General features: G+C 69.3%; 103 protein-coding genes and 1 tRNA gene (1 of these 104 running past the window's edge). 57 read left to right on the top strand and 47 right to left on the bottom strand.

From position 1 onward, the window contains the following. On the bottom strand, nucleotides 1–233 hold the 5' portion of the coding sequence (locus tag T333_RS08410) for a hypothetical protein (RefSeq protein ID WP_354999936.1). The gene continues 79 nt to the left of window position 1, outside the view; only the first 233 of its 312 coding nucleotides appear in the window; its start codon is at nucleotides 231–233; the stop codon falls past the left edge of the window. Nucleotides 234–446: 213 nt separating this feature from the next. On the opposite strand from T333_RS08410, the gene T333_RS08405 reads away from it, so the two are divergent. Both T333_RS08405 and T333_RS08400 read left to right on the top strand, forming a co-directional pair. Continuing rightward, nucleotides 447–1805, top strand: coding sequence for an FAD-binding oxidoreductase (locus T333_RS08405; RefSeq protein WP_354999937.1), 1359 nt, complete (start codon nucleotides 447–449; stop codon nucleotides 1803–1805). 119 nt (nucleotides 1806–1924) lie between these two features. After that, nucleotides 1925–2209: a GNAT family N-acetyltransferase gene (locus tag T333_RS08400; RefSeq protein ID WP_354999938.1), complete on the top strand. Its 285-nt coding sequence runs from the start codon at nucleotides 1925–1927 to the stop codon at nucleotides 2207–2209. 27 nt (nucleotides 2210–2236) lie between these two features. Here T333_RS08400 and T333_RS08395 read toward each other — a convergent pair whose 3' ends face one another. The 4 genes from T333_RS08395 to T333_RS08380 all read right to left on the bottom strand — a co-directional run bounded on the left by T333_RS08395 (nucleotide 2237) and on the right by T333_RS08380 (nucleotide 19273). After that, nucleotides 2237–16096 carry an amino acid adenylation domain-containing protein gene (locus T333_RS08395; protein WP_496424074.1) on the bottom strand — a complete coding sequence of 4620 codons (13860 nt, stop codon included), beginning with the start codon at nucleotides 16094–16096 and terminating at the stop codon, nucleotides 2237–2239. A gap of 21 nt (nucleotides 16097–16117) precedes the next feature. Further along, entirely contained in the window at nucleotides 16118–16774 is a 657-nt protein-coding gene (locus T333_RS08390; RefSeq protein WP_496424073.1) for a DUF6875 domain-containing protein, read from the bottom strand. Nucleotides 16775–17265: 491 nt separating this feature from the next. Continuing rightward, nucleotides 17266–18426, bottom strand: coding sequence for an acyl-CoA dehydrogenase (locus T333_RS08385; protein WP_067787697.1), 1161 nt, complete (start codon nucleotides 18424–18426; stop codon nucleotides 17266–17268). 157 nt (nucleotides 18427–18583) lie between these two features. Further along, entirely contained in the window at nucleotides 18584–19273 is a 690-nt protein-coding gene (locus tag T333_RS08380) for a TetR family transcriptional regulator (RefSeq protein ID WP_354999941.1), read from the bottom strand. Nucleotides 19274–19376: 103 nt separating this feature from the next. On the opposite strand from T333_RS08380, the gene T333_RS08375 reads away from it, so the two are divergent. From T333_RS08375 to T333_RS08365, 3 genes are read left to right on the top strand one after another with little or no spacing between them, the layout of a single operon-like run. Continuing rightward, nucleotides 19377–19835, top strand: a complete 459-nt coding sequence (locus T333_RS08375; RefSeq protein ID WP_496424072.1) for a helix-turn-helix domain-containing protein — start codon at nucleotides 19377–19379, stop codon at nucleotides 19833–19835. Nucleotides 19836–19837: 2 nt separating this feature from the next. Beyond that, on the top strand, nucleotides 19838–20017 hold the full coding sequence (locus tag T333_RS08370) for a hypothetical protein (RefSeq protein WP_496424071.1): 180 nt from the start codon (nucleotides 19838–19840) through the stop codon (nucleotides 20015–20017). Between the two features lie 15 nt (nucleotides 20018–20032). Further along, a complete protein-coding gene (locus T333_RS08365; RefSeq protein WP_496424070.1) occupies nucleotides 20033–20401 on the top strand; it encodes a VapC50 family PIN domain-containing toxin in 369 nt (122 codons plus the stop codon). Nucleotides 20402–20424: 23 nt separating this feature from the next. Here the strand turns inward: T333_RS08365 and purE are convergent, their stop codons facing one another. Further along, nucleotides 20425–20925, bottom strand: coding sequence for a 5-(carboxyamino)imidazole ribonucleotide mutase (gene purE / locus T333_RS08360; protein ID WP_141807175.1), 501 nt, complete (start codon nucleotides 20923–20925; stop codon nucleotides 20425–20427). Further along, a complete protein-coding gene (locus T333_RS08355; protein ID WP_496424069.1) occupies nucleotides 20918–22138 on the bottom strand; it encodes a 5-(carboxyamino)imidazole ribonucleotide synthase in 1221 nt (406 codons plus the stop codon). The genes purE and T333_RS08355 overlap by 8 nt, the downstream gene beginning before the upstream one ends. A 39-nt stretch (nucleotides 22139–22177) precedes the next feature. On the opposite strand from T333_RS08355, the gene T333_RS08350 reads away from it, so the two are divergent. Next, nucleotides 22178–22720: a GtrA family protein gene (locus T333_RS08350; RefSeq protein WP_496424068.1), complete on the top strand. Its 543-nt coding sequence runs from the start codon at nucleotides 22178–22180 to the stop codon at nucleotides 22718–22720. A gap of 16 nt (nucleotides 22721–22736) precedes the next feature. On the opposite strand, the gene T333_RS08345 is transcribed toward T333_RS08350, so the two are convergent. From T333_RS08345 to T333_RS08335, 3 genes are read right to left on the bottom strand one after another with little or no spacing between them, the layout of a single operon-like run. Continuing rightward, the gene (locus T333_RS08345; protein ID WP_354999943.1) at nucleotides 22737–24044 is read right to left on the bottom strand and encodes a sensor histidine kinase; all 1308 of its coding nucleotides are present in this window, start codon (nucleotides 24042–24044) and stop codon (nucleotides 22737–22739) included. 1 nt (nucleotide 24045) lies between these two features. Further along, nucleotides 24046–24723, bottom strand: coding sequence for a response regulator transcription factor (locus tag T333_RS08340; RefSeq protein WP_354999944.1), 678 nt, complete (start codon nucleotides 24721–24723; stop codon nucleotides 24046–24048). 37 nt (nucleotides 24724–24760) lie between these two features. Further along, on the bottom strand, nucleotides 24761–25300 hold the full coding sequence (locus tag T333_RS08335) for a PH domain-containing protein (RefSeq protein ID WP_357251062.1): 540 nt from the start codon (nucleotides 25298–25300) through the stop codon (nucleotides 24761–24763). A 31-nt stretch (nucleotides 25301–25331) separates the two neighbouring features. On the opposite strand from T333_RS08335, the gene T333_RS08330 reads away from it, so the two are divergent. Then, complete coding sequence (locus T333_RS08330; protein ID WP_354999946.1) at nucleotides 25332–25472, top strand: hypothetical protein; 141 nt, start codon at nucleotides 25332–25334, stop codon at nucleotides 25470–25472. Between the two features lie 27 nt (nucleotides 25473–25499). After that, a complete protein-coding gene (locus tag T333_RS08325; RefSeq protein WP_354999947.1) occupies nucleotides 25500–26453 on the top strand; it encodes an acyl-ACP desaturase in 954 nt (317 codons plus the stop codon). Between the two features lie 51 nt (nucleotides 26454–26504). Here the strand turns inward: T333_RS08325 and T333_RS08320 are convergent, their stop codons facing one another. Continuing rightward, nucleotides 26505–27326 (bottom strand): biotin--[acetyl-CoA-carboxylase] ligase, encoded by an 822-nt coding sequence (locus T333_RS08320; RefSeq protein ID WP_357251069.1) that lies wholly within the window; start codon nucleotides 27324–27326, stop codon nucleotides 26505–26507. A 52-nt stretch (nucleotides 27327–27378) separates the two neighbouring features. After that, entirely contained in the window at nucleotides 27379–27561 is a 183-nt protein-coding gene (locus T333_RS08315) for a hypothetical protein (protein WP_357251071.1), read from the bottom strand. Between the two features lie 181 nt (nucleotides 27562–27742). Between T333_RS08315 and T333_RS08310 the strand changes: the two genes are divergently transcribed. From T333_RS08310 to T333_RS08300, 3 genes are all read left to right on the top strand, one after another. Further along, the gene (locus T333_RS08310; RefSeq protein WP_354999950.1) at nucleotides 27743–29383 is read left to right on the top strand and encodes an acyl-CoA carboxylase subunit beta; all 1641 of its coding nucleotides are present in this window, start codon (nucleotides 27743–27745) and stop codon (nucleotides 29381–29383) included. Between the two features lie 131 nt (nucleotides 29384–29514). Continuing rightward, nucleotides 29515–29844 carry an acyl-CoA carboxylase subunit epsilon gene (locus T333_RS08305; protein WP_354999951.1) on the top strand — a complete coding sequence of 110 codons (330 nt, stop codon included), beginning with the start codon at nucleotides 29515–29517 and terminating at the stop codon, nucleotides 29842–29844. Beyond that, entirely contained in the window at nucleotides 29841–30479 is a 639-nt protein-coding gene (locus T333_RS08300; RefSeq protein ID WP_354999952.1) for a nucleoside triphosphate pyrophosphatase, read from the top strand. The genes T333_RS08305 and T333_RS08300 overlap by 4 nt, the downstream gene beginning before the upstream one ends. On the opposite strand, the gene T333_RS08295 is transcribed toward T333_RS08300, so the two are convergent. Then, a complete protein-coding gene (locus tag T333_RS08295) occupies nucleotides 30405–31196 on the bottom strand; it encodes a helix-turn-helix transcriptional regulator (RefSeq protein WP_496424067.1) in 792 nt (263 codons plus the stop codon). The genes T333_RS08300 and T333_RS08295 overlap by 75 nt on opposite strands. Before the next feature lie 166 nt (nucleotides 31197–31362). On the opposite strand from T333_RS08295, the gene T333_RS08290 reads away from it, so the two are divergent. From T333_RS08290 to T333_RS08280, 3 genes are all read left to right on the top strand, one after another. Beyond that, complete coding sequence (locus T333_RS08290) at nucleotides 31363–32277, top strand: sulfurtransferase (protein ID WP_496424066.1); 915 nt, start codon at nucleotides 31363–31365, stop codon at nucleotides 32275–32277. A 281-nt stretch (nucleotides 32278–32558) separates the two neighbouring features. Next, on the top strand, nucleotides 32559–34364 hold the full coding sequence (locus T333_RS08285) for an acetyl/propionyl/methylcrotonyl-CoA carboxylase subunit alpha (protein WP_496424065.1): 1806 nt from the start codon (nucleotides 32559–32561) through the stop codon (nucleotides 34362–34364). Between the two features lie 116 nt (nucleotides 34365–34480). After that, a complete protein-coding gene (locus T333_RS08280; protein WP_357251087.1) occupies nucleotides 34481–35404 on the top strand; it encodes a patatin-like phospholipase family protein in 924 nt (307 codons plus the stop codon). A gap of 345 nt (nucleotides 35405–35749) precedes the next feature. Here T333_RS08280 and T333_RS08275 read toward each other — a convergent pair whose 3' ends face one another. Then, the gene (locus T333_RS08275) at nucleotides 35750–37639 is read right to left on the bottom strand and encodes a serine/threonine-protein kinase (protein ID WP_496424064.1); all 1890 of its coding nucleotides are present in this window, start codon (nucleotides 37637–37639) and stop codon (nucleotides 35750–35752) included. 217 nt (nucleotides 37640–37856) lie between these two features. Here T333_RS08275 and T333_RS08270 point away from each other — a divergent pair, with 217 nt between their 5' ends. Together T333_RS08270 and T333_RS08265 are read left to right on the top strand one after the other, a co-directional pair. Next, nucleotides 37857–38225 carry a DUF1707 SHOCT-like domain-containing protein gene (locus T333_RS08270; RefSeq protein WP_496424063.1) on the top strand — a complete coding sequence of 123 codons (369 nt, stop codon included), beginning with the start codon at nucleotides 37857–37859 and terminating at the stop codon, nucleotides 38223–38225. Continuing rightward, on the top strand, nucleotides 38225–38572 hold the full coding sequence (locus T333_RS08265) for a hypothetical protein (RefSeq protein WP_357251096.1): 348 nt from the start codon (nucleotides 38225–38227) through the stop codon (nucleotides 38570–38572). Before T333_RS08270 ends, T333_RS08265 begins: the two co-directional genes overlap by 1 nt. Nucleotides 38573–38673: 101 nt before the next feature. Here the strand turns inward: T333_RS08265 and T333_RS08260 are convergent, their stop codons facing one another. From T333_RS08260 to T333_RS08250, 3 genes are all read right to left on the bottom strand, one after another. Next, entirely contained in the window at nucleotides 38674–39831 is a 1158-nt protein-coding gene (locus T333_RS08260; protein WP_496424164.1) for a YVTN family beta-propeller repeat protein, read from the bottom strand. Nucleotides 39832–39982: 151 nt separating this feature from the next. Beyond that, nucleotides 39983–41332, bottom strand: coding sequence for an L-lysine 6-transaminase (gene lat / locus T333_RS08255; protein ID WP_496424062.1), 1350 nt, complete (start codon nucleotides 41330–41332; stop codon nucleotides 39983–39985). A 64-nt stretch (nucleotides 41333–41396) separates the two neighbouring features. Further along, on the bottom strand, nucleotides 41397–41849 hold the full coding sequence (locus T333_RS08250) for an Lrp/AsnC family transcriptional regulator (protein WP_040686931.1): 453 nt from the start codon (nucleotides 41847–41849) through the stop codon (nucleotides 41397–41399). A gap of 121 nt (nucleotides 41850–41970) precedes the next feature. Between T333_RS08250 and amaB the strand changes: the two genes are divergently transcribed. The 3 genes from amaB (at nucleotide 41971) to T333_RS08235 (ending at nucleotide 44746) form a co-directional block, all read left to right on the top strand. Next, nucleotides 41971–43500, top strand: a complete 1530-nt coding sequence (gene amaB / locus T333_RS08245; protein WP_496424061.1) for an L-piperidine-6-carboxylate dehydrogenase — start codon at nucleotides 41971–41973, stop codon at nucleotides 43498–43500. A 63-nt stretch (nucleotides 43501–43563) separates the two neighbouring features. After that, nucleotides 43564–43637: transfer RNA gene (locus T333_RS08240), tRNA-Met, on the top strand. A 119-nt stretch (nucleotides 43638–43756) separates the two neighbouring features. Next, complete coding sequence (locus T333_RS08235; protein WP_496424060.1) at nucleotides 43757–44746, top strand: AurF N-oxygenase family protein; 990 nt, start codon at nucleotides 43757–43759, stop codon at nucleotides 44744–44746. A gap of 140 nt (nucleotides 44747–44886) precedes the next feature. On the opposite strand, the gene T333_RS08230 is transcribed toward T333_RS08235, so the two are convergent. Further along, the gene (locus tag T333_RS08230) at nucleotides 44887–48360 is read right to left on the bottom strand and encodes an indolepyruvate ferredoxin oxidoreductase family protein (RefSeq protein WP_496424059.1); all 3474 of its coding nucleotides are present in this window, start codon (nucleotides 48358–48360) and stop codon (nucleotides 44887–44889) included. A gap of 919 nt (nucleotides 48361–49279) precedes the next feature. On the opposite strand from T333_RS08230, the gene T333_RS08225 reads away from it, so the two are divergent. From T333_RS08225 to T333_RS08215, 3 genes are read left to right on the top strand one after another with little or no spacing between them, the layout of a single operon-like run. Next, entirely contained in the window at nucleotides 49280–51607 is a 2328-nt protein-coding gene (locus T333_RS08225) for a sensor histidine kinase (RefSeq protein WP_354999963.1), read from the top strand. Continuing rightward, nucleotides 51585–52010: a roadblock/LC7 domain-containing protein gene (locus tag T333_RS08220; RefSeq protein WP_141807197.1), complete on the top strand. Its 426-nt coding sequence runs from the start codon at nucleotides 51585–51587 to the stop codon at nucleotides 52008–52010. The genes T333_RS08225 and T333_RS08220 overlap by 23 nt, the downstream gene beginning before the upstream one ends. After that, on the top strand, nucleotides 52007–52381 hold the full coding sequence (locus tag T333_RS08215) for a DUF742 domain-containing protein (protein WP_496424058.1): 375 nt from the start codon (nucleotides 52007–52009) through the stop codon (nucleotides 52379–52381). The genes T333_RS08220 and T333_RS08215 overlap by 4 nt, the downstream gene beginning before the upstream one ends. Nucleotides 52382–52385: 4 nt before the next feature. Here T333_RS08215 and T333_RS08210 read toward each other — a convergent pair whose 3' ends face one another. From T333_RS08210 to T333_RS08200, 3 genes are all read right to left on the bottom strand, one after another. Continuing rightward, on the bottom strand, nucleotides 52386–54341 hold the full coding sequence (locus T333_RS08210) for an FAD-dependent oxidoreductase (protein ID WP_496424057.1): 1956 nt from the start codon (nucleotides 54339–54341) through the stop codon (nucleotides 52386–52388). Nucleotides 54342–54530: 189 nt separating this feature from the next. Next, nucleotides 54531–55310 carry a DNA-formamidopyrimidine glycosylase family protein gene (locus T333_RS08205; protein WP_354999966.1) on the bottom strand — a complete coding sequence of 260 codons (780 nt, stop codon included), beginning with the start codon at nucleotides 55308–55310 and terminating at the stop codon, nucleotides 54531–54533. Between the two features lie 15 nt (nucleotides 55311–55325). Next, nucleotides 55326–60290: an ATP-dependent helicase gene (locus T333_RS08200; RefSeq protein WP_496424056.1), complete on the bottom strand. Its 4965-nt coding sequence runs from the start codon at nucleotides 60288–60290 to the stop codon at nucleotides 55326–55328. 204 nt (nucleotides 60291–60494) lie between these two features. On the opposite strand from T333_RS08200, the gene T333_RS08195 reads away from it, so the two are divergent. Next, nucleotides 60495–61040 carry a histidine phosphatase family protein gene (locus tag T333_RS08195; RefSeq protein WP_354999968.1) on the top strand — a complete coding sequence of 182 codons (546 nt, stop codon included), beginning with the start codon at nucleotides 60495–60497 and terminating at the stop codon, nucleotides 61038–61040. A 9-nt stretch (nucleotides 61041–61049) separates the two neighbouring features. Here T333_RS08195 and T333_RS08190 read toward each other — a convergent pair whose 3' ends face one another. Continuing rightward, nucleotides 61050–61667 (bottom strand): TetR/AcrR family transcriptional regulator, encoded by a 618-nt coding sequence (locus T333_RS08190; protein WP_496424055.1) that lies wholly within the window; start codon nucleotides 61665–61667, stop codon nucleotides 61050–61052. Nucleotides 61668–61736: 69 nt separating this feature from the next. On the opposite strand from T333_RS08190, the gene T333_RS08185 reads away from it, so the two are divergent. Then, the gene (locus T333_RS08185) at nucleotides 61737–62684 is read left to right on the top strand and encodes a patatin-like phospholipase family protein (protein WP_496424054.1); all 948 of its coding nucleotides are present in this window, start codon (nucleotides 61737–61739) and stop codon (nucleotides 62682–62684) included. Further along, nucleotides 62681–63520, top strand: coding sequence for an SDR family oxidoreductase (locus tag T333_RS08180; protein ID WP_496424053.1), 840 nt, complete (start codon nucleotides 62681–62683; stop codon nucleotides 63518–63520). Before T333_RS08185 ends, T333_RS08180 begins: the two co-directional genes overlap by 4 nt. A 182-nt stretch (nucleotides 63521–63702) precedes the next feature. Here T333_RS08180 and T333_RS08175 read toward each other — a convergent pair whose 3' ends face one another. Beyond that, nucleotides 63703–64416, bottom strand: a complete 714-nt coding sequence (locus tag T333_RS08175) for a MerR family transcriptional regulator (RefSeq protein ID WP_496424052.1) — start codon at nucleotides 64414–64416, stop codon at nucleotides 63703–63705. 63 nt (nucleotides 64417–64479) lie between these two features. Between T333_RS08175 and T333_RS08170 the strand changes: the two genes are divergently transcribed. Then, entirely contained in the window at nucleotides 64480–64959 is a 480-nt protein-coding gene (locus T333_RS08170) for a DUF6194 family protein (RefSeq protein ID WP_496424051.1), read from the top strand. Nucleotides 64960–65045: 86 nt separating this feature from the next. On the opposite strand, the gene T333_RS08165 is transcribed toward T333_RS08170, so the two are convergent. The 5 genes from T333_RS08165 to T333_RS08145 form a co-directional block, all read right to left on the bottom strand. Continuing rightward, a complete protein-coding gene (locus T333_RS08165) occupies nucleotides 65046–65330 on the bottom strand; it encodes a DUF6968 family protein (RefSeq protein WP_357251131.1) in 285 nt (94 codons plus the stop codon). A gap of 10 nt (nucleotides 65331–65340) precedes the next feature. Beyond that, a complete protein-coding gene (locus tag T333_RS08160) occupies nucleotides 65341–65634 on the bottom strand; it encodes a hypothetical protein (protein WP_496424050.1) in 294 nt (97 codons plus the stop codon). 38 nt (nucleotides 65635–65672) lie between these two features. After that, on the bottom strand, nucleotides 65673–66020 hold the full coding sequence (locus tag T333_RS08155) for a hypothetical protein (protein ID WP_496424049.1): 348 nt from the start codon (nucleotides 66018–66020) through the stop codon (nucleotides 65673–65675). Beyond that, nucleotides 66017–66271 (bottom strand): hypothetical protein, encoded by a 255-nt coding sequence (locus T333_RS08150; RefSeq protein ID WP_357251139.1) that lies wholly within the window; start codon nucleotides 66269–66271, stop codon nucleotides 66017–66019. Before T333_RS08150 ends, T333_RS08155 begins: the two co-directional genes overlap by 4 nt. 240 nt (nucleotides 66272–66511) lie before the next feature. Continuing rightward, nucleotides 66512–66691, bottom strand: coding sequence for a hypothetical protein (locus T333_RS08145; RefSeq protein WP_357251142.1), 180 nt, complete (start codon nucleotides 66689–66691; stop codon nucleotides 66512–66514). A 303-nt stretch (nucleotides 66692–66994) separates the two neighbouring features. Between T333_RS08145 and T333_RS08140 the strand changes: the two genes are divergently transcribed. From T333_RS08140 to T333_RS08125, 4 genes are all read left to right on the top strand, one after another. Further along, nucleotides 66995–68356, top strand: coding sequence for a helix-turn-helix domain-containing protein (locus T333_RS08140; RefSeq protein ID WP_496424048.1), 1362 nt, complete (start codon nucleotides 66995–66997; stop codon nucleotides 68354–68356). Continuing rightward, nucleotides 68353–69039, top strand: coding sequence for a RibD family protein (locus T333_RS08135; RefSeq protein ID WP_357251148.1), 687 nt, complete (start codon nucleotides 68353–68355; stop codon nucleotides 69037–69039). Before T333_RS08140 ends, T333_RS08135 begins: the two co-directional genes overlap by 4 nt. Continuing rightward, nucleotides 69036–69491, top strand: a complete 456-nt coding sequence (locus T333_RS08130) for a deaminase (RefSeq protein ID WP_357251151.1) — start codon at nucleotides 69036–69038, stop codon at nucleotides 69489–69491. The genes T333_RS08135 and T333_RS08130 overlap by 4 nt, the downstream gene beginning before the upstream one ends. Before the next feature lie 200 nt (nucleotides 69492–69691). Beyond that, nucleotides 69692–70096, top strand: a complete 405-nt coding sequence (locus T333_RS08125; protein WP_357251154.1) for a DUF6194 family protein — start codon at nucleotides 69692–69694, stop codon at nucleotides 70094–70096. 100 nt (nucleotides 70097–70196) lie between these two features. Here T333_RS08125 and T333_RS08120 read toward each other — a convergent pair whose 3' ends face one another. Continuing rightward, entirely contained in the window at nucleotides 70197–71192 is a 996-nt protein-coding gene (locus T333_RS08120; protein WP_496424047.1) for a sterol desaturase family protein, read from the bottom strand. Between the two features lie 360 nt (nucleotides 71193–71552). Here T333_RS08120 and T333_RS08115 point away from each other — a divergent pair, with 360 nt between their 5' ends. Genes T333_RS08115 through T333_RS08095 form a run of 5 tightly spaced genes read left to right on the top strand, consistent with a single transcriptional unit; the run spans nucleotide 71553 to nucleotide 75221 of the window. Next, nucleotides 71553–71723, top strand: coding sequence for a hypothetical protein (locus T333_RS08115; RefSeq protein WP_496424046.1), 171 nt, complete (start codon nucleotides 71553–71555; stop codon nucleotides 71721–71723). A gap of 48 nt (nucleotides 71724–71771) precedes the next feature. After that, nucleotides 71772–72335, top strand: a complete 564-nt coding sequence (locus T333_RS08110; protein WP_354999975.1) for a TetR/AcrR family transcriptional regulator — start codon at nucleotides 71772–71774, stop codon at nucleotides 72333–72335. After that, the gene (locus T333_RS08105; RefSeq protein WP_496424045.1) at nucleotides 72335–73168 is read left to right on the top strand and encodes an MBL fold metallo-hydrolase; all 834 of its coding nucleotides are present in this window, start codon (nucleotides 72335–72337) and stop codon (nucleotides 73166–73168) included. Before T333_RS08110 ends, T333_RS08105 begins: the two co-directional genes overlap by 1 nt. Nucleotides 73169–73185: 17 nt before the next feature. Then, nucleotides 73186–74601, top strand: coding sequence for a hydroxysqualene dehydroxylase HpnE (hpnE, locus tag T333_RS08100; protein ID WP_496424163.1), 1416 nt, complete (start codon nucleotides 73186–73188; stop codon nucleotides 74599–74601). After that, nucleotides 74598–75221, top strand: a complete 624-nt coding sequence (locus T333_RS08095) for a TetR/AcrR family transcriptional regulator (RefSeq protein ID WP_496424044.1) — start codon at nucleotides 74598–74600, stop codon at nucleotides 75219–75221. The genes hpnE and T333_RS08095 overlap by 4 nt, the downstream gene beginning before the upstream one ends. 30 nt (nucleotides 75222–75251) lie before the next feature. On the opposite strand, the gene T333_RS08090 is transcribed toward T333_RS08095, so the two are convergent. After that, nucleotides 75252–76985, bottom strand: coding sequence for a glycerol-3-phosphate dehydrogenase/oxidase (locus T333_RS08090; protein WP_354999977.1), 1734 nt, complete (start codon nucleotides 76983–76985; stop codon nucleotides 75252–75254). A 224-nt stretch (nucleotides 76986–77209) separates the two neighbouring features. On the opposite strand from T333_RS08090, the gene glpK reads away from it, so the two are divergent. Further along, a complete protein-coding gene (glpK, locus tag T333_RS08085) occupies nucleotides 77210–78709 on the top strand; it encodes a glycerol kinase GlpK (RefSeq protein ID WP_496424043.1) in 1500 nt (499 codons plus the stop codon). A gap of 190 nt (nucleotides 78710–78899) precedes the next feature. On the opposite strand, the gene T333_RS08080 is transcribed toward glpK, so the two are convergent. The 4 genes from T333_RS08080 to T333_RS08065 all read right to left on the bottom strand — a co-directional run bounded on the left by T333_RS08080 (nucleotide 78900) and on the right by T333_RS08065 (nucleotide 84074). Then, complete coding sequence (locus tag T333_RS08080) at nucleotides 78900–80078, bottom strand: aminotransferase-like domain-containing protein (RefSeq protein ID WP_496424042.1); 1179 nt, start codon at nucleotides 80076–80078, stop codon at nucleotides 78900–78902. Between the two features lie 100 nt (nucleotides 80079–80178). Next, nucleotides 80179–81252, bottom strand: a complete 1074-nt coding sequence (locus T333_RS08075) for a DUF8176 domain-containing protein (RefSeq protein WP_496424041.1) — start codon at nucleotides 81250–81252, stop codon at nucleotides 80179–80181. Nucleotides 81253–81325: 73 nt separating this feature from the next. Beyond that, nucleotides 81326–82357 carry a hypothetical protein gene (locus T333_RS08070; protein WP_496424040.1) on the bottom strand — a complete coding sequence of 344 codons (1032 nt, stop codon included), beginning with the start codon at nucleotides 82355–82357 and terminating at the stop codon, nucleotides 81326–81328. A gap of 313 nt (nucleotides 82358–82670) precedes the next feature. Next, a complete protein-coding gene (locus tag T333_RS08065) occupies nucleotides 82671–84074 on the bottom strand; it encodes an NAD(P)H-quinone dehydrogenase (RefSeq protein ID WP_357251178.1) in 1404 nt (467 codons plus the stop codon). 162 nt (nucleotides 84075–84236) lie between these two features. Here T333_RS08065 and T333_RS08060 point away from each other — a divergent pair, with 162 nt between their 5' ends. Next, on the top strand, nucleotides 84237–84716 hold the full coding sequence (locus T333_RS08060; RefSeq protein ID WP_067843310.1) for a gamma-glutamylcyclotransferase family protein: 480 nt from the start codon (nucleotides 84237–84239) through the stop codon (nucleotides 84714–84716). Nucleotides 84717–84833: 117 nt separating this feature from the next. Here the strand turns inward: T333_RS08060 and T333_RS08055 are convergent, their stop codons facing one another. The 3 genes from T333_RS08055 to T333_RS08045 form a co-directional block, all read right to left on the bottom strand. Continuing rightward, a complete protein-coding gene (locus tag T333_RS08055) occupies nucleotides 84834–86000 on the bottom strand; it encodes a M20 family metallopeptidase (protein ID WP_496424162.1) in 1167 nt (388 codons plus the stop codon). 170 nt (nucleotides 86001–86170) lie between these two features. After that, a complete protein-coding gene (locus T333_RS08050) occupies nucleotides 86171–87412 on the bottom strand; it encodes a M20 family metallopeptidase (RefSeq protein WP_496424039.1) in 1242 nt (413 codons plus the stop codon). Between the two features lie 79 nt (nucleotides 87413–87491). Then, nucleotides 87492–88196 (bottom strand): enoyl-CoA hydratase-related protein, encoded by a 705-nt coding sequence (locus tag T333_RS08045; RefSeq protein WP_357251185.1) that lies wholly within the window; start codon nucleotides 88194–88196, stop codon nucleotides 87492–87494. Between the two features lie 167 nt (nucleotides 88197–88363). Here T333_RS08045 and T333_RS08040 point away from each other — a divergent pair, with 167 nt between their 5' ends. Further along, nucleotides 88364–89143 (top strand): purine-nucleoside phosphorylase, encoded by a 780-nt coding sequence (locus tag T333_RS08040; protein WP_354999985.1) that lies wholly within the window; start codon nucleotides 88364–88366, stop codon nucleotides 89141–89143. After that, nucleotides 89144–90637, top strand: coding sequence for a phospho-sugar mutase (locus T333_RS08035; RefSeq protein WP_496424038.1), 1494 nt, complete (start codon nucleotides 89144–89146; stop codon nucleotides 90635–90637). 22 nt (nucleotides 90638–90659) lie between these two features. Here T333_RS08035 and upp read toward each other — a convergent pair whose 3' ends face one another. Next, nucleotides 90660–91283, bottom strand: a complete 624-nt coding sequence (gene upp / locus T333_RS08030) for a uracil phosphoribosyltransferase (protein ID WP_496424037.1) — start codon at nucleotides 91281–91283, stop codon at nucleotides 90660–90662. Between the two features lie 146 nt (nucleotides 91284–91429). Between upp and T333_RS08025 the strand changes: the two genes are divergently transcribed. The 5 genes from T333_RS08025 to T333_RS08005 all read left to right on the top strand — a co-directional run bounded on the left by T333_RS08025 (nucleotide 91430) and on the right by T333_RS08005 (nucleotide 94935). Next, nucleotides 91430–91747 carry a hypothetical protein gene (locus T333_RS08025; RefSeq protein ID WP_354999988.1) on the top strand — a complete coding sequence of 106 codons (318 nt, stop codon included), beginning with the start codon at nucleotides 91430–91432 and terminating at the stop codon, nucleotides 91745–91747. Between the two features lie 4 nt (nucleotides 91748–91751). After that, nucleotides 91752–92870 (top strand): C40 family peptidase, encoded by a 1119-nt coding sequence (locus T333_RS08020; protein WP_496424036.1) that lies wholly within the window; start codon nucleotides 91752–91754, stop codon nucleotides 92868–92870. Nucleotides 92871–92943: 73 nt separating this feature from the next. Continuing rightward, complete coding sequence (locus T333_RS08015; protein ID WP_354999990.1) at nucleotides 92944–93294, top strand: hypothetical protein; 351 nt, start codon at nucleotides 92944–92946, stop codon at nucleotides 93292–93294. 22 nt (nucleotides 93295–93316) lie between these two features. Next, nucleotides 93317–93664: a YbaB/EbfC family nucleoid-associated protein gene (locus T333_RS08010; protein ID WP_067787802.1), complete on the top strand. Its 348-nt coding sequence runs from the start codon at nucleotides 93317–93319 to the stop codon at nucleotides 93662–93664. Between the two features lie 26 nt (nucleotides 93665–93690). Further along, nucleotides 93691–94935 (top strand): SatS C-terminal domain-containing protein, encoded by a 1245-nt coding sequence (locus T333_RS08005; RefSeq protein WP_496424035.1) that lies wholly within the window; start codon nucleotides 93691–93693, stop codon nucleotides 94933–94935. A gap of 38 nt (nucleotides 94936–94973) precedes the next feature. On the opposite strand, the gene T333_RS08000 is transcribed toward T333_RS08005, so the two are convergent. The 3 genes from T333_RS08000 to T333_RS07990 form a co-directional block, all read right to left on the bottom strand. Next, the gene (locus T333_RS08000) at nucleotides 94974–95630 is read right to left on the bottom strand and encodes a hypothetical protein (protein WP_496424034.1); all 657 of its coding nucleotides are present in this window, start codon (nucleotides 95628–95630) and stop codon (nucleotides 94974–94976) included. 59 nt (nucleotides 95631–95689) lie between these two features. After that, nucleotides 95690–96787 carry an adenosine deaminase gene (locus T333_RS07995; RefSeq protein ID WP_357251200.1) on the bottom strand — a complete coding sequence of 366 codons (1098 nt, stop codon included), beginning with the start codon at nucleotides 96785–96787 and terminating at the stop codon, nucleotides 95690–95692. Between the two features lie 132 nt (nucleotides 96788–96919). Further along, nucleotides 96920–98209 (bottom strand): thymidine phosphorylase, encoded by a 1290-nt coding sequence (locus T333_RS07990; protein ID WP_496424033.1) that lies wholly within the window; start codon nucleotides 98207–98209, stop codon nucleotides 96920–96922. 95 nt (nucleotides 98210–98304) lie between these two features. Here T333_RS07990 and T333_RS07985 point away from each other — a divergent pair, with 95 nt between their 5' ends. Continuing rightward, the gene (locus T333_RS07985) at nucleotides 98305–98574 is read left to right on the top strand and encodes a hypothetical protein (protein WP_496424032.1); all 270 of its coding nucleotides are present in this window, start codon (nucleotides 98305–98307) and stop codon (nucleotides 98572–98574) included. A 6-nt stretch (nucleotides 98575–98580) separates the two neighbouring features. On the opposite strand, the gene T333_RS07980 is transcribed toward T333_RS07985, so the two are convergent. Continuing rightward, nucleotides 98581–98982, bottom strand: a complete 402-nt coding sequence (locus T333_RS07980; protein ID WP_496424031.1) for a cytidine deaminase — start codon at nucleotides 98980–98982, stop codon at nucleotides 98581–98583. A gap of 314 nt (nucleotides 98983–99296) precedes the next feature. On the opposite strand from T333_RS07980, the gene sdhC reads away from it, so the two are divergent. The 6 genes from sdhC (at nucleotide 99297) to T333_RS07950 (ending at nucleotide 103577) form a co-directional block, all read left to right on the top strand. Continuing rightward, nucleotides 99297–99695, top strand: coding sequence for a succinate dehydrogenase, cytochrome b556 subunit (gene sdhC, locus T333_RS07975; RefSeq protein WP_354999998.1), 399 nt, complete (start codon nucleotides 99297–99299; stop codon nucleotides 99693–99695). Nucleotides 99696–99700: 5 nt separating this feature from the next. Beyond that, a complete protein-coding gene (locus tag T333_RS07970; RefSeq protein WP_141807228.1) occupies nucleotides 99701–100132 on the top strand; it encodes a succinate dehydrogenase hydrophobic membrane anchor subunit in 432 nt (143 codons plus the stop codon). 91 nt (nucleotides 100133–100223) lie between these two features. After that, nucleotides 100224–101993 carry a succinate dehydrogenase flavoprotein subunit gene (sdhA, locus tag T333_RS07965; RefSeq protein ID WP_354999999.1) on the top strand — a complete coding sequence of 590 codons (1770 nt, stop codon included), beginning with the start codon at nucleotides 100224–100226 and terminating at the stop codon, nucleotides 101991–101993. Then, a complete protein-coding gene (locus tag T333_RS07960) occupies nucleotides 101993–102766 on the top strand; it encodes a succinate dehydrogenase iron-sulfur subunit (RefSeq protein WP_355000000.1) in 774 nt (257 codons plus the stop codon). The genes sdhA and T333_RS07960 overlap by 1 nt, the downstream gene beginning before the upstream one ends. A gap of 179 nt (nucleotides 102767–102945) precedes the next feature. Then, a complete protein-coding gene (locus tag T333_RS07955) occupies nucleotides 102946–103146 on the top strand; it encodes a type II toxin-antitoxin system VapB family antitoxin (protein ID WP_496424161.1) in 201 nt (66 codons plus the stop codon). Next, complete coding sequence (locus T333_RS07950) at nucleotides 103143–103577, top strand: PIN domain-containing protein (protein WP_355000002.1); 435 nt, start codon at nucleotides 103143–103145, stop codon at nucleotides 103575–103577. Before T333_RS07955 ends, T333_RS07950 begins: the two co-directional genes overlap by 4 nt. A gap of 54 nt (nucleotides 103578–103631) precedes the next feature. Here T333_RS07950 and T333_RS07945 read toward each other — a convergent pair whose 3' ends face one another. Continuing rightward, nucleotides 103632–104876, bottom strand: a complete 1245-nt coding sequence (locus T333_RS07945) for an FAD-dependent oxidoreductase (RefSeq protein WP_496424030.1) — start codon at nucleotides 104874–104876, stop codon at nucleotides 103632–103634. A 61-nt stretch (nucleotides 104877–104937) separates the two neighbouring features. Between T333_RS07945 and T333_RS07940 the strand changes: the two genes are divergently transcribed. Next, the gene (locus T333_RS07940) at nucleotides 104938–105555 is read left to right on the top strand and encodes a TetR/AcrR family transcriptional regulator (RefSeq protein ID WP_355000004.1); all 618 of its coding nucleotides are present in this window, start codon (nucleotides 104938–104940) and stop codon (nucleotides 105553–105555) included. A gap of 90 nt (nucleotides 105556–105645) precedes the next feature. On the opposite strand, the gene T333_RS07935 is transcribed toward T333_RS07940, so the two are convergent. Next, complete coding sequence (locus tag T333_RS07935; protein WP_355000005.1) at nucleotides 105646–106329, bottom strand: JAB domain-containing protein; 684 nt, start codon at nucleotides 106327–106329, stop codon at nucleotides 105646–105648. A 112-nt stretch (nucleotides 106330–106441) separates the two neighbouring features. Here T333_RS07935 and T333_RS07930 point away from each other — a divergent pair, with 112 nt between their 5' ends. Further along, the gene (locus T333_RS07930) at nucleotides 106442–107986 is read left to right on the top strand and encodes an alpha/beta hydrolase (protein WP_496424029.1); all 1545 of its coding nucleotides are present in this window, start codon (nucleotides 106442–106444) and stop codon (nucleotides 107984–107986) included. 103 nt (nucleotides 107987–108089) lie between these two features. After that, nucleotides 108090–109586 carry an alpha/beta hydrolase gene (locus T333_RS07925; RefSeq protein ID WP_496424028.1) on the top strand — a complete coding sequence of 499 codons (1497 nt, stop codon included), beginning with the start codon at nucleotides 108090–108092 and terminating at the stop codon, nucleotides 109584–109586. 74 nt (nucleotides 109587–109660) lie between these two features. On the opposite strand, the gene T333_RS07920 is transcribed toward T333_RS07925, so the two are convergent. Further along, nucleotides 109661–109864 carry a type II toxin-antitoxin system VapB family antitoxin gene (locus T333_RS07920; RefSeq protein WP_355000008.1) on the bottom strand — a complete coding sequence of 68 codons (204 nt, stop codon included), beginning with the start codon at nucleotides 109862–109864 and terminating at the stop codon, nucleotides 109661–109663. Between the two features lie 120 nt (nucleotides 109865–109984). On the opposite strand from T333_RS07920, the gene T333_RS07915 reads away from it, so the two are divergent. After that, nucleotides 109985–110593, top strand: coding sequence for a DUF4396 domain-containing protein (locus T333_RS07915; protein ID WP_496424027.1), 609 nt, complete (start codon nucleotides 109985–109987; stop codon nucleotides 110591–110593). A 127-nt stretch (nucleotides 110594–110720) separates the two neighbouring features. Continuing rightward, entirely contained in the window at nucleotides 110721–111632 is a 912-nt protein-coding gene (locus tag T333_RS07910; RefSeq protein ID WP_496424026.1) for a phenylalanine 4-monooxygenase, read from the top strand. Nucleotides 111633–111637: 5 nt separating this feature from the next. On the opposite strand, the gene T333_RS07905 is transcribed toward T333_RS07910, so the two are convergent. After that, nucleotides 111638–112249 (bottom strand): TetR family transcriptional regulator, encoded by a 612-nt coding sequence (locus tag T333_RS07905; protein ID WP_355000011.1) that lies wholly within the window; start codon nucleotides 112247–112249, stop codon nucleotides 111638–111640. Continuing rightward, nucleotides 112239–113768 carry an MFS transporter gene (locus tag T333_RS07900; protein ID WP_496424025.1) on the bottom strand — a complete coding sequence of 510 codons (1530 nt, stop codon included), beginning with the start codon at nucleotides 113766–113768 and terminating at the stop codon, nucleotides 112239–112241. The genes T333_RS07905 and T333_RS07900 overlap by 11 nt, the downstream gene beginning before the upstream one ends. A 216-nt stretch (nucleotides 113769–113984) precedes the next feature. Between T333_RS07900 and T333_RS07895 the strand changes: the two genes are divergently transcribed. Beyond that, entirely contained in the window at nucleotides 113985–115274 is a 1290-nt protein-coding gene (locus tag T333_RS07895) for a D-alanyl-D-alanine carboxypeptidase family protein (RefSeq protein WP_357251232.1), read from the top strand. The last annotated feature ends 69 nt before the right edge of the window (nucleotides 115275–115343 follow it).

The following is a 115343-nucleotide window of genomic DNA, read 5'->3' as shown; positions in this document are numbered from 1 at the left end:
ACATCGGCGAGGAGGGCGTCCAGCAGGAGCATGGGGTCGCGGCGCCACTGGTCGGCGACCGTCGCCAGGGCTTCCTTGTCGAACAGGCCCGAGCGGTCGAGTGCGGTGAGCCAGGTACCGAACTCGCCCGCGTGGATGCCGCGCAGCGCCTCCAGATCGACGGCGCCGTCGGCGAACTCGTCGGCGAACAGCGCGCCGATGAGTTCGCGGTAGTCCGGTGATTCGACCCGCATGCCGTCAACCCTCCGAATATGTGGCAGGTCCCCGGAATGGTCGAACGATCCGTCGGCCGGGCGCGTCCACCGTCACGACGACGGTCGATCCGCGCACGGCGAGCCCCTGCACCCGGCATTCTTGCCCGGTGCGCCCGGAATTACCAGTCCGAAGTAGCGTCCGCCTGCGCTTTCGACCGATTCCACGCCCGCACCCCACTACTCTGAACAACCGTGGACCTGCATGAACTCGTCGCCGCACTGCCCGAGGGCGCGGTGCTCACCGACCCCGATTTGCTGATCGGCTACCGGCAGGACTGGGCGCGCGATCCCGGGGCCGGAACGCCCGCGGCGGTCGTCCGCGCCACGTGCACCGCGGATGTCGCGGCGACGTTGCGCTGGGCGCACGCGCACCGGGTGCCGGTGGTTCCGCGCGGCGCGGGATCCGGGCTTTCCGGCGGCGCCACGGCGGTGGACGGCGGGATCGTGCTGAGCACCGAGCGGATGCGGGCGATCACCGTCGACCCGGTCACCCGGACCGCGGTCGCGCAGCCGGGTCTGTTGAACGCCGAGGTCAAGCGGGCGGTCGCCGAGCACGGGCTGTGGTATCCGCCGGATCCCTCGTCGTTCGAGATGTGCTCGATCGGCGGCAACGCGGCGACCAACGCGGGCGGGCTGTGCTGCGTGAAGTACGGGGTCACCACCGACTACGTGCTCGGCATGGAGGTGGTGCTCGCCGACGGGACCCCCGTGCGGTTGGGCGGGCCGCGCCTGAAGGATTCCGCCGGGCTCTCGCTCACCAAGCTGTTCGTCGGCAGCGAGGGCACGCTCGGCGTGATCACCGAACTGACGCTGCGACTGCTGCCCGCGCAGCCGTCGCAGAGCACTGTGGTCGCCAGTTTCGCCTCGCTCACCGCCGCCACCGAGGCCATTCTCGGCATCACCGGCACGCTGCGGCCGTCCATGCTCGAGTTCATGGACTCCATCGCCATCAATGCCGTCGAGGACGAGATGCGGATGGGTCTGGACCGTGCCGCCGCCGCGCTGCTGGTCGCCCGGTCCGACGCGCCTGGCGAATTCGCCGCGCGCGAGGCCGAGATCATGGTCGAGGCGTGCGAAAAGGCCGGAGCCACCGAGGTTTTCCACACCGAGGACGCCGAGGAGGGCGAGGCGTTCACGGCGGCGAGGCGTTTCGCGATTCCCGCCGTGGAACGGCTCGGGCCGCTGCTGCTCGAAGACGTCGGGGTGCCGCTGCCGCGCCTCGGCGATCTGGTCACGGGCATCGCCGCCATCGCCGAACGCAACGACGTGACCGTCTCGGTGATCGCGCACGCGGGCGACGGCAACACCCACCCGCTGATCGTGCACGACCCCGCCGACGCCGAGAACACCGCCCGCGCGCACCGTGCCTTCGGCGAGATCATGGACCTCGCCATCACCCTCGGCGGCACGATCACCGGCGAACACGGCGTCGGCAGGCTCAAGAAGGACTGGCTGCCCGACCAGCTCGGCCCCGACGTGATGGCGCTGACCCAGCGCATCAAGGACGCGCTCGACCCGCACGGCATCCTCAACCCCGGCGCGATCCTCTGACGCGGAACTCGCCGACCGGGCTTATACACTCGGCGCATTCCGCGACCGGTCCACCGCCACGCAACCGCACCCCTGATGGAGTCCGGAACAATCCCGCGCACGAAGGAGTTGGCACCACCATGACCACCAGGCTCGAGCACAACGCCGCCGACACCCGATTCGAGATCTACGTCGACGACACCCTGGCCGGGTACGCCGACTACGCCGAGCGCGAGGACAGCAAGGTCCGCGACTTCCACCACACCATGACCTTCCCGGAGTTCCGCGGGCAGGGCATCGCGGCCAAGGTGGTCGAGTACGCGCTTCAGGACTCCAGGGACGCGGGCTTCTCCGTGGTGCCGACCTGCTGGTACGTCGAGAAGTACATCGCCGACCACCGCGAGTACGCGGACCTGGTCGCTTAGGCGTACCTCCGCTCCGGCTGATGGAAGTCAGCCGCGCTCCCGCAAGTACTCGGCCAGGATCGGGCCGATCACCGCGAGGGCCTCTGGCCCGGTCAGGTGGTTGTGTTCGTGGCCGGTCTGGTGGTCGGCGATCGCGCCGCTGACGTAGGGCCGCCAGGTGTCCACGTTCGGCGAGTAGCCGGGCCTGCGGCTGGTGCTGCTGAAGAAGAGCAGATCACCGTCGAACACGCCGGGCCGGTATTCGGCCGCCTGCTGAACCAACTGCCGGTAGTCGAGGTAGAGGCGTTCCAAGGCCGCGGCGTCGAGCGCACCGAAGGCGCCACCGGCCATCGCGTCCAAGGCGCCACCGTCTAGTGCGCCCGAGGCACCACCGGCAACGCCGCGCAAGGCGTCACCAGTCGACTCGCCCGAGACGTCACCAGTCGACTCGACCGAGGCACTACCAGTACCCGGCCCCCAGGCGCCACCAGCCGAGTCGCTCGGAACGCCAGTGGACGACTCGACCGAGGCACCACCGGCCCCGGCGCTCGAGGCACCACCAGCCATCTCACTCGAAGCGCCACCAGTCGACTCCCTCGAGACGCCACCAGCCGCCGCGGCCAAGGCACCACCGGCCGACTCGCCCGAGCCACCATCGACCACCGCGCCCGAGGGATCATCGGCAACGCCGCCCGAGGTACCACCGGCAACCATGTCCAAGGCGCCATCAGCGGATTCGCCCAAAGCATCAACGGCAACCTCGCCCAACACGCGCCCGCCGCGCAGGAGTTCGGCGGCGCGCTCGGCCAGCGGCTGGTCGCCGGTGAGCAGGGCCGGGTCGATGCCGCCGAACTCGGCGAGCAGGATCTCCGGCGGCGGCATCTCCGTGGCGCTCTCGGGTTCGACGTCGGCGCGACCGTCGATGATGACGAGCGCCGATACCGTCGCCTCTCGGCGCTGGAGTTCCACGGCGACCGCGTGGGCCAGCGGTCCGCCCGCCGAATAGCCGAGCACCCGGTACGGACCGTCCGGCTGGGCGGCCTGCATCTCGTCGGCGTAGCGCGCCGCGCGTTCGGTCAGCGACATGTCCGGCTGCGTGGCGGCGACGCCCGGTGATTGCAGCCCGTACACCGGGTGGCCGGGATCCAGATGACGCACCAATCCCGCGTAGCCCCAGGCCAATCCGATCGCCGGATGCACGCAGAACAGCGCGGGCCCGCTGCCGGACGGACGCAACGGCAGCAGCGGTCGCAGCGCGGGATCGGTCCCGTCCGCCCCCGCCTCCGGCTGCGCCACGATGCGCTCGGCCAGCGCTCCCGGCGTGGGATCGCCGAACATCCACTGCACCGGGACGGCGTGGTCGAGTTGTTCGCGCAGTTCGTCGACCAGGCGGACCGCGACCATGGAGGTGCCGCCGAGTTCGAAGAAGTTGTCGTCCAACCCGACTCGTTCCGCGCCGAGCACCTTCTCGAAGGCGCTCACCACCACGTGCTCGGTCCGGGTGACCGGCGGACGGTAGGGCAAGTCGGTGCGCTGCTGGACCACGCTCGGCGGTGGGTCGTAGACGACCGTGCCGGGCGGCGCGGTGACATCGATGTCGCCGAGGACCAGCTCCAGGTTCGCGGTGACGGCGTCGAGCAACTCGACGTACCTTTCCGTGAGCGTTCGCGCGGTGGACGGTTCGAACAGGTCGAGGGCGAAAGTGAGGCTGCCGTCGATGCCAGCGGGCGCTCCCTCTCCGTCGAACTGCTCGTCGAGCATCCACTCCAGATCGAATTTCGCTCCGACCGCGGGCACCTCGATCGCGCGGACACCGAGTTCGGGCACCCCGCCTGGATTGAACTCGAAGTTCTGGAAGGTCAGCAGCACCTGGAACAGCGGATGGTGGGAAGTGGAGCGAGCGGGCGCAACCACCTCGACCAACCGCTCGAACGGCAGATCGGCATTGCCGAACGCGTCCAGATCACCGTCTTTGGTTGCGGCCAGCAGCTTTTCGAAGGTGTCCTCGGAACGCACCCTGCTGCGCAACACCAGGGTGTTGACGAACATGCCGACCAGCTCGTCGAGTTCGCCGTCACCGCGTCCGGCGACGACCGTGCCGATCGCGACATCCTGCTGCCTGGAGATGCGGCCGAGCAGCGCGGCGAGGGCCGCGTGCGCCACCATGAAGTTACTCACGCCGTGCCACCGTGCGATCTGCCGAATGCGTTGCTGCGTGGCGACATCGATGTGGAAATCGACCAATCCCGCGCGATGGGTGGACATGGTCGGCCGCGGATGGTCGCTCGGCAGCGACGTCACGGCGGGCAGTCCGTCCAGTGCGTCCCGCCAGTACTCCAGCTGCCGGCGCGCCAGACTGTCGGGATCGTCGTCGGCGCCGAGCAACTCGTGCTGCCACAGCGCGTAATCGGCGTATTGCAGTGGCAGCGGCTGCCATTGCGGGGCGGCACCGGCGCGGCGAGCCGAGTAGGCCACCAGCACATCGCGGGCCAAGGGCGCCAGCGACGAACCGTCGGAGGCGATGTGGTGCATCACCACCACCATTACGGTGCGCCGCGGTTCGATCCGGAGCAGCTGCACGCGCAGCGAGAGCTCGGTGGTGAGATCGAAACCCTGCGCGCAGGCCATGGCGACCAAACGCGGAACGGATTCGGCATCGGCATCCGAGACGCGAACCGGCACAAAGGCTTCCGCCACACCACGCACGTCCTGGTACGGCTCGCCCTCGGCGTTCACCGGATATACGGTGCGCAGCGCCTCGTGGCGGGCGATGACGTCCATCAGTGCCGCCTGCACGACCGCGACATCCAGTTCGCCCCGCACCTCCAACGCGAGGGGCACGTTCTGCGCGGGCGAGGAAGGATCGTAGCGGTTGAGGAACCACATCCGCCGCTGCGCCGCCGAAAGCGGGACGTAGGTCGGCCGGTGGCGCGGTCCCGGACGCGGACCGGGCGGCGCCGCCGAGGTGCGCACCGCTTCGGCCAGTCGTTCGACGGTCGGGGCGTCGAACACCATCCGCACCGGAACGCGACGGTCCAGTGCCGCGCCGAGGCGGGCGGCGATGCGGGTCGCGATGAGCGAATTGCCGCCGAGCGCGAAGAAGTCGTCGTCGAGACCGACTCGCGGCACGCCGAGCAGCTCGCCGAAGGTCTCGGCGACGATGCGCTCGGCGGGCGTCGTCGGCTCGCGGAAGCGGCCCGCACGGATATCGGGAGCCGGGAGTGCCCGCCGATCGAGCTTGCCGTTCGCGGTGCGCGGCAGAGCGTCGAGAACGACGAGCGCCGACGGCACCATGTACGACGGAAGCCGCTGGGCGAGAGAGGCTTTCAGCGCCTCGAGGTCGATCGTCGCGACCTCGCGGGACGCGACGGCGTGGGTTTCCGCCGCGGGCGCCTCGGCCTCGTCTGCCGCCGCCTCGTGGGCACCCACTCCGTGCGGCACCACGTAGCCGACCAGCAGCTCGCCGACGGACGGATCGGTGTAGACCGTCACCGCCGCTTGGTGGACGGCGGGATCGCGCACCAGGGCCGACTCGATCTCGCCGAGTTCGATGCGCAGTCCGCGCAGTTTCACCTGGAGGTCACCGCGGCCGACGTAGCCCAGCGCGCCGTCGCGCCTGCGCACCAGATCGCCGGTGCGGTACATGCGTTCGCCGGGCGCGCCGTACGGATCGGCGACGAAGCGCGCGGCGGTCAGGGGCGATCGGCCGTGGTAGCCGCGCGCGAGGGCATGGCCGGACAGATACAGTTCGCCGACGACACCGTCCGGCACCGGGTGCAGCCGCTCGTCGAGCACGCGGACCGCGAGACCGGGGACCGGGCCGCCGATGGTGATCTCGTCACCGGGCCGCAGGGCATCGCTGCCCGTCGCCCAGATCGTGCACTCGGTGGGACCGTAGTCGTTGAACTGCAAGCGATCCGGCGCGGCCCACTGTTCGACCAGGTCCGGCGGGCACGGCTCGCCGCCGGTGATGATGCCGCGCAGCGCGGGTTCCGGACCGAGCACCGCGGCATCCACCGAGCCCAGCGCCGACGGCGAGAGCGCGATGTGCGAAACACGTTCGCGGGCGAGCAGTTCCCCGAGCTCCGGCCCGCCGAAAGCGGTGGGACCGGCGATCACCAGCGTCGCCCCCGCGCCGACGGCCATCAGCAGCTCCAGCACCGCGGCGTCGAAGCTCGGGGACGCAACCGCGAGCACACGCGAGTCCGCCGTGATGCGCATCCGATCGCGCTGGGCGACGGTGAGATTCGCCAGCCCCTCGTGTGTGACGACGACGCCCTTCGGTCGTCCGGTGGAACCCGAGGTGAAGATGACGTAGGCCGGATTCTCCCACCGCACCGGCGTCGTGCGTTCGGTGTCGTCGATCGGCACTCCGGTGGCCGAGTCGACCAGATCGGTGGTGGCCGGATCGTCCAGCGCGAGCCAGCGCACCGGCGACTCGCCGGAGTCCGCGCCGGGCAGCGACGGCGCGACGGCGCGGACCGTCACGCCGAGCCGCGCCCCGGAATCGTCCAGGATCTGCGTGATCCGCTCGGCCGGATAGGCCGGGTCGATCGGCACGAACGCGGCGCCGGTCTTGGCCACCGCCCACACCGCGAGCACCGCGGGCAGCGAGCGCCGGATGGCGATCGCGACCAGCTCTTCGGGGCCAGCGCCCGCGCTGATGAGCACCCGCGCCAACCGGTTGGCGTGCTCGTCGAGCTCGCGGTAGGTGAGCCGGGTGACGCCGTCGATCACCGCGACACCGTCCGGATTGTCCGCCACCGCCGCCGCGAGCAGCTTCGGCAACACGGCCGGTTCCGCCACCGGAGGCAGGGCCGGAACGACAAGGGCCGCAGCCTCTTCCGCGTCGAGCAGGTCGACATCGCCAACGGGCGCTTCCGGAGCCGTAGCGACCGCGCGCAACAACCGCAGCCAGCGGTCCGCGAACCGCTCGACGGTGTCGTGGTCGAACAGATCGGTGGCGTAGCCGAAGCGGATCGTCAGGCCCGACGTGTCGTCCGGCGCCACCGTGACGCTCAGGTCGAAACGCAGGCTCTGCTGTTCCAGCTCCACCGGCGCTACGTGCAGATGGGAGAGCGTGAGCTCGACCGGTGCGAGATTCTGGAACACCAACATGACCTGGACCAGCGGGTGCCGCGCCGCCGAGCGGGCCGGATCGAGCACGTCGACGAGGCTCTCGAACGGGATGTCGGCGTGCGCGAAGGCGTCCAGATCGGTGCGCCGCGTCTCGGCGAGCAGTTCGGCGAACGTGTCGGCCGAGTCGATCTCGGTGCGCAGCACGACGGTGTTGACGAACATGCCGACCACATCGTCCAGTTCGGCCGCGCCGCGACCCGCGACCGGCGTGCCGATCGCGATGTCCGATGTGCCGCTGAGCCTGGCGAACAGGGCCGCGAGCGCGGCGTGCAGCACCATGAACAGCGAACTGTGGTTGGTTCGGCCGAGTTCGTCCAACGCGGTGGCCAATTCGGCGTCGACGGTGCGCAGCACGGTGCCCGCGCGCAGCGACGGAACGGCCGGACGAGGCCGATCGGCGGGCAGCTCGAGCCGGTCCGGCAGGCCCTTCAGTGTGGTGGTCCAGTAGTCGAGCTGAGCGGCGAGCAGGGATTCCGGGTCGTCGGCCGAACCCAGCCGATCCCGTTGCCAGAGCGTGTAATCCGCGTACTGCACCGGCAATTCGGTCCAGCCCGGGATATCGCCGTTGGCACGCGCCGCGTAGGCCGCGAGCACGTCCCTCGCGAGCGGCCCCATGGAGAACCCGTCCGCGCTGATGTGGTGCACCACGACGACGAGGACGTGCTCGCCATCGGCGACGCGGAACAGGCGCAGCCGCAACGGCACCGCCGAGGCCACGTCGAAACCGGCTGTCACGCAATCCAGTACCGCAGCAGGCAGCTCGTCCGCCGCGATCTGGATCGGCTCCGGGTCGAGTTCCACCGCGTCCGGCGGCAGCACGACCTGGTAGCCGACGCCGTCGCGCGCCGGGTACACGGTACGCAGCGCCTCGTGCCTGGCCAGCACATCGGAGAGCGCCGCACGCAGAGCGCTCACATCCAGGTCACCGCGCAGGCGGAGCACCGCGGGGATGTTGTACGCACCGGATTCCGGGTCGTACTGGTTGACGAACCACATCCGCTGCTGCGCGGGCGCGAGCGGAATGTGCTCGGGCCGCGCACCGGATCGCGGTCCGATGCTGGGCCGTGCCCCGGCGCCCGCCGCGGGCAACCGGGCGGCCAGCGCGCGCACCGTCGGCGCTTCGAACAACAACCGGACCGGCACCTCGATGTCGAGTGCGGCGCCGAGCCGGGCGGTCACCCTGGTCGCGGACAGCGAATCGCCGCCGAGGGCGAAGAAGTCGTCGTACGCGCCGATGCCCGGCCGATCGAGCACCGCGCCGAAAACCTCGGCGACGACGCGCTCGACGCCGATCGGAGCCACGTATTCCACTGCGACGCATTCGGGTTCGGGCAAAGCGCGCACGTCGACCTTGCCGTTGCCGGTCACCGGCAGGACGTCGAGCACGGTCACCGCCGCGGGCACCAGGTGGCGGGGCAGGCGGCGCACCAAGTGGTCGCGCAGGCGCGCGCCGTCGAGTTCGGCGCCCGCCGTCGGAGCCACATAGGCCGCGAGCGCCAGGTCACCGGTGGGCCCGCGCCGCGGCACGGTGACCGCGAGTCCGACCCCCGGCACGTCGCGCAGCACCGCGTCGACCTCACCGGGTTCCACCCGGATGCCATGCAGCTTGACCTGGGAATCGTTGCGGCCCACGTATTCCAGGCCGCTGTGCGAGACGCGCCGCACCAGATCGCCGGTGCGGTACATCCGGTCGCCCGGAGCGCCGAACGGGTCGGGCACGAACCGAGCGGCCGTCAGCCCCGCGCGGCCGTGGTAGCCGCGCGCCAGACCGGGGCCCATCAGGTACAGCTCACCGATCGTCCCGACCGGCGCGGGCCGCAACCAGCGGTCGAACACGACCAGACCGAATCCCGGCATGGGCGCGCCGAGCTCGGCGGCCTCGCCGGGGACCAGCGGCGCGCTGAAGGTCGCGGCGACGGTCGCCTCGGCCGGTCCGTAGGAGTTCATCATCGACCGACCCGCGCCGACCCGGGCGGTGAGCTCGGGCGGACAGACCTCACCGCCGGTGACCACCGTGCGCACGCCGTTCCACGACGCGGCCGAGAGCGTGGCGAGCACGGCGGGCGGCGCGACGACGTGAGTCACCTCGTTCGCCACGATCACGGAGGTCAGCTCGTCGCCCGCGATCGCCGCCGCGGGCGCGGTGACCAGCGTGGCGCCGGTGTAGAAGGTGGACAGCCACACCAGCGTCGCGGCGTCGAAATTCGGGTTCATGCTGAGCAGGACGCGATCGCCCGGCCTGGCCCGCATGCGCGCCGCGGCACCCACCGCGAGCCCGCCGAGTCCGGCGTGGGTCACCACGACGCCCTTGGGTGTCCCGGTGGAACCCGAGGTGTAGATCAGATAGGCGGGGTGTTCCACGCGCAGCGGGCGCAGCCGGTCGTCATCGGTGATCGCCGCGTCGGAATGGTCCGGCAGCTCGGCGCGCAGCACCGGGTCGTCGAGCAGAGACCAGGACACCGTGCCGGGCAGTCGATCTCGGTGTCGCGCGGTGGTGATACCGAGCGGCGCGGCGCTGTCGGCGGCGAGGGTCGCGAGGCGGTCCTCGGGATGGTCGACATCGACGGGGACGAACGCGGCGCCGGACTTCGCGATCGCCCACACCGCGACGAACCAGTCGACGGACCGCGGCAGCGCGAGCAGCACCCTGGTCTCCGGGCCAGCGCCGGACGCGATCAGTCTGCGGGCCAAGCGATTCGAGCGGGCATCGAGTTCCGTGTAGTCGACGGCGTGTGCGTCGTCCTCGACCGCGACCCGGCCCGGACGCACGCCGCAGCGCAGCAGATCGGGCAGCAGCCGCATCGGCTGCGGTCGGGAGCGCAGCACGTCGGCGCGCTCCCCGCCGCACACACCGGCGGCTCTCCCCGCCGGGTCGGCGGCCATGCGGTCGAGCATCCGCACCAGGCGGTCGCCGATCGCGTGTGCCTCGTCGGCGTCGAAGAATCCGGTGGCGCAGCTGAGGATCAGCCGCAGCGTGTCGCGTGCGTGCGCGGCAAGCGACAGCGGGTAGTGGGTGCCGTCGCGGCCGCGGAAATCCCGCACCCGGAGCGCCGCGTGCTCGGCTGCGTTGCGCAGGGCCGCCGCGTCCACCGGATAGGACTCGTAGACGATGGCGGTGTCGAAGAGCACGCCGAGCCCGGTGGCGGACTGGATCTCGGTGAGTCCCGCGGTGTGGTGGTCGAGCAGAGTGCCCTGCTCGCGCTGGATCCGGCGCAACAGGTCACCGACCGGCTCGGCGGGATCGAGCGTGACGCGCACCGGGAGGGTGTTGACCAGCATGCCGACGATGCGTTCCGCGCCGGGCAGGTCGGCCGGTCGGCCGGAAACCGTCGCGCCGAAGACGATATCGGTCTCGCCGGTCAGCTCGGCGAGCAGCATGCCCCAAGCGCACTGCACCACCGTGTTGAGGGTGACGCCTTGGTCGGCCGCCATGCTGTGCAGGGCGAGGGCGGTCTCGGGTGTGAGCGGCAGGTCGAGATCCAGTTTCCCGGCACCGGTTCGCCGCCGGGTGCGGCCCGCGGTGACCAGCGTGGGGCCGGGCAGTCCGGAGAGCGCGTCCGTCCACGCCGCCGTCGCCGCGGCGCGGTCCCGGCGGGTCAGCCATTCCAGGTAGTCGCGGTACGAGACCGGCTGCGGGAAAGCCGTTCCGTCCCCACCGCTTTGGTAGCGCGCGAGCAGTTCGGCGAGCAGCAGCGGCATGGACCAGCCGTCGAGCACAAGGTGGTGGTTGGTGACGAGCAGCCGGATGTCGTCCTCGCCACACCGCACGCAGACGAACCTGACCAGCGGCGGGTGCGCGGGGTCGAACGGCGCGGCCAGCTCGCGGGCCGCGAACGCGTCGAAGTCGTCCGCGTCGACATCCACTGTGCGCCAAGGGACATCGACGTCGGCGAGCAGGATCTGCACCGGCTCGTCGGCGCCCGCCACGAACGCGGTGCGCAGCGCCTCGTGGACGCGCACGGTCGCGGTGGCGGCGGCCGCCAGCCGCTCGATGTCCACCGCTCCGTCGAATTCGAACACCGCCTGCACCGAGTACTCGTCGGTGCGGCCCGCGGCCAGTTGCGCGTGGAAGAGCAGACCATGCTGGAGCGGGGCCAACGGCCACACGTCCGTCATGGCGGGATACCTGGTGGCCCAGGCGTCCAGCTGTCGCTGACCGACCGAGACCAGGGGCAGATCGGAGGGCGTCAGTTTGCCCGCGTCGGGCTCGGCCAGTCGTCGGGCCAGTTCCTCCAGTGCGGAAATCCACTTCCCGGCAAGGGCTTCCATTTCCGCGCCGTCGACGACCTTCGAGGCGTACCGCCACACCGCGTGCAGCACCGAACCTTCCGGGCGTTCGACGACCACCGCGTCGACAGCGAGGACCGCCGAGGCAGGCAGCTCGGCGCCACCGCCCAGGCTCGCCGCGAGCGAGACCGGCAACCACGGCACCGCAGCCTCCGACGCGTCGGTGTCGCCCTCGGTCACCTGGCCGAGGTAGTTGAATCCGAGCTGCGGGTCCGGCGCGGCGCCGAGGACGGCGGCGGTCTCCGGGTTCGAATGCCGCAGCAGGCCGAAGCCGATGCCGCCGTGCGGGACGGCGCGCAGCTGTTCCTTGACGGTGACGAGCGCGTCCAGCGGACCGGCGTCGCCAATCGTCAACCGGACGGGGAACTGGCTGGTGAACCAGCCGACTGTGCGGGAGAGATCGGCGCCGGGTACGGCGGCCTCCTCGCGGCCGTGCCGCTCCAGCATGACCAGCGCGGGGCCAGGTTCGGCACGGTGTTCCGCGAGCGCCGAGGCCAGCGCGGTCAGCAGCGCCTCCTCCATACCGCAGCGGTAGGACGCGGGCAGCCGGTCGAGCAGCGTCGCGGTGGTCGCCGCGGGCAGGCTCAGTTCGAGGCGCTCGATGGTGTCGCCGGTGTCCATTGCCGGATCGAGCGCGCGGCGGCCGAGCGGCGGATCGGGGGTGGCGAGCACGGCGGCCCAGTGGTCGGCCTCGGCGGTCCACGGCTCGGTCGTCGCCGCCTCGGTGAGGGCGTGCGCCCACGTGCGCATGGAGGTGCCGACGGATGGCAATTCGGGCGTCTCGTCGGCGTGCGCCTGCGCCCAGGCGGAGATCAGATCGGCGATCAGAATGCGCCAGGACACCGCGTCGACGGCCAGATGGTGGATGACGAGGACGAGCCTGCCCGCCGCCTCCGCACCGGCGTCCAGCCAGGTCGCCGCGACCATGATCCCGGCCTCCGGCGCGAGTCGCGCGGTGGCCGCCGCGACGACGGATGCGGTGTCGATGCCCTCGATTTCGGGCATACGCACGCGCTCGAGCAGCGTCTCGGCCGCGAGCGTCCGCGGCGCCGCGACCTCCAAGCCGCCGCGAACCACCCTGGCGCGCAACATGTCGTGCCGGTCCAGCACCGCGCCGAGGGTGCGCACCAGTTCGGACTCGCTCAGACCTGCGGGCAGGGCGAGCACCATGGACTGGCTGAACCGCTGCCATCCCCGCTGCTCGAGCAGCCAGTCCACGATCGGCGTCCGTGGCAGGAAACCCACGCCGCCGCCGGGCAATTCGGCGAGCGACTGCCGCTCGCCGGGCGCGGTGACCACCGCCGCCAGGGCCGCGGGCGTCGGGTGCTCGAACACGTCGCGCGCCGAGAACACCAGATCGGCCGCCCTGCCGCGGGCGACCAGTTGGATGGAGAGGATCGAGTCGCCGCCGAGCGCGAAGAACGACACGTCCGCGCCGATCGACGGCACGCCGAGCACTTCGGCGAACAACTGGCACAGGACGCCCTCGACCTCCGACGCGGCAGCCCGCGACGCCTCGTAGGCCATCGGCTCCGGCAGCGCGCGCCGGTCGACCTTGCCGTTGCCGGTGATCGGCAGCGCGTCCAGCACGGTGATGGCGCCGGGCACCATGTGGCCGGGCAGCCGGCGCATGCAGAATTCGCGCAGGCTCGGCACGTCCAGTTCGACGGACCGCGAATCGTGGTGCACCGGAACCACATAGGACGCGAGCATGGCGCGTCCGGACGCACCGGTACGAACGACCGTGACGGAGATCTCCACCTCCGGGTGCGAATGGAGCACCGCGTCGACCTCGCCGGGTTCCACTCGCATGCCGCGCAACTTCACCTGGAAATCGCTGCGCCCCAGGTACTCCAGCACGACACCGTCGGCCGCGGCCGTTTCACCGGACGGTTCGACCGAACGCCAGTAGACCAAGTCACCGGTGCGATACATCCGGCTGCCCGCCGGTCCGAACGGGTCGGCGACCAGACGTTCGGCCGTCAGACCGGGGCGTCCCGCGTAACCGCGGGCCACTCCGGACCCGGCGATGTAGAGCTCGCCAGGTGTGCCGATCGGCACCGGCGCCAGCCGCCGATCGAGGACCAGCAGTCGCGCACCCGGCACCGGCCGGCCGATGCCGGAGGGGCGCTCGAGGTCCATGGCATCGGTGAAGGTGGCCGCGACGGTGGTCTCGGACGGGCCGTAGGAGTTCACCAGCCTGCGGCCGGAACCGAAGCGTGCCACCACTTCCGGCGGGCAGATCTCCCCACCGGTGGACAGCGCACGCACGCCGTTCAGGGCGTCGTCCGGCAGTGTGGTGAGCACGGCGGGCGTGGAGCAGAGGTGGGTGATCCCGGATTCCGCGATCGCGGAGGTGATCTCGGCGCCCGCCATGGCCTCACCCCGGCCGATAACCAGCGTCGCGCCGCTACCGAACGCGACCAGCAGTTCCAGCAGGGACGCGTCGAAACTCGGGTTCAGGCACTGCAGCACGCGCGAACCCACCTCGGGCCGATAGGCTTCTCGCACGGCGGCGGCCAGCCCCGCGATCCCGGAGTGCGAGACGACCACGCCCTTCGGCACGCCGGTCGACCCGGAGGTGAAGACGACGTAGGCGGCGTGCTCGAGGCGCAGCTCGCCCCGCGAGTCGGCTTCCGTCGAATCGCTCTCCACCGCAGTGGCTTCCGCCGCGTGGCCGTGGAGCGCGTCGAGAATCGCCGTGTCCGTGTCGATCTCGATCCACCGGACCGTATCGGGCAACCGCGAAGCCTGCCCGCGGGTGGTGATACCCAGTCGCGCACCGCATTCCGTCGCCATCGTGGCGACCCGCTCGGCGGGGTTGCCGATACCGAGCGGCACGTAGGCCGCGCCGGAACGCACCACGCCCCAGAACGCGAGCACCGACTCCATCGAGCGCGGCAGTGCGACGAGCACCGACTCGTCCGGCCCCGCGCCGAGCCGAGTCAGTCGCCGGGCCACTGCGCCTGCGGCGCTGTCGAGTTCGCCGTAGGTCACGGTGCGGTCGCCGTCCACCACGGCGACGGCATCCTCGCCCGCCGCGCGCAGTCCCTCGTCGAGCACATCCGGCAGCAGTCCGGGGGCGGGTGGCGTCGGACCGTGCATTCCTTCGCGCAGGACCACCTCGTCGTCGAGGAAGTACTCGACCTCGCGGACCGGGGTGTCGGGGTCGGCGTCCAGCAGCGCCTCGAACAGCTTCAGGAACCGCAGGTGGTGACGGGCCAGGGAATCCTCGTCGTAGAGATCGGGATTGGCGGTGAAGTCGAGGTAGATCGGCGCCCGCGCGCCGTGCTGGTAGATGTTGACGAACAGGTCCTCGATCGGGCCCGACGTGATCACGTGCAGATCGGTCTCGATGCCCGTGAAGTGGATCTCGGCGGGGAACAGCATGATGTTGACCACCGGGCCGACGATCCCGCGACCGCCCGCGACCGCCGCGTCGCCGTCCGCGCCCCGCCGGATCTCTTCGTGTCGAAACCGTTGGTGCCGTAACGCACCGGAGACCTCGATCCGGATCGCGTCCACGATCTCGGCCATGGTGCTGCGCTCACCCACCGTGACGCGCAGCGGAACGATATTGGCCAGCATGCCGCCGGAGCGGCGCAACATCGCGGTGGTGCGTCCGGAGACCGGCAGGCTCAGCACCACATCGTGCGCACCGGTGGACTGCGCGTAGAAGACCGCGAGCGCCGCCATCGCGATACCGGGCGTGCCGACGCCGTAGCGCGACGCGGCGGCGTCGAGTCGTGCCTTCGTCTCGTCGGAGAGCCGCTGCCGGTGCTGACGTCCGAGAGCGTGCGCGGGCGCGGCGCCCGGCACCAGACTGCACCGTTCGGGCATGTCCGCCATGCGCTGCGACCAGTACTGCGCGTCGGCGGTGAATCGGCTCGACTGCCGGTAGCGCACCTCGTCGTCGTAGATCTCGCGCAGCCCGGACGCCTTGCACGCGGGCGGCTCCTCGCCCGCCAACGCGGCGTTGTACAGCTCGGCGACGCGGTACAGCCCCGTCGCGGACGCGAAACCGTCCACCACGATGTGGTGTGCCCGCGAATACCACAGCACTCGATCGGGGGCGACCCGGATCAGCACCGATATCCCGGGCCGCTCATCGATCAGGTCCACCGGGGCGGTCACGTCCGCCCGCATCCAGCGCATGGCTTCGGCGTCCGGGTCGGCGGCGTCGCTGAGGTCCAGGTAGCTCAGGTTCGTGTGCAGGCTCGGATCGACGACCTGATACGGCTGCCCATCGCGCACCCCGAACCGCAGCAGCGCGGTCTCGTACTCGTAGGCGACCTGATGCGAGACCTCGATCAGCGTGTCGATGTCCAGCGGCCCGCGCATCTCGATGTACTGCGCTTCGTTGAGCGGCACCGAAGGATCCAGCTGCTGTGCGTACCACATGCCGAGTTGCGCGGGCGAAAGCGGGAAACCATCGTTCTCGCTCACGTCGATGCCCCGCGCGGCCGAAAGTCCGTGCGTCATAGTCGATCCCCTTGATTCGAGTCAGCCGGCTCTACGCGTCGTCGCGGAAATCGGCATGGCGTTCTTTCTGGTCGACGACGCCCGGTCCGTCTCCGGCTCCGGTTGGAGCTCGTAGGCGGGCACGTCGGTATCGGAGCTCGCGGTCAACCGGCTGACCATCACCTGCCGCACGTGTGCGGGCAGCGTGGGCGCGAACTTCTTGACATAGGCGGCCATCCACTCGGGTCGCCCGAGCAGGAACGGGAAGTCGGTGGTCATCATGCTGCGCACGACGAGCATCGGGATCGGCGAATCGAGCGGGTGGTAGTCCTTGTTCCACAACCCCGGCTCCTTGCATCCGGGATAGAACTGCCCGAGCATGAAGCCGCGCTCGACGAATCTCGACTTGAGCTCGTCGTGCAAGTCGTCGATCAGCGAGAAGTCCTGCAGGTCCGGCATCGCGGTGACGAGGGCGCGCAGCACCGCGCCGCTGCCCTCCGCCGGCCCCAGCCGCCCGAACAGCTCGAGCGCGTCCTCGATGACCAGTCGTACGTACGCCGGCCACGGACGGACGCCGGGCACCCGGCCGACCCACATCAGCTCGCGGCGCAGCGACGGCCGGATGTACGGGCAGACCGGCCCGTCACGACCGAGTTCCGGCACGTGGCCGGTCAAATAGTCCTCGGCCCAGGTCCGCACGGAGTCGACGGTGGACTTCGTGTGCGGACACGAAACATCTGAGTCGGACAAGGGGAACCAATTCATTCCCGACTGTTGTCCGATGACGATCTCGACCATCACTCACCTCGCGACGTAACGAGGTCGAGCGCGGTCTCGCGAACCTCCCGGACAGGCGCGTAGCCGATCACCCGAGTTTCTTGGGAAGTGGTTGTTCAGAATATGTGCGCTATGACGAAACACGCGTCAGCTCCTGCCGAAGTAACCCACGAAGCGCCTGTTCAGGCGCCTCCTATCAGCGAGGATCGACGTCAGCCTCCAAAAGCCCCGACCGGCTTCCGAAATATCCAGCTACCAATGGTTATGGGCCGGCAGGTCTCGAAACGAGCTACTTCGCGGACACGATGGAGCAACCGGTCGGTCGCGAACGAATATCGGCGAACGATTGGTGACACAAAAAAGGGAACGGCCGGGTAACAACCCGGCCGTTCCCTGATACGCAGGTGCGGGCGTCAGCCGCGCAGCAACGCCCTGGACATCACCACACGCTGGATCTGGTTGGTGCCCTCGTAGATCTGGGTGATCTTGGCGTCACGCATCATCCGCTCGACCGGGAAGTCGGTGGTGTAGCCGGCGCCACCGAAGAGCTGGACGGCGTTGGTGGTGACCTCCATGGCCACGTCCGAGGCGAAGCACTTGGCGGCGGCGGAGATGAAGCCGAGGTTCTTCTCACCGCGCTCGGCGCGGGCGGCCGAGGTGTAGACCATGAGGCGGGCGGCCTCGATCTTCATCGCCATGTCGGCCAGCATGAACTGGGTGTTCTGGAAGTCGGCGATGGCGGTGCCGAACTGCTTGCGGTCCTTGGTGTAGGCGATCGCCGCGTCCAGCGCGCCCTGGGCCAGGCCGACGGCCTGCGCGCCGATGGTCGGGCGGGTGTGGTCGAGGGTCTGCAGCGCGGTCTTGAAACCGGTGCCGGGCGCGCCGATGATGCGGTCGCCGGGAACGCGGCAGTTCTCGAAGTACAGCTCGGCGGTGGGCGAGCCCTTGATGCCGAGCTTGTGCTCGAGCGGGCCGACGACGAAGCCCTCGTCGTCCTTGTGCACCATGAACGCGGAGATGCCGTTGGCGCCCTTGTCGGCGTCGGTCACGGCCATCACGGTGTACCAGGAGGACTTGCCACCGTTGGTGATCCAACACTTGGAGCCGTTGATGATCCAGTCGTCGCCGTCCTGCTTGGCGCGGGTGCGCATGGAGGCGGCGTCGGAGCCCGCCTCGCGCTCGGACAGCGCGTAGGAGGCCATCTCGCCGTTGACGATGTCGGCGAGCACCTTCTGCTTCAGCTCCTCGGAGCCGTTCAGGATCAGGCCCATGGTGCCGAGCTTGTTGACCGCGGGGATCAGCGAGGAGGAGCCACAGACGCGGGCGACCTCTTCGATCACGATGCAGGTGGCGACCGAGTCGGCGCCCTGGCCGCCGTAGGCCTCGGGCACGTGCACGGCGTTGAAGCCGGCGGCGTTCAGCGCGGTGAGCGCCTCCTCGGGGAAGCGGGAGTTACCGTCGACGTCCTTGGCGTACGGCGCGATTTCCTTCTCCGCCAGACCGCGGATGGCCGCCCGCAGTTCGTCGTGGAAGTCCTCGAGCTTGAACAGGTCGAAATCGGGGTTTCCCGCCATGGGACACGCTCCTGGGTGGTGGGCTCGAGCCGCGTCGGCGGCCGGCGTTCATCTCGGCACTCAGTGCCACTTCATGCGCCAGTATACGCACAGAATTCCACGCCAAGTGGGGTGATCTTCTGGCACTGAGTGTCAACGCACCGGTAGGTGGTTCAGGTCACAGACTACCGAGCTTGCGGGTCAGCAGATCGGCGACCTGGCGCGATGGCATGTCCCTCGGGAACACCGCGACCACCATCTCCGCCGCGTCGTGGGCACGGCCGCGACCGCGCGGAATGGCCGCCAGTTCGACCCGCAGATCCGCGGCGCCCGCGTCCGACTCGCCGCGCACCATCCGGCGCAGCAGATAGTTGTGCGTCGCGGTGACCGCCGCGGTGAACTGCACCCTGGCGAGATCGGGGGCGTCTGGCAGGCGCTCGCGCAGATAGTCCGTGAACAGGCGCTCGTAACGGAACACGGTGACGATCTCGCGCTCGCGCAGCGCGGGCACCCTGCGCACCACCCGGTAGCGCCGCGCGGCGATCTCCCGCCACTGCGTGAACCGCTCGAAGACCTGCACGACAGCCGCGCACACGGCGTCCCACGGATCCTCGTCCTGCGCGTTCGCCAGATAGGCCGCCGCCTGCGCCAGCTGCGACTCGTGATCGGCGAAGATCACGTCCTCTTTCGACCGGAACTGCCGGAAGAACGTCCGCCGGGAAATCCCCGCCGCCTCCGCGATCTCGTCGACCGTCGTCGCCTCGTACCCCTTGTCCGCGAACAACCGCAACGCCTGATCCACCACGGTCAACCGAAACCGCGCCGGATCCTCCCCGGCCCGCGCCCGCCCACTCTCCTCAGATGCCACGGCAGCCACCGTAGCGACCGAAGCTTGAACTGCCCCATGACCCCGCGAGGTTGTTTCGTTTGTTTCGCATGTTTCGTATAATTCGTTTAGAAAGGAGGTGCTCATGGCCGGAATTCACGCCGCCAAGCGCATCGAACCTGGAGAGATCGACACCGAGGTCGCGGCGCGCGCCATGCGGCGCATCAAGGACTACCTCATGCGCCATCCGTCGGAAGAGACCATCAGGGTCGACGGTGAGACGGGCGGCGACAACGCGCTCATCCTGCCCCGCGAGGTGGTCAATATGGTGGCCTTCATCCTCGCTCAAGCCGCCGAGGGCCGGGGCGTCTCGATCGTGCCCTCGCACGCCGAGCTCACGACCCAGCAGGCGGCGGACATGCTGAACGTCTCCCGCCCCTATGTCGTTCGACTGCTGGAGGCGGGCGAAATCCCGTTCCGGCTCATCGGCACGCACCGCAGGATCCGCTTCGACGACCTGAAGGACTACCAGCGGCGTAGTGAGGCCAAGAGTCGGGCCGCAGCCGATGAACTGTCCGACCTCGGACAAGAACTCGGCATCTGACCATGGCCTTTGTAGTCCTGTACGACGCCAACGTCCTCTACGGCAATACGCTCCGCGACATGCTCATCCGTCTCGCGAGATCCGGTGTCGTCCAGGCGAAGTGGACGAACGCGATTCTCGATGAGATGCTCCGAAACCTCGCGGACAAGCGACCGGATATCCCGGCCTCCAGGCTGCAGTGACTGCGCGAGCTGATCGTGGCCGCGGTGCCGGACTGCCTCGTCGACGCTTATGAACCGCTGATCGAGGGCCTGAAACTGCCGAACCCCGACGATCGGCACGTTCTCGCGGCCGCCATCAAGGTGGGCGCGCAAGTGATCGTCACATCGAACCTGTGCGACTTCCCGCCGGAGCAGCTGGCGGCATGGGACATCGAAGCCAAGAGCCCGGACGAATTCGTCCTCGACCAGATCGCCCTCGACGACCGCATCGTGTGGGCATGTGTGCAACAGATAGCCGACTCTCGTCGCAATCCGCCGGAATCCGTCGACGAAGTACTCGACGCGCTGGAAAGCGCAGGCTTGGTCGAATCCGTGACAGCCCTGCGGTCCGGACGCCGCTGTTGAGCGACGCCCGGACGGGTGACACGTCAGCCGAGGAGTTTGGTGCGGAGGGCTTCGTCCTTTTCGAGGACGAGTTTTTCCAGGTCGGCCTGGAATTGGGTCATGCGGGTGCGCAGGGCCGGGTCGGCGGCGGCGAGGATGCGGACCGCGAGCAGGCCCGCGTTGCGTGCGCCGCCGATGGAGACGGTGGCGACCGGGACGCCCGCGGGCATCTGCACGATCGAGAGCAGCGAGTCCATGCCGTCGAGGTACTTCAGCGGGACCGGCACGCCGATCACCGGAAGCGGAGTCGCGGAGGCGACCATGCCGGGCAGGTGGGCCGCGCCGCCCGCGCCCGCGATGATCACCTGGACGCCGCGATCGGCCGCCTCGCGCGCGTAGTCGAGCATGCGCTGCGGCGTGCGATGCGCGGAGACCACGCCCACCTCGAACGGCACGCCGAACTCGGCGAGCGCCTCGGCGGCCGCCTCCATGGTCGGCCAATCGGAGTCGCTGCCCATGATCAGGCCAACTCGAGGATTACTCATGGGGATCCCATCCGTCGGTCCACACCGCGTGCGACATCCAGTGCGCCGCCCGCTCTGCCTTCTCGCGCACCTCGGCCACGTCGTCACCGAGGATGTTGATGTGCCCGATCTTGCGATCGGGGCGTTCGCCCTTGCCGTACAGGTGCACCTTCGCGTCGGGCATCCTGGCGAACAGGTGGTGCAGCCGCTCGTCCATCGACATCTCGGGCGCCTGCTCGGCGCCGAGGATGTTGGCCATCACGGTGACCGGAGCCAGCGGGCTGGTGTCGCCGAGCGGGTAGTCCAGCACGGCGCGCAGGTGCTGCTCGAACTGCCCGGTGCGCGCACCGTCCATGCCCCAGTGGCCGGAGTTGTGCGGGCGCATCGCCAGCTCGTTCACCAGCAGCGCGCCGTCGTGGGTCTCGAAGAGCTCGACGGCCATCGCGCCGACCACGCCGAGTTCGGCGGCCAGGTTCAGCGCCAGGGTCTCGGCCTCGGCGGCCTGCTCGTCGGCGAGGTCCGGCGCGGGCGCGATCACCACCGCGCACTGCCCCTTGCGCTGCACGGTCTCCACCACCGGCCAGGTCGCGGCCTGCCCGAACGGCGAACGGGCCACCATCGCCGAGAGCTCGCGCTTCAGATCGACCTTCGCCTCGGCGAGCAGCCGCACACCGTGCGCGAGCTGGTCGGTGACGATCCGCTCGGCCTCGGCGGCGTCGGCGGGCATCCACACACCGCGGCCGTCGTAACCGCCGCGCACTGCCTTGAGCACGAACGGCCAGCCGTGCTCGTCGCCGAAGCGCACCGCGTCGGCGGGCGCGGCGACCGGGGTGAACGCGGGCACCGGGACACCGAGCTCGGCGAGCTTGGTGCGCATGGCCAGCTTGTCCTGGGCGTAGATCAGGGCCTGCGGCGGCGGCGCCACGTTGACGCCCTCGGCGACCAGCGCCTCGAGGTGCTCGGTCGGCACATGCTCGTGGTCGAAGGTCAGCGCGTGCGATCCGACGGCGGCCTTGCGCAACGCGGCGAGATCGGTGTGGCTGCCGAGCACCACCTCGGGACTGACCTGCGCGGCCGGGTCTTCCGGGTTCTCGGCGAGCACCCGGAGCCGCTGGCCGAGCGCTATCGCGGCCTGATGGGTCATTCGCGCGAGCTGACCGCCACCGATCATGGTGACGGTGGGCATCGCGGCTTGATCGAACGAACGGGTACTCACGTCGTGCAATCTTGTCATGTCCGGCCGCAATGACCGCTACCGGTACACTCGGCTCTCGTGTCTTTCGTCGACGACGTGGTCAGCGTCCTCCCCCGGCCCCTGCGGGAGATCGCCTACCGCCACCACGAGCTGATCAAGTTCGCGATCGTCGGCGCGACGACCTTCGTGATCGACAGCGGGATCTTCTACTTCCTCAAGCTGACCGTGCTGACCGAGAAGCCGGTCACCGCGAAGATCATCTCCGGCGTCATCGCCGTGATCGCCTCCTACATCCTGAACCGCGAGTGGTCGTTCAAGAACCGCGGCGGCCGGGAACGCCACCACGAGGCGCTGCTGTTCTTCGCGGTCAGCGGTGTCGGCGTGATCCTCAGCAACATCCCGCTGTGGATCTCCAGCTACGTGTTCGACCTGCGGCAGCCGAACGTCAGCTTCGTGGTCGAGAACGTCGCCGACTTCGTCAGCGCCTTCATCATCGGCAACCTCCTGCAGATGGCCTTCCGGTTCTGGGCGATGCGGCGCTGGGTCTTCCCGGACGAGATGACCGAGCTGGAGGCCGAGCTCGAAGAGCTCATCGAAGAGGAACAGCTCGGGCAGGCCTGACCGGCTGACCGTAGTCTCAGCGCGGCTCGGGCGCCGCGCCCGCCGCCCGCGACGGCGTCCACGATCCGAGGAACACCGCGAACAGCGCGGGCCTGCGCCGCTGCAACTCCAGACGTCCACCGTCCGCCTCGATCAACGCGCGCGCCAGCGCCAAGCCGACGCCCGTCGACCCGCCCGCGGAGAACCCGCGATCGAAGATGTGCGGCGCCAGCTCGTCGCGCACGCCCTCGCCCTCGTCGGCCACCTCCACGCACACCAGCGGCTCGCGAGCATTGCCAGGACGGACCGTGCGCACCGACACCGTGCAGATGCCCCCGCCGTGCATGAGCGCGTTGTCGATGAGCACAGTCACCGCCTCTCGCAGGCGCGACGCGGTGATCGGCGCACGCAGCGACTCGTCGCCGGTCAGCACCAGCTCGCGCCCCGCCTCGGCGAACGGATGCTTCCACTCGGCGACGATGCCGCACAGCTCGTCCATCACCGGGATCGGATCGCGGTCGGCGGCGTCCTCGTCGCGGGACGCGCGAACCAGTTCGTCGATGGCGTCGGTGAGCCGGTCGACCTGCGCCATCGCCTCCTCGGCCTCGTGCACCACCTCGGGATCGGCGTGCGCGGAGAGTTCGTCCAGGCGCAGCCGCACCGCGGTCAGGCGGCTGCGCAGCTGGTGGGAGACATCGGCGACCAGCGCGTGCTCGCGTTGCAAACGGCCCGCGATCTCCACGGTGGCCGAGTCGAGCACGTCGGAGACGCGGTCCAGTTCGGAGATGCCGTGGCGGCGCGGGTCGGCGCGGAAGTCGCCCATCGCCAGCCGCGCCGCGCGCGCCGCGACGTCGCGCAGCGGATCGGCGACCCGGCGCGCCGTCACCACCGCGACCGTCACCGCCGCGCCGAGCGAGGCGAGCACGGCCAGCGCCACCACCGCGACCGCCTGCCGCTGCCGCGCGTGCATGGGCGCGGCGGGCACCTCGAGGCGCAGCGATCCCGATGTGCCCATGGACAGCGATTCCACCAGCGGGTCGGGCACCGAGTCCGCGCCGATGTCGAGGCGGGAGGCGTTGTCCTGCGGACTCGGGTAGACGATCGTGAGCTTGCCGTTCTCCGGCACCAGCGGACGCACCACGCGCACGTCGAGACCGCCGCGCACCAGGCCGTCGGCCTGTTCCTGGGCGATGACCTCGGTGGCGATCCGGTCCAGCCTGCTCTGCAAGTCGTTGCGGGTGATGTCCTCGACCCACAGCCAGGCGGTGTAGGTCAACGGCACGCCGAGCACGACCGTGGTCAGTGTCAGCACGGTCAGCATCGACCGCAGGATCCGGCGCCGCACGTCAGTCGGTGTTCAGCCGGAAGCCGACGCCGCGCACCGTGACGATGCGCCGCTCGGCCATCGGCCCCTCGTCGCCGATCTTGCGGCGCAGCCAGGACATGTGCATGTCCAGCGTCTTGGAGCCGCGTAGTTCGGCGTCGCCCCAGACCTCGCGCAGGATCGTCTCGCGCGGCACCACCTGGCCCGCACGGTCGATGAGTACCTTGAGCAGCTCGTACTCCTTGTTCGCCAGACCGACCTCCGCGCCGTTGACGAGCACCCGGCGCGCGGCAGGCTCCAGCCGGATGCCGCCGACCTCGACCGCCTCGTCGCCGATTCCGCTGCGGCGCAACAGCGCTCGCACCCGTGCCAGCAATTCCGCGAGCCGGAACGGCTTTCCGACGTAGTCGTCGGCGCCCGCGTCGAGCCCCACCACGAAATCGACCTCGTCGGTGCGCGCGGTGAGCATCAGCACGGCGAGATCGGCGCCGCGGGCGCGCACTTGCCTGCACACCTCCAGTCCGTCCATGCCGGGCAGGCCGAGATCGAGAATCAGCAGGTCGTGATGGCCTTCGAGAGCGCGGCGCAGCACGGCGGGGCCGAAGCTCTCCACGGTGACGTGATAACCCTCCCGCCCCAACGCTCGCGACAGCGGGGCGGCGATGGCCTCGTCGTCTTCGGCCAGGAGTACGGCGGTCATGGAAACAGATTACGGATCGCGGGCGCGAACGCCCGACTCACCGATGGCCGCCCGCCGGGCCGAACCCGTGCTGGTGGCTCGACCTGTCCACTTCGAACACCTGGTGGTAGAGCAGCGCGTGCACGTCCTGCACGCCGGGGATGTCGTCGTATTCGAGCGGCTCCTCCGAGGACGAGCCGATGATCAGGGTGCCGGTGCCGAGCATCCGGTCGAACAGCCCGTGCCGGAACTGAACGCTCGAGATGCGGCTCATCGGGATATCGATGCCGGTGTGGGTGAGCACGCCCTGGCGCACGAGCACGCGCCGGTCGGTGATGATGAAGTGGGTCGTCCGCCAGCTGAGAATCGGTGCGACACAACGCCAGACGACGATCGCGAACCAAATGGCGAAGATCAGGCCGAGCACGACGGTCGTGGCGGTGCCCACGGTGTTGCGGTACGCGAGTCCCCCGGCGAAACCGGCCAGCGCCGTGGCCCCGATCAGCGTCACGATGGGCCAGAAGAGCATCTTCCAATGCGGATGGCGATGGAGTATCAACTGCTCGTCGGGGGCGAGCACATCCTCCGGATAACCCATGCTCGGAACCCTACCCCGGCAAGATGCCAGAATGCCTGACACCGGCTCCCGCGTGCTGCACAATCGTCAGCTTGCGGGGGATCGCTTCACTGGCTGTATCGCATTGCGCACGACCCGGCTCCGCTCGCTCGACAAGCTCGGCCCCGATTCAGACGACAACCACTCGGCATGACGTGTACTGACGACTGTGGAGGCGTGTGTGACCAAGGATCTGACCCAACTCGAAATCCTGACCGAACTCGAACCGGTGGCCGAGCAGAACCTGAACCGGCATCTGTCGATGGCCAAGGACTGGCATCCGCACGACTACGTGCCGTGGGACGAAGGGCGCAACTTCGCGGCGATGGGCGGCGTGGACTGGGAACCCGAGCAGTCCACACTGAGCGACGTGGCCAAGGCCGCGATGATCACCAACCTGCTCACCGAGGACAACCTGCCCTCCTACCACCGCTTGATCGCGCAGAACTTCTCCCAAGACGGCGCGTGGGGCAGCTGGGTCGGCCGCTGGACCGCCGAGGAGAACCGGCATGGCATCGTCATGCGCGACTACCTGGTCGTCACCCGGGGCGTGGATCCGGTCGCGCTGGAACAGGCCAGGATGATCCACATGACCCAGGGCGTCGACGCGCCCGCGGACTGGGACGGTTTCCTGGTCAACGTCGCCTACGTGACCTTCCAGGAGCTCGCCACCCGGGTCAGCCACCGCAACACCGGCAAGGTCTGCGAAGACCCGATCGCCGACCGCATGCTGCAGCGCGTGGCCGCCGACGAGAACCTGCACATGATCTTCTACCGCAACCTGTGCGGCGCGGCCCTCGATCTGGTTCCCGACCAGGCGATCATGGCGCTGACCAGGGTGCTCACCAGCTTCGTCATGCCGGGCGCCGGGATGCCGAACTGGCGCCGCAACAGCGTGCTCATGGCCAAGCACGGCATCTACGACCTGCGCCAGCATCTCGACGAGGTGGTCTCACCGGTACTGAAGAAGTGGGACATCTTCGAGCGCAACGATTTCGGGCCGCGCGGCGAGCAGGCGCGCGAGCGGCTCGGCGAGTTCGTGGACAAGCTCGGCCGCGACGTGCTCAAGTTCGAGGAGCAGCGGGACCGCATGCTCGCCAGGGAGGCGGCGAAAGGGGACTTGCAGCCCGCCTGATCGCTCGTACGGGTCGGTGGCGGTGGCGAACCATCGCCACACCACCGCCGATCAGTAATCGGCGCGCAAGTGGGTGACGTCGCCCGCGGAGACCGCGTCGTGCCCGATCAGCAAACGCCCGGTCGCGTCGATGCCCGTCGCGACACCGGTCAGGGTCCGGCCGCCGGGCAGTTCGGCGCGCACGTCCATGCCGAGCGTGGCGCAGCGCTCGCGGTAGGCGGCGGCCAAGTCGTCGGTCGCCCACGACGCGTCGCGCCAAGCCGTGAAGCGGCGCGCGAACTCGGTCAGCAGCGACTGCGCCACCAAGGTGCGGTCGGTCTGTGCCGCGCCCGCCAGCGCGAGCGAAGTCGCATGCGGCACCGGCAATTCCGCCTCGGTGAGGCCGACGTTCACGCCGACGCCGATCACCACCGCGGGTACATCGCCGCCCGCGGCCACCTCGGCCAGGATGCCCGCGACCTTGCGGCCGCCGATCAGAATGTCGTTGGGCCACTTCAGCATCGCGTCCACACCCGCCGTGGCGCGCAGTGCGTCGGCCACTGCCACGCCGGTCAGCAGCGGCAGCCAGCCGAGCACCTCGGGCTCGATGCCGGGCAGCCGCACCAGCATCGACATCGCGATCTGCGCCCGCGGCGGACTGACCCAGGTACGCGCGTGCCTGCCGCGGCCCGCCTTCTGGGTCTCGGCGATCAGCACGCGGTGATCCTCGGAGGTCGCGGCCGTGGCGATCAGATCGGCGTTGGTGGAACCGGTGGATTCCACCACCTCCACCCGCGCGAAGAAGTCCGCGTAGTCGCTCTCGGCGAGGCCGCGCCGCAACTGTTCGGCATCCAAAGGCGGTCGGTGCGCGGAATCGGGCGGTGGCGTCTGCACGAACCGCAGGCTACTCGCCCCCGTCCCGGAGTCGGGACGGGAGCGATCGGTCTCAGCCCACGAGGTCGTAACCGGCCATGCTGCCCGGCTCTCGCTCCCCGCGCGCGGTGGTGTCGGAGGTCGGCTCCTCTTCCTCGAACTCCGGATCGAGGATGGTCGGCTCGGCCTCGCGCACCCGCCAATTCGTCGACGCCGCCGTGGCGTATTCGGCGACGGTTCTACCCCACTCCCACATGTCTGGCTCCTCCCCATGAGCCGAAAAATGGACTCCCGCAGGGTATCCGGCGGCCCCGTCCGCACGAAACCGATTTTTCGCTCGAAAACCCCTCTGAGCCCTGTCGACCTGGGCTTTTCTACTCGCGGGTAGCCCACCGTGGGTTAGAAGGACCGACTGCTACTGGTTACACTCCGAAGCCATGACGAGTGTCCAGCAGCAGTCCGCATCCGGTTCGGCGGGCGAACCCGATATCCACACCACCGCCGGGAAGCTGGCCGACCTGCGGAATCGGCTGGAAGAGGCCAAGCACCCGATGGGTGAGGCCGCGGTCGACAAGGTGCACGCCAAGGGCAAGATGACCGCCCGCGAACGCATCCTCGCGCTGCTGGACGAGGGCTCTTTCGTGGAACTCGACGCGCTCGCCCGGCACCGCAGCGTCAACTTCGGGCTGGAGAACAACCGGCCGCTCGGCGACGGCGTGGTGACCGGTTACGGCACCATCGACGGCCGCGACGTGTGCATCTTCAGCCAGGACGTCACCGTCTTCGGCGGCAGCCTCGGCGAGGTGTACGGCGAGAAGATCGTCAAGGTGATGGACCTCGCGCTCAAGACCGGCCGCCCGCTGATCGGCATCAACGAGGGCGCGGGCGCGCGCATCCAGGAGGGCGTCGTCTCCCTCGGCCTCTACGGCGAGATCTTCCACCGCAACATCCAGGCCTCCGGCGTGATCCCGCAGATCTCGCTGATCATGGGCCCGGCCGCGGGCGGACACGTCTACTCCCCCGCGCTCACCGACTTCGTGGTGATGGTCGACGGCACCAGCCAGATGTTCGTCACCGGTCCGGACGTCATCAAGACGGTCACCGGCGAGGACGTCACCATGGAGGACCTCGGCGGCGCGCACACTCACATGACCAAGTCCGGCGTCGCGCACTACGTGGCCTCCGGCGAGCAGGACGCGCTCGACTACGTCAAGGACCTGCTCAGCTACCTGCCGAGCAACAACCGCGCCGAGGCGCCGCGCTTCGCGCCCACCGACCCGATCGACGGCGCCATCGAGGACTCGCTCACCGAGGAAGACCTCGAGCTGGACTCGATCATCCCGGACTCGCCGAACCAGCCGTACGACATGCACGAGGTGATCCGTCGCCTGCTCGACGACGACGAGTTCCTCGAGGTGCAGGCCGAGCGCGCGATGAACATCATCGTCGGCTTCGGCCGCGTCGACGGCCGCAGCGTCGGCATCGTGGCCAACCAGCCCACCCAGTTCGCCGGCTGCCTCGACATCGACGCTTCTGAGAAGGCCGCGCGCTTCGTGCGCACCTGCGACGCGTTCAACATCCCGATCATCACCCTGGTCGACGTTCCCGGCTTCCTGCCCGGCACCGGCCAGGAGTACAACGGCATCATCCGGCGCGGCGCGAAGCTGCTCTATGCCTACGGTGAGGCCACTGTGGGCAAAATCACCATCATCACCCGCAAGGCCTACGGCGGCGCCTACGACGTCATGGGTTCCAAGCACATGGGCGCCGATGTGAACCTCGCCTGGCCGACCGCTCAGATCGCCGTGATGGGCGCTTCCGGCGCCGTCGGATTCGTCTACCGCAAGCAGCTGCAGCAGGCGGCCAAGGACGGCAACGACGTCGATGCGCTGCGGCTCGAGCTGCAGAACGAGTACGAGGACACTCTCGTGAACCCGTACGTCGCCGCGGAGCGCGGTTACGTCGACGCGGTCATTCCGCCGTCGCACACTCGCGGCCAGATCGTGTCCGCGTTGCGACTGCTGGAGCGCAAGATGGTGACCCTTCCGCCCAAAAAGCACGGCAACATCCCGCTCTGAGTCAGCGATAACCTCGGTAGCCCGCGCACACTGGTTGCAGACGCAATGAGTGAATCCGAGGATGATTACCGCGTCATCCCATTTCGGGTAGCGCAAGACGCCCGATGGAGCTAGAGGAAGGATCTGGCACTGTGACGACCGTGGCAGAAGAAGACGTGTTGACCGCCGCCGAGTTGGATCTCGCAGTCGACCCGATCGCGGACGAGGTCGAGTCGGTCACCGCCGACGCGTCCACCCCGACCGCCGAGGCGGGCGAGCAGCCGTTCATTCGAATCGTCAAGGGCTCGCCGTCCGACGAGGAGGTCGCCGCACTGGTGTGCGTGCTGACCGCCGCCGCGAACGCGGCGAGCGCACCGGCCGCCACCGGCCCCGCCGACATGTGGGGCCGCCCGACCGCGATGCACCGCGGCACGTCACCGTTCTCGCCGTACGCCTTCCCGCACCTGTCCACCCGTCGGTGACGACGACGCTGGTTCTCGCGTCCGCGTCACCGGCGCGCAGGGAGGTGCTGCGCTCGGCGGGCATCGACCCGGTGGTGCGCATCTCCGATGTGGACGAGGACGCGGTCGCCGCGGCCCTGCCCGCCGACACCACCCCGCAGACGGTCGTCGTCGAGCTGGCCAGGGCCAAGGCGGTCGCGGTCGCCTCGGTCGTCCCCGAATACGCCGCCGACTGCGTCGTGGTCGGTTGCGATTCCATGCTGCTGGTGGACGGCGTTCTCCAGGGCAAGCCGCACACCCCCGAGGTGGCGCGGGCCCGCTGGGCCGAGATGGCCGGGCGCAGCGCCGATCTGATCACCGGGCACTGTGTGCTGCGGCTGGTCGACGGCGAGATCGTCGCCGAATCCGTGGACTGCAGTTCCACGACAGTGCATTTCGCCAAGCCGGAACCGGACGAGCTGGACGCCTACATCGCCACGGGCGAGCCGCTCCAGGTGGCGGGGGCGTTCACGTTGGACGGGCTCGGCGGCTGGTTCGTCGACCGGATCGAGGGCGATCCGTCGAGCGTCATCGGTATCGGCCTACCACTGCTGCGCCGACTGCTTGGCGACGTTGGGGTCGCCGTTGCGCAGTTGTGGCGCCACACGGCCCAGTAGCGGCGGCGTGAGGGGCGCTTCCGCGCCGCCTGCCTCGGCGCCGACGGGCACCGAGGCCGCCTCGCGATTCTCCTGATTCCGGCGGGCCAGGTATTCGAGCCGGGTCACGCACAGCTCGGGTTCCACGAACGGGTGCAGCCGGACGTTCACCTCGCCGCGCGCGCCGTTGCGGTCCAGCACTTCTCTGATCAAACCCAGATGCACGCCGCACACCACCTCGGAGTGGGTGCGAGCCAGTTCTCGCAGCGGGCAGGCGGTCATCCGGATCACCGCTTGGCCGGAGGTCTCGGCGGCGGCATCGCGCTCCGGCGCGAACCCGAGCTCCGAGAGCAGCGTCATCGTGACTTCTCTGGCGTCCTCCAGGGACTCCACCGCGTGATCACCGGCGTCGAGCTTGGCGCCCCAGGCCCGACCCGCCGCGACGGCGGCCTCCGAGCGGCGGCGCGGATCGGGACCGAGCTGGTCGGCGAGCACCTGCGCCAATTCCTGATAGCCGACCGAGCGCTGCACCGCGCTGTAGCCGATGCGCGGACGGCCGCGGCCACGCGGTGGCTGCTGGAATTGGCGGACCAGGGATTCCTTGGTGAGCACGTCGAGGTGAAACCGCACCGTCGTGACGTGTTGCCCGGTGATTCTGGCCAGCTCCTGGGCGTCGAGAGGCTCGCTTGCGCCACGTAGGATCGCGAGCAGTCGCCGCCGCGGCCAAGAATCGGACATAGCTCACCCCTCCTCCCGGGAGACTTTATCGGATGAGGGTGCGATTTATTCGCCCAATCAGCCGATTCGTGATCTGAAACGAGTTTCACAATCGCCTCACATTTAACATCGCTGTGAGACCTGAACCGCCGTAACCACCGTCTACCTCGTGTGAAGGACCCATATCGTGCCCGTCGCCCCGGACTCACATCCCTCATTCGGAACGTACGCACATCCTCACCGACTAGTAACCACAGAGTGGCTGTCGGCAAACATAGGCGCGCCGGGACTCAGGATCGTCGAGTCCAACGAGGACATCTTGCTGTACGACATCGGACACGTGCCGGGAGCCGTCAAGATCGATTGGCGCGGTGATCTCAACGATCCGGTCACGCGTGACTATATCGACGGCGCCCGTTTCACCGAACTGATGCGGGCCAAGGGCATCTCGCGCGACGACACGGTGGTCATCTACGGGGATCGGGGCAACGCCCAGGCGGCGCACACATTGTGGCTGTTCACGCTCTTCGGGCACGAGGACGTGCGGCTGCTCGACGGCGGGCGTGAGGCGTGGATCTCCGAGGAGCGCGACACCACCTTCGACACCCCGAATCTCCCGGTCAGCGACTACCCGACGGTGCGCCGCGACGACACGACCGCGCGCGCCTTCCGCGAGGACGTGCTCGCCCACCTGGGCAAACCGCTGCTCGACGTGCGCTCGCCCGAGGAGTACTCCGGCGAACTCACCCCCAAGCCGGACAACCCCGAGGACGCGGCGCTGCGCGGCGGCCACATTCCCACCGCACTGAACATCCCGTGGGACTCCTCGCTCCACTCCGACGGGCGTTTCCGCTCGCGCGCGGAGCTGGACACCACCTACGCGCCCCTCGACGACGCCGACGACTTGGTCGTCTACAGCCGCGTCGGCGAGCGTTCGAGCCACACCTGGTTCGTGCTGACCTATCTGCTCGGGTACAAGAAGGTCCGCAATTACGACGGCTCTTGGACCGAATGGGGCAATTCGGTGCGGATGCCGATCGCCAAGGGGGCTGAACCGGGCGAGATTCCGGCGGGAACGCCCCGGCGCGGGCGGGGAAAGTAAGCCGTACCTGCGGCCACGCGCGGGCCTGCTGTCGGACTGCGTCCGGCAGCACTCGATCGGCCGAACAGGGCTTCGATCACAACAGATGCGAATGTGTGATGCGCGACCTACTGTTCAGTAGGGCTATCCGAGTTCGGTGTCTGTTGGCAGACTGCCTACACTCGCCCCAGACGAAATTGTCGACAGGGCGCGGAGCCTGCGCGGTGTTCCGAACCCACCGGGAACGGAGCCTGCGCGGTCCCACCCGCGAAGCGACCAGAAGAATGCAACCAGGAGGCTCAGTGCCCAGCCATGCCAGCGCGCGGATCACGAAGGTACTCGTAGCTAATCGAGGCGAGATCGCCGTGCGCGTGATCCGGGCGGCCAAGGACGCCGGCATCGCCAGTGTCGCGGTGTATGCCGAGCCCGACGCCGACGCGCCCTTCGTGAAGCTCGCCGACGAGGCGTTCGCGCTGGGCGGCCAGACCTCGGCCGAGTCGTACCTCGTGTTCGACAAGATCCTCGACGCCGCCGCCAAGGCGGGCGCCGACGCGATCCACCCGGGCTACGGCTTCCTCTCGGAGAACGCCGACTTCGCCCAGGCCGTGCTCGACGCCGGCCTGATCTGGATCGGTCCCTCGCCGCAGTCCATCCGCGATCTGGGCGACAAGGTGACCGCCCGCCACATCGCCGAGCGCGCGAACGCGCCGATGGCCGCGGGCACCAAGGACCCGGTCAAGAACGCCGACGAGGTCGTCGAGTTCGCCAAGAAGTACGGCGTGCCGGTCGCGATCAAGGCCGCGTTCGGTGGCGGCGGTCGCGGCATGAAGGTCGCGCACTCCATCGAGGAGATCCCCGAGCTGTTCGAGTCGGCCACCCGCGAGGCGGTCGCCGCGTTCGGTCGCGGTGAGTGCTTCGTCGAGCAGTACCTGGACAAGGCCCGCCACGTCGAGGCGCAGGTCATCGCCGACAAGCACGGCAACGTCGTGGTCGCCGGTACCCGCGACTGCTCGCTGCAGCGCCGGTTCCAGAAGCTGGTCGAGGAGGCGCCCGCGCCGTTCCTGTCCGACAAGGTGCGCGCCGAGATCCACGAGTCCGCCAAGCGGATCTGCCGCGAGGCCCACTACTACGGCGCGGGCACCGTCGAGTACCTGGTGCAGGGCGACACCGTGTCGTTCCTCGAGGTCAACACCCGCCTGCAGGTCGAGCACCCGGTCACCGAGGAGACCGCGGGTATCGACTTGGTGCGCCAGCAGTTCCGCATCGCCAACGGCGAGGAACTGGACATCAAGGAAGACCCCACCCCGCGCGGCCACTCCTTCGAGTTCCGCATCAACGGCGAGGACGCGGGCCGCGGCTTCCTGCCCGCCCCCGGCCCGGTCGAGGTCTACCGCGAGCCGTCGGGCCCCGGTGTGCGCGTGGACTCCGGCGTGGTCGCGGGCAGCGTGATCGGCGGACAGTTCGACTCGATGCTGGCCAAGCTGATCGTCACCGGCGAGAACCGCACCCAGGCGCTGGAGCGCGCCCGGCGCGCGCTGGCGGAGTTCGAGGTCGAGGGCCTGGCCACCGTCATCCCGTTCCACCGCGCCATCGTCGAGGACCCGGCGTTCATCGGTGACGGCGAGAAGTTCGACGTCTACACCAAGTGGATCGAAACCGAGTGGACCAACAACATCGAGCCCTACACCGGTAGCGCCGCCCCCGCCGAGGAGGACGAGGACCTGCCCCGGCAGAAGGTCGTCGTCGAGGTCGGCGGCCGTCGCGTCGAGGTCTCGCTGCCCGGCAACTTCACCGTGGGCGCGGGCGCCGCGGGTGCGGCGAGCAACGGCGCCGGCGTGATCCGCAAGAAGCCGAAGCCGCGCAAGCGTGGCGGTGCGGGCGGCGGCGCGGCCTCCGGTGACGCGGTCACCGCGCCGATGCAGGGCACCGTGGTCAAGGTCGCCGTCGAGGAGGGCCAGACCGTGGAAGCGGGCGACCTCATCGTGGTGCTCGAGGCCATGAAGATGGAGAACCCCGTCAACGCGCACAAGGCGGGCGTCGTGTCCGGTCTCGCCGTCGAGGCGGGCGCCGCGATCACCCAGGGCACCGTGCTGGCCGAGATCAAGTAAGGCGACGTACGGCTGCGCCAACCGAATGTAGGTCGCGCCCTCGTGGCCGACCGCACCGCACGAGAGCGGGCGATGGACAACGGAGTCCGCGCCCGCTCTTGTCGTATCGTGGTTCGGTGACCAGCTCTACCGTGGCCGAGATCATCCGCGGCCGCAGCGCCACCGGTTCCCGCGCGGACGGGCATCGCCTCGCGCTCGTCATCGAAGGTGGCGGCAGCCGCGGCGTCTACTCCAGCGGCATGGTGCAGGCGCTCGAGGAACTCGGCGTCTCCGGGGTGTTCGACGCGGTCTACGGCACGTCGGCGGGCGCGATCAACGGCGCTTGGCTGCTGTGCGGGCGGGCCGTGCCGGGGATGCGGTCCTGGTCGAATCCGGAGATCATGCGGCGGGTGATCGATCCGAGCAGGCTGTTTCGCGGCGGCGCCGCCTTCGACGTGCGGTACCTGGTGCATCGGGTCTACGACGGCCTGGAGCCCATGGACTTCCCGGCGATCCTGAACAACCCCACCACCTTCCACCCCATCGGCACCGACATCCGCACCGGCAACGCCATCGACCTGCGCCCGCACATCTACGACAAGCGCACCCTCATGCGGGCGCTGCGGGCCAGTGCGAACCTGCCGATCCTGGCCGGTCCGCCCGTCACCTTGGACGGCGTCCCATACCTCGACGGCGGCATCGCCGAGCCGATCCCGATCCACAGCGCGGTGCGCGGCGGCGCCACCCACTGCCTGGTGCTGCGCACCCGCCGCGCCGACGAGTCGCGCCCGCCCGCCTCCCGCGTGCACCAGATGGTCGGCGGCAACTACCTCCGCCTGCGCGCCCCCGGCGCCTACCGCGCCTGGCTGCGCCGCCCGCAGCAGGAAGAGGCGGAGAACGCCCTGCTGGCCTCTCTCGGCGACGCGGTCCTGCAGATCCACCCGCCCGCCGACGCCCCCACCGTCGAAGGCACCGCCCGCGACACCGACCTGCTCACCAAGGCGCTGGAACTCGGCCGCCAGGCGGTCCACTCGACCCTCGCCCGCGTCGACGCCGCCTGACCGCGGCACTGTCCGACCCGGTCCCTCGACAGTCTCCTCGGCCTCCGATGTCCGCGGGCAGTGGCCGCCGACGAGCCACGTCGCAGCGACCCGACTCCCGCGTCGCTCGGGACCGGTCGTCGCGGCCCGGTCTGGCGTCATGAGCAGGACGTAGCCGCCGAGCGGATTGCTCTCGGGACGCGCGGGCAGTCAAGGGCGCTTCTTCGCCTGCGCATGCTGTTCGGACGAGGCGTCCGGGGGCTTTCGCTGCGCGTCACGATGTGGACTACGGGCCGATGCGTAGGCAACGGGCCGTTATCCGGTCGGAGAGCCGCAATCGCTTCTCGATCGGCGAATCGACGCGGCTCAGTCGAGGGCGACGGTGACGCCGTCGGAGAGGACGAAGTCGTGGAGTTCGAGGTGGGCCGGGGTGCTGCCGGGTGGCACGTCGAAGACCAGCACGGTGGTGGCCGACGCGCCGGGGCGCAATTCGAAGGAGTGCCCGAGGCGGGACTGCATGGCCTGCCAGGCGGTGGCGGTCGTGTCGTGGTCGATGGCGTTGCCTTGGGCGTCGAACAGCTTCTGGCCGAAGGGCAGGAACCACTTCGTCTCGTCGGAGATGTTGCGGACGGCGAGGGTGACGATCAGGAACGCGCCCTGCGCCGATTGCAGACCGACGCGCGCGACTCCCGACTTCACGTCGGTCACCGCGAACTCGAACTTGCCGTCCCGCACCGCGCTGTACGCCGGGGCGGGGACGTCCGGCTGGTTCGGCGCGGGCTCCGGCCCCTCCTCGACCATCGCGGCGGGCGGCGGCGCGGTCGTGGTCTCGTTCCCACCGACCGCGGCGATCAACGCCAAGCAGCCCGCGGCGAAGACGAAGGGCGCCAAGAAGATCACGACCAAGGCACCGATGACCTTCCGCAGCACCCCGCCCCGCTTGCGCCGCGGCATTCGCTGCGGAGGCGGGGCGACGTACGCGGGCCCGCGCGACGGCCACACCGGCCCGAGCGACCTCGGCCGCCGAACAACCGGGGCCGGCTTGCGGCGCAGGTACCACCGCTTGCCGTAGGGGTGCGGGACCGGCACACCCGGCGTCGAGACCGGTGGCGCGTAGCCCAGCGGCGCGACACCTTGTGGGGCAACTCCTGACGGCGCACGTCCCCATGCCGAGGCGCCTGGTGAGTTCCGCGGCGCGACATCCGACCCGGCACGACTCCCGGCCAGGGAACTCGGCGAATGGTCTGGCGCGAGGGCCTGCGGCGCGACTGTGGTCTGCACGAGCGTGGGCGTAGGGCCCGGCACGGGCATGACCTTCGTCGGCTTTGGCCCCTCGACCGCCGCACGCCGCGCGCCTCCGGCCACAGGCGGACCGCCGACCGGCCGCCCCGCAGCGCTACTCGCCGCCGACGGCGCACTTCCCGATGGAACATGCTGGGCCACATCAGCCGAAACGACCTCGCGAGCCGCGCGAACGAACTCCCCCGCGCTGGCGTACCGGTCCCCCGGCTCTTTCGCCATCCCCCGCGCGATGATCGCGTCGAGCCCGGCCGGGACCGCCGCGTTCACCGACGACACGCACGGCGGATCGGTCATGAGGTGCCCGCGCATCTGCTGGGCCGGGTCGGTGTCGCCGTAGGGGCGACGGCCGGTGAGGGATTCGTAGAGGACGCAAGCCAGGGAGTAGACGTCGGCGCGCGCGTCGGCGTGACCGCTGAAGCGTTCGGGCGCCATGTAGGCCCAGGTGCCGATCGCCAGACCCGTTGTGGTGACCGAGGTCTGGCCCGCGCCGCGCGCGATGCCGAAGTCGATCAGGTAGGTGAAACCGTCGGGTGCCACGAGGATGTTGGAGGGCTTGACGTCGCGATGCACCAGCCCGGCACGATGGGCCGCGTCCAGCGCGGTCGCGACCTGCCCGAGGATGTCGAGGGCCACGCTCGCTTCGAGCGCTCCGCTCTCGGTCAGCCGCGCCGCGAGGTCGGTGCCCTCCACGAATGCCATCTCGATGAACAGCCGCCCGTCGACGGCACCGTGCCGGTGGATCGGCACGATGTGCGGATCGCGCAGTGCGGCGGCGACCTGAGCCTCGCGCTCGAAACGCGTCCGGTACACCGCGTCCGCAGCGAGTTCGGCGGGCAGCAGCTTCAGCGCGACGCGCCTGCGGTCGGTGGTGTCGTAGGCCAGCCAGACCTGTCCCATCCCGCCCTTGCCGAGAAGCCGTTCCAGCCGATAGCGACCGAATCGCGCCGCAGTCATCGCGAACCTCCCAGTCACCATCGACATCCGCCGCGCCGACGCGGACTCCCGAATGCCGGGGCACACTACCGAAAGTCCAGCTCACGACATCGCTGCCGCGGGCACAGCCTTACAGGGAGCGTACCCCCGCCGACCATCTCGGACAGTGTGAGCTGGCCGACTCCCCCGCGAGCCCCGCCTCGCGGGTGCGCGAGGCCGCGCGCGCTAGCCTTTCCCCATGGACGAGCTGCCCGACATCCGGATCGGCACCGCGGAGCGGGAGCACGCGATGCGGCGGCTGTCGGACAACTTCGCCGCTGGTCGCCTCAGTGTCGCGGAATTCGACGAGCGCAGCGCCGTGATCGCCGCGGCGGTGACCCGCGCCGACGTGGACCGTGTCTTCGCGGACCTGCCGCCGGAGCCCGCGGCCGTCGCCGCTCCCGCCGAACGCAAATCCCGGCCGCTCGACGAATGGTTGGACCGGGCGATGGCCGCGATCCCGATCGTCGCGCTCATCCTGTTCTTCGTCACCGGCAGCTGGCTGTGGTTCCTCGCGATCCCACTGGCCGGCGCTCTCTTCTTCGGCACACGACACGGAAAGCACTGATGGAACCCATCGAGATCAACGCGGGCAGCTGGTACCTGCGCGCCCTGCGCGCCGACGAACGGATCGACGACCGCCCGGCGCTCGCCGCAGGCGGAATCACCGACCCCGACTACGTCGCCCAGCGAACCGCCCAGTGGGACAAGGAAACCCACTACTCCTGGGCCGTCTGCGAACCGACCACGGCGGAGATGGTCGCCGAGATCGTCGTCACCCCGGCCGGAGACGGCACCGCCGAACTCACCGGCTGGTCCCGCGAAGGCTACGAGCCCGCGCTCGACGCCGGTCGCACGGCGGTCGGTCGCTTCGTCGAAGGCGGGTTGGGCCTGCGCCTAGCTGCGAACGACTGACAACGGCGGCCGACAGACCGGGCGAAATCCGCACACAACCGAGGTCGTCGGAGCGCCCAGGCCCTGTCTCGAAGTCCCATCCGCGGACTTCGACACTGGGCCTAGCGCATGACCCCCGTGTGCCCGGTCGAATAACGCCCCGGCTGCGGCCACACGGTGAGCCCGTGCGGTCCGCGGCCCACCGGGATGCGGGCCAACAGTTTCCACTCGACGATGTCGATCGCGTAGACCTCGCCGTGGTGGCGTCCGGAGGCCCAGAAGATCCGGCCGTCGACGGAGATGTTGCCCATGTCCGGGCTGCCGCCGCCGGGCACGAACCATTTGTGCACCAAGCCGTTCGCCGCGAAGTCCCAGACCGAGATGCTGCCCTCGTGCCGGTTGGTGATGATCATCTGCTTGGAGTCGCGGGTGATGTAGAGGCCGTGCGCGCCGTCCCCGGTGGGCACGAAGCCCTTGCTCTCGAAGGTGAGCGCGTCGAAGACGTAGAGGCCGCCCGCCGCCATGTCGGCGACGTAGAAGGTGAGCCCGTCCGGCGAGAGTTTCACGTCCTGCGGCTTGCCCGAGCGGCCGCCCGCGAGATCGATGGTCTTGATCAGCTTGCGTTCCGCGACGTCGAAAACCTGCATGCGGCCGATGAATTCGCAGCTGGCGAGCGCGAAACGGCCGTCGGCCGTGAAGTCCATGTGGTCGACGCCCGCGCAGTCGGGCACCGGAAGGGCGTGTACTTTCTGCCAAGTCTTCGGGTCGTAGAAGTCCAGCGACTTGTCCGCCTCGGCGACGACGAGCGCGAACTTGCCGTCGGGCGTGTAGTACATGTTGTAGGGGTCCCGGACCGGGAAAGGCTCGCCGGGCAGGCCGGTGCGCGGGTCGATCGGCCGCAGGCTGCCGCCGCCGATCGGCAGGTCGTTGGTGACGTAGAGCGTCTGCATGTCGTAGGACGGCACCACGTGCTGTGGCTCCTCGCCGCCCGCCGCGAAGGTGTCGATCACCTGGAAGGTGTTCTGGTCGATCACCGTGACGGTGTGCGACTGGCTGTTGGGGACGTACACCAGCGGCCGGTGATCGGCGACCGTTGGGCTCAGCTCCCGGTTGGCCGCGTACACGTCGGTCGCCGAGAGCGGCGGCGGCATGCCCGGCAACAGGTTGGCGATGTGCGGGGGCGGCGGCGCGGAGGTTGGGGCCGCGACCGCCGAGGTCGTGGACTCCGTGGCGACGATGCCCGCCTCACTGGTAGTAGTGCAGCTGGTCACCGCCGCCACGGCGGCCAAGGACGCGAATATCCCGCGAGGTGCGCCGCATCGGTTCACGCGCCTGCACCGTGCCTGTGAGGAGTGAGACGACATGTGAGCGAAGCCTACGGGCCGAACAGCCATTTCCCGGCTATCCACGCCGACCCGGTCTCCCGCCGCCTCACTCGACCGAACCGAGCACCCTTTCCAACGCGTCGACGGCGGCGTCCAGCTGCGCCGCGGTGACCGTCAGCGGCGGCCGGAACCGGATGCCGCGCTCGCCGGTGCCGAGGATCAGCACGTTCTCCCGCTCGCGCAGCGCCGTCAGCACCGCGTCGCGCAGGTCCGCCGTCGCCAGGGTGATGGCGCACATCAGACCGCGTCCGCGCGGCTCGGTGACGCGCGGATGATCCGCCGCGAGCCCCTCCAGCCTGCGCAGCAGGTGCTCGCCGAGTGGCCGGGAGGCCTCGATGAGTCCGTCGCGTTCGATCACCTCGAGGATGCGACGGGCCCGCACCATGTCGGTGAGGTTGCCGCCCCACGTCGAGTTGAGCCGCGAACTCACCGCGAAGACGTGGTCGGGGATCTCGTCGACCCGGCCACCCGCCATCACGCCGCACACCTGGGTCCGCTTGCCGAAGGCGACCACGTCGGGCGCGAGCCCGAATTGCTGGTAGGCCCAAGTGGTTCCGGTCATGCCGACGCCGGTCTGCACCTCGTCGAGGACGAAAAGCGCGTCGTTCTCGTGGCAGAGCCGCTGCACGGCGAGCAGGAACTCCGGGCGCAAGTGCCGGTCGCCGCCCTCGCCGAGGATCGGCTCGGCGATGAAACACGCTATGTCGTGCGGGTTTTCGGCGAACGCGCGGCGCGCCTGGTCCAGCGCCTGCGCCTCGGCGGCCTCGATGTCACGCCCCGGGGCCAGGTAAGGCGTCTCGATGCGCGGCCAATCGAACTTCGGGAAGCGGGCGGTCTTGACCGGGTCGGTGTTGGTCAGCGACATGGTGTAGCCGGTGCGGCCGTGGAACGCGCCGGTCAGATGCAACACCTGGGTGCCGAGATCCGGTGACCTGCCACCGGATTCGTTGTGTCGGCTCTTCCAGTCGAACGCGACCTTGAGCGCGTTCTCCACGGCGAGGCCGCCGCCATCGATGAAGAACAGGTGCGGTAGCCGCGGATCGCCGAGCACCCGCGCGAACGTCGCGACGAACCGCGCCATCTCCACGGTGTACATGTCGGAGTTGGAGGGTTTGTTCAGCGCGGCCGTCGCCAGCTCCGCGCGGAAGTCCGGGTCGTCGGCCAGCGCGGGATGGTTCATGCCCAGCGCGTTGGACGCGAAGAAACCGAACATGTCGAGGTAGGTGCTGCCGTCGCGTTCGTCGACGAGGCGGCAGCCGCGGGAGTTCGTCAGGTCCAGCACCATATCGAATCCGTCGGCGAGGATATGCGCCGACAGGATCTCGTGTACCCGGGTCGCGGGGGTGACCGGTGCCGTGTCACCACCCGATCGGGTGCGCTCCAGTTCGAGGGTCACACCAGTAGGGTACGAAAAGATTTACGGAATCTCTACAAGATTGCGGATTAATTACGCTCTACGGCTACCTGTCGTAGAATGTCTGCAGGATGATGGTGCTGCGCGTCCGGACGTTGGCGGTCGCCCGGATCTCCTGGAGCAGCTGCTCCAGATGCCTCGGCGATGCGACCCGTACCAGCAACACGTAGCTCTCGTCACCCGCCACCGAGTGGCATGCCTCGATACCCGGGATATGTTGCAGCACAGCGGGGGCGTCATCCGGCTGCGACGGGTCGAGAGGAGTGATCGCGACGAATGCCGAGAGCAGCTGTCCAAGTGCCTCCGGATCGACATGCGCTGTGTAGCCGCGGATCACGCCGCGCGCTTCCAGCCTGCGCACCCGAGACTGCACCGCGGAGACCGATAGGCTCGCCTTCTCGGCCAGGTTCGACAGGGTGGCGCGACCATCGGCCATCAGTTCACGAATCAGCAGGCGATCGATGTCATCGAGTACGGGTCTTGCCGGTGTATCCGCCATCAGTGGAGGCTAACCCAGTGAGCGCTGCTCGTGTCGAAAACCTCCACTCGTTCACTTCCGGCAACCTGGTAGCACCGGGTGCATGCCCACAGCGGAAACCAAAGCCGAAGCGGAGCAATCGATGACGAACACCCTGAGCGACCAGCTGACCCGCGATCTCGCCGACCGCGCGGCAACCCTCTTGCGCGGCCTCGGCGCCGAGCCGCCCGAGGACGGAGAGCTGACCGCCCGCACCCCCATCACCGGCGGTGTGCTCGCCACTCTGCCCGCCGACTCGTCCGCGTCCGTCGACGCGGCCATCGGACGCGCCGCCGCGGCCTTCGGCGCCTGGCGCACGGTGCCCGCGCCCGCCAGGGCGGCGGTTGTGCGCAGGCTCGCCGAACTGCTCACCGCGCACAAGACCGAACTCGCCCAGCTGGTCACCTTGGAGGCGGGCAAGATCGGCCCCGAGGCGGTCGGCGAGGTGCAGGAGATGATCGACATCTGCGAGTTCGCCATCGGGCTCTCGCGCCAGCTGTACGGGCGCACGATGCCCTCCGAGCGGCCCGGGCACCGGCTGATGGAGACCTGGCATCCGCTCGGCGTCGTCGGGGTGATCTCGGCCTTCAACTTTCCGGTGGCGGTCTGGGCATGGAACACCGCGATCGCGCTGGTGTGCGGCGACACGGTGGTGTGGAAGCCGTCCGAGACCACCCCGCTCACCGCGCTCGCCTGCCACACACTGCTACGCCGCGCGGCGGCCGACGTCGGCGCGGATCCGCAAGTGCACCAACTGATTCAGGGCGGTTCCGAGGTCGGCGCCCGGCTGGTGGACGACGAGCGGGTCGCGCTGCTCAGCGCCACCGGTTCGGTGCGGATGGGTCGCATCGTCGCGCCGCGGGTGGCCGCGCGTTTCGGCCGCTGCCTGCTGGAACTCGGCGGGAACAACGGCGCCGTCGTCACGCCGTCGGCCGATCTGGAGCTGGCGGCGCGCGCCATCGTGTTCGCCGCCGCGGGCACCGCGGGGCAGCGCTGCACCACGTTGCGACGGCTGATCGTCCACGTCGACGTGGTCGGGCCGCTGCTCGATCGCGTCGAGAAGGCGTACCGGCAACTGCGCGTCGGCAATCCGCTCGACGACGGGGTGCTGGTCGGCCCGCTGATCAACGAATCCGCGCACACGAGCATGCGGGCGGCGATCGACCGCGCCCGCGCCGACGGCGGCGAGTTGGTCTGCGGCGGTGAGCCGGTACCCGGGTTCAGCGAGCACGCCCACTACGTGCGCCCGGCCATCGTGCGGATGCCCGCCCAGACCGCCGTGGTGCGCGAGGAGACCTTCGCGCCGATCCTCTACGTGCTCACCTACCACGACTTCGACCACGCCATCGCGCTGCACAACGCAGTGCCGCAAGGACTTTCGTCCGCGGTCTTCACCGGCGACCAACGCGAGGCCGAACGCTTCCTGGCCGCCGACGGCTCCGACTGCGGCATCGCCAACGTCAACATCGGCACCTCGGGCGCCGAGATCGGCGGCGCGTTCGGCGGCGAGAAGAACACCGGCGGCGGCCGCGAATCCGGCTCCGACTCGTGGAAGGCCTACATGCGCCGCGCCACCAACACCGTCAACTACTCCACCGAACTACCACTCGCCCAGGGCATCCAGTTCGGCTGAAACCACCCCCGACCAGGCGATTAGGTGCCACACCCTGCCCGTGTGTAAGGTTGAGACTACCGACGCGGGGTGGAGCAGCTCGGTAGCTCGCTGGGCTCATAACCCAGAGGTCGCAGGTTCAAATCCTGTCCCCGCTACAAACGAAAGCGGCCCGGAACAACACGTTCCGGGCCGCTTTCTTGCGTCTGGCGTCGATCAGCTCCTAGATGTTACCGTCGGTAACAGTAGTTCTCGCATCCGATGAAAGGGGCAGGCAATGGGGCTCGCCCACTCCGCCGCCAGCACGATGGACCGCGACATCGAAGACGCCGAGTACGCGGCGAAGTTGACGACGTTGTCCGAAGGGTCGGTGGAACGGCACTTCGACCCGTACGTCGACATCGATTGGGATTCGGCGGATTTCGCTGTCGATCCGACCGATCGGCGGTGGATCCTGCCCGACGCGGACCCGCTCGGGCGGCACCCCTGGTACCAGGCGCAGCCGGAGGAGCGGCGGATCGCCATCGGGATGTGGCGGCAAGCGGGGATCGCGAAGGTCGGACTGCACTTCGAGCAGTTGCTGATCCGCGGGATCATGCAGTACGCGGCCCGGCTCGACAACGGCGATCCGGAGTTCCGATTCATCACCCACGAAGCGGCCGAAGAGTGCAATCACACCCTGATGTTTCAGGAGATGATCGACCGGATCGGCATGGACGTCGTGGGCATGGGGTCGATCGATCGCAAACTCACCCTCGCGATCTGGCCGACCGTGGTGTACTTCCCCGCGCTGTTCTTCACCATGGTCCTCGGCGGGGAAGAGCCGATCGACCACATGCAGAAGGCGATCCTGCGCTCCAGCGCGGACATGCATCCGATGGTCGCCAGGGTGATGCAGATCCACGTCGCCGAGGAGGCGCGCCACATCTCGTTCGCCCACGAGTACCTGCGCAAGAACGCCCCGCGGCTGGACCCGGTGCGCAAGACAGCGCTGTCGGTGCTGACGCCGATCGTGATGCGCGTGATGTGCGAGATGATCATGACGCCGCCGGTCGAGTTCCGCCGCGAATTCGACATCCCGAAATCGGTGATCGACGACTTGTACTGGCGCAGCGAAGAATCCCAGGCGACCCTGCGCGGCATCTTCGCCGACGTCCGCGCCCTCGCCACGGACTCCGGTCTGATGAACCCGGTGGCGAAGCTCGCGTGGAAACTCTGCGGAATCGACGGCCGCTCGTCCCGCTACCGCAGCGAGCCTGAACGCTGAACCCGGGATCCGCGGTGGACCCCGGATTCCACCGGGGTCCACGTCCGCACGGCCAAGCTGGTCGTCGGCGATTACGAGGTGAGCAGCGAGGTCGGCACAAGCCTCGGAAGTGCCTGCCCGGTGCGGTATTACGGCAGGCGTCAGATCCGCGGCGGCTCGATGCCGAGTTCGCGCAACCGCTCGGCGTACTCCGCGACGTTCGCGAGTTTGATGTTCTCGTAACCGCGGACGACGTCGGGGAGGGCGGCGGCATGGACGGCTCGGTCGTAGCCGTCGGCGTCCAGATCGTTGGCGAGCGCGGTCACCATGCGCACGTAGTGGTCGCGAAGTTCGCGTTCGACGCGGCGGACGTGGGCGTAGCCGAAGGGGTCGAAGGCGGTGCCGCGCAGGCGCTTTCCCTTGGCGAGCAAGCGCAGGGCCAGGTGGCTGCGCGGGCCCATGCCGATCTTCTTCTCCCGGCCGAGCGCCCGTAGGACGGGCGGGTGCAAACGGTAGGTGAGGTTCGCGCCGTCGGGCACCTGGGCGGCGACCTCGGCGAGGAACGCGGGATCGGTCAGTCGCCGCGCCACCTCGTATTCGTCCTTGTAGGCGGTCAACTTGTACAGCCCGCGCGCCACCTGCTCGCTGAATTCGGTGCGGTCGGTGACCCGCCGTTCGGTGTCCCAGATGTGCCGCACGGTGCGCACGTAGTCGCGCGCCACCGCGACGCTCTGGAATCCGATCAGCTCGGCCGCGCGCAGCTCGACCAGCCGCCGCGTCTCCCCGGTCGCGGTGAACCCGTCGAACAGATCCGCGGGCACCACGACCCGCGCTGGCTCGGGCTTGCTGCGCGCGGTGGCGGCGGCGAACTCCGCGGGCCGCGCGATCGCGATCCTGCCCCAGCGGAAGGCCGAGATATTGGCGGCGACGGCGACGCCGTTGATCTCGATGGCCTCCTCGATCGCCGACGCGGGCAGCCGCAGTCCCCCACTCTGATACGCCGCCCCGACCAGCAGGAAGTTGGCGGCCGCGGTATTGCCGAAGAGCACCTCGGCGGCCGCGAGCGCGTCGAACGAGCCGACCACCTTCGCCGCCCGCGCCAGCCGGGCGAGCAGCGACGACTCGTCCGGATAGGTGACGGACTTGTCGTAGACCATGTCGCCGGTGGGCGTCTTGCTCGTCGAGGCCACCGCGATGGTCGCGGTCGGCGAACCGTAGGCCAGGTTCTTGTCGTCGGTCGCGGCGAGCAGGTCGAACGCGATGACGCAGTCCGCGGAACCGGGGGCGAGCCGGTTGGCGGGCTCCAGCGCGTCCGCCGCGAACCGCAGGTGCGACACGACCGGTCCGGCCTTCTGGCTCAGGCCGATCTGGTCGAGGCTCGCCACGTCGTAGCCCGCCCGCAGCGCCGCCGTCGCCAGCACCTGGTTCACGGTCACGATGCCGGTGCCGCCGATCCCCGCGAGGAAGACGTTCTGCGTGCCGGTCGGCGCCTCGAGCGCGAGTTCCGGCAGGCGTGGCGGCTGCGGACGGCGAACCTCCTTGCGCCGCTTGCGTTCCGCCGGGTCGGGCAGCTCCACAGTGACGAAGGAGGGGCAGTCGCCGTCCATGCAGCTGTAGTCGGTGTTGCATGAGGTCTGATCAATGCGCGTCTTGCGGCCGAACTCGGTGTCGACCGGCTGCACCGAAAGACAGTTGCTCTTCACGCCGCAATCGCCGCAGCCCTCGCACACCGCCTCGTTGATGACCACCCTGGTCCGCCGGACCGGCAGCGCGCCGCGCTTGCGCTTGCGGCGCGCGTCGGCCGCGCAGTGCTGGTCGTAGACGAGCACGGTGACGCCGGGAATCTCGCGCAGCATGCGCTGGGCCTCGTCGAGCCGATCACGGTGCCACAGCAGCGTGCCCGGAGCGAGATCGCGCTTGCGGTAGCGCTTGGGTTCGTCGGCGCACACGATGATCTTCCGCACGCCCTCGACGCTGAGCTTGTGGGTGAGCCTCGGAACGCCGATGGAGCCCTCCGCGTCCTGCGCCCCTGTCATCGCGACCACGTCGTTGTGCAGCAGCTTGAAGGTGATGTTCACCCCCGCCGCGACGCAGGCCTGCACCGCCAGCTGCCCGGAGTGGAAATACGTTCCGTCACCGATGTTCTGGAACAGATGACCCACGTCGGTGAAGGGCGCCTGACCGATCCACTGCGCCCCTTCGCCGCCCATCTGGGTCAAGCCGGTGACGGCGCTGTCGGCGCGACCGGACAGAGTCACCATGGTGTGGCAGCCGATCCCGCCACCGGCCAGCGAGCCTTCCGGCACCGCCGTCGAGCGGTTGTGCGGGCAGCCGCTGCAAAAGTACGGTGCGCGTTTGGCGGACAGCACCGAAAGCGACAGCGGCTGCGGCAGGGCCCTTTTCATCTCCAGGTAACCGGCGAGGGCTCGGCGCAGCGGGCCCGCGATGCGACCGGAGGTGAGTTCGCCATTGGGGCTGAACAACACTCGCCCATCGGCATCGGTCTTGCCGAGGATCTCGGGCGCATCGGCACGGCCGTAGAGGATGTCGCGAATCTGCGTCTCGATGAACGCGGTCTTGTCTTCGACGACGACGATCCGCTCCAGCCCGTCCGCGAACTGCCGGACACGTTCGGGCGCAATGGGATACGGCATGCCGATGCGCAGCAGCCGGACTCCGGCTCGGGACAGGTCGGCGTCGTCCACGCCGAGATCGACCAGCGCTTGGCGCATCGCGTCGAAAGTGGTTCCGGTGGCGGCGATGCCGATCCTGGCGCGCGCCGGGTTCACCTCGATGACGTCCAGCTCGTTGACGGTGCTGTAGGCCTTCACCAGTTCCCAGCGCGGTCCGTACAGGTCGGCCTCGGCGACGACGCTGTCGGTCGGCGCGGCCATCGGCCGCTGGAGGTAGGTGAAAGGCCTGCCCTCCCATTCGATCTCCGGGACGGTGATGGCGATGTCGCCGACCGAGCCGTCCACCGTCCATGCGCCGTCGGCCACGTCGGCGACGATCTTCAGCGCCACCAGGCACCCGGATGCCCGCGACAGCGCGACGCCGTGCAACCCCATGGTGATGATCTCGCGCGCGTTGCGCGGAAAGAGCACGGGGATGTTCATCGCCGCCAGCGACCGTTCGCTCACCGCGGGCACGGTCGAGGATTTCGACGCCGGATCGTCGCCGACCAGTAGCAGCACCCCGCCGCGCGCGTTGGCGCCGTACATATTCGCGTGCCGCAGCGCGTCGGTGGCGCGGTCGAGGCCGGGTCCCTTTCCGTACCAGACCCCGACGACGCCGTCGTGTGTCGCGTTGCCCGCGGGCAGTTGCGCTTGGCTGCCCCACACGGAGGTCGCGGCGAGTTCCTCGTTCAGGCCGGGGACGAAGGAGATGTCGTGCTCGGCGAGGACGGTGGGCATTCCGTTGAGCATCTTGTCCACGCCGCCGAGCGGGCTGCCCTGATAGCCGGAGACGAAGGTGCCGACCCGCAGGCCCGCCCGCAGATCGCGCACGTGTTGTTCCACCAGTTGCCGCGCGATCGCCTGCACCCCCGTCAGCACGACGGTGCCGGAGCCGACCCGGTAGCGGTCGGCGAGGTCGTATGGCGCGGTGATCAGATCGCGGTCGGCGAGCTCGGTCATCGGTCCACCCATCCGCTCGGCGCCCGGTCGGAGCGCTTCGCATCGTTGAGCACTTGGTGCCGACATCCTGTCCCGAAAGCGCGGATTGAACAATAGATGGAGTTTCAATTGAGCATTCTGCTCAGCTTGCTCACGCCGTACTGGGCACCGCCTGAGCACGATGCCAGATCGATGTGACCACCACCACATTCACCATCCCGCGGGCCAGTGCGCGTCGGGCGGCCTCGAGCGCATGGCATCGCGTCCAGTCGACGCCGGTTCGTTCAGGTTGGCGAAAGAACCCGAGACTGCCGCGCTCACTCAGCGTCGCTTCAGCCGAGCCGACAACAAGCACGCGAACTACCGCGCCTACTCGGTGACGCTCCACCCAGACAACAAGCACCGCGCCCGGCTTTCCTCGACTAGGAAGGGGTTCGGCGGCCGTCGAGAACACCGGCGCGGGCTGAATCAGCGCGGCAGCCAGCTGGAACCATACCCAGAGCTCTCAGGTTCGAAGCCTGTCCCCGCTACTGGGAAAATCGGCCCCGGAGCCACTGACTCCGGGGCCATTTCAGTTTGCCCGTTCCGGCATTCGGCAGCTCGGGCCTCTCCCGTCCGCCCAGAGAACGCGACTCGGCGAACTCCCGCGCGTCCCGCGATATCTGAGCGAAATGCATTGTGACCACGGCATTCACATTGGTAGCACTTCCGAATATATCGCTTGGTTACCCGAATACCGCCACTCCCCATTACCCTTCTCTCTGCTCGACGAAAGTTATTGCGTCGCCGTTCTTTCAGTGACTAGGGTTACTCGGGACATTCGGCCCATGCCGGTTCTCGAACCTGGCACCGGCCGGTTCCGCACGGCGGCAGCGATGCCCAGAGGTAGGCAAGATCATCGGTGATAAGCAGCAGAATTCAACGGCTATTACCGACCGGCATGTGGTCCCGCCCCCTCGGCGTCCGAACCAGGTTGCTGGCGATCGTCCTCATCCCCAGCGTCGCGCTGCTCGGGCTCGGCATCGGCGCCACCTGGTATCTGGTGAAAGCCGGTCGCAACGCGGCGTCTTGGGCCGAGCTGGCCAGTTCCGTCACCACCCCGGCGATCCTGATGATCGAGGCGTTCCAGGAGGAACGTCGCGCCTCGCTGCTGCACTTGGCGGGCGACGACGACGCGACCAACACGCTGTCCGCCGCCCGCAAGAATTCCGACGAGGCGCTGGCCGCGCTGGGCGCCCTGGGCGAGACCGCTTCTGAACTGCGTCCCGACCTCGCGGGCGATATCGACAGCTACGACGTGCTCTACCAGCAGCTGCCCACTCTGCGCGGCGGCGTCGACGCGCACGCCGTGCCTTCGGCGCAGGTATTCCTCGCCTTCAACCAGATCATCGACACCATCGTGCTCGCCTCGCTGCTGGCCGCCGAGGTGGCGCCGGACGCCGAGATCGCCGTCGAGCTGTACAAGGGTGTGCACGCGCTGCGCGCGGCCGAAGCGGTATCGCGGGCGAGCGCGATCGGCTCGGCGGCGCTCATCTCGGAGCAGATCACCCCCGAACAGCTGACCGACTTCAGCCGCTACGTCGGCGACGGCCGCGGCGAGGTCACCTACGCGACAACGGTGCTGAGCGGAAAGCGCCAAGCACAGCTTCAGGAGATCACAGCCAGCCCCACCTGGCGGCAGCTGACCGCGATGGAAGACGCGATCATCCAGCGCGGCACCCACAGCGGCGAGTCCGACGGTTCCACCGCCGACACGTCCGGCAGGCAGTCCACCTCCCGCACCACCCGCGCGGCCGACACCCCGCCGCCGCTGCCGCTCGGCATCGGCGAATGGCAGCAGTCCGCCACCGCCGTGCGCTCGCAGCTGCTGAAGCTGTGGGAGGACCAGAGCCGCGACGCTCACCGCACCGCGGAGAGCACCGGCGAGGAGATCGCCCGCAACTCCCTCTACGGCGGCCTCGCCGTGCTCGCGGTGACGCTGCTGGCCTTCCTCGCCGCGCTGCTGCTCGCCAACCGCTTCATCGGCCGCATGCACCGGTTGCGCCGCGACACCCTGGAACTCGCCGACGAGCGCCTGCCGGAGACCATCCGCAGGCTCGGCGAGGGCGACCAGGTCGACCCGCAGGAGGTCGCGCGCCTGGACTACGGCGGCGACGAGATCGGTCAGGTGGCCGACGCGTTCAACCGCGCCCACGTGGCGGCGGTGTCGGCCGCGGTCGCCGAATCGAAGACGCGGGCGGGCGTCGCCGCGGTCTTCCTCAATATCGCGCACCGCAGCCAGGTGATGGTGCACCGTCAGCTGGCGCTGCTGGACAAGGCCGAACGCGAGGAGGAGAACCCCGCCCGCCTCGACCTGCTCTTCCAGCTCGACCACCTGGCCACCAGGGCACGGCGCAACGCCGAGAACCTCGTCATCCTCGGCGGCGAACAGCCGGGTCGTCGCTGGCGCAACCCGGTGCCGCTGATCGAAGTGGTGCGCAGCGCTGTCGCGGAAAGCTTGGACTACACTAGGATTCAGATCGGCAAGCTGCCCGAGGTACGCGTGTCGGGCACCTCGGTGGCCGACCTCATCCACCTCATCGCCGAGCTGACCGACAACGCGACCGCCTTCTCCCCGCCGGAATCGCGGGTCGAGGTGACGGGCACGCTGGTCGGCAAGGGCGTCGCCATCGAGATCACCGATCAGGGGCTCGGCATGCCGGAAGCCGAACTGGCCGAACGCAATGCCGTGCTGGCCTCGCCGCCGGACTTCAGCGTCGCCACGCTCTCCAGCGATGCCCGCCTCGGCCTGTTCGTGGTCGGGAAACTGGCCGCGCGGCACGGCATCTCGGTGCGGCTGACCGAATCCGACTACGGCGGCGTGAAAGCCATCGTGCTGGTGCCGACCACGCTGATCGCCACCGGGCAGGAGCCCCCGCGCGAGCAAGCCGCCCGCGAACCGCACGCGCTGGCGAGCAACGGGACGTTCAACGGATTCGCACCGGTCCCCGCTCTCGCCGCGCCGAGCCCCGCGCCAAATGTGGCCGTCGACGCCGGTTCCGGCGATCGACCGGCCCTGCCCAAGCGTCGTCGCGAGACGTCCGCCGGGCCGTCCGCCAGCACGAACGGCGCCGCCGCCACCCGGCCGCGCACCGCCGAGGAGGCGCGCACACTCATGTCGGCCATCGAGAACGGAACCCGGCAGGGTCGCCTGAACCGCGTCGACAACCCGACAGCAACGACCTCCAACCCGCAGGAAGGTGCCGGTGACGACCTCCAAGCCACGTAGTCTCGACTGGTTGCTCGATGATCTCGTCGAACGGCTGCTCGACGTCCGCTATGCCGTCGTGCTGTCGACCGACGGACTGCTCCTCGGCCACAGCACGGCGATGAATCGCTCGGACGCGGAACGCTTCTGCGCGATGGCCTCCACCCTGCACGGCGTGGCGCGCAGCGCGGGCAGCCATTTCGACGCGGGCGGGGTCTGCCAGACGGTGGTGGAGCTCGATCGCGCGGTGCTGTTCATCACGGCGGCGGGCGACAACGCGTGCCTCGCGGTGCTCACCGCGGAGAACGCCAACATGGGCATGGTCGCCTACGAGATGAACCAGACCGTGCAGCGCGTCGGCGCGCACCTATCCGTCGACCCGCGCCCGCAACAGCTCGACGGGGTCGGTTCGCGACGGCCATGAGCGACCGGCGGGAGTCCTGGTTCGACGAGGAGGCGGGCCCCCTCGTCCGCCTCTACGCGGTCACGGGAGGGCGCTCCGGCGGCGGCCGACCCGAGCTGAACATGCTGACGCTCGTGGTGCGCGCCGGATCGCGGACGCTACGCCGCAACGAACCCGAGTACGCCGAGATCGTGCGGCTGGCCCGCGAACCGCAGTCCATCGCCGAGCTGGCCGCGCAGCTGAACCTGCCGCTGACCTCGACCAAGATCCTGGTCGGTGACCTCATCGATGACGGTTTGCTGGACTTCCGCGATCCCGAACCGACGCCGGAGGCGGGGCCGCGGGACATGGATGTGTTGCGCGCGGTGCTCAAGGGAATCAAGGCGCTGTAGCGGCTCAACTCAACCGGGCGGCAAGACGTTTGGCGTTCATATAGGCGATCGCCTCGATCGACACCATGGGGTTCACCCCGGACGCCGTCGGGAAGCAAGAGGCATCCGCGACGACGATGTTGGGCACCTCCCAGGTCGCGCCGTCCGGATCCGCCACCGACATCGCCCGCGAGCCGCCCATCCGCGCCGAGCCCATGATGTGCAGCGCTCCCATCCCGCAGCGGCCGGGTCCGTATCCGGCGGTGAGGCAGGCCGCGACGAATTCCGCGTGCGAGCCGCTGACGCCGGGTTCGTAGGTAGCTCCGGCCTGATGCCCGGAGAAGACGCGCTTCGCGCCCGCGGCTTCGAGAATGCTGGCGGCGCCCGCGATTCCGGTGTGCAGGTGGGCGCGGTCGCGCTCGGAGAGCTTGTACCGCACGACCGGTTCGCCGGAACGGTCCACCGTGACGCGCCCGTGGTCGCGGTCGCGGGTGATCACGCCGACGGCCGCGGTGCGGGCCAGATCCAGCATGGCCGTGCGGTGCTCGGCCGCGCCGCGCCAGTTCATGAAGCCGACCAGCAGACCGGGGTGCAGCGGGCCCGTCTCGTAGATCACGCCGTAGCCGTGCTGGTCCAGATCGCTGTGCTTGCGCGAGATCCTGGTCTGCAGCCCGCCCTCCCACGGCCTGATCTCCTCGTCGAAGACGCCGAACACCGCCGAGGCCGGATGCAGGCGCAGGTAATCGCCGATGTTCTTGTTCCGCAACCCCGATCGGCGCAGCAGCGCGGGCGTCTGGATGGCGCCCGCGGCGACCACCACGGCGCGGGCACGGACCGTGAATTCCGCGCCCTCGGCGGTCACGGCCTGGACGCCTTCGGCCCGGCCGCCCTTCACCTCGACGCGCCGGACGTCGGCGCCGACCACGAGCCGGGCGCCGCGCTCGGCCGCGTCGGCGAGCCAGGTCTTGGTGACCGTCTGCTTCGCGCCGAGCCGACAGCCGTAGCCGCAGCGTCCGCACTCGACGCCCGCGTCGCACGCGTCGGTGACATTGCGCGGCAGCGGGGCGACATCCCAGCCCAGCGCCGCGAGCCCACGTTCCAGCACGCCGTCGCGCGCGGAGCCCGGCGAGCGGTCGTAGGTGACGCCGAGCCGCCGCTCGACGGCGTCCAGCGCCGCGCCGTACTCGTCCTCGGCGAACTGGGTGGCGCCCAGGTTCGCCCATTCCGCGCGCACCTCGTCAGGGGTGCGCAGCGAGGTGCTCCAGTTGACGACCGTGCCGCCGCCCAGGCAGGTGCCCGCGACCAGCGTGAGCTGGCCCTCCGCGGTGGCCGACGGCCCCGGCGCGTACAGCCGCAGCAGCGCGTCGAGCTCGCCCGCGCCGAAATCGGCGTCGTCGTAGTATTCGCCGCGCTCCAGGACGATCACATCGAGACCGGCCTCGGCGAGCACGGCGGCCGCGGCGCCGCCGCCCGCGCCGGAACCGACCACGACGACGTCGCAGTCGAGCGTCTCGTCCGCGCCGGGCCGCACCGGCCGCAAGGCGGGCTTCGGCGCGCCGGGCAACGGGCCGGGCGGAGCGGGATAGCCCATCTCCTTCCACAGCGGGTTGCTGCCGTCGGGTCCCGGCGTCGTGTAGTACGCGAGCAGCGCGGCCTGTTTGAGCGCCTGGAAGATCGCGCGCTTGGCCCCCAGCCGCGATTCGCCGAGTTCGAGCAGCAGCCGTTCGCGATCGGCCTGCGAGCGCGCGGAGAAACGTCGCGGACCCATGCCAGCGAGCAGACCTAAAACCGGGGAATCCCACAGGCCGAGCAGCGTCGCCAGCTGTTTGCGTTCGGCCTCGCGCGGATTGCGGTCGAGCAGCCGGAGCACCACGTCGGCGACGCCGAGCTCGGAGGCGGACGGCAGCGCGAGGCCGTCGCCCGGCGCGAAGGTGTCGCAGATCAGCTCCAGCGCCGCCCGCTGCCCTGCCGTGAGTTCCATGGTGTTCTCCCCGAGACCGAAAAGTGTGGCGGCGCAACCGGAATTACGGCTCACATAGTTTGACGAGCTCGAACCCTACTCTGGAGAATTACCGGCGTAAAGACCGATTTGCAAACCGTTGTCACGGAATTCCGTGATCACAGATAGCGAATGCCGAACAACTTGACGGGCTCGGTCGGCGACCAGGGTTCAGGGCGGTTCGGGTTGGCAGCGAGGGCAATAGTAGATGCCGCGTTCGCGCTGCGTGATGCGATCCGACGGCGGGGTCGTCTCGCCGAGCGGCCGCACCTCGATCCGCGTGCCGCACCGCTGGCAGGGCTGACGCTGGCGACCGTAGACCAACGCGCGCCACGGCGGACGGTGCGCGGCCTGGGTGAGGACGCGATGCGCCTCGTTGACCAGGGCCAGCAGATCCGGCACATCACCGACCGGCATGGCCGGGTGCACTTTTCGCAGAAAGCAGACCTCGCTGCGGTAGATGTTGCCGATGCCCGCCAGATTGCGCTGATCGAGCAGGGCGAGGCCGACCGGTTGCGCTGGGTGTCTTTCCAAGCGCCGAACCGCCTCGGCCGCATCCCAATTCGGGCCGAGCAGATCCGGGCCGAGGTGATCGGTCGCGGTGTGCTCGTCGGCCCGGCGCAGCACCTCGACGGTGCCGAGCGAGAAGCCGACGGCCTCGGTGTCGTCGGTACCGAGCACCACGCGCGCGGTCACCCGCGGCCGGGTCCAGCGCTCGCCCGCGCAGTAGGTGCGCCACACCCCCTCCATCTTCAGATGGGTGTGGATGCTCGCGTTGGTGGTGCGGATGAACAGGTGCTTGCCGTAGCTGCCGACCTCTTCGACCAGCTCGCCGACCAGATCCACCGTCGCATACCTCGGCACCCGGAAATCGCTGCGCACCAGCGTCTTTCCCACGAGCGCGAGCCGCAGGCGGTTCGCGGTCAGGAAGACCTTGTCACCCTCGGGCACGCACCGCTCCCCCCGTCATGGTTGCCTCCGCAGCCGCAGCCCGCGCGGCGTGGCGGAGAAGCCCGCCTCGGTGAGGAAGCCCGCGAAGGTGTTGCCGTGCACCGATTCTCCGTCCACCCGGTCGATCACCAACGAGTCGACGCGGCGGCGCCGGACCAGCTCGGCGAGTTCGGCGGCGGCGGACTGGCGCGCGTTCGGGTCCTCGGTGAAGGTGAGCAGCGTCTTGCCGCCGCGCTCCAAGTAGAGCACGAGCTCGCCGTCCACCAGCACGACCAGCGCGCCCGCCTTACGACCAGGGCGGTGGCCACTGTCGCCGTCGCCCTTGGGCCAGCCGAGGGCCGCGCCGTACGGGTTCGCGGGGTCGCAGGCGGCCAGCGCCAGCGCCTTGCCCTGTTTCGCCGGATCGCCGGACCGGCCGCGTTCGGTGTCGAAGGAGCGCAACCGATCTACGACGTCGGTGGTGGAGAACTGCGCGCCGCCGAGCGAGTCGACGAAGTAACCGCGACGGCAGCGGCCGCGGTCCTCGAATTCGGTGAGCACCCGGTACATCAGCGCGAAACCGCCCGTCACACCCTCGTTCTGCACCGATCCCCTGGTCAGTACGCCATAACGCTCGAGCAGGGTGTCGGCGGTGGCGTGCGCGCGAATCGTGTTGTCGGCGATGCGTTCCGGCAGCAGCGACCAGCGCCCCGCGACGGCGGGCGGGCCGGACCGGGTCGGCATGGCCGGTCGGGGCAGGTAGGCGCGGCCACGTGGCGCGCGGCGTGGAGTCCGGTGCGTCGTCGTGGTTCGCGAGGTACCCGCGAGCAGGGCGCGCACCGGCGCGAACGTGTCGCCGGAGACCACACCCGCCCACACCAGCTCCCACAGCGCGGCGGCCACCGCGGTGTCGTCGAGGAGGCCGGTGGAGTCGGAGAGTTGGCGGAAGAAGTACGCGCCGCCGCCGTGTACGACCGGGGGGAGACGAATGGGCTCGGAGCGCGGCGGGCCATCACCGGCCGGGGCCTGGTCCACGTCGAGCGGCACCGCGCCATCGGGTTTCGTCACACGGTCGGCGTCGAGCGGCATCGCGGCGTCCGGCTTCGTCGGCATGTCGTCGTCTAGCAGTACGACGTTGTCGCGGCGGCCCGGCGAGTCCGAGGCGAGCGGCGTCCGCGGCGCCAATGTCGCACCGAGCGCGTCGAGCAGCCGCAGGTGCACCTCGGACAGGTCGATCTCGTCCGGCGGCGCGAGCGTGAACGGGGCCTGGTCCGCCAGGTGCAGCGCGATCCATCCATCCTTGGCCGTGATGGCGCCGTGCCCGGACCACACCACCTCGCCGGTGGCCATCAGCTCGTCCAGCATCGCGGGCGAATAGTCGCGGACGCGGGCGGGCAGGATCAGCGATTCCCACGCCGAGGCCGGAATGGGCACTCCGGCAAGCTGTTCCACCACGGCCGAGACGCCGTCGACGCCGCGCAGCTCGCCGGTCTCGACGTGCTGCCAGGACGGGAGGAAGCGCCCGAAGGCTGCGGTCGAGACCGGCTCGACCTCGTGCCGCGCCGCGGCGAGCGACCGCCGCCGCAACCGCCGCAGCACCTGGGTGTCGCACCACTCGGAACCGCTGGCACCCGGCGTGAATTCGCCTTCCACCGCCCGCTTTTCGGTCACCAGACGATGCAGCGCGGTGGCGGCGACCGCGGGGCCGATGCCGAAGCGTGCGGCGACGGCCTCGGTGGTGAACGGTCCGTGCGTGCGGGCGTAGCGGCCGACCAAGTCGCCGAGCGGGTCGGCGACCGGCTCGATGAACGCGGCGGGCATGCCGATCGGCAGCGGGACCCCGAGCGCGTCGCGGAGGCGGGAGGCGTCCTCGACGGCTACCCACCAGGTCCGACCCGCGAACGAGACCTCCAGCGCGCGCCGAGCTTTGGCGAGTTCCGCAAACCAGGGCCGCGGGTCGCCGGGCGGTTCGTCGACGGCACCGAAATTCGCCGCCATCTCGTCGTCGCTCGGCCGCGCATCCTCATCACCGCGCGCCACCGGCGCACCGACGCAACGCAACGCCGCCTCTTCCGGCGTCAGCGGCCCGAGCAGCCGCAGGAGATCGGCCAACCCCTCCGCATCACGCGCACGGCGTTCGGGGGTGAGTCGTTGCAGTTCACGCTCGGTCTGTTCGAGCACCGCCGGATCGAGCAGCTCGCGCAGCTCGACGCGGCCAAGCAGCTCCGCGAGCAATCCGGAATCCAGCGAGAGCGCGGCGGCCCTTCGCTCGGCGAGCGGGCTGTCGCCCTCGTACATGAACTGGCCGATGTAGTCGAACAGCAGCGCGCTGGCGAACGGCGACGGCGTCGCGGTCTCCACCTCGACGAGCCGCACCTGCCTGCGCGCGACCCGGCCGAGCAGGTCGCGCAGGTTCGGCAGGTCGTAGACGTCGCGGAGGCATTCGCGCACCGTCTCCAGCAGGATCGGGAAGTCCGGGAACTTCCGCGCGACGTCCAGCAGCTGCGCCGAGCGTTGCCGCTGCTGCCACAGCGGTGCGCGCTTGCCCGGGTCGCGCCGCGGCAGCAGCAGGGCGCGCGCCGCGCATTCCCGGAACCGGGATGCGAAAAGGGCCGAGCCGCCGACCTGTTCGGTGACGATGTCGTCGATCTCGTCCTGGTCGAAGACGAACAACTCCGCGCCGGGCGGATCGTCGGTGGTGTCGGGCAACCGCACCACGATCCCGTCGTCGGAGGCGTTCGGCGCGGCGTCCACGCCGAACCGTTCGCGCAGCCGGGAGCCGACCGCCAGCGCCCACGGCGCGTGAACCGGCAGACCGTACGGCGAGTGCAAGACCAGCCGCCAGTCGCCGAGTTCGTCGCGGAACCGTTCGACGATCAGGGTCCGGTCGGTGGGCAGCTGGCCGGTCGCGCTGCGCTGATCTTCCAGCAGGGTCACAAGATTCGAAGTGGCGTTGTCGTCGAGTCCGGCGGCTCGGACTATGCGACCGAAACCATCGGTCTCCGCGGAACCGGCATTCCGCGCGGCGGCCTTCCGCGACCCGGACGGTGCGCCGTCACCCGCGGCCGACGGCTCGACCGACCTGGCCAGCGCCTCGGCGGACTCCCGGCCCGCTTTGCGAATGAATTCGCCCAGCGCCGCGCCCAATTCGGCGGGCCTGCCCAACCCGTCCCCGTGCCAGAACGGAAGTCGCCCCGGCTGCCCGAAAGCGGGCGTCACCAGGACCCGGTCGAAGGTGATCTCCTCGATCCGCCAACTGGTCGCGCCGAGGGCGAACACGTCGCCGACGCGGGATTCGTAGACCATCTCCTCGTCGAGTTCGCCGACCCGCGAATTCCGTTCGCCCACCATGTACACCGCGAACATGCCGCGATCCGGGATCGCGCCGCCGGAGGTCACCGCCAGACGCTGCGCGCCGGGGCGGCCGGTGAGCGTGCCCGCGTCGCGATCCCACACCAGCCGTGGGCGCAGTTCGGCGAATTCGTCGGAGGGATAGCGACCGGAGAGCAGGTCGAGCACCGACTCGTAGGCCGAGCGCGGCAGTCCGGCGTAGCTGCCGGTCCCGCGCACCGTCTCGAACCAGGCGTCCACGTCGATGGGCTCGAGCGCGCAGGCCGCGACGGTCTGCTGGGCGAGGATGTCGAGCGGGTGGGCCGGAATCTGTAAGGCTTCGATCTGTCCCGTGACCATCCGCTGGGCGGCGACGGCGCAGTGGATGACGTCGGTGCGGTGCTTGGGAAACAGGACACCGCGGGAGATCTCGCCGACCTGGTGACCCGCCCTGCCGATGCGTTGCAGTCCGCTCGCCACCGAGGGCGGCGCTTCGACCTGCACGACGAGATCGACCGCGCCCATGTCGATGCCGAGTTCGAGACTGCTCGTCGCGACCACGCAACGCAGGCGCCCGCTCTTGAGGTCGTCTTCGATCAGCGCGCGCTGCTCCTTGCTGACCGACCCGTGGTGCGCGCGGGCGAGCAGTTGGTCGGCGCCGTGGATCACCTCGGTGGACGCGCCGAGCAGCGCGGGCGGCGCGTGCGCGGTGTCGATCGGATCGCCGAGCCGCGCCGAGTACGCCTCGTTCAGCCGGGCCGTGAGCCGTTCGGCGAGCCTGCGCGAATTCGCGAAGACGATCGAGGAGTTGTGGTCGAGCACCAAGTCCACGATGGCCTCGTCGACGTGCGGCCAGATCGAACCCGGCTGATCGGATTCGCCCGGCTCGGTCATGTCCGGCACCGGCACCCGCACCGACAGGTCGAAGGTCTTGGGCGCGGGCGGCGAGACGATGGTGATGGGCGCGTTGCCCACCAGAAACCGGCCGACCTTCTCCGGCGGCCGCACGGTGGCGGAGAGGCCGATGCGCTGGGCGGGCCGCTCGGTCAGCAGATCCAGCCTGGCCAGCGAGAGCGCCAGGTGCGAACCGCGTTTGGAACCGGCGATGGCGTGCACTTCGTCCACGATCACCGTCCGCACGGTGCGCAGGGTCTCGCGAGCCGCGGAGGTCAGCATGAGGAACAGCGACTCCGGCGTGGTGATCAGGATGTCGGGCGGGGTGCGCTGCATGGCGCGACGATCGGCGGCGCTGGTATCGCCCGAGCGCACGCCGACGGTGATGTCGGGCGGGTCGAGGCCGAGCCGTTTGGCGGTCTGCGTGACGCCTACCAGCGGCGCGCGCAGGTTTCGCTCGACGTCCACCGCGAGCGCCTTCAGGGGGGACACGTAGAGCACGGTGGTCCCCACGTGTTCGACCTTGCCGTCTTCGCTCGAACGACGCGTCCGGCGCTTCGGCGCGTCGTCCGGTCGCTCGCGCGCGGCGAGTTCATCGATCGCCCACAGGAACGCCGAGAGCGTCTTGCCGGAGCCGGTCGGCGCGACGACCAGGGTGTGTTCTCCGGCCGCGATGGCTTGCCACGCGCCGAGCTGGGCCGAGGTCGGCGCGGGGAACGCGCCGTCGAACCATTCCTGGGTCGCGCGGGTGAACATGGCGGTGGAGAACGTGGCCATGGGATCAGTGTGCACCCGAGCACCGACAGGCGACCGACCGCGAGGCGGCAACCGGCGGCTCGACGACACGGCGCCGACGAGACCTGGACGAAACCGACCGCGCCCCCGGCGCGGACCCCTAGCGTTACCCGAGAGCACACGACGAACAGACCGACAGGCCGGATAAGGGTCCGTCCGCCGTCGCCGGGTCGTACGCTTCGATCCGTGCAAAAGGTGCTGAGACTCGACCTGGTCAGCCATGGCATGACCGAGGCGATGCGAAAGGCACGTTTTCCAGTCGACGAATCCCTGACCGAGGCGGGCCGCCGCGCCATCTCCGCCTGTGCCCCGCTCACCGCCGCGCGTGTGCTGACCGGACCGGAACGCCGCACCGTCGAGACGGCGGCCCTGATGGGTCTGCCCGGCGAGGAGGACGCCCGGCTGCGCGACCTCGACGCGGGCGCGTGGCGCGGCGGCGAGCTCATGTCGGTGCCGCAAGACGAGCTCTACGCGTGGCTGACCAACCCGCAGTTCCGCGGCCACGGCGGGGAGTCGGTGCTGGACGTGATCGAGCGGACCAGGTACTGGATGGCCGAGATCGCCTCCGAGGGCAAGTCGACCATCGCGGTGACCCATCCCGCGGTGATCCGCGCCGCGCTGCTGGTGACGCTGGACGCCCCGCCGAAATCGTTCTGGCGGATCGACATTCCGCCCGGCAGTGTCACCCGCCTGCATTACCGCGGCGAGTGGACGCTGCATTTTCCGCCGTGAGCGCGTCGATCATTCCGCGCCGAGCGGCGTAGACCGTTCGGCGACGCTCAGCAACAGCCGCACCGCGTCGGTGATCAGCCGCGCCGACAGGGACGGGTCGATGGCGCGCTGAATGCCCAGGCCGAGACCGAGACTCAGCACCGCGGACGCCGCGTCCTCCGCCGGCATCGGCAAGTCCAAGCGGAGGCTGTCGGCCAGTGTCTGCAACTGCGCGGCCACCGCGCCGCGCACCGCGCCGAGGTTGGACACCAGCGCGGCGCGCAGCTCGGGATCGTCGCGCGAGAGCGTGGCGAATTCGAACTCGAGCATCGTCCAGCCGACGTCGCCGAGGGTGCGCTCGGCCCAGTCCTGAAGTCGCGCCAGCCGCTCTTCCAAGCTCTCGTCCGCGGCGACCAGTTCCGAGACCTCGCCGAACTTGGTGGCGTGGATGTCCTCGAGCACCTCGAGGCACAGCTCCTTCTTGGTGCGGAAGTTGGAGTAGACCGCGCCCTTGGAGTACCCGGCCTCCTCCGCGACGCGCTCCATGGAGGTCTTCGCATAACCGTCGGCGAGGAAGAGATCGCGCGCGGTCGCGATCAGATCGGCCCTGGTGCGGGCCTGACTCTCGGACCTGGTCAGTCGTGCCATGCCCGCGATTCTACGTACTCTCAGATTTCGGATACTGAGAGAATTTGAATTCTGATAGTGTGCGAAACCATGAGTAACAAGAACGGGCCACAGCGACGTGGCCTGGCCATCGGTTGCGGCGGGACGGTCGGCGCGGCATGGATCGTCGCCGCGCTCACCGCGGTGCGCGACGTGCTCGACTGGGATCCGCGCGAGGCCGACGTCCTGCTCGGCACCTCGGCGGGCGCGGAGATGGTGACCATGCTCGGCAGCGGCATCGACGTCGACGAGCTGGTCGCCATGCAGGAAGGCCGGAGCACCAATCCGGCGCTGCTCGCGCACATGCGCGACGAACCTGGCCGTTTCCCGCCGCTGCCCCGCCCCGGCCTCGGCGCACCGAGGCTGACTCTGCGCGGTGCGGGATCCGGGCAGCGACTGCTCACCGCGGGCAGCGGCCTACTGCCGATCGGCGGCGGTGACGCCGGATGGTTGCAGCGGCTCGCCGAGCGCCTGAACCGGGACCGCACCTGGGTGCCGCATCCGGCGACCTGGCTGGTGAGCATGGATCACGCGACGGCGGTGCGAGTTCCGTTCGGCGCGCCCGACGCACCCGACGCCACCCTCGGCGCGGCGCTGCGCGCGTCCTGGGCGATTCCCGGCTGGTTCCCGCCGGTCCCGATCGCCGGACGCCGGTTCGTGGACGGCGGCGCCGGATCCACCGCGTCCGTCGACCTGCTCGCCGGGCAGGGATTGGACGAGGTCGTGGTGCTCGCGCCGATGGCCTCCGCGTCACGGGTGCCCGCCACCGGCCCCGGCCACTTCCTCGAGCGTCAACTCCGCGACCGGATGAGCGCCCAGCTCGCCGCGGAGATCGCCCAGCTGCGCGCCGCGGGCACCCGCGTGCTGATGCTCGGCGCGACCGCCGAGGACCTCGCGGTGATGGGCCCGAACTTCATGGACGGCCGTCGCCGTCTCGACACCTTCCGGCACAGCCTGCGCAGCACCCGCCGCGCCCTCGAACAAGGAGTCTTCGCGTGAGAATTCTCGGTCACGGTTATCCCGCCATCGAGCTACGGGACGCCCAGGTGCTGATCACCGGCGGTGGGCGCGGTATCGGCCAGTCCACCGCCCAATTGTTCGCCGACGCCGGAGCCCACGTCGCCATCGCCGACGTCGACATCGCCGCGGGCGAGGCGGCCGCCGCGGCCATCGGCGCCCGCGCCTTCGAGCTCGACGTGCGCGCAAGCGACCAGTGGGACAAGGTCGTCGCCGAGCTCGGCCGCGTCGACATCCTGGTCAACAACGCGGGCGTGATGCCCGCGGGCGCGTTCCTCGACGAGCCGGACGCGATCGGCCGCGCCACCTTCGACATCAACGTCTGGGGATTGATCCACGGCATGCGCGCGGTGGTTCCCGGGATGGTCGAGCGCGGGAGCGGGCACGTCGTGAACGTCGCCTCGCTGGCAGGCAAGATCCCGATCGCCGGCCTGGCCGTCTACAACGCGAGCAAGTTCGCCGCCGTAGGTCTTTCTGCCGCAACGCGTCTGGAGTTCGCCGAGCGCGGTGTCAGCGTCAGCTGCGTGCTGCCGTCGGCGGTGCGGACCAGGTTGTCCTCGGGGCTGACGCTCGGTCGCGGGATGCCGACAGTGGACCCGGAAGACGTGGCCGCCGCGATCGTCGGGACCTTGCAGACACGCAAAGGTGAAGTGGCCGTACCGAATTACCTCGGGGGCATCGATCTCGCACTTGCCGCCGCACCGGAGCGGGCGGTTCAGTTGGTCCGAAAACTGTTCGACGGCAATCGCGCGCTCCATCCCGCCGACGCCGAGGTTCGGGAGAAGTACGAGGAAGAGGTTCGCTCGATCACGAAGTGAGCCGACCGAGCCCCACCACCGTGCCTACCGGGCATCGGCGCGGGGCTCGAACCTCCTTGCTCGCAATCGCTTCGACACAAACACCGCACGCAGCGCAGCCGCCCCGTCCAGCAGAGCTCGCGAGCGGGCGTCGACATTCACGTCCCGCGCCGCCAACGCGGACGCGATCTCGTTCCATGCGATCACTTCGACGCGAGCAGCGCACCGAGTGCGGCCGAGCCGTCAAGCATAGCTCGCGAGCGAGCGGCTATGTTCGCGTCTCGCGCGGCCAGCGCGGAGGAGATCTCGTTCCACCGGTTCGCCCTGCGCAGTTCGGGCATCAACGCCTGCAGCGGGGCGATCCGGTAACCGGCCATCCGCAGCTGGTGGACGATACGCGCGTCCCGGACGTCCCTCGGCGCGTACTCGCGCGCGCCCCCCGGCGTGCCGCGTCGCGGGATGAGGAGCCCTTCGGCTTCCCAGTGTCTGAGTGTCGACGTCCGCACGCCCAATGCGTCCGCCAGTTCGGCGATGGTCATCGAGTCCGTCGGCCGGACGTCGTCCACCGGCTCGACGGTGATGGCGGCGGCCGCCCGCTTCGCCATCTCCAATTCCTCGCGCTCGGTCGCGAGCCGGGCATGCGCGGCGTCCAAGAGCGCAAGCAAGTCCGAATCCGGATACCCGTGCGCGGCCCGCATGATCCGCTTCGCCTCGACCGGCCCCGCTCCGGCCGCGAGCGCGCGATAGGCCAGCGCGCAACGCAGGTGCGTCTCCGTGTAGGTCCGATAGCCCGCGGCGGTGCGCGTCGCGGGCGGCAGGACGCCGTCGCGCTCGAGGTTGCGCACCTGCTGCACGGAACAGCCCGCCCCTCTCGCGACATCGACCGTTCGCAGACCTGGCGATTTGCGACTTCTCATCGCGGTATCTCGGAATTCTCACGGCGAAGTCTCCACAAGCACATGAATGAAACGCTAGAACACATGCAGAGGAACGAGATCATCGAATTCGTCCGAGGGCTCGACGGCGTCCTGACACTCGAGCCGCACCCCGGCGACGGCTCACCCGAGATCGCCTGGGGCGACACGTTCTTCTATTACGCCCCCGACAACGTCGTCCCCCGAACCCAACCCTTCGCCACCATCATGACCAAGGACTACCCCGACGACGCGACCTCGCGCCTGAACCGACCCGACACCTTCCGAGTGAACTTCTTCGCCGGAAAAGACGCCTTCCTCGACCGGCTCGGCCGCACACCCCGCGATCCCGCCCCGGCCGACACCGATCCGAGCGCGACCGACACCCTCATCGCACACCCGGTCTACGGAAGCCAGGGCTGGCTCGCCGTCGTGAATCCGGGCCTACGAACGGAAACCGCTGTGCGCGAACTACTTCGAGCCGCCCACGACCTCGCCCGCTCCCGTTTCGAGCGCCGCTCCGGGAACGATCGAGCCGACTGGTGATGTACACGCGGTGCCGCCGATCCCACCGGCCACGCTCATGGCGATCACCCTGCCTCATACCCATCGGGTTGCGCACCCTGCGGCGGTCAGCCGCGTGGGAACCCTAGATCTGGTTCACCCTCGAAGGTGTACTCGCCCGTGGCCTCGAGCACTCGGCCCGCAAAGGTCATGGCCTCGATGAGCGCCTGCACTGAATCCACCCCGAAGAGGGCGCGGGTCGCCGGTTCAGCCTCGATCCCGTCCACGCGCACCGGGCAGTAGTAGCCGCCACCCTCGGCCTGCTGCGGCTTGCCGAACACGACGGTCACGGAATCCTCACCCTTGCGGAGTTCTCGCGTCGCGATGGGCTCACCGAGTTCCCAGGTCGTCATGCCCGCCACCCTATGCCCGCGAGGCGGCGAGCAGGGCGACGACATCGGGCGGGTCTTTCGGGCTCCCCGCCGCCCACCGGTACGGCGTCTTGGCTCTGCCCGCCAAGCAATCGGCGTACCACCGGTTGATGGCCTCCCAGCAGACTCGGGACTGTCGCCGCTGGCATTCCGGCACCAGCGTGTTGTAGTAGTGCCGGTCGCACGACTCCGTGTCAACACCGTTGACCTGCACGATCTTCGCGCAGCGTGGCATGACCGCGCCCGAGGTGGCCCCGACGGTGGGTGTCGTCAGGACGGAGGACAACAGGCCAATGCAGATAAACGCGAACAGGTTTCGCATGATTACTCCAAGAAGCGCAGTGATGGATGGGTCGGCGTTGAAGCGGTGGCCCGGATAGGCAGCGGAGCAGATCTCGTTCCCTCGTTTCGCGCGGCGCACACGCGCGAACGTCGAGTGCCTGCCCTTCGATGCCAGGCATTGGGTGGTCGGGTGGCCGAAGCGGATGCGCGGTGTGCGCCGGGATTTCGAGCGGACTTGATGCGGTAGCCCTGGCGGGCGAGGCGGTCCTGGATCTGCTGCACGCTGGGGCTTGTCGGTTCATCCTCGGCACGGAGACCGAGGGCGAGGATGGCGGCGATCAACACGGCCAAGGCGACCAGAACGAGCAGATCGTCTTGCAGCAGATTCATTTCGGAGCCTCCAGGGTGAAGCTGTGGACGGGCCGCAGCGTGCGCTGACCGTCGACGGCTTCGGCGACTAGATCGGCCCAGCGAGTGGCGAGGTAGCCGACGTGTGACCACGCTTGGTGAAGCTCGTCGGCGGTGTGGTCGGCGAGGAGGACGAGTTCGGCGGTGACGTGCGCGGCGGCCATGTCATCGACCGCTTGGCCGTACCCGGTCGTCTGCGCCCATGGTTGGCACGGTTGGACGTGCACGGCCACCCAGTTGTCGATCAGTGTGCGCAGGTCGCTGCGCCGGGCGTCGATTCGGGTTTGTCTGGTGGGGTGAGCGATTCGTGTTTGGTGTAGGTGAGCAAGTGCGTGTGCCCAGCGCAGGACAAGGTGGTCACCGCGCCGATGTCCGGCGGCACCGCGAAATGCGGCCGAGAGATCACGGCAACCCGGAAGCGTCGGCCGCGAACAGTAGTCGGCCGTACGAATTAAGTTCCCCGACACGGCACTTCAGCCCAGTACGGTCGAGACTAGCGCGAGCGCGGCCAGATACTGACGGCAGCGCGGGCCGTGTTCGGCGTGCTGCGACAGCACCAGCGCAGCACGCTCGCAGTCCATCTCGATCGGCGGACTCCCACAATGCCGGTGGTCGGTTTCCCACTGCTGTAGACGGTCCATCAGCGATGACATGTGTGCCTCTCCCCTGCAACGGTTGGGAGCACACCGGTGCCGGTCCGGCCGCGCCGGGCCAGAGCCCTACAGCCTCCCGAGCGGCCGGTTCACGTATCCGAGACGAGATAGAGGAATCGCCTGCGGTCCAACGCCGGTGTGCAGACTCAGCGTCTCCGTGGCGGGCTGAATCAACCACGCCGTAACGATGCAGTTGCCCTGCAACTTCAGTGCATTACTCCAGCGAATCAGCGGCGGAAGCGGGTGGACCGGTGTAATTTTCGTTTCACCACGGCGGCACGAGCAGGGGCTGGAGCTGAGCCGGTGATCATCTATCGCTGGACTGGAGTCGAATCGAAGGCGCTGCGCGAGGCGATGCTGCTCAGCGTCGATAAGTTCGCGGCCAGAACGGGTATCTCGGCGCGGGCGGTAGGGAACTGGGAACTTCAGGGTGCCTCGGCGCGGTTGCGGCCGAGCAGCCGAGAGTTACTTGAGAGGGCGCTGGCAGAAGCGCCGCCGGAAGTGATTGCCCGGTTCGAGCGGGCCCTCGCAGACATCGGATCGCAGCGAGACGAACCCGATCCCGGCTTGCCCCAAACGATTACTCTGGCGCATGACACCCCCGGCCGGTCCCCGGTCATCTCGGGTGCCGGTGAATCCGATCAGGTCTGGGTGCGCGCTCAGACCGCCGCTGGAGAGGTCGTCCTTGTGTCACTCCCCCGTCGCACCGTAGTCGCAGGATTCGGAGTAGGTGCATTAGCCGCCGCAGTCGGCGCCAAAACTGCGGCCGCCCTCGCCAACACTCCCGATACCAACCATGTCGCTCACTTCCACACGCTGCGGCTGTCGCTGATCGAGAGCGACAATCTCTACGGCGGACAAAGTGTGATCCCGTTGGTAGAGCAGAACCTCGAGATCATGAGTCAGCTGCGGTGCGCGGGGATCGGCGACGCCGCCGCGATGCAGCGAATGCGGATCCTCTATGCGGAGTTCGCAGCGTGGCTGTATCAGGATTCTCGGAACTGGGACCGCGCCCAGCACTGGACCGACCGCGCACTGACGTGGTCACTTCAGCTCGATGACCCGTGCTCGATCGCCGCCACCCTCATCCGGAAGGCACAGATCGCCAATGACCAGGGCGACGGCACGGAAGCGATGGAGCTGGCAGAGGCCGCCGAGCGTGCTGCCCCGTCGGGCACCCGGTTCGCCGCGGTCGCAGCCACATTCGCCGGTTACGGTGCCGCACAGGCGGGCGAACGCTTGGCCAGCGAACGCGCCTTCGACCGGGCGCGCATGCTCGCCGCCAACGCCGACGCTGATTTGTCGTGGGGATTCTTCCTCGACTCTCCCTACATCGACGTCCATCAGGCACATGGTCGCGTCGCATTGGGTGACTACCGCGCCGCGATCGACCAGTTCGGGCGCGCGATCACCGACATGCGATCCGGATACACACGCGACCAGGCCGTCTACATCTCACGGCAGGCACTCGCATACGCCCGGATGGGTGAGGCCGAGCCCGCCGCCACACTCGGCCTCACCGCGATGCAGATCGGTGTCAGCACCGGATCCGAGCGCGTCCTGCACAACATACGTGCGGTCGACGAGCTGCTATCGACGACAAACTTGCCCGAGGTCGCGGAGTTCCACGCTGCCGCGCAGCGGTGGGCGGTCGTCGCATCATGACGCGTCCGTTCGTGCTGTTGTCGGTCGCGGTCAGCGTCGATGGGTACATCGACGACACCAGCCCGGAACGGCTGTTGCTGTCCAACGCCGAGGACTTCGACCGCGTCGACCAGGTCCGCGCCGAATGCGACGCCGTTCTGATCGGCGCCGAAACCGTGCGCAGCGACAACCCGCGCTTGATCGTGAAAAGCGATGCCCGACAGGCCGAACGGGTCGCGGCCGGACGTGCCTCGCAACCGTTGAAGGTAACCGTCACCGCCAGCGGAAATCTCGACCCCGAGGCCAAGTTCTGGCACCACGGCACCGCCGAACACCGGCCAGTCGTCTACACGACGGAGACCGGCGCACAAGAGGCGAGCGAGCGGCTCGGCGAACTGGCTGTCGTAGTCGCGCTCGGTGAGACGGTCGATTTCGGTGTGCTGCTCGATGATCTCGGCCGCCGTGGCGTCGAGCGGTTGATGGTCGAGGGCGGCAGCCACATGCACACTGCCTTCCTGTCGGCAGGGCTCGCAGACGAGCTGCACCTCGCAATCGGACCTACCCTGGTCGGAGACAGCGCCGCGCCACGGTTCGTGAACCCGGCACGGTTCCCAGGCGGCTCGACGCACCGAATGCGGTTGGTCGACGTGATCCAGCTCGGCGACATCGCCGTGCTGCGCTACCACCCGAAGGAGAACCAATGACCGCACCGGATCACCACCACTGGATGAATCGGGCTATCGAGCTCGCGCGTTTGTGCCCCGTCGTGGAGGGCGCGTTCTCGGTCGGTGCCGTGATCGTGGCCGACGGCGAGGAGATCGCGACCGGCTACTCGCGGGAGACCGACACTAAGGTGCACGCCGAGGAGGCCGCGCTCGACAAGCTCGACGCGAACGATACTCGGCTGAAGTCGGCGACGATCTACAGCACGCTGGAGCCTTGCTCGGAGCGCGCGACGAAGATTCGCCTGCCGTGCACGGATCGGATTCTGGCGGCCGGTATTCCGGTCGTGGTGATCGCGTGGCGGGAACCGTCGACGTTCGTCGAGGACTGCGTCGGCGTGGAGAAGCTCCAACAGCAGGGTGTGAAGGTCATCGAGTTGCCGGAGCTCGCCGACGCCGCGATGTCGATGAACCGGCACCTCGACCTGTCGTAGCGCCAGATCCGGGCCGGTGTAGCGCGCGGCGTCGCAGCCGGGGGCAACGAGCGCGAGTCCTGACGCGGTGCGACACTCCGCGCTCCTCGAGCGTCAACTCCGCGACCGGATGAGCGCCCAGCTCGCCGCGGAGATCGCCCAGCTGCGCGCCGCGGGCACCCGCGTGCTGATGCTCGGCGGGACTCGACGGAGTCCTGACATTGACACCGCAACCCGGCGATGGCTCCCCCGATATCAGCTGGGGCGACGCGTTCTTCTATTACGCACCCGACGGCGTCGTCCCCCGGACGCAACCCTTCGCAACGCTCTTGACGAAGGACTACCCCGGCGACGAAACCTCGCGCCTGAGCCGCCCCGGCACCTTCCGCGTGAACTTCTTCGCCGGAAAGGACGCCTTCCTGAACTGGACCGGCCGCACACCCCGCGACCCCGACCCGCACACCGTGGACCCGAGCGCCACCGACATCGTCATGGCACACCCGGTCTATGGCCGCCAGGGGTGGCTTGCCGTGGTGAATCCGGGCCCGCGCACGGAAACAGCCGTCCTGGACCTACTTCGAGCCGCCCACGACCTCGCCCGCTCACGCAAGAAGCGCCACACCTGATCGGAACCGCTCATCTAGACGCGCCGCCGACCACATCTGGGCCAGGTCACACTGGCGACACCAGCCCAGCTGTCGTACTACCGGCGACACGACCAGACACTCACTCGAGTGCAGTCGCGGTATCGGTCAGGGTCGACTGTGGCCGCCAACCTGGACCCCGGAACAGGAAGCCGAGCTTGTCCGAGAATTTCGCCGCGTTCTTGACGTCCTGCCAGATCGCGACCATCTCGCGGACGTTGATCTTTGCGATGTTGTAGGTGTCGACGTTCTTGGTGAGCCCGTAGATCACCCGCTCACCCTCCGGCTCGAAAGAGCCGAAGATGCGGTCCCAGATGATGAGCACGCCACCGTAGTTGCGGTCGAGGTACTCGGTGTTCGAGCCGTGGTGCACGCGGTGGTGACTCGGCGTGTTGAACACGAATTCGACAGGCGCCCAGAGTTTGTCGATGACCTCGGTGTGGATGCCGAACTGGTACAGCAGGTTGATCGCGTAGGAGGCGGCGATGATCTTGCCATCGATTCCCAACAGTGCCAGTGGTACGAGGAACGGCAGGGACGTCACAACCAGCCAAGGCGTGCGCAGTGCCGTGGTGAGATTGAATCTCTCGCTCGAGTGGTGCACCACGTGGACCGACCAGAACACCCGGATTTCGTGGTGCGCGCGGTGAAACCAGTAGTAGGCGAGGTCGACCCCGATGAGTGCGACTGCCCACGCGACCCAACCCTCGAGGCGCCACGGCACCAGCGAAGAAACAGCCGCGAAGATCGCGAGTTCCGCCAGCGCCCATGGAACGTTGGCGAGTTGATACCCCAGGCCTGCGGCGATGGAGGTAGCCGAGTCACGGTAGTCGTACGGCTTGCCGTGACGCTCGAGGTACACGATCTCCGCCACAACGGCGACGATGAAGACCGGAACAGCCAGCCAGATCAGGATGGTCGAGACATCCATGCCGGACATCGCATGCGCGAGTCGCGGAACGACCATGACTATGGCAGCCGTGCTCAGTACCGCGAGGAGCAGCCCGCACGCCGAGATGAACCCCATCCCGCCGCGGGCCCGGAACTTCTCCGACCGCGCCTCAGTGGTCGATTTCATGCCACTCATATATGAACCATCGCGCTGAGCGGCGCTCCGGACCAGGGACCCAAGGTATGGGCAGTCGCCACCTTGTTGCCCGTTCGAGCCGTGCAGCTACGAGCTGCCCTCGGACCGACCCGCCGCCCGACGGGGGCGGATACATTTCGAGCCTCCCGAGTCCGAAGTTCACCCGATGGACGCGCCAGCGTCGGTCACCGTTCCGGTTCGCATGGCAGTCATCCGAGGGAGGGCGCGGCGGGGTCCGCAAGGATGCGCGCGGCCGCGAAGTGTTAGTTGCCACTCAGTTGCTAACAGTTTCGCCCTGGTTGACGACAGCACTTGCGGCCGACCGCTACTCACCCGACAGGAGCAAGAACGATGACGACCCGATCGGTGCGGCGCGTGCCGGTCCGCGCGATTGCCACCCAGTACGTCGCGGCGCTGATCGCGCTGGCGGTGACGGCCGTCTTCGGTTACCTGCTGCTACAACCCCAACAGCCGGCGGGCACGGCGGAAGCGCCTCGGTCCAGCGTCACTCAGCCGCACTGAAAAGCAATAACTAGACCGGTCGTCATAACTCGAGGTACCTTGGTCCTCGTGTCCCCACGAACCGACTCGCGGCAGCGCTTCCTCGACGCCGCCGCCGATCTCTTCCACACCAAGGGCTATCACGCCACGGGCCTGAACCAGCTGGTCAGCGCGGGCGGCGCCCCGAAGGGCTCGCTGTATTTCCACTTCCCCGGCGGCAAAGAACAGCTCGCGGCCGAGGCGCTGACGCAATCCAGCGTGCACCTGAGGGACACGCTGCGCGCGATCCTCGACGACGGCGGCACCGACGCCATATTCGCCGCGATGGCGGACAACCTCCACGCGTCCGATTTCCAGCGCGGCTGCCCACTCGCGACGGTCGCGCTGGACGCCGCCGCCGAGAGCGAATTGATCCGGCAGGCCTGCGTCGCCGGGTTCGACTCCTGGCGCGCGGTGATCGAAGAATTCCTGCGCGAGAAGGGCCTCGACGACGAGCGCGCGGCCAACCTCTCGGTCGTCGCGCTGACCATGCTCGAGGGCGGGCTGCTGCTCGCCAAGACCCAGCGCGACCTCGCCCCGCTGCGCACCGTCGCCGACCACCTCCGCACCACCCTCGAAAGGGAGCTGTCTTGATGCGCATCCACCACCTCGACTGCGGCACCATGCGCCCCTTCGGCGGAAAGCTGCTCGACGGAGCGCCCGGCCTGCTGCGCCGCGCCGAAATGGTCTGCCACTGCTTGCTTCTCGAACTCGACGACCGGCTCGTCCTGATCGAGACCGGCATGGGCGAGCAGAGCGTGCGTCGCCCGAACGAATGGCTCGGCCGTCGCTTCATCTCGCTCACCCGGCCGGTGTTCGACATCGAGCGCACCGCGGTGCGGCAGGTGGAGGCGCTCGGCTTCCGCCGCGAGGACGTGCGCGACATCGTGCTCACTCACCTCGATCTGGATCACGCGGGCGGCCTCGCCGACTTCCCGCACGCCACCGTGCACGTCTACGACGAGGAACTGCGCGCCTTCCGCGGCGCGCACACCGCTCAGGAGCGATTCCGTTACCGCGCAGCGCAATTCGAGCACGGTCCGAACTGGCAATCCTATTCCGAGCACGGCGAGCCGTGGTTCGGCTTCGAGGCCGTACGCGAACTGGCCGGACTGCCGCCGAGCCTGCTGCTCGTGCCGCTGGCCGGGCACACCCGCGGTCACGCGGGCGTCGCCGTCGACACCGGCGACGGATGGCTGCTCGCCGCGGGCGACGCGTATTTCCATCCGGGCCAACTGGATCTGGTCCATCCGCACCAGCCGCTCGGCACGACCCTTTTCGAACTCAGCGTCGAGACGCTCGGCGGGCCGCGGCGTGAGAACCAGCAGCGCCTGCGCGATCTGCTCCGCGACCACGGCGACCAAGTGCGAATCTTCTCGGCGCACAACGCCGCCGAGTTGCGCGCCTTTCAGACCGTGCCCGCCTGAGCCGAAAACCCTTGACCATCCAGCCCTTCTCACCTAACTTACAAAATGTCAGTTGTGAGAAGAGTGCGGCCATGGACGATCCGCGACGCTATGTGGTCATCGGCGGCGGACTGGCGGGGCTCGCGTCCGCGGTCTGGCTCGCCGAGGCGGGCAAACAGGTCACGTTGCTGGAGCGCCGCGGACGGCTGGGCGGGCGCACCCACGCCATGCGGGTCGACGCCGTCGACGATCCGCCCGACAACGGTCAGCACGTCATCGCCAGCGGTTACGAGCACCTGTTCCGCTACCTCACCAGCGTCGGCACCCGCGAATACGTCGCCTTCCCGCACCGCGCCACCCTCCGGTGGCCGGACGGGCGCTCGGTGAGCATGTCCACCAAGGGATTCGGCGCGCTGCGCACCTTCCTCGGCGCGCATCCCGACGCGAGCGTGCCGGACCGGCTGCGCGCGGCCCGCGCCACGATGCTCCTCGGGTGGCAATGTCTGCGCCAGCCCGCCGATCTCGCCGACCTCACCACCGAACAGTGGTTCCAGCGCGTCGGTATGCCCGCCACAGCCCGTGAGGCGCTGTGGGATTGGCTCGCGCTCGGCATCGCCGCCGAGCCCGTGCAGCGGGAGTCGGCCAAGGTGTTCGCCGATGTCATGGCGACCGGCATCCGGCTCGGTGTCCGGCACCGGCGGCCGGTCACCATCGGCTACCCGACGACCGACCTCGACACGCTGTATGTCACCGGGGCACAGCGCGTTTTCGAGCGGCACGGGGTGGAGGTCAGGTACCGGGCCATCGCCCGGCGCATCCACATCGCCGACGGCGAGGTGACCGGCGTCGCGCTCGCCGACGGCTCGGTGCTGCCCGCCGACGCGGTGGTCTGCGCCGTGCCGAACTCCGCGATCGGCGGTCTGCTCGACGACCTGCCCGAGCACGCCGAAATCTACGCCGCGGCCGACGAACTCGGCTACACGCCGATCGTCAGCACCAACCTCTACCTGGACCGTCCGCTGGGCACCACGGCCGAGTTCGAGGCGCTGATCGGCGGCACTGGAATCATCGACGAGGTCTTCGACCGCCAGCTGATGACCGGACGGAACACCGACAAGGCCTGGCTGTACTGCCTGACCACCAGCGGCGCCTACGAGCAGATCCACAAGTCCAACGACGCGATCGTCGCCGAACAACTCGACCTGCTGCGCCGCTACTATCCGGCGGCCGCCGCGGCCCGCGTCGTGCAGGCCCACGTGGTGCGCATGCCGAGGGCGACGTTCTCGCAGGTGCTCGGCACCCACGGGCTGCGACCCGCCCAGCGCACCTCGGTCCCCACCCTGGTGCTCGCGGGTGACTGGACCGCCACCGACTGGTCGGCGACGATGGAGAGCGCCGTGCAGAGCGCGGCGAAAGCTGTGGAACTTTTGCTTGCGCTACCGTCTCTGCCGTGACCACGGAGCGAGCCTCCCGCGCCCCCAAGCGGCGCATGTCCGCCGCCGAGCGCCGCGACCAATTGCTGGACGTGGCCCGCGACATCGCCGCCGCCGAGGGGTTCGGCGCGGTCGGCATCGAGCGTGTCGCCCGCACCGCCGACGTCGCGCGGGCGCTGGTCTATCAGCAGTTCACCGATTTGCCCGGGCTGATGTCGGCGCTGCTCGACCGGGAGAGCGCGGTCGCGCTGGCCGGCGTGCGCAGTGTGGACTGGAGCGGCACCGGCGACGACGTCGACCAGGTCGGCCGGGGCGTGCTCGCCTATCTGCACGCCGCGCCGACCAGCTGGCGGATCATGCTCAGCCCGCCCGACGGTGGCCCGCCCGAGCTGCGCGACCGGCTGGAGACGGGTCGCGCCTACGCGCGGGCGATCGGCGCGCGACACCTCTCGCGCTACGCCGGGATCACCATCGATCCGAACGGCGCGACGGAGCGGATCATGCTGGCCGCCGTCGAGGAACTGGCTCGGCTGCACCTGACCGATCCGGCCGCGTATCCGGACGAACTCGTGCTGCGCTACCTGCGCTCGCTGGTGGATTGGGCCGTCGGCGTCGAGGCGGGAGCGCTCGGCCGCGCCTGAATCTTTCTCGGACGCAGCCGAGCGCGCGGCTCAGCCGTCGGAGGGCACCGGCTCCAGGATCTGCGGCCGCGGCTCCGGGGCGGCGATCCGCAGCGCGTCGGCCGAGGCGTCGTCGGGCTGGGTCTGCGACCGGATCTCGGCCTGGACCCGCGCCTGGTAGGTCCGTATCTCGCGGTCGATCTCCGCCTCGTCCCAGCCGAGCACCGGCGCGACCAGCCGCGCCACCTGTTCGGCGCAGTGCGCGCCGCGGTGCGAGTACTCGATGGAGATTCTGGTGCGGCGGGCCAGGATGTCGTCCAGGTGCAGCGCGCCTTCGGCCGCCGCCGCGTACACGGCCTCCACCTGGAGATACGAGGGCGCCTCGGTGATCGGCTGCAACAGCTCCGGCTTGCCCTCGGCCAGCGCCATCACCTCATCGATCAGCGAACCGTAGCGATCGAGCAGGTGCTTGACCCGGTACGGGTGGATGCCGTACGCCTCGGCCAGCTGGACTGTTTGGTTGACCAGTGCGAAGTAGCCGTCCGCGCCCAGCAGCGGCACCTTCTCGGTGATCGACGGCGAAACCCTGGCCGGAATGTCTTGTGCCGCTTCGTCGACCGCGTCGTAGGCCATCACTCGGTAGGTGGTGTACTTGCCGCCCGCGATCGCGACCAGCCCAGGCGCGATCCGAGCCACCGCGTGCTCCCTGGACAGCTTGGACGTGGAATCGCTCTCGCCCGCCAGCAGCGGTCGCAGGCCCGCGTAGACGCCGGTGATGTCGTCGCTGGTCAGCGGGGTGACGAGCACCTCGTTCACCCGGTCGAGCAGGTAGTCGATGTCCGCCTTGGTGGCGGCCGGGTGCGCCAGGTCCAGATTCCAGTCGGTGTCGGTGGTGCCGATGATCCAGAACGCGCCCCACGGGATGACGAACAACACCGAGGTGGCCGTGCGCAGGATGATCGCGGTGTCGCTGACGATGCGGTCGCGCGGCACCACGACGTGCACGCCTTTGGAGGCGCGCACGTGGAACCGGCCGCGGTTGTGCGAGAGGGCTTGGACCTCGTCGGTCCACACGCCGGTCGCGTTGATCACCACGTGCCCCCGCGCCTCGCCGGAACGTCCGTCCTCGCTGTCGCGGATCCGCACGCCGACGATCCGATCCGCCTCCCGGAGGAACCCGACGACCTGGGTGGAGGTGCGGATCACCGCACCGTAGTGCCCTGCCGTGCGCGCGACCATCATGGTGTGGCGGGCGTCGTCGACGACCGTGTCGTAATAGCTGACGCCGCCGATCAGCGAATCGCGCCGCAGCCCGGGCGCCAGCCGCAGCGCACCCGCTCGCGACAGATGACGCTGTCCGGGAACGGATTTCGCGCCGCCCATGGTGTCGTAGAGCACCAGCCCCGCCGCGACGTACGGCCGTTCCCAGCCGCGGTGGGTCAGCGGGTACAGAAAGCGCAGCGGCTTCACCAGGTGCGGCGACAGCGTGGCCAGCGCCAGCTCACGCTCCCGCAGCGCCTCGCGCACCAACCCGAATTCCAGCTGCTCCAGATACCGCAGCCCGCCGTGGAACATCTTCGACGACCGGCTCGACGTACCGGACGCCAGATCCCGCGCCTCGACCAGCGCGACCGAGAGACCGCGGGTCGCCGCGTCGAGCGCGATACCGGCGCCGACCACCCCGCCGCCGATGACCAGCACGTCGAAATGTTCCTTGCCCAACCGCTCCCAGGCCGCACGCCGCTGCTCCGGGCCCAGGAACTGCGATTCCGGTTTCTTGGTCATGCTCGACTCCTCCAGCCGACGCGCCTGCGTCGGACGTCGTGGGTCTTCACGGGCACAGATCGAGCTGTTCTGGTACAGGCTATGCGAATCGCCGCACCGAGCGCCGGTCGGCCGGGCTCCGTGTGTCGTCCAGAACTACTCGCCGGTAACCGATGAGCCTAGTCCGCTGGCGGGCATGTCGCGATGTGATACCGAGCGCGCGGGACGTTTAGTAGCCTGCTGCAATGCGTCGCTATGTGGCCGCCATCGATCAGGGCACGACATCGAGCAGGTGCATCGTCTTCGACCGGCGTGGCCGCGTCGTCGGGGTGGCCCAGCGCGAACACGAGCAGATCTTCCCCCGGCCGGGGTGGGTCGAGCACGATCCCGAAAGCATCTGGCGCAATACCGAACTCGTGCTCGGCGAGGTGCTGGAGCAGAACGACCTCGGCCCCGGCGACATCGCCGCCGTCGGCATCACCAACCAGCGCGAGACCACCGTGGTCTGGGAACGCGCCACCGGCAAGCCGATTCACCACGCCATCGTCTGGCAGGACACGCGCACCGATCGGCTGGTCACCGAACTCGGCGGCGAGGCGGGCCCGACCCGCTACCAGGACCGCACCGGACTGCCGCTGTCCACCTACTTCGCGAGCCCCAAGCTGCGCTGGATCCTGGACAACGTACCGGGTGCGCAGGAGCGCGCCGAGGCGGGCGAGCTGTGCTTCGGCACCATCGACAGCTGGGTGCTGTGGAATCTGACCGGACTGCACATCACCGACGTCACCAACGCCTCGCGCACCATGCTGATGGATCTGAAGACGCTGCAATGGGATTCGGAGATCTGCGCGGAATTCCGCGTGCCGGAGGCGATGCTGCCCGAAATACGCAGCTCCTCGGAGGTGTACGGCGAGATCTCCTCCGGTCCGCTGCAAGGAGTTCCGGTCGCGGGCATCCTCGGCGACCAGCAAGCGGCCACCTTCGGCCAGGCGTGCCTGGTTCCCGGCGAGGCCAAGAACACCTACGGCACAGGCAATTTCATGCTGCTCAACACCGGGACCACCCCCGTGTGGAGCAAGCACGGCCTGCTCACCACGGTCTGCTACCGGCTCGGTGACCAACCCGCGGTGTACGCGCTGGAAGGCTCCATCGCGGTGACCGGCTCGCTGGTGCAGTGGTTCCGCGACAACCTCGGCATCATCGATTCCGCCGAGGAGATCGAGCGGCTCGCGGCCAGCGTCGACGACAACGGCGGCGCCTACATCGTGCCCGCGTTCTCCGGGCTGTTCGCCCCGCGCTGGCGGCCCGACGCGCGCGGCGTCATCGCGGGGCTGACCCGCTTCGTCAACAAGGCCCACCTGGCGCGAGCGGTCTTGGAATCCACCGCGTTCCAGACATTCGAGGTGGTCGAGGCGATGCGCGCCGACGCCGAATCCCAGAAGCTGGACCTGGAACTGACCACGCTGAAGGTCGACGGCGGCATGACCGCCAACGACCTGCTCATGCAATTCCAGTCCGACATCCTCGAGGTGCCGGTGGTGCGGCCCGTCGTCACCGAGACCACCGCGCTCGGCGCGGCCTACGCCGCGGGACTGGCCGTCGGCTACTGGTCCGGCACCGACGACATCCGCGCCAACTGGGCCGCCGACACCACGTGGGAGCCGAGCATGAGCGCCGAGGACCGCGACGAGCACATCGCGGCGTGGAACAAGGCCGTCGAGCGGACCTACAACTGGGTCGACTGACACCCAGGCGCGCTGACCGATCGCACACTGGCGCACAGCCGACCGACACGAGCGCGCTGGGCCGATCGCACCGAGGTGCACGGCCGACCGACGCGAGCGCGCTCGAGACCGATGGGCACAAAGGTGCTGAATCGAGTGCGGCAGCGGCGCAAGGCGAGCGAGCTCGGGCTCGCCGGGCCGACCGACGCGTCTATCCGGCGTGCGCCGTAACCAGCCGGGCGACAGCCTCCTCGAGCACCGCCGCGTCGGAAGTGGTGAAGCACATGCGCATCGAGTTGCGGTAGCCGTTCTCGACCGCGAACGCGGCGCCAGGCACGTAGGCGACGCCCACCTCCAGCGCGCGCGGCAGCAACCGCTGGGTGTCGGTGCCGTCGGTGAAATCGACCCAGACGAACATGCCGCCCGCGGCGTCGGTGCAGACGACGCGGTCACCGAAGCCGGTGCGCACGGCGTGCACCAGCGCCTTGGCCCGCTCACCGTAGACGCCACGGACGTGATCCACATGCGTGGTGAGCCAGTCCCGGTCCGAGAGCAGGTCGGCCGCGATCTGCTGGGTGAGCGCCGAACCACAAAGGTCCGCACCCTGTTTCAGTAGTTCCACCGCCCGGCAGACCGCGTCGGGGGCGACCATCCAGCCGACTCGCAAACTCGGCGACAGGATCTTGGACGCACTGGACAGCCGAATCACGTTGGGCGCGTATGTCGCGACCGGTTCCGGGGCGGGCCGGTCGAACCAGAGTTCGCCGTACGGGTCGTCCTCGATCACCCAGAAGCCTTGCGCCGTAGCTAGTTCCGCGAGTTCGCGGCGGCGCGCGGTGCTCATGGTCACCCCGCCCGGGTTGTGGAAATTGCTCACCGTGTGCACCACCGCGGGTCGCTCGCCCCGCGTCAGCAGTTCGCGCAGCACGTCGACGCGCATACCCTCGCCGTCCAGCGGCACGGCGACGATGCGCGCTCCGGCCGCACGGAACACCTGGAGCGCGCCGACGTACGCCGGATTCTCGACGACCACCAGCGCACCCGGGTCGAGCAGCACCTCGGCGAGCAGCGACAATGCCTGCTGCGAGCCGTGCGTCACGAACACCTCGTCGACCGGCACCCGGCGGCCGAGCCGGGCGGACTCGCGCTCGGCGAGCACGTCGCGCAGCGGCGCCCAGCCGGGCGATTCGGTGTATTGCAGACAGCCGGGTCCGCGCAGCGCCGCCTCGGCCGCGGTCGCGATGCGCTCGCGCGGCATCAGTTCGGCATCCGGCAAGCCACCCGCGAGGCTGATCACCTCGGCCCGAGCGGTGAGCTTCAGCAGGTCACGAATCGCCGAACTCTTCAGTCCGCCGAGCTTGGCTGCCAGCGGTGGAACAGTCGGCGACATGGAAACCTCCCAGCGGAACGCCACGGTACGCGTCATCCCACTGTGTCACACCGCTACCAGAATATGAAACTCCAATCTCAGAATATGAGACCAAGGTGGATCACCACGACCGCGCTCGCATGCTCAGGATCAGCGTCTTACCGTCCCGGCTGACGGTCTGCACCACCTGGGGATAGACGATGGGCGCACTGCCGGGTCGGTACTCGGTCAGGTCGACCTCGAAGGTGTCGGCGGTCACCTGGGCGATGCGCAGGCAGTGGGTGGTACGGGCGGGGATCTGATCGTTGATGGCCGCTTGGATGGTCTCGGCCGGGGAGACGTTGACGGAATCGGGCGCCACATACCTGCGCGCCTTCTCTCCGCTGCGCTCGACGTAGAACCCGTACTGGAAGCCGAGGATCGCGTCGGGGCCCGAGTCGAATCCACCCGCGCCGTTCCCGACGGTCACCCTGTCGTCCTTGCTGGGCACACAACCCCGTCCGACGCTCGAATCGGAGGGTGGCGCGGCAGTCGTGCCTTCGTCGCCGCCGCCGTTGACCGCGACGATGGTCACCACCAGACCGATCAGCACGGCGACCGCGGCCGCGACGCCGAGCACGATCCAGCGTTTGTTGCCGCCGGAGCCGCCGCCGGTGGGCGCGACGGGCGCACCGGGCGCGAGCCGCTTGGCGATGGGATCGTCGGCCCAGGACAGGCCGGGGTCGGTCGTGGGCGGCGGCTTGGGCACCTCGCCGGATTCGCTCGCGCTGTTCCACCAGCGTTCCGGCGTGCCGCCGGTCGGCGCCGCGGTGTGTCGCACAGTCGCGTCGGCGGGGACGTCGCGCTCGGTGTCGGGCGCGGGCGCCGGTGCGGGACGTGCCTGCGGCGCGGGCGGGTTGTCCGGGAAGACCGTTGTCTCCGGAGCGCGGTACTGCGGCGGCGTCGGCGGCACGGGCGGCGCCTCCGCGGCGGGCCGCCAGCCCACGTTCGGGTGGTCGCCCGGGGGTTCGGGCCACTGCGGGCCGACCTCCCCCAGCTGCGGACCCCCGAACTCGCTCAGCGGCGGACCGAAATCGCCGCCGCCGACCGACGGGCCGAAATCCCCTGTCGGCGGGCCGAAATCGTTCAGCGGCGGACCGAACTGCGACCCGGGCTTGTCGGCTTCGTTGTCCTTCGCGTCACCTTCGGAGCCCACACCCAATCCTTTCCCCAGAACACACGTGTGGGGCGGTCGCGAAACGACCGCCCCACCCGTTGAACAGCTCGTGTCAGTACTGGAACGAGCCACCCCACTGCGTGGTCACGCCAGCAACATTGACCGTCTGCGGAGCCAAGTCGCCCGGCGGGACAATCGGCGGAAGTTTAACCTGCGCGGCGGCTTCCAGCGCGGCGGCACCACCCGGCTGAGCGGCGATCCACTGCTCGACCGACGCCTTGGCCAGGTTCACCTGGGTGGTGTCGAGCACGAACGAGTTGGTGTTGGGGGCCAGACCCTCGCCACCGGTGTAGCTGGTGACCTTGATGGTGTTGATGTCGACGAACTCGACCGACACACCGGCCTCGCCCTTACCGGTCGGGGTGTTGTACCCGATCGTGCCGACGTAACCGGCCTCGTTGCTGAAGTGGTGGGTGTTGGCCACGTAACCGGGCAGCACGGCGCCGCCGTCGATGTTCGCGCCGAATTCCTGGTGCGGACCGCTCATCTCGACGACCGGCGCGGCGGGCGCGGCCTGCAGGCGCGGCGCCTCCCAGCGCGGTTCCTGCACCAGCGTCTCCGACTGCGACGGCCCGGAGGAACCCGGCCGATCCGGCTGCGCGGCACGCGCGTCGGCGTCGCCGCCCGGCTGGGCGCCGCTCTCGCCGCCCGGACGAGTCTCGCCCGGCTGACCCGGCTTCGGCTCTTCCGCCTCGGTGCCCGGAACGACGACCGGCTGCGCGGGGTCCTGACCCGGCACCGGCAGCGGCGCGACGCGCGGGCTGGTGACGCCCGGCTGGCTCGGCACGGTTAGCTTCGGGTCCTTCTTCGGATCCGGCATCACCTGGTTCGGATCCGGGGTGTTGACACCCGGCTGGCTCGGAGTCGGCGCGCTCTCCGGCTTGTTCGGGTCCGACTCCTGGGTGTTGCCCGGATCCGGCTTGGTGGTCTCCGGAGTGTTCTGCGCCTCCGGCGTCTCGGTGCCCGGCTGGACCGGCGCCGGTGTGGTCGGTGTGCTCGGTTCGTTGGGAACTGCCCCCGCCGGCGCCGCGAACAATGTAGCCACGGCGGCCGCAGTGGCCAGTGGCAACGAGGTGCTCGCCATCGCTCGCTGCGCCCGACTCGGCTTACGATGTTTCACTTTTCGCCAATCCCTTTCCCGGGTGCGGCCGAATCGATCGCACTCAGTTGTCCCTGGTGAGACGCGCCTCGATCGCCGAACAACCCTAGGGCCGTTCGCTGTTCGGTTTCGGAAAGGACCTTCCCCCCACACCAGAACCACGCGACCGCCCGCCGATCGCATCTCTGCGGGCAGTCAACCACAGTTGGGCCGTGCAGGCAACGCGGTGAAATACCCGAGCCGACAACGTCACTCGACGCGTCGACCCGCATGACCGTGAGAACCGCGGCGCCGCGCGTCAGTCCAGGTCGTCGTGGCGCATGAGCAGGCGGCCCGCCTCGGTGACCGAGCCGGTGAGCGACGGGTAGACCGAGAAGGTCTGGGCGAGATCGTTGACCGTCAGGTTGTTCTGCACCGCGAGTGCGATCGGCAGGATCAGTTCGGAGGCGATCGGCGCGACCACGACGCCGCCGATCACCACGCCGGTGGCCGGGCGGCAGAAGATCTTGACGAAGCCGCGGCGCAGGCCTGACATCTTCGCCCGCGGGTTGGTGTTCAGCGGCAGCATCACGGTGCGCGCGGGTACCTCGCCATTGTCGATCGAGTTCTGACTGACGCCGACCGTGGCGATCTCCGGCCTGGTGAACACGGCCGACGCGACCGTCTTGAGCCGAATCGGGCTGACGCCCTCACCGAGCGCGTGGTACATCGCGATGCGGCCCTGCATCGCCGCCACCGAGGCCAGCGGCAGCAAGCCCGTGCAGTCGCCCGCGGCGTAGATGCCGGACACCGAGGTGCGCGAGACCCGATCGACCCGCAGGTAGCCGCCGCGGTCGAGCTCGACACCCACCTCTTCCAGGCCGAGATCGTCGGTGTTCGGTGTGGAACCGACGGTCATCAGCGCGTGCGTGCCGGCCACCGTGCGGCCGTCGGAGAGCTTGACCACGATGCCTTCCGCGGTGCGTTCGACGGCGTCGGCCCGCGCGTGCTTCACCAGCTCGACACCGCGCTCGGCCAGCGCTTCCTCGAGCACGAGGGCGGCGTCGGCGTCCTCGTGCGGCAGCACCCGGTCACGGCTGGAGACCAGCTTCACCCGGACGCCCAATTCCGTGTAGGCGGAGACGAATTCGGCGCCGGTCACGCCGGAACCGACCACCACCAGGGTCTCCGGCAGCTGGCGCAGGTCGTAGAGCTGACGCCAGTTCAGGATGCGCTCGCCGTCGGGTTCGGCGCCGGGCAGCACGCGCGGGCTCGCGCCGGTGGCGATCAGCACCACCTCGGCCTCGATCAGCCGCTCGCGGCCACCGTCCATACCGACGGTCACCCGATGCGGCGCCCGCCCGCCGCCGTTCTCGGCCAGCCGGGCGGAGCCGGACAGCACGGTCACGCCCGCGGACTGCAACTTGGAGCGGATATCGGAGGACTGGGCCAGCGCGAGCGCCTTGACGCGCGCGTTCACCTCGGGCAGCCGTACGGCCGCCTGACTCGGGTCGAGCGTGATTCCGAGGTCCCTGGCCCGGCGCAGATCGGTGCGCACACCGGTGGAGGCGATGAAGGTCTTGGACGGGACACAGTCCCACAACACACATGCGCCACCGATGCCGTCGCGGTCGATCAGTGTCACGTCCGCGCCGTGCTGGGCCGCGACCAAGGCCGCCTCATAGCCGGCCGGTCCGCCACCGATGATCGCAATGCGGGTCATGGATACCTCCGCTCGAGCTGTCGACCGGGATCTCCGGTACCTGGCTAACGTTAGTGGTCGGCGCGCTGTCGTACTCGCCACACCTGGCCGTCGCGCCGGGAACACGGCGTCATGTGGGCGGGATAGCGGCGATCCGGTGTCATCATTGGCTACCCTTTGCAGGTGCCGATCTACGCCGCCTACGGGTCCAACATGGACTCGACCCAGATGCTCGAGCGCTGTCCGCACTCCCCCATGTCCGGGACCGGCTGGTTGGAGGGCTGGCGGCTGACCTTCGCCGGCGACGACATCGGGTGGGAAGGGCCGCTGGCGACGGTCGTCGAGGAACCAGGGTCCCGGGTGTTCGTCGTGCTCTACGACGTCTCCCCCGAGGACGAGCAGTTGCTGGACCGCTGGGAGGGCTCGGACTTCGGCATCCACAAGAAGATCCGGTTGCGCGTCACCCCGAGCCCCGGCAGTGGCACCGAGCCGCGGCTGGCCTGGCTGTACGTGCTGGACGCCTACGAGGGCGGCCTACCGTCGGCGCGCTATCTGGGCGTGATGGCCGACGCGGCCGAAAAGGCGGGCGCGCCAGAGGATTACGTGCACGCCCTGCGCACGCGGAACAGCCGCAACGTGGGACCAGGCAACTACTCGAGCTGAGACGCCGAACCCCGCCGCCGGAGCATCCGGGGCGGGGTTCGTTCGTTTCGCTTGTTTCGGATCCTCGGTTGTTTCGGATCCTCAGCTCTTTCGCTCAGCTCAGCTCTTTCGGACGGCTCAGCGCGGCGGCGTCTGCAACACGATGTTCGACAGCACCCGCACGCCCACCGCGAGAGCGCGCTCGTCGATGTCGAAAGTCGGCTGGTGCAGATCCAGCTGCTCACCGTGCCCGGACCAGACGCCGAGCCGCGCCATCGCGCCCGGCACCTCCTCCAGATACCAGGAGAAGTCCTCGCCGCCGCCGGACTGGATGGTGTCGGCCAGCGCGTCGGGGCCCAGCGCGCGGATGGCGTCCTCGAAGATCCTGGTCGAGTGCTCGTCGTTGACCACCGGCGGCACCCCGCGGCGGTAGTTGAGCTGGTACCGCACGCCGGTCGGCGCGAGCAGGCCGTCGACGATCTCGTGCACCATCGGCTCGAGCAGCGACCAGGTCGCGTGATCGCCGGTGCGGACGGTGCCGGTGAGCATGCCCGTCTGCGGTATGGCGTTCGGCGCCTTGCCCGCCGACACCGCGCCCCACACCATCACGGTGCTGGTCCGCGGATCGATGCGGCGGCTGAGCAGACCGGGCAGGCCGGTGATCACGGTGCCGATGGCGTAGACGAGGTCGCTGGTCAGGTGCGGGCGCGAGGTGTGGCCGCCCGGCGAGTCGAGCACCAGCTCGATGGTGTCGGCGGCCGAGGTGATCGCGCCGACCCGGATGCCGACCCTGCCGACCTCCAGGCGCGGATCGCAGTGCAGCGCGAAGATCCGCTCCACACCCTCCATCACGCCCGCGGCGACCAGGTCGATCGCGCCGCCGGGCATGACCTCCTCGGCGGGCTGGAAGACCAGCCGCACGCCGACCGGCAGGTCCGGGATCTCCGCGAGCGCGAGCGCGGTGCCGAGCAGGATGGTGGTGTGCGCGTCGTGGCCGCAGGCGTGCGAGACGCCGGGCACGGTCGAGGCGAAGCTGAGGCCGGTGAACTCCTGCAGCGGGAGCGCGTCCATGTCGGCGCGCAGGCCGATGCGCGGTCCCTCGGGGCCGATGTCACAGATCAGGCCGGTGCCGCCGGGCATCTTCTGCGGGGAGAGACCCGCCTTGGTCAGCCAGGCCGCGACGAACTCGGTCGTGCCGAACTCGGTGCGGGACAGCTCCGGGTTCGCGTGGATGTGCCTGCGCCACTGCACGAGGTCGACAGCGTGCTCGGCCAGCCACGATTCGACCGCATCCCGGGCTGTCACGACGGTGTCCGTCGCGACGCCGCCCGGCGCCTCCGGGGTCAGGCACGCCGCGCCCTTGGGGCCGGTGGCTCGCGCCGAGGTGTTCGACAACGCGGCACTCGCGGGGCCCTCCGTGGTAGCGCGCGCCGCCTCCTGGCCCGTCGCTCGCGCCGCCGGTCGGCCTGTAGTGCTCACCGAATGTCCTCCTGTCGTTGAACGAGTCGTTGCAACAACCTGTCTCTGTGTTCTTCATCGCGTGCGACGGCGATTGCGGTACGCGCGAGCGCGACCGCGCCATCGGTTACCGCGCGATCCGCCGAGGCATTGACACTGGCCGCGGCGAATCCCGGCTGATGTGTCACCGCCCCACCGGCATCTATGCCGATGACCGGATGGATGCCCGGGATGACGTTGGTGACATTGCCCATATCGGTGCTGCCGAGCGGTCGCTGCGCCTCGAGCTCCGGTGCGATCGGCACCCGTCCCAGGTCGGCGATCTGCTCGCGATAGGCACACAGTAGTGCCGGATCGGGCGTCAGCTCGGTATATGTAGGCGCGAGCGTCCGGATTTCGTGGGTGCAGCCGGTCGCCAGGGCGCCCGCCTCGAAACAAGCCGACGCTCGTCGCATCAGATCCTCGAGGGATGCGGAGTCGACTGCGCGTAGGTAGTACAGCAGTTCCGCACGTCCGGGCACGATGTTGGGGGCTACGCCACCGTCGCTGACTATACCGTGAAGTTGCTGACCAGGCAGGAGATGCTGTCTCAGCAAACCCAGAGCAACCTGTGCGACGGTGACCGCGTCCCCCGCGTTGCGGCCGTGCTCGGGCGCCGCGCTGGCGTGCGCCTCGTGCCCGTGGAAGACCACGCCGATGTCGGCGAGGGCGAGCGAGCGCGCGCCGACGATGTCGTACGGGCCGGGATGCACCATCATCGCCATCGCGACGTCGTCGAAGACCCCGCGCTCGAGCATCAGCACCTTGCCGCCGCCGCTTTCCTCGGCGGGCGTCCCGAGCACCACGACGGTGATACCGAGTTCGTCGGCCACCTCGGCGAGGCCGAGCGCCGCGCCGACGGCCGACGCGGCGATGATGTTGTGACCGCAGGCGTGCCCGATCTCGGGCAGTGCGTCGTATTCCGCGCAGATGCCGACCGTCAGCTCGCCGCTTCCATAGCTGGCGCGAAACGCCGTTGGCAGGTCGGCGACGCCGGTGTGGATCTCGAAACCGCGCTCGGCCAGCGGCGCGAGGACCTTCGCGACGCTGCGCGTCTCCTCGAAAGCCAGCTCGGGCTCCGCGTGGAGAGAATGCGAGAGTTCGATCAACCGGGTGGCCGCGGCGGCGACAGCGGCGTCGGAAGCCGCCGCGGCGCCGTCGGTGTGGACAGCGCGCGACGTGCTGCTCGTTTCCTGAGGCCCGCTGCGCGGTGGAGGCATGGGACACAGTCTGGCACTGTGTCGCGAATCGGGCCCACTCATATCCGTCTGCCCGGTCACACCCGGGCCCGGCCGGGGGTTATCCGGCGGCGAACGCCAGGTTCTCGGGGCTGGTCCGCACCGCGAGCCCGGCCAGCGCTTCGGCGTGCAGCGCCCGCTTGATGATCGGCAGATTCGGCTTGCGGTTGCCCGCGAGTGCCGCGGCCTGGGCGACGGCGGTCTCCAGCAACGCGTCGGCTTCGGCGGCCTGGTCCACGATGCCCGCCGCGATGGCCTGGTCGGCCGGGTAGCGATGGCCGGTGGTCATGGCCTGCACGCAGACCTGGTTGGTCAGGCGGTTGGTGAGCAGCGCGTTCATGCCGACGGTGAACGGCATGCCGAGGTGCACCTCGGGCAGGCTCCAGAAGCCGCGATCGGCCCGCATGACGCGGAAGTCGTGCGAGGTGGCCAGCATCGCGCCCGCGCCGAACGCGTGCCCGTTGATGGCGGCCACCGTCGGCATCGGGAAGGCGAGCAGGCGGGTGTAGAGCGAGTGCACCTTGTCCAGGTAGCCGTGGATCTCGCCGAGGTTGCCGAACAGCCAGTCGGTGTCCAGGCCGTTGCTGAAGAACTTGCCGGTCGCCGTGGTCACCAGCGCCGCGGGACCCTCCGAGGCCTCGACCTTGTCGAACAGCGCGTGCACTTCGGCGATCCAGTCCGGATGGAAGCGGTTCTCGCTGTCGGTCTGTCCCTCGTTCCCGAGGTACAGCACGAACACATCTCCCTGACGCTCCAGATACGGCATGCGTGCAGCGTATCGCCATCGGTAGACGTTGCCTACTGGCGGGTAGCCCACCGCAACTCGGCGCGCAACGACGCCCAACGAACCATCCACGCCCTGCCGACCGCCCCCGGAGCGAGCCCGACGAGCGACCGTTCGCGGCGCGCCAGCGCGCCAAATACACTCTCTTCATGCTTGCCGAACAGGCCGCCGAGGCGATCGCGGAACGTACGGGAGTCGAGCGTCACCGGGTGGCCGTGGTGCTCGGTTCGGGGTGGCAGCAGGCGGCCGCGGAGATCGGCGCGCCGTCGGCGTCGGTGTCGATGCCGGAACTGCCCGGTTTCGGCGAACCGACCGCGCAAGGCCATGTCGGCGTGGTGCATTCGGTGCCCGTCGGCGAGACGCCGGTGCTGCTGCTGATGGGCCGCCAGCATCTCTACGAGGGCTACCAGCCCGCCGACGTGGTGCACCCGGTGTCGGCCGCGGTGGCGGCGGGCGCGGAGATCGTGGTGCTGACCAACGCGGCGGGCGGCATCCGGCCCGGCTTGCAGGTCGGCGAGCCGGTCTTGATCAGCGATCACCTCAATCTCACCGCCCGCACCCCGCTGGCGGGCGCCACCTTCGTCGATCTGGTCGACGCGTGGGACCCCGAATTACGGGCGCTGGCAAGGGAAATCGACCCGAGCCTGACCGAGGGCGTGTACGCGGGCCTGACCGGACCGCAGTACGAGACGCCCGCCGAGATCCGCATGCTGCGCACCATCGGCGCCGACTTGGTCGGCATGTCGACGGTGCTGGAGGCCATCGCCGCCCGCGCGCTCGGCGCCCGGTTGCTCGGCATCTCGCTGGTGACCAACCTGGCCGCGGGCGTGACCGGCGAGCACCTGTCGCATGCCGAGGTGCTCGCCGAGGGCAACGCGGCCGCACCTCGGCTCGGCAAACTGCTGCGCGGCGTGCTGGAGCGGCTCTAGATGCTGCGCTTCGGGACCGCCGGGCTGCGCGGGCCGCTGTGCGAGGGCCCGGACGGCATGAACGTGACGACCGTGAGCAGGGCGACGGCGGGCGTGATCGATTGGCTGCGCGGCCGATGCCTCGGCGGTGGTCACGTCGTCGTGGGCCGCGACGCCAGGCACGGTTCGCCCGAATTCGCCACCGCGGTCGCGGAAATCTTCGCGGCGGCGGGCTTTCCGGTCACCCTGCTGCCCGGCGCGGTGCCGACGCCGGTGGTGGCGTACGCGGTGCGCGAGCTCGGCGCGGTGGCGGGCGTGCAGATCACCGCGTCGCACAATCCGCCGGAGGACAACGGCTACAAGCTCTATCTAGACGGCGGCTCGCAGTTGATCGCGCCCGCCGACACCGAGATCGAGCGCTGCATCGAGGCGGTCGCCGGACCTATCCCGCGCACACCGGTCGCCGAATCCGACGACGCGCTCGTGCACCGCTATCTCGCGCGGGTGGCCCGGCTGCCGGAATTGGTCGGCGGGCCGGGCGCGCGCGCCGACGTCCGGATCGCGCTGACGCCGCTGCACGGAGTCGGCGGCGATCTCGCCGTGCGGGCGCTGGCCGCGGCGGGTTTCACCGACGTGCACGTGGTGACCGAACAATTCGCGCCCGATCCCGACTTCCCCACAGTCGCCTTCCCGAACCCGGAGGAGCCGGGAGCCGCCGACCTGCTGCTCGCGCTGGCCGAACGGGTGGACGCCGACGTGGCCATCGCGCTGGACCCCGACGCGGATCGGTGCGCGGTCGGCGTGCCGGGCCCGGACGGCTGGCGGATGCTGCGCGGCGACGAAACCGGTGTGCTGCTTGCTGATTGCGTGCTGCGCACCGCGCCGCCGGACGCGCTGGTCGCCACCACGATCGTCTCGTCGCGGCTGCTGTCCAAGCTGGCGGCGGCCCGCGGCGCCCGGTACGCCGAGACGCTCACCGGCTTCAAATGGCTCGCCAGGGCGGGCGACGGACTGGTGTACGCCTACGAGGAGGCCATCGGTCACTGCGTCGACCCGGCGGCCGTGCGCGACAAGGACGGCATCTCGGCGGCCGTCCTCACCGCCGACCTGGTGGCCCGGCTGAAGGCCGAGCGGCGCACGCTGCTCGACGAACTCGACGGGTACGCGGTCGAATTCGGCCTGCACGCGGGCGATCAGGTCGCGTTGCGGCTGGCCGACGCCGAGGCCGCCGCGGCGGTGGTCGAGCGGCTGCGCGCCGCCCCGCCCCACGAGATCGCGGGCGAGCCGATGAAATACGCGGATCTGCTCCAGACTCGCGGCCGAATGCGCACCGACGCGCTGATTTTCGAGGGCGCGGGTTCCCGGGTGGTGATCCGGCCCTCGGGCACCGAGCCGAAACTCAAGTGCTACCTGGAGGTCGTCGAGCCGGTGGCCGACCGCGCCGGTCTCACCGACGCCAGACGCGTTGCCGCCGAACGACTCACGGCGCTCGCGGCGTTCTGCCGCGCGCTGTAGCCACCCCGCCGCGCTGAGCGCGTCAGCGCGGTCCGAACTGGCGATCGCCCGCGTCGCCCAAGCCGGGGACGATGTAGGCGTCGGAGTTCAGGCCCGAGTCGACGGTCGCCGTCACCAACCGCACCGGTAGCCCCGATTTCTCCAGCAGCGCAATGCCTTCCGGCGCGGCGACCACGCAGATCGCGGTGATGTCGGTCGCGCCGCGTGCGGCGAGCAATTCGAGGGTGTGGCGCATGGAGCCGCCGGTCGCCAGCATCGGGTCGAGCACGTACACCGGAATGCCGGACAGGTCGGCGGGCAGCGATTCCATGTACGGCACCGGCTGGTGAGTGGTCTCATCGCGGGCGATGCCGACGAAACCGACCTGGGCGTTGGGGATCAGCTCGGCCGCCGCGTCGACCATGCCGAGCCCGGCGCGCAGCACCGGGACCAGCAGCGGCGGATGGGCCAGCCGCACGCCTTCGGCGAAGGCGACGGGGGTTTCGATTTCGTACCTGGTCACGGGCGCGTCGCGCAGCGCCTCGTAGACCAGGATGCCGGTGAGATCGCGCAGCGCGTTGCGGAATACCGCGTTGGGGGTGCGCGCGTCGCGCATCGTCGTCAGCAGGGTGGCGGCGAGTGGATGGTCCACGGTGTGCGTACGCATGAGGGAACGATAAGGTTCGAGGCGAGTTCGGCGTCGAACGTCCTCGTGAATTTTTTTCCGAGGCGAGGGAACCGAACGGCAAGGCGGCGCGTCGAACCAGTTGGATGACGTACTCTGCCTGGGAACGAACAGATGGGGGAAGCACTATGGCAAAGATGTCGGCGGACACCGAGGGCATCGCCGCCTACGGCGCCACCGCCGAGGTGATGGCCGGTGAAATGGCCGGTGTCGCAGCGGGGGCCGCGGGCGCCTCGCCCGCGTTGCTCGGGCCGATCATGGGGCTCATCGGCGGGGATTTCATGGCCGCGTATTCCGCGGCGCACGCCGGACACGTCGCGTCGATCGCGCAACTGTCGGCCGTGCTGTCCAGCATGGGCGGCGCGGCGGCCGGAGCGGCCACCGTGCTCACCGAGACGGACATGAACAACGCGGCCGCGTTGAAGTCCGCCGACCTGGACGGATGAGCCGGTGATCGACGTCAACCTCCTGGTCAAGCCGCTGCTCGATCTGCTCGGCAGCTTCGGCACCGGCGTGCTGCCCAGCGGCGGCCCGGCCGACTCGCTGACCTCCACCTCGACGGCGCTGGATCAGCTGCATCAGTTGGGCCGCAACAGCATCAACCAGATGAACACCGCGTGGGACGGCGTCGCCGCCGACGCCGCGACCGCGAAGGCGCTGCGCGTGCAGACCTCCGCGGCCAACATCTCCGATCGCGGCAACGAGATGGCGACCGTCGTCGACCAGGCCGCCACCGAAGTCGAGACCGGGCAGAAGGATCTCAACGGCATCGTGCAGTCCTTCGTGAACACCGCGACGGCGCTCGGCCCGACGATCACCACGCCACCGGGTTTCGCGGCCCTGGTCGGCACCGCCATCGATCACCTGAACCAGGGACTCGGCGTGGTCGGTCGGGTGCGCAACGAGCTGGACACGCACACCGCGACCATGAGCCAGCTGACCCCGGCGCCCTCCAGCCCGTCGCTCGCGTCGCTGCCTGGCGCTATCACCAGCACGGCCGGCACCGGCATCCAGGGCCTGATGGGCGTGGTCGGCCAGGCCGGTTCGCTGATCACCAGCGTGGCGAGCAGTTCCGCGCAGAACGTCGCCAAGACGAGTCCCGGCACGAGCGACAATTCGAACTCGAACTCCACGAAGCCCGGCGACACCACCGCCACGCCGAGCACCAAGGACGGCGTGAAGATCACGCTGCCCGACGGTAGCGTCGTCGAGGCGCCGAACGAGAAGGCCGCGACCGCGGTCCAGTCGGCACTGAGCGCGGTCGGCACGCCCTACGTCTGGGGCGGCAACACCCCGGGCTCCGGCATCGACTGCAGTGGCCTCACCAAGTACGCCTACAGCGAGGCGGGCGTCGAACTGCCGCGCCTGGCTCAGGAACAGCACATCGGACACCCGCAGGTGTCGCCCGGCGATCTGATGCCGGGTGACCTGGCCGTATGGGACGGCCACGTCGCCATGGTCGTCGGCAACGGGCAGCTCGTCGAGGCCGGCGACCCGGTCTCGGTCAGTTCCATCCGAACGGAGAACATGGGTATGGAGTTCTACGGCTTCTACAGGCCGACAGCATGAGCGAACGCAGTGAGCGAATCATGTGCCAGCCCGCCGAGGGCATGCCGGAGCCGAGCGCCAGCGAGGCGGAGGCATGACCGAGCAGCAGGCCCAGCAGATTCCGAACGTCACCCTGGCCGTCAGCCAGAACCGGTCCGGCACCATCGCGGTGCGCGCGACCGACCAGGGCATGCCGGTCGAGATCAAGTTCGAGCGCAGTGAATACCGTTACGGCGCACAGGCTCTCGCCAACGAGATCCTGCGCCTGACGCAGCGCTCGGCCATCGCCGCGCGCGCCAAGCGCCGCGAGGTCCTCGCCGAGTCGGGCATGCCCGCCGACGTCCTGGACCGGCTCGGACTGCCCACCCGGCAGCAGGCGGTCGACGAACTCGACCGCATCGACGACGCCGACACGGGACCGACGAGCTGGATGCGGCCGGTATGAACGAGCGAAGCGAGGAACTGGCATGAGTGCCGAGATGGACGCGCTCGTCGCGAGCGCGACCCAGAAACTGGAAGCGCTCGAGGCCGCCCTGTACGGCCTGAAGCAGGTGCGCGGCCAGTTCACCACCGAAGATGGCGCGGTCACCGTCGAGGTGAACAGCGAGGGCGCGCTGGTCGGGTTGACGCTGTCGGAGGCGGTCACCTCGATGGCGCCCGCCGACGTCTCCCAGCTGATCGTCTGGGCCTGCAGGCAGGCCTCCGAGGACGCGGGAGCACAGCGCTCGAAGGTCGTTGCGACACTGAACGAGTCGTTCGCCCCGGCGCCCAACGGCGCGGCGGGCACAATTGGGGGCGGGCCGGATAGTGCCTGAGCCGGAAGGTCGATAGGCTTCCGCACATGGCTTCTGGAGACATCGTCCCGATCGAGCTCGGCCTGACCGACGGCGATCTCGTCACCCTGTGGGCACCGCGCTGGCGCGACGGTGACGACGAGTGGATGGCATTCCTCGGACACGAGGATTCCCTCTATGGTTTCGACACCGTCGCCGAACTGGCCGCGTTCATCCGGACCAGCTCCGACAACGACCTGGTCGACCATCCCGCGTGGAAGGTCGTCGCCGGACTGTCGGCGGTGGAACTGGAGCCGGAGGAGAACTTCACTTTCGACCTGGTCGCGGTGCCGGAGCTGGCCGCGGGCGATCCCGACGTGGACAGCATCGCCGAGCTGGAGGACACCCTCGGCATGGTCCGCAACATCGGCGAGGTGTGCGAGCTGGAGACGGTCACCAAGTTCTTCGGCTCGCACCCCGTGCTCGGCGCGCTGCCCGGTGGAGTGAGCGCGTTCGTCGGTCGCGACGGCGAGGAACTCTGGGACCAGATCGGCGCGGCCATCGCCAAGGACTGGGACTCGGTGCTCGACGCCATCGACTCGGTGGTCGCCACCCCGGACGTGGACGCCGAGGCCGTCGCGGTCGCCGAGGCCGAGTTGCTCGCGGCCGAGGAGAACGTGGTCGACGCCGACGACGCGGCCGACAGCGACGAGGACGAGGAATTCGAAGCCGTAGACATGGACGACGAGGACGAGGAGGAAGACGACTCGTTCTGGCACGAGGTCGGCATCGACCCGGTCAAGATCGTCACCGCGGACGGCACCTACTTCACGCTGCGCTGCTATCTCGACGACGAACCGATCTTCCTCGGCAAGAACGGCTCGATCACGGTGTTCACCTCCGAGCGCGCCCTCGCGCGCTACCTCGCCGACGAGCACGAGCACGACCTGGCGAGGGTGAGCACCTATGGCGAGGTGCAGACCGCCGCCGTGGACGGCTCGCTCGAGGTCGAGGTGACCGACGAGAACGTCTACGTGCTGCCCGGACTGGCCGACGACCTGGCCGAGGGCCCGGAGGCGGTCGACATCGAACAGCTCGACCTGGCCGTCGAATTGTTCACCGACGCCGCCGACTACGCCGAGGACGACGCCGTCGAGCAGGCCCTTGCCCAGTCCACTCCCCTGGGCTGGTACGTGTCGTACCTGCTGAACCCGGACCCGACCCGGATGGCGCCGAACCCGCCGTTCGCCGCGGAGGCGCAGAGCTGGCGCGAGCTCGAGCGCGGGTTCGAAGCTCGGCTCGCGCCGCAGTAGTCCGCTGAGTTCGGGGCCGAATACGTTCGGCCCCGAACTCATTTCAGCCTGATCCAGATGTGCTCGGCGCGACCGAGCAGCCGCTCGTCGCTGCCGTACACCGCGCTGGCGGTGAAAATCTTGCGACCCTGCTCGCCGTGGCTTTCCCCGACCACGACGCACGGTTCGCCCACCTCGGGTAGGCCGAGCACCGCGGCCGTCATCGAGCCGAGCAGTGCGGGGCGGTCCAGCATGCCCGGCACCGACCAGCCACCCGGGCAGTCCAGCGCCGCCCACAGCAGCGCGTCTCCGATCGCCAGCGATTCGTCGGGCGTCCACGGTGCCGCGACCAGCCCCGCGCGCACCGTCCCCGGCTCGATACGCAGTCCATCTTCGCGTGCGTTTCCGCAGACGAAGCAGAGCGCGAACATGTCGTTGGTCTCGTACGAGCCCGTGGCCTTCTCCGCGATTTCGCGTGAAACGGGTCCCGGAACATCCCGTTCGAAGGCGCCCGCTCGCGATTCGGCGATCAGGCGCTCGCCGTCGAACAACTTGCCGTCCTCCAGCCGCAACGGCGTGTCCAGCGGAGCCGGGTTGCGCAACATGACGGTCACTGTGCCTTCGTCACGGTGTTCGGCGAGACGTCCGCAGACGTAACCGCCGTTACCCGAATCCGGCGGGCCGTTGAATCGACCGGGAATCTGCACACTCGTCACAACATCCCACGATAGACCGCCCTGTAAGCCGTGCGCCGGTGGTCCGTCCGCGCCCTCGTTCAGCCGAGCAGCACCGCGTACCCCGGCTTGATGATGTCGTCGATGATGCGCAGCCGCTCCGGGAACGGGATGAAGGCCGACTTCATCGCGTTGATGGTGAACCGCTCCAAATCGCTCCAGCCGTAGCCGAAGGTCTCCACCAGCTTCAGCATCTCCGCGCTCATCGTGGTGTCGCTCATCAGGCGGTTGTCGGTGTTCACCGTGACGCGGAAGCGCAGCCGGGCGAGCAGATCGAACGGGTGCTTGTCCAGGGCGGGCACCGCGCCGGTCTGCACGTTCGACGAGGGACACAGCTCGAGCGGAATTCGCATGTCCCGCACGTAGTTCGCGACCAGCCCCAGTTCCGCGTCCTCGAGCGCGCCCGGCACGTGGATGTCGTCGGTGATGCGCACGCCGTGCCCGAGCCGGTCGGCGCCGCAGAACGCCAGCGCCTCGTGGATCGACGGCAGGCCGAACGCCTCGCCCGCGTGGATGGTGAAGTGCGCGCTGCTCGCCCGCATGTACTCGAACGCGTCGAGGTGTCTGCTCGGCGGGAAGCCCGCCTCCGCACCCGCGATGTCGAAGCCGCCGACGCCACGGTCGCGCCAGCGCACCGTGAGCTCGGCGATCTCACGCGAACGCGCCGCGTGCCGCATGGCCGTGAGCAGACAGGTCACCACGATGGAATGGCCCGCCTCGGCCGCGGCCGCCTCGCCCTCACGGAAGCCGGCCAAGGTGTGCTCGACCACCTCGTCCATGCTCAGGCCGCGCTCCAGGTGCTGCTCGGGCGCGAAGCGGACCTCGGCGTACACCACGCCGTCGGCTGCCAGGTCCTCCGCGCACTCGCGAGCCACCCGGCGCAGGCCCTCCGGTGTCTGCATCACCGCGACGGTGTGCGCGAACGTCTCCAGGTAGCGCTCCAGGGAACCGCTGTCGGCGGCGTCGCGGAACCAGGCCGCCAGGGTGGCCTCATCGGTCGCGGGTAGGTCTTCGTAACCGCAATCGGCGGCGAGCTCCAGCACCGTCGCGGGCCGCAGACCACCGTCGAGGTGATCGTGCAGCAGCGCCTTGGGAGCTTGGCGGATCGAGGCGAGGGTGAGCGGCATCGGTCCTGTCATGACCACACGTTAGCCGCGCCGCGCGGAATCGGCAGCGAAGTTCCGCCGTGTCAACCATCTCGTTGCCGGCGGGCCACGGCGCGGTTCACAGCGCGTCTCCGTAGCGACGCCGAGCACGGCCGGTTTCGGCGCTCAGGAACCGATCCGGTCCAAGATCAGCGGGACGTCCCCGATCGGCGCGGTGGCGCCGATGGTGATCGAATCCGCCAGTGCGGCAACGGCTCCCGGGATCGCGTCCGGCGTGTCGGTGTGCAGGGTGAGCAGCGGCTGTCCCGCGACGACCGGATCGCCCGGCTTGGCGTGCATCTCGATGCCCGCACCGAACTGCACCCGGTCGCCCTGGCGGGCCCGACCGGCGCCGAGGCGCCACGCGGCGACGCCGACGCCCATGGCGTCCAGGCGGGTCAGCACGCCGTCACGCTCGGCGCGGACAGTTTCGGTGTGCGTGGCGCGCGGCAGGGCCGCGTCCGGGTCACCGCCCTGGGCTCGCACCATCGCGCGCCAGTGATCCATCGCCCGTCCGTCGGCGAGCGCGTCGGCCGGATCGATGTCCAGGCCCGCCAGCGCCACCATCTCCCGCGCCAGCGCGAGGGTGAGCTCGACGACGTCGGCGGGCCCGCCACCGGCCAGCACCTCGACCGATTCGGCCACCTCGAGCGCGTTGCCCGCGGTGCGCCCCAGCGGGGTGTCCATCGCGGTGAGCAACGCGACCGTGCGCACCCCGGCGTCCGCGCCGAGCTCGACCATGGTCGTGGCCAGTTCGCGGGCCGCGCCGTGGTCCTTCATGAACGCGCCCGCTCCGACCTTCACGTCGAGCACCAGCGCGCCGGTGCCCTCGGCGATCTTCTTGCTCATGATCGAGCTGGCGATCAACGGGATCGACTCGACCGTGCCCGTGACGTCGCGCAGGGCGTAGAGGCGCTTGTCGGCGGGCGCGAGGTCGGCCCCCGCCGCGCACACGACCGCGCCGATCGCCGGGTCGGCCAGGATCTCGCGCACGCGCGGCACGTCGATGTCGGCCCGCCAGCCTGGGATCGACTCGAGCTTGTCCAGAGTGCCGCCGGTGTGACCCAGCCCACGTCCGGACAGTTGCGGCACCGCCGCGCCACACGCGGCGACCAGCGGCGCGAGCGGCAGCGTGATCTTGTCGCCGACCCCGCCCGTGGAGTGCTTGTCCACCGTGGGGCGCGGCAGATCCGTGAAATCCATTCGCCGTCCAGAGGCGATCATCGCGGCCGTCCAGCGGGCCGTCTCCCTGCGCGTCATCCCGCGCCAGACAATGGCCATGGCCAGCGCCGACATCTGCTCGTCGGCCACCGCGCCCCTGGTGAATCCGTCGACCACCCAGTCGATCTGCGCGTCCGAGAGCTCCCCGCCATCGCGCTTGGTCGTGATGATCGAAACCGCGTCCACACCCGTCACCCGGCCAGTCTGGCACGACACTCCACCGCGGCTGGTTCTTGTCGGTGACCTCCGATAGCCTCGCCGCATCAATCGATCGACGAAGGGGGAAACAGATGACTTACACCGAGCTGGACCGACGGGTGACCAGGCTCGAGCAGCGCACCCGCGAGGTCGAGGCCTGTCACTCCGAGTCCATCTACAAGCTGACCCGACGGGCGGCGCGGACGGACATCGCGACCGGTCGGCTGGTCGTCGGCATGAACCAGCTGGGCCGCGGCATGGCGCTGATGATGGAACGCATGGGCCTGCCACCGCTCGAGTTCGCGGAGGTATCGATGCCCACAGAAGCGGAAATCGACGACGCGCTCGAAGCCGACTGCTGACGAAACCTACTGCTGTCCGGCGCTCAGGTCCTCAGGACCGAAGGCGTCGGGCAGCAGCGCGCTCAGCCGGACGGGGCCCGTGCGGTGGTCCACCAGGAGATCGCGGCCGCCGTGCTCGTAGAGAAGCTGGCGGCAGCGACCGCACGGCATCAGGATTTCGCCGCGGGAATCGCAGACCGAGACCGCCGCGAGACGCCCGCCGCCGCCCGCGAATAAGTTACCGACGAGTACGCATTCGGCGCAGAGGCCCAATCCATATGAGACATTTTCCACATTGCAACCGCTCACAATTCGACCGTCCGAAGTGAGAGCCGCGGCGCCGACCGGGAAACGGGAGTAGGGCGCATAGGCGTTGCGCATAACTCGAATAGCATTGTCGCGCAAAACATTCCACTCGATTTCCGGCATCGTGAACCTCTCGCCGAACCACCGCGACGAGGCCGCGCGAGAGCCCGCGCACACCCCATTACGCATCAACAAAGGTAAACCTAACCCAGCGGAATGTCGCGCAACGCACGGCACGCCGAATTAGTTCCGCGAAACCGAGAGGATTAGAGTCCACAACAGATCGGTTCAGGTTCCCGGCGGGCCTCGTGCGAACGGAGCACCGTACTCCAGCACACTTGGAGCACAGCGCAGCAACCTGGGCATTCGCCCCCTTCACGCGGCCGGCCCGGGACCTGAGACCGGGTCCATCAACGACGTTGGAGGCACCGCACTCTATGACCACGATCGAAGCTCCGGCCCAGCCGAAGCGGAAGACGCTGTACCGAGGCGACCCCGGAATGTGGTCCTGGGCGCTGCACCGGATCACCGGTGTCACCATCTTCTTCTTCCTCTTCGTGCACGTTTTGGACACCGCACTCGTCCGGGTCAGCCCGGAGACCTACGACGCGGCGATCGAGACCTACAAGACGCCGCTCGTCGCGCTGATGGAGATGGGCCTCGTGGTCTGCGTGCTGTTCCACGCGCTCAACGGCGTCCGCGTGATCCTCGTCGACTTCTGGTCCCAAGGCCCGCGCTACCAGCGGCAGATGCTCTGGATCGTGCTCGCCATCTGGATCCTGGTCTCGGCCGCCGGTATCGGCCGCCAGTTCTTCTACCTGTTGACGGAGCACTGATCGCGATGAGCGCACCTGTACTCGGTAAGTCTTACGACCGTCCGGCCAGCCTGGATCTGCCTCGCTCGCCGCGCGCTCGCTCCAGCAACAACTTCGAGAAGTACGCGTGGCTGTTCATGCGCTTCTCCGGCCTGCTGCTGATGGTCCTGGTGCTGGGCCACATGTTCATCATGCTGATGATCGACGGCGGCGTGCAGCGACTGAACTTCGCCTTCGTCGCGGGCCGCTGGGCCTCCCCGTTCTGGCAGATCTGGGACCTCACCATGCTGTGGCTGGCCCAGCTGCACGGCGGCAACGGTCTGCGCACCGTGATCGACGACTACTCCCGCAAGGACTCGACCCGGTTCTGGCTCAAGACCCTGCTGGTGATCTCGATGATCCTGGTCACGGGCGTCGGCACCTATGTCATCTTCACCTTCGACCCCAACATCAGTTAGGAACAGGCCCTCGCATGAGTGAGCGCAGCGAACGAATCATCGACACAGCGTGCTTCGCACATGCCGGAGCTGAGCGGAGCGAGGCGCAGGCATGAGTGAATCGCGACCGATTCAGGAACACCGCTACGACGTCGTCATCGTCGGCGCCGGTGGCGCGGGCATGCGCGCGGCGATCGAGGCCGGTCCCCGGGTCCGCACCGCCGTGCTGACCAAGCTGTACCCGACCCGTAGCCACACCGGCGCCGCCCAGGGCGGCATGTGCGCCGCGCTGGCCAACGTCGAAGAGGACAACTGGGAGTGGCACACCTTCGACACCGTCAAGGGTGGTGACTACCTGGTCGACCAGGACGCCGCGGAGATCATGGCCAAGGAGGCCATCGACGCGGTGATGGACCTCGAGAAGATGGGTCTGCCGTTCAACCGGACCCCCGAGGGCAAGATCGACCAGCGTCGCTTCGGCGGTCACACCCGCGATCACGGCAAGGCTCCGGTCCGCCGCGCGTGCTACGCCGCCGACCGCACCGGCCACATGATCCTGCAGACGCTGTACCAGAACTGCGTCAAGCACGACGTGGAGTTCTACAACGAGTTCTACGTGCTCGACCTGGTGCTCACCGAGACCGACCGCGGTCCGGTCGCCACCGGTGTGGTCGCCTACGAGCTGGCCACCGGCGAGCTGCACGTCTTCCACGCCAAGTCGATCGTGTTCGCCACCGGCGGCTCGGGCCGGATGTACAAGACCACCTCGAACGCGCACACGCTGACCGGCGACGGCATGGCGATCGTGTTCCGCAAGGGTCTGCCGCTGGAGGACATGGAGTTCCACCAGTTCCACCCGACAGGTCTGGCCGGTCTCGGCATCCTGATCTCGGAGGCGGTCCGCGGTGAGGGCGGCATCCTGCGCAACGCGTCCGGCGAGCGGTTCATGGAGCGCTACGCGCCCACCATCAAGGACCTCGCGCCGCGCGACATCGTCGCCCGCTCGATGGTGCTCGAGGTGCTCGAGGGCCGCGGCGCCGGTCCGAACAAGGACTACGTGCTCATCGACGTGACCCACCTCGGCGAGGACGTGCTCGAGGAGAAGCTCCCGGACATCACCGAGTTCTCCCGCACCTACCTGGGTGTGGACCCGGTGAAGGAGCCGGTGCCGGTCATGCCGACCTGTCACTACGTGATGGGTGGCATCCCGACCCGGATCCGCGGCGAGGTGCTGCGCAACAACACCGACATCGTGCCCGGCCTCTACGCCGCGGGCGAGTGCGCGTGCGTCTCGGTGCACGGCTCCAACCGCCTCGGCACCAACTCGCTGCTCGACATCAACGTGTTCGGCCGCCGCGCGGGCATCGCCGCCGCGGAGTACGCCCAGCGCACCGAGTTCGTCGACATGCCGGAGAAGCCGGCGCAGATGGTCACCGACTGGCTGGCCATGCTGCTGTCGGAGCACGGTGACGAGCGGGTCGCCGACATCCGCACCGAACTGCAGTACACGATGGACATGAACGCCGCCGTGTTCCGCACCGAGGACACCCTCAAGCAGGCCCTCACCGACATCCACGCGCTCAAGGAGCGGTACTCGCGGATCTCGGTGCAGGACAAGGGCAAGCGGTACAACAGCGACCTGCTCGAGGCCGTCGAGCTCGGCTTCCTGCTCGAGCTGGCCGAGGTCACCGTCGTCGGCGCGCTGAACAGGAAGGAATCGCGCGGCGGCCACGCCCGCGAGGACTACCCGGACCGCGACGACGTGAACTTCATGCGGCACACCATGGCCTACAAGGAGAGCCCCGAGCTCATCTCCGACATCCGCCTCGACTTCAAGCCGGTGGTGCAGACCCGTTACGAGCCGATGGAGCGTAAGTACTGATGACTGCTGTTGCCGAAGCACCCTCTTCGCAGAAGCCCGCTCCGGTCCCCGACGGCTCGGTGATGATCACCGTCAAGGTGGCCAGGTTCAACCCGGAGGACGACAAGGGCGCGCACTGGGAGTCCTTCCAGGTGCCGGTCCTGCCGACCGACCGCTTCCTGAACGTGCTCATCTACATCAAGTCCTACCTGGACGGCACGCTCACCTTCCGCCGCTCGTGCGCGCACGGCGTCTGCGGTTCGGACGCGATGCGGATCAACGGCGTGAACCGGCTGGCCTGCAAGGTGCTGATGAAGGACATGCTGCCCAAGGGCGGCAAGTCGCTCACCGTCACCGTCGAGCCGATCCGCGGCCTGCCCGTGGAGAAGGACCTCGTCGTCGACATGGAGCCGTTCTTCGACGCGTTCCGCGCGGTGAAGCCCTACCTGATCACCACGGGTAACGAGCCGACCCGCGAGCGCATCCAGAGCCAGGCCGACCGCGCCCGGTTCGACGACACCACCAAGTGCATCCTGTGCGCCTGCTGCACCACCTCCTGCCCCGTGTACTGGAGCGACGGCAGCTACTTCGGCCCGGCCGCGATCGTGAACGCCCACCGCTTCATCTTCGACAGCCGCGACGAAGCCGCCCGCGAACGCCTCGACATCCTCAACGACGTCGAAGGCGTCTGGCGCTGCCGCACCACCTTCAACTGCACCGACGCCTGCCCCCGCGGCATCGAGGTCACCAAGGCCATCCAGGAAGTCAAGCGAGCCCTCCTCTTCGCCCGCTGACCCCCGGACCCACCGGCCGAACAACGAAGGCCGCCACCATCCAAACATGGTGGCGGCCTTCGTCGTTGGCGCTCCGCCCCGCGACCGGCACGCACCGATCCGCAGCGTCGAGGGCTACGAATACCCATCGATATTGCTGGGTACTCTGCTGGAGATTTATCATGAGACATATGAAGACCATGATCGACCTCAACGACGAAGCGTTGGCGCTGGCCGCCAAGGAGCTGGGCACGACCACGAAGAAGGACACGGTCAATGCCGCGCTCGAGTTCGTGGCCGATCGCAGGCGACGGATCGAGCAGGTGCTGAACGATCCCCACGGGTTCGGGGTCGGGCCGGACATCGATGATCCGGAAATCATGCGCCAGGCTCGCCGTTGACCGAAACGACACCACTGCGGCTGCATCTCGTGGACACCTCAGCGGCCGCTCGCATCAGGCATGCACCGGTACAAAGCGTCATCGCGGGCCTCATCGCCGACCGCGCCGCCGCGACCTGCGTAACCGTCGACCTCGAGGCCGGGTACTCCGGCCGCAATCTCGCCGACGTCCAGAACATCGGCCAACGACGACGCTCCCTGTACATCAACCTGCCGATCAACGAAACCATCGCCGATCGCGCCCGGGAAGTTCAGCTGCTGATGGCGCGCAGGAGTCAGCATCGTTCAGCCGGAATCATCGATCTGCTCACCGCCGCCGTGGCCGAGTTCCACGGCGCGGTCCTCGTCCACTACGACGCCGACTTCGAGCACATCGCGGCCGTAACCCGGCAACCACAGGTGTGGGTCGTTCCCCAGGGCAGCTTGAACTGACTCACTCGCGATGGGTCCGCAGATGCCGCCCACGGGATTCGCGCAGCGGACCGCTCAAAGGACTGGGGAGCGCTCTGTGCGGCGGGCGAAGGGTGGGGCGTGTTCGGGGCGGAGGCCGATGCCGCCGATGTAGGCGGTGATGGCGCGTAGCCGGGGCGAGCGGCGGAGCAGGCGTAGGGGCGCTGGGAGGTGGTGTTCATCGAGGGTGGCGTCGAGGGCCGGGTGGATGAGCATGTCGTGTTCGCCGCGCTGGGTCTGCTGGACGATCGCCGCGGGGAGAGAGCGGCGGCGTTGGACGCGGGCCAGGTCGGTGCGGCGAATTGTGCCGTGGCGCAAGGGTTCGGCGAGGTAGCGGGCGGTGGCCACGGCGTCTTGGATCGCGAGGTTGACGCCGACGCCGCCGACCGGTGACATGGTGTGCGCGGCGTCGCCGATGCACAGCACGCCGTCGGCGTACCAGCGGCGCAGGCGGTTCATCCCGGTCCGCAGGACGGCGACATCGTCCCAGTCGCGGATGGCGGCCAGTTGCCGATCCGAGAAACCGCACAGCTCGCCCAGACGGGACCGCCACGCCGCGATGTCCTCGCTTCGCCGCTGCTCGTCGGTGCCTTTCGCGATGAGGTAGGCGACCTGCTGGTAGTCGCCGCGGTCCATCGCGACCGCCACCTGACCACCGCCGAACCAGCCGAACACCTCGCCGTCGCCGCTGTGAGCCTTGGGGACTCGGACCTGCCACACATCCATCGGAACCTCGAACTCGCGCACCGGCAGTCCGGATTCGCGGCGCACCACCGACCACCTGCCGTCGCAGCCGACCGTGAGATCCGCCGTGAGCGCCCGCGATCCATCGTCCGCATCGGTGTAGTCGACGCCGGTGACCCGGCCGTCGTCGTCGCGGCGCAATCCGGTCACGGTGCAATTGCGACGGAGGGTGAACGTCGGCTCCTCGGAAGCGGCAGCGCAGAGCAGATCGAGGAAATCGCCCTGGGGCACCATCGCGATGTGCTTGTGCCGACCGGGAATTCGGCTGAAATCCGCCATCACGACGACGGTGTCGCCGATGCGTATCCGCATCTGCCGCAGGCGCCCGGCCGGAATTCTCGCGAACCGTTCACCCAAGCCGAGTTCGTCGAGAAGGCGCAGTGTCGACGGGTGGACGGTGTCGCCGCGGAAGTCCCGGCGGAAGTCGGCGTGCTTCTCGAGCACGGTCACCTCGACGCCCGCGCGAGCCAGCAACAGTCCGAGCATCATCCCCGCTGGGCCGCCACCCACGACGACGCACCCCGTTCGTTCGATCATGGCGCCAGGCTAGCAGAAGTTAGACTCTGTCTAAATTTCGATGGCATGTAAGAATCCAGGCATGGGACTGCGGGAACAGAAGAAGCGGAAGACCAAGCAGGCTCTGGTCGAGGCGGCCCTGCGATTGTTCGCCGAGAAGGGTTACGACAACACCACGGTCGCCGAGATCGCCGCCGCCGCACAGGTTTCCTACGCGACCTTCTTCAACTACTGCACCGCCAAGGAAGACGTCGTCTTCGCCGACGACGACCTCTACGACGAACTTCTCGCGGAGATCTTCGCCGCCCGCGTTCCACGCGAAGGCCCCGCCGACCTGCTGTTGCGCGTGATCGATCAGCTGAGCGCGGCGACGAGCTGGAGTTTCCCGCTCGACCACGAACTCACCCACATACGAGCACGTCTCATCGCCGAAGTGCCCGCCCTGCGCGCTGCCGCTCTGCTGCGCAACGCGGGACTGCGGCAGCGCCTGACCGAAGCCCTCCTCGACGCCTACCCCGCCGACCTCGACGACCTGCACGCGGCGGCGTTGAGCGGTGCGATGGTCGGTGCGGTCGACGCGGTGCTCGACGACTCCGCCAGAGGAAAGCTGACACCCACCACGATCACCGGCATCGTGCACCGAGCCGCTGAGATCGGCCTGCGCGGCCACCTGTCGGAGGGAGCACGGCACGAGCGGTGACGCCGCGAAACGTGGCATCTCGCAAGCAGGTATCCACCGTCCACCCGGCAACCGCAGGCGCGGGTCGTCCTCGGGGCAGCATGAGCCGACTCATTCCCGGCCGAGGGGAAGGGGAGTCGCGCAGGACCAGTGTTCGCCCGCGAGGACCACGTGGTCGAGGAAGCGCAGGCCTACGGTGCGGGACGCTTCGATGAGGGCGGTGGTGGTGCGGCGGTCGTCGAGGCTGGGGGTGGCGGTGCCGGAGGGGTGGTTGTGGACGAGGGCGAAGGCGCGGCCGTCGTGGCGCAGCACGGTGTTGAGGATTTCGCGGATCGGGACGGCAACCTGATCGACCGCGCCTTCGGCGACGAACACCTTCTGCCGCAAGCGATTCTGGGTGTCGCAGACCAGCACGAGAACCCGTTCCACGCGGACGCCGTCGAACAGCGGGCGGGCGATGCGGACGACATCGAGGGCGCTCTCCAGGTGCGGGGCGGCCTCGGGTTCGGCGCGTGCCCTGCTGCCGAGCTGGAAGGCCGCGATGATCGCGGCGGCCTTGGCCACCCCGATCCCGGCTCTGCGGAACAGTTCCTCGGGCCGAGCCTTGGCCAGGCCCGGGATGCCGCCGTATTCGGCGAGGAGCTCCGCGGCCAATTCCAGCGCACTCTCGCCCCGGCGACCCTGACCGAGCAGCAGGGCGAGCAATTCGCTGTCGCTGAGCGCGTGCGGGCCGAGCGCGAGCAGTCGCTCGCGCGGGCGTTGGCCGAAGGGCAGGTTGGCGATCGGTACCGACATCACAATCCCCCTCGAATGCGTTGGAGAGTTCGGATTGTGCCAGCGGCCACCGACAGGTCGGGTGGGCGCGCGGTTCGGGCAGAATGAGGGAACGAACCGATCGGGGGGACGAATGTCTGGTTGGCGCAAGAACTCCAACAACTCGGCGGCCCACGGCCGCGACGGCGCGGCACACGCCGTGCGCGCACTGGGCGCAGCCGCGCTGCTGACGCTCGCGGCCTGCGGCGGCTCCGACACCGCGGCGAGCCCGGACCTCGGCAGGTACTACGACCAGCACGTCGCATGGGGTTCCTGCGCGGACTTCCCGCACGGCGCCGAGCTTGCGGCGGGCGGCCTCGAATGCGGGCGGGTGACCGTCCCGCTCGACTACGCCGAGCCCGACGGCGCGACGGCTTCGATCGCCGTCTCCCGCCTCCCCGCCCGCGGCGAGCGGGTCGCTTCCCTGCTCACCAACCCCGGCGGCCCCGGATCGCCCGGAATCGTGATGCCGCTGATGTTCGCGAAAAGCGAGGTGGCGCAACGTTTCGACGTGATCGGCGTCGATGTCCGCGGCCTCGGCGCCTCCACGCCGAAGGTGGTGTGCCTGACGCCGGAGGAGTACCAAGCGGAGCGCAACGAGCTCGACGTCGACTATTCACCCGAAGGCATCGCGCAGACCGAACGCGAGAACCGCGACTACGTGGCGAAATGCGTACAGCGCACGGGTGTCGACGTGCTGGCCAATGTCGGGACCCGGGATGTGGCACGGGATTTCGACGTGATCCGGGCGGCGCTCGGCGACGAGAAGCTGACCTACTACGGCGGCTCCTACGGCACCCGCCTCGGCTCCACCTTCGCCGAGATGTTCCCCGACCGCGTGCGCGCCATGGTCCTCGACGGCGGCGTCGACCCGGCCACCGACATGGTCGACGCGGTGGTCTTCTCGCGCGGCTTCCAACAGGCCTTCGACGCCTACGCCGCCGAATGCGCCAAGGCGCCGGACTGCCCGCTCGGCACCGACCCGGCCCGCGCCACCGCGGCCTTCCACGCCCTCGTCCTCCCGCTGATCGACCGACCGGCCGCCACCGCCGACCCGCGCGGCCTCGGCTATCGCGACGCGCTCAGCGCGGTGGCCAATTCGCTGTACAACCCGGCGGGCTGGCCCGGTATCACCGAGGGCCTGAAGGAGCTGGCCGACGGCCGCGGCGACGCTCTGCTGGCGTTCGCGGACGTCATCGCGAGCCCGAGCATCGTCGAGCGGGATTTGCAGCAGGCGGTGTTCTGCCTCGAGGAGAAGCGCGTCACCGATCGCGCCGAGGCCGCCGAACTGGACCGCCGCACCCGCTCCGCCGCACCGATTTTCGACGACGGTCGCGGCACCGGACAGGCTCCCCTCGGCGTCTGCGCCTTCTGGCCGGTGCCGACGAATTCCCAGCCGCACGTCCCCTCGGTATCGAATCTGCCGAAGGTCGTCGTCGTCTCCGTCACCGGCGATCCGGCCACCCCGCACGAGGGCGGGAAGAACCTGGCCCGCGCGCTCGGCGCTTCCCTGGTCACCTACGAGGGTGTGCAGCACGGCGTCTTCGGCCAGGGTGTGGCGTGCGTGGACGAGCCGGTGTTGCGGTATCTGATCGACCTCACCCCACCACCCGAAGGACTGGTCTGCCAGTCGGCCTGAGCGGATCCCAGCAGGAGCGACAACCGCCGGTTCGGGCACACTCTTCGGCGAACCGCTACCCAGGAGAAGGCGAATAGTGCGAAGGCGCAGGACAATTCAGGGCGTGGTGCGGTCGTGGTTTCCGCGCGCGGCGCTGGCGGCGCTGCTGCTCACCACGGCGGCGTGCGCGGACGATGAACCGCTCGTCGCGCCGGCTCCGACCCTGGAACCGTTCCTCCGCCAGACCCTCACCTGGGAGTCGTGCGAGAACTATCCCGGCGGCGCGGGGCTTTCCGCCGAGGGCATCGAATGCGCGCGGGTGACGGTTCCATTGGACTACGCCGATCCCGGGGGCGAGACCGCCCGTATCGCCATCTCTCGGCTGCGGGCGCGCGGCGAGCGCGTCGCCGCGATCCTCACCAACCCGGGCGGCCCGGGCGGACCCGGCCTGGACATGCCGAGGATGCTGGCGAAAACGCCGCTGGCCGAACGCTTCGACGTGATCGGCATGGATGTGCGCGGACTCGGCGCCTCGACGCCGCTGGTGCGCTGCCCATCCGCGGAGGAGACGCGGACGGAGCGGTTGATACTCGGGGCCGGCCATGCCTTCGGCGAGATCGATCAACTGGAAGAGGAGGCCGAGGACTACGCCGTCTCGTGTGCGGCCGGTTCGGGGACGAAGCTGCTCGCACATGTCGGGACCGTCGATGTGGCCAGGGATCTCGATGTGATCAGGACGGTGCTCGGCGAGCAGAAGCTGACGTACTTCGGTGGTTCGTACGGCACCCGTCTCGGTTCCACCTTCGCCGAGATGTTCCCGGACCGGGTCCGGGCGATGGTGCTGGACGGTCCCCTCGATCCGGCGGCCAACATGGGTGATCCGGTGGCCGACGCCGCCGCGTTCCAGCGGGCATTCGAGGCCTACGCGGCGGACTGCGCGACGGCACCCGACTGCCCTCTCGGCACCGACCCCCGGCAGGCGACGGAGGTCTACCGGAAGCTGACCCTGCCGCTGATCAGCCATCCCGCGGCCACCACGGATCAGCGCGGAGTGGATTTCTTCGATGCGGCCGACGGGGTGATCGCCTCGATGTACAGCCCGGCACTCTGGCCGCAGCTCACCGCAGCCCTCGCCGAGCTGACCCGTGGCCGTGGTGACGCCCTCCAGGCGATCATCACCGGCCATTCCGAGTCCATCGGGATGGGCGTGCACCGGGCGGTGAAGTGCCTCGAGGAGGTCAGAGTCACCGAGCGGGCACAAGTAACCCAGCAGGAACGCCGAATCCGCGAGGTCGCCCCCATTTTCGACAGCGGACTGCCCATCACCGAATCCCCCTTGGACGTGTGTGCGTTCTGGCCGGTGCCGCCGAATTGGCAGCCGCATCCGCCGGTGATCACGGGCCTGCCGAAAGTGGTCGTCGTGGCGTCCACCGGCGATCCGGCGACACCGTACGAGGGCGGCGTGCGGCTGGCCGAGGCCCTCGACGCACCACTGATCACCTACACGGCCACCCAGCACGGCGTCGTGTTCAAGGGCGTGCGTTGCGTGGACGAGCCGGTCATGAAATACCTGATCGAACTCGTTCCACCACCGGACACACGGTGCGTACCACAGCGATAGGCCGCGGGTCGGGCCTCCGCCTTCGCTGCGACCATGCATGGGACTGTCGACGGACGTCGTCCGGCAGCGCCCGTCTAACCGTCGACGGTGACAGCCTCCGGCGCCGGTAGTGCGCACAGCACACCCGAGGCCAGTTTCTCGAGGTGATGGAGTTGCCGCTCGTGCACCACGATTCGGCGCAACGCCTCGTTGACGGTGGCGTTGCTGTTGGCCGTCCCCATGATCGCGGCGGCGGCGGCCAACAGCTTCTGGTCGAGATCGATCCGCACGGTATGCATGCGTCCTCCTTCGTACTTTCGCCATCTTGCGGCATCACCCCCGCTCATGTCCGGCAAATCGCGTACACGCGCCGCGATACCGGGCTTGACTCGATACCCCATGGGGGTATAATTCGAGACATGGAACACGGCCACGGAGCACATCACGCACACGCCGGGCACGCAGGGCATTCCGAACCGACCGCGCACGAAGGACATGCGGCCGGTCGGCACGAGAGCACGCACGGCGCGCAGCAAGCCCACACCGCCGCAGCGGACCACTCCGCACACGCCGAGCATCGTCCGGCGGCCACCTGGAAAATGGCCGCGACCGCGACGCTGCACTGCCTCACCGGCTGCGCCATCGGCGAGGTGCTCGGCCTGGTCATCGGCACCGCGCTGGGCTGGAGCACGCTGCCGACGATGGTGCTCGCCATCGTGCTCGCCTTCGTCTTCGGCTACGCGCTGACCATCCGCGGCGTGATGAAGGCGGGCGTCGCGTTCGGCGCCGCCCTGTCCGTCGCCTTCGCCGCCGACACCCTCTCGATCACCGTCATGGAGATCACCGACAACGCGGTGCTGCTCGCGGTGCCCGGCGCCATGCACGCCGGACTCAACGACGCCCTCTTCTGGGGCGCGCTCGCCTTCGCTTTCGCCGTCGCCTTCGTGGTCACCACACCGGTGAACAAGTGGTTGATCGGGCGCGGCAAGGGGCATGCGGTGGTGCACGTGTACCACGCAAATCACTGAATCGCCAGTGTCACCGTTTCCATGAACGAGACCGGCAATCGACGGAAACCGCTCGGCCAGCTAGGCAGTGTGTACAGCTGGCCGGGCTTTCGTTGTCGGAACGGTCAGGCGGTGCTTGCATCGAGATATGTTCACCGAGGCTCAGCTGTACTCGCCGGTCACCCGCAGCGGCGACGGCGACGTGACGGTGCATTTGAGCGATGAGCACCCCGGCGTGCACGACCCCGAGTACCGGGCGCGCCGCAACGCCATCGCCGCTCTCGCGCTGGCCTACCGGCCGGGCGAACCCGTACCCGAGATCGACTACACCGAGGAAGAACAACAGGTCTGGCGGATCGTCTCCGCCGAACTGGCTCGCAAACACCGCACGTACGCGTGCGCGGAAGTGCTGGCCGCCGCGTCCCGGCTCGACCTACCCGGCGACCACATCCCGCAACTCGACCAGGTGACAGCGGCACTCGCCCCGCTCACCGGCTTCCACTACGTCCCCGCCGCCGGCCTGGTGCCGCTGCGCGAGTTCTTCGGCTCTTTCGCGGACCGGGTGTTCCACTCGACGCAGTACATCCGGCATCACTCCGCCCCGCTCTACACGCCCGAGCCCGACGCCATCCACGAGATCATCGGGCACGCCAACCAGATCGCCAGCCCCCGCTTCGCCGCCATCTACGAAACCGTCGGCGCGGCGGTCGCCCGGTTGACCACCGAGACGGCGCTGAAATTCCTGGCCGATGTGTTCTGGTTCTCGATGGAGTTCGGCGTCGTCCGCGAGCACGGCGAAATCCGCTGCTACGGGGCGGGTCTGCTGTCCTCCTACGGCGAGCTGGACGAGTTCCGGCGGGCCGAGCTGCGGCCGCTCGACGTGGTCGCGATGGGAACCGCCACCTACGACATCACCCACTACCAGCCGATTCTCTACTGCGCCGAGTCGGTTTCGGAGATCGAGGACGTGATCGGCGGCTTCTTCGCCGAGATGGACGACGACACTCCCCTGCGCGCGTTGCGCGAGCAGAAGCGGCCATCGGTGGCCGGGGCGAGCTGACGCGGTCAATCGACGGAAGGGTCCAGCGGCAGACCGGCGTCGAGGAAGTCCATCGCGCGACCGAGGTTGTCCGCGTTCACCGGCGCGCGCAACGAGATGGCGAGGCCCGCTCCGGCGATCGCACCGGCCGCCACACGGACCTCGAAATCGTCGGCGGGGCGGTCGAGGTATTCGGCGAGCAGCTCGGCGATCATCTCGATGCCGCGCTCGAGCTCGATGCCGATCGCCGCGCGCAGTTCCGGCACGTGGTAGAGCAGGGCTTGGCGCTCCTGCTCGAAGGCCAGTTCCTCGGGCGTCAGGGTGGCGAACGCCGTGTCCATCGCTTGCCGGAAGGCGAGAATCGGGGAAAGCCCGCGCGGCTGGCGGCGGATCTCATCGATCAGCACCGGGTCCAGGTCGTCGGCGATGACCAGCTGCTCCTTGGTCGGGAAGTAGCGGAAGAAGGTGCTCGGCGAGACGTCGGCCGCCGCGGCGATCTGCTCGATCGTGGTCTCCCCGTAGCCCTGCTCGCGGAACAGCCGGAAGGCCTCGGTGCGAATCGTCCGGCGGGTCCGCTCCTTCTTCCGTTCCCGCAATCCCGGCGCCGCGACACCCTCACCCGTTGACTCAACCGACATGCGTCGATTCTGACTCATCGAGCGCCGCCGCGGCGGCAGGTGCGTCGACCGGCTCCGGCGCGCGGCGCGGCAGCACCCACAGCGCCAGCGGCACCGACACCGCGCACAGGGCGGCGCAGACCCACAGCATCAGGCTCATCCCGCCGACGAAAGCCGATTGGACCTGCGCCAACGCGTCCGCGTTTCCGCTCGCCTTCGCCGCGGCCGCCCCGCCGCTCACGCCGTCGTCGTAGGGCGCGACGTTCAGCGCACCGAGTTCGGCGCGGTACCGGGTGACGAGCACGGTGCCGAGCAGCGCGACGCCGATGGTGCCCGCCGCCTGCCGCAGCGCCTGCAGCAGCGCGGACCCGACGCCGCTGCGCGCGACGTCCAGATCGTCGATGGCGACCGACATCGCGACCGGCATGCCCATGCCCATGCCGACGCCGACCAGCGTGATCCAGCACGCGGTGAACCAGTAGGCGCTGTCCACGTCGGTCATCGCGCCCGAGCCGAGGCCGATGCCGAGCAGCACGAGCCCGGCCGTGACCGCCACCCGCGCACCGGCTTTCGGCAGCAGCCGATCTCCCAGCCGCGCCCCGACCACCACGCCGCCGATCATGGGGAGCAGCCGCAGACCGCTGCCGAGCGCGTCGGCGCCGAGCACCTCCTGGTAGTACTGCGGCACGGTGAAGAACATGCCGAACATCGCGAAGGTGATCAGCACGGCGAACACGGAGCCCCAGCGGAAACCTCTGGCGCGGAACAATTCCAGGTCGATCAGCGCGTGTCGGGCGCGCCGCTGCCACAGCAGGAACGCCGCCATCGCGATCGCGCCCGAGGCGAGCAAGATCCAGGCCGTCGCATCGCCCCAGCCCTCTTCGCCGAAGCGAATGAAACCGTAGGTGATACCGAGCATCCCGAGCATCGACAGCAACACACCGGGCAGATCGATCGGACGCCGTTCCGGATTGCGCGATTCCGGCACCAGCGCGGTCACCGCCGTCGCGGCGAGCACGACCATCGGCACGTTGATCAGGAAGACCGAACCCCACCAGAAGTTGTCGACCAGCCAGCCGCCGAGCACCGGACCCAGCGGCAGTCCGAGCGAGGTCGCGGTGACCCAGATCGACATGGCGCGGGCCCGTTCGCGCTGCTCGGGGAACAGCACCGGAAGCACCGCCATGGACAACGGCGTCATGGCCGCCGCGGCGATACCGAGCGCCACCCGCGCGGCGATCAACTGCCCCGAGGTGTCGGCGAAGGCGCAGGCGAGCGAAGCGAGACCGAACAAGACGAGCGCGGCGAGCAGGATCTTCTTGCGTCCGTACCGGTCGCCGAGCGCGCCCGCGGGCAGCATGAACGCCGCGAGCGTCAGCGTGTAAGCCGAGCTGAACCATTGCAGCGCACCGGTATTCGCGTGCAGGTCGACCGCGAGGGTGGGCAGCGCGACAGTCAGGACGGTCATATCGAGGCCGATGGTCAGCATGGCGAGTGCCAGCGCGCCGAGCGCGAGCCAGCGTCGGGTGTCCGCGTTCACGATCCCTCCGTAAATGGAAGTTACTATTTTTTGATAGTAACTACCATTTTATGGTGGCTGTCAATACTGTGCCCGGTATCCGCCGACGCTCCGGCCGAGCGCCTGGCGCCGAAACTTCGTCCGGCTGCGCCTGTTAGGCGGACCTCGGCCTTCGCTCCGGCCAGCCACGGTCTGTTGGCCGACTCCGTCCGCCTGCGCCTATTAGGCTCGCTCCCGATGAGAATCCCGCATCCCCGCCACCGCGCCGCGCGCTGTCTCGCCGGTGCGCTCGCCGCCACCCTGCTCGGCGGCGCTTTCGCCGCACCGGCTTTCGCGGCGCCGACGACCACCACCGCCCCGTTCACCACCCCGAACACGGATAGCTGCCCGCAGAAGACCAAGCCGCCCGCGCCGATCGACACCTCCGAGGTGCCCGCGCCGGGTCAACCGACGCCCGGTCCGCTGGCGGTCCCCGTGCCTCCGGTGGGCGGGACCAGGATGGGCGAGTGCGGCGTGGTGTTGCCGAAGGGCGCGCCGCCTCCGCCGAAGGACATTTCCGCGACCGCGTGGGTGGTGTCGGATCTGGACACCGGCGAGGTGCTCGCGGCCAAGGACCCGCACGGGCGCTACCGGCCCGCCAGCACGATCAAAGTGCTGCTCGCCACCGTCGCGCTGCGCACGCTGCAGCTGGACACGGTGGTCACCGGAACCCAGGCGGACGCGGACGTCGACGGCACCCGCGTCGGCATCGGCCCCGGCGGCCGCTACACCAACCGGCAGCTCATGCAGGCGCTGATCATGGCCTCGGGCAACGACGCCGCGCACGCGATCGCCGCGCAGCTCGGCGGCGACGACGCCGCCGTGGCGAAGATGAACGAGCTGGCGAAATCGTTGTACGCCTTCGATACCCGCGCGGCGACGCCGTCCGGGCTGGACGGTCCCGGCATGAGCACATCGGCCTACGACCTGTCGCTGCTGTTCCGCGAGGCGATGACCATCCCGCTGTTCGCCGAGTTCATCCGCACCGAGCAGATCGAGTTCCCCGGCTATCCCAAGAATCCGAAGATCCCGGACGACGTCGACCACCCGGGCTTCGCCGTCGGCAACGACAACCATCTGCTGTTCAACTACGAGGGCGCGCTCGGCGGCAAGACCGGCTTCACCGACGACGCGCGGCAGACCTTCGTCGCGGCAGCACAGCGCGACGGGCGCAGGCTGGCCGTCGCCCTGTTGCAGGCCGAGGTGCGCCCGCTGCGGCCGTGGGAGCAGGCGGCCCGGCTGCTCGACTACGGTTTCGCGCTGCCCGCGGGCACCCAGGTCGGCATGCTGCCGAACCACAACTCGACGGACGCGAAATCCACGGCGGCCCTCGCCGCTCCGCCGGGCCCGGAGGGCGGCGACGTGCTCGCCAGCCCGCCGCACGAGCGCGACAACGCGGGCTTCCGCACGCTGCTGATGGTCGGCGGTATCGTGCTGATCCTGTTCCTGCTGCTCAAGGCACGGCGCATCAACCGCCAACGGCGCTGAGCGGATTCGGTTCCGGCGAGTCCGCTCAGCCCATCCCAGCCGCGTTGCTCAACGCGGAACGTCGACTGC

The sequence above is a fragment of the Nocardia sp. CNS-044 genome (assembly GCF_059570515.1).
This window is presented reverse-complemented; position numbering and strand designations above follow the sequence as displayed.

Excerpts from the sequence above, each read along its gene's own strand:
- T333_RS08400 (WP_354999938.1), top strand. The coding sequence starts at position 1,925 with ATGACCACCAGGCTCGAGCACAACGCCGCCGACACCCGATTCGAGATC.
- T333_RS08395 (WP_496424074.1), bottom strand. The coding sequence starts at position 16,096 with ATGACGCACGGACTTTCGGCCGCGCGGGGCATCGACGTGAGCGAGAAC.
- T333_RS08385 (WP_067787697.1), bottom strand. The coding sequence starts at position 18,426 with ATGGCGGGAAACCCCGATTTCGACCTGTTCAAGCTCGAGGACTTCCAC.
- T333_RS08375 (WP_496424072.1), top strand. The coding sequence starts at position 19,377 with ATGGCCGGAATTCACGCCGCCAAGCGCATCGAACCTGGAGAGATCGAC.
- T333_RS08370 (WP_496424071.1), top strand. The coding sequence starts at position 19,838 with ATGGCCTTTGTAGTCCTGTACGACGCCAACGTCCTCTACGGCAATACG.
- purE (WP_141807175.1), bottom strand. The coding sequence starts at position 20,925 with ATGAGTAATCCTCGAGTTGGCCTGATCATGGGCAGCGACTCCGATTGG.
- T333_RS08355 (WP_496424069.1), bottom strand. The coding sequence starts at position 22,138 with ATGACAAGATTGCACGACGTGAGTACCCGTTCGTTCGATCAAGCCGCG.
- T333_RS08340 (WP_354999944.1), bottom strand. The coding sequence starts at position 24,723 with ATGACCGCCGTACTCCTGGCCGAAGACGACGAGGCCATCGCCGCCCCG.
- T333_RS08335 (WP_357251062.1), bottom strand. The coding sequence starts at position 25,300 with ATGGGTTATCCGGAGGATGTGCTCGCCCCCGACGAGCAGTTGATACTC.
- T333_RS08330 (WP_354999946.1), top strand. The coding sequence starts at position 25,332 with ATGCCTGACACCGGCTCCCGCGTGCTGCACAATCGTCAGCTTGCGGGG.
- T333_RS08315 (WP_357251071.1), bottom strand. The coding sequence starts at position 27,561 with ATGTGGGAGTGGGGTAGAACCGTCGCCGAATACGCCACGGCGGCGTCG.
- T333_RS08310 (WP_354999950.1), top strand. The coding sequence starts at position 27,743 with ATGACGAGTGTCCAGCAGCAGTCCGCATCCGGTTCGGCGGGCGAACCC.
- T333_RS08295 (WP_496424067.1), bottom strand. The coding sequence starts at position 31,196 with ATGTCCGATTCTTGGCCGCGGCGGCGACTGCTCGCGATCCTACGTGGC.
- T333_RS08275 (WP_496424064.1), bottom strand. The coding sequence starts at position 37,639 with ATGACTGCGGCGCGATTCGGTCGCTATCGGCTGGAACGGCTTCTCGGC.
- T333_RS08270 (WP_496424063.1), top strand. The coding sequence starts at position 37,857 with ATGGACGAGCTGCCCGACATCCGGATCGGCACCGCGGAGCGGGAGCAC.
- T333_RS08265 (WP_357251096.1), top strand. The coding sequence starts at position 38,225 with ATGGAACCCATCGAGATCAACGCGGGCAGCTGGTACCTGCGCGCCCTG.
- T333_RS08250 (WP_040686931.1), bottom strand. The coding sequence starts at position 41,849 with ATGGCGGATACACCGGCAAGACCCGTACTCGATGACATCGATCGCCTG.
- amaB (WP_496424061.1), top strand. The coding sequence starts at position 41,971 with ATGACGAACACCCTGAGCGACCAGCTGACCCGCGATCTCGCCGACCGC.
- T333_RS08235 (WP_496424060.1), top strand. The coding sequence starts at position 43,757 with ATGGGGCTCGCCCACTCCGCCGCCAGCACGATGGACCGCGACATCGAA.
- T333_RS08230 (WP_496424059.1), bottom strand. The coding sequence starts at position 48,360 with ATGACCGAGCTCGCCGACCGCGATCTGATCACCGCGCCATACGACCTC.
- T333_RS08225 (WP_354999963.1), top strand. The coding sequence starts at position 49,280 with ATGTGGTCCCGCCCCCTCGGCGTCCGAACCAGGTTGCTGGCGATCGTC.
- T333_RS08215 (WP_496424058.1), top strand. The coding sequence starts at position 52,007 with ATGAGCGACCGGCGGGAGTCCTGGTTCGACGAGGAGGCGGGCCCCCTC.
- T333_RS08210 (WP_496424057.1), bottom strand. The coding sequence starts at position 54,341 with ATGGAACTCACGGCAGGGCAGCGGGCGGCGCTGGAGCTGATCTGCGAC.
- T333_RS08200 (WP_496424056.1), bottom strand. The coding sequence starts at position 60,290 with ATGGCCACGTTCTCCACCGCCATGTTCACCCGCGCGACCCAGGAATGG.
- T333_RS08190 (WP_496424055.1), bottom strand. The coding sequence starts at position 61,667 with ATGGCACGACTGACCAGGTCCGAGAGTCAGGCCCGCACCAGGGCCGAT.
- T333_RS08185 (WP_496424054.1), top strand. The coding sequence starts at position 61,737 with ATGAGTAACAAGAACGGGCCACAGCGACGTGGCCTGGCCATCGGTTGC.
- T333_RS08175 (WP_496424052.1), bottom strand. The coding sequence starts at position 64,416 with ATGAGAAGTCGCAAATCGCCAGGTCTGCGAACGGTCGATGTCGCGAGA.
- T333_RS08170 (WP_496424051.1), top strand. The coding sequence starts at position 64,480 with ATGCAGAGGAACGAGATCATCGAATTCGTCCGAGGGCTCGACGGCGTC.
- T333_RS08165 (WP_357251131.1), bottom strand. The coding sequence starts at position 65,330 with ATGACGACCTGGGAACTCGGTGAGCCCATCGCGACGCGAGAACTCCGC.
- T333_RS08155 (WP_496424049.1), bottom strand. The coding sequence starts at position 66,020 with ATGAATCTGCTGCAAGACGATCTGCTCGTTCTGGTCGCCTTGGCCGTG.
- T333_RS08145 (WP_357251142.1), bottom strand. The coding sequence starts at position 66,691 with ATGTCATCGCTGATGGACCGTCTACAGCAGTGGGAAACCGACCACCGG.
- T333_RS08135 (WP_357251148.1), top strand. The coding sequence starts at position 68,353 with ATGACGCGTCCGTTCGTGCTGTTGTCGGTCGCGGTCAGCGTCGATGGG.
- T333_RS08130 (WP_357251151.1), top strand. The coding sequence starts at position 69,036 with ATGACCGCACCGGATCACCACCACTGGATGAATCGGGCTATCGAGCTC.
- T333_RS08120 (WP_496424047.1), bottom strand. The coding sequence starts at position 71,192 with ATGAAATCGACCACTGAGGCGCGGTCGGAGAAGTTCCGGGCCCGCGGC.
- T333_RS08115 (WP_496424046.1), top strand. The coding sequence starts at position 71,553 with ATGACGACCCGATCGGTGCGGCGCGTGCCGGTCCGCGCGATTGCCACC.
- T333_RS08105 (WP_496424045.1), top strand. The coding sequence starts at position 72,335 with ATGCGCATCCACCACCTCGACTGCGGCACCATGCGCCCCTTCGGCGGA.
- T333_RS08090 (WP_354999977.1), bottom strand. The coding sequence starts at position 76,985 with ATGACCAAGAAACCGGAATCGCAGTTCCTGGGCCCGGAGCAGCGGCGT.
- glpK (WP_496424043.1), top strand. The coding sequence starts at position 77,210 with ATGCGTCGCTATGTGGCCGCCATCGATCAGGGCACGACATCGAGCAGG.
- T333_RS08080 (WP_496424042.1), bottom strand. The coding sequence starts at position 80,078 with ATGTCGCCGACTGTTCCACCGCTGGCAGCCAAGCTCGGCGGACTGAAG.
- T333_RS08070 (WP_496424040.1), bottom strand. The coding sequence starts at position 82,357 with ATGGCGAGCACCTCGTTGCCACTGGCCACTGCGGCCGCCGTGGCTACA.
- T333_RS08065 (WP_357251178.1), bottom strand. The coding sequence starts at position 84,074 with ATGACCCGCATTGCGATCATCGGTGGCGGACCGGCCGGCTATGAGGCG.
- T333_RS08050 (WP_496424039.1), bottom strand. The coding sequence starts at position 87,412 with ATGCCTCCACCGCGCAGCGGGCCTCAGGAAACGAGCAGCACGTCGCGC.
- T333_RS08045 (WP_357251185.1), bottom strand. The coding sequence starts at position 88,196 with ATGCCGTATCTGGAGCGTCAGGGAGATGTGTTCGTGCTGTACCTCGGG.
- T333_RS08040 (WP_354999985.1), top strand. The coding sequence starts at position 88,364 with ATGCTTGCCGAACAGGCCGCCGAGGCGATCGCGGAACGTACGGGAGTC.
- T333_RS08035 (WP_496424038.1), top strand. The coding sequence starts at position 89,144 with ATGCTGCGCTTCGGGACCGCCGGGCTGCGCGGGCCGCTGTGCGAGGGC.
- upp (WP_496424037.1), bottom strand. The coding sequence starts at position 91,283 with ATGCGTACGCACACCGTGGACCATCCACTCGCCGCCACCCTGCTGACG.
- T333_RS08025 (WP_354999988.1), top strand. The coding sequence starts at position 91,430 with ATGGCAAAGATGTCGGCGGACACCGAGGGCATCGCCGCCTACGGCGCC.
- T333_RS08015 (WP_354999990.1), top strand. The coding sequence starts at position 92,944 with ATGACCGAGCAGCAGGCCCAGCAGATTCCGAACGTCACCCTGGCCGTC.
- T333_RS08010 (WP_067787802.1), top strand. The coding sequence starts at position 93,317 with ATGAGTGCCGAGATGGACGCGCTCGTCGCGAGCGCGACCCAGAAACTG.
- T333_RS08005 (WP_496424035.1), top strand. The coding sequence starts at position 93,691 with ATGGCTTCTGGAGACATCGTCCCGATCGAGCTCGGCCTGACCGACGGC.
- T333_RS07995 (WP_357251200.1), bottom strand. The coding sequence starts at position 96,787 with ATGACAGGACCGATGCCGCTCACCCTCGCCTCGATCCGCCAAGCTCCC.
- T333_RS07985 (WP_496424032.1), top strand. The coding sequence starts at position 98,305 with ATGACTTACACCGAGCTGGACCGACGGGTGACCAGGCTCGAGCAGCGC.
- T333_RS07980 (WP_496424031.1), bottom strand. The coding sequence starts at position 98,982 with ATGCCGGAAATCGAGTGGAATGTTTTGCGCGACAATGCTATTCGAGTT.
- sdhC (WP_354999998.1), top strand. The coding sequence starts at position 99,297 with ATGACCACGATCGAAGCTCCGGCCCAGCCGAAGCGGAAGACGCTGTAC.
- T333_RS07970 (WP_141807228.1), top strand. The coding sequence starts at position 99,701 with ATGAGCGCACCTGTACTCGGTAAGTCTTACGACCGTCCGGCCAGCCTG.
- sdhA (WP_354999999.1), top strand. The coding sequence starts at position 100,224 with ATGAGTGAATCGCGACCGATTCAGGAACACCGCTACGACGTCGTCATC.
- T333_RS07960 (WP_355000000.1), top strand. The coding sequence starts at position 101,993 with ATGACTGCTGTTGCCGAAGCACCCTCTTCGCAGAAGCCCGCTCCGGTC.
- T333_RS07955 (WP_496424161.1), top strand. The coding sequence starts at position 102,946 with ATGATCGACCTCAACGACGAAGCGTTGGCGCTGGCCGCCAAGGAGCTG.
- T333_RS07945 (WP_496424030.1), bottom strand. The coding sequence starts at position 104,876 with ATGATCGAACGAACGGGGTGCGTCGTCGTGGGTGGCGGCCCAGCGGGG.
- T333_RS07940 (WP_355000004.1), top strand. The coding sequence starts at position 104,938 with ATGGGACTGCGGGAACAGAAGAAGCGGAAGACCAAGCAGGCTCTGGTC.
- T333_RS07935 (WP_355000005.1), bottom strand. The coding sequence starts at position 106,329 with ATGTCGGTACCGATCGCCAACCTGCCCTTCGGCCAACGCCCGCGCGAG.
- T333_RS07930 (WP_496424029.1), top strand. The coding sequence starts at position 106,442 with ATGTCTGGTTGGCGCAAGAACTCCAACAACTCGGCGGCCCACGGCCGC.
- T333_RS07920 (WP_355000008.1), bottom strand. The coding sequence starts at position 109,864 with ATGCATACCGTGCGGATCGATCTCGACCAGAAGCTGTTGGCCGCCGCC.
- T333_RS07915 (WP_496424027.1), top strand. The coding sequence starts at position 109,985 with ATGGAACACGGCCACGGAGCACATCACGCACACGCCGGGCACGCAGGG.
- T333_RS07910 (WP_496424026.1), top strand. The coding sequence starts at position 110,721 with ATGTTCACCGAGGCTCAGCTGTACTCGCCGGTCACCCGCAGCGGCGAC.
- T333_RS07905 (WP_355000011.1), bottom strand. The coding sequence starts at position 112,249 with ATGTCGGTTGAGTCAACGGGTGAGGGTGTCGCGGCGCCGGGATTGCGG.
- T333_RS07895 (WP_357251232.1), top strand. The coding sequence starts at position 113,985 with ATGAGAATCCCGCATCCCCGCCACCGCGCCGCGCGCTGTCTCGCCGGT.